Origin of the sequence: Pseudomonas sp. lyk4-R2A-10 (assembly GCF_030209075.1) — a bacterium.
Taxonomy (GTDB): Bacteria; Pseudomonadota; Gammaproteobacteria; order Pseudomonadales; family Pseudomonadaceae; genus Aquipseudomonas; species Aquipseudomonas glycinae.
This window is the reverse complement of the sequence record NZ_JARVSR010000001.1, coordinates 56,538-171,880: the sequence shown is the minus strand read 5'-3', so window position 1 is coordinate 171,880 and position 115,343 is coordinate 56,538. Positions and strand designations below refer to the sequence as shown.

General features: G+C 59.9%; 99 protein-coding genes and 1 tRNA gene (2 of these 100 cut by a window edge). 39 read left to right on the top strand and 61 right to left on the bottom strand.

From position 1 onward, the window contains the following. The 3 genes in view from QRN46_RS00770 to nosR are tightly spaced (at most 60 nt apart) and all read right to left on the bottom strand, a layout consistent with a single transcriptional unit that may run on beyond the window. Positions 1-267: the 5' end (the start) of a LysE family translocator gene (locus QRN46_RS00770; protein ID WP_011335760.1), read on the bottom strand. The gene continues 372 nt to the left of window position 1, outside the view; 267 of the gene's 639 nt are visible here — the first part of the coding sequence; it begins with the start codon at positions 265-267; the stop codon falls past the left edge of the window. 23 nt (positions 268-290) lie between these two features. Continuing rightward, on the bottom strand, positions 291-725 hold the full coding sequence (locus tag QRN46_RS00765) for an NUDIX hydrolase (RefSeq protein ID WP_201816393.1): 435 nt from the start codon (positions 723-725) through the stop codon (positions 291-293). Positions 726-785: 60 nt separating this feature from the next. Continuing rightward, complete coding sequence (nosR, locus tag QRN46_RS00760) at positions 786-2,141, bottom strand: response regulator c-di-GMP phosphodiesterase, NosR family (protein WP_201816395.1); 1,356 nt, start codon at positions 2,139-2,141, stop codon at positions 786-788. A gap of 255 nt (positions 2,142-2,396) precedes the next feature. Between nosR and QRN46_RS00755 the strand changes: the two genes are divergently transcribed. Genes QRN46_RS00755 through QRN46_RS00735 form a run of 5 tightly spaced genes read left to right on the top strand, consistent with a single transcriptional unit; the run spans position 2,397 to position 10,693 of the window. After that, positions 2,397-4,670, top strand: a complete 2,274-nt coding sequence (locus QRN46_RS00755) for a GGDEF/EAL domain-containing response regulator (RefSeq protein WP_285354173.1) — start codon at positions 2,397-2,399, stop codon at positions 4,668-4,670. Further along, positions 4,667-6,541 (top strand): putative bifunctional diguanylate cyclase/phosphodiesterase, encoded by a 1,875-nt coding sequence (locus tag QRN46_RS00750; RefSeq protein ID WP_011335764.1) that lies wholly within the window; start codon positions 4,667-4,669, stop codon positions 6,539-6,541. The genes QRN46_RS00755 and QRN46_RS00750 overlap by 4 nt, the downstream gene beginning before the upstream one ends. Continuing rightward, the gene (locus QRN46_RS00745; protein WP_011335765.1) at positions 6,538-7,482 is read left to right on the top strand and encodes a cytochrome-c peroxidase; all 945 of its coding nucleotides are present in this window, start codon (positions 6,538-6,540) and stop codon (positions 7,480-7,482) included. Before QRN46_RS00750 ends, QRN46_RS00745 begins: the two co-directional genes overlap by 4 nt. Then, positions 7,479-9,293, top strand: a complete 1,815-nt coding sequence (locus QRN46_RS00740) for a DAHL domain-containing sensor histidine kinase (RefSeq protein WP_409438510.1) — start codon at positions 7,479-7,481, stop codon at positions 9,291-9,293. Before QRN46_RS00745 ends, QRN46_RS00740 begins: the two co-directional genes overlap by 4 nt. Further along, complete coding sequence (locus tag QRN46_RS00735; RefSeq protein WP_011335767.1) at positions 9,290-10,693, top strand: ATP-binding protein; 1,404 nt, start codon at positions 9,290-9,292, stop codon at positions 10,691-10,693. The genes QRN46_RS00740 and QRN46_RS00735 overlap by 4 nt, the downstream gene beginning before the upstream one ends. A gap of 7 nt (positions 10,694-10,700) precedes the next feature. Here the strand turns inward: QRN46_RS00735 and QRN46_RS00730 are convergent, their stop codons facing one another. After that, on the bottom strand, positions 10,701-12,026 hold the full coding sequence (locus QRN46_RS00730; RefSeq protein ID WP_285354172.1) for an APC family permease: 1,326 nt from the start codon (positions 12,024-12,026) through the stop codon (positions 10,701-10,703). A gap of 207 nt (positions 12,027-12,233) precedes the next feature. Continuing rightward, positions 12,234-13,055, bottom strand: coding sequence for a carbon-nitrogen hydrolase family protein (locus QRN46_RS00725; protein WP_011335769.1), 822 nt, complete (start codon positions 13,053-13,055; stop codon positions 12,234-12,236). A gap of 125 nt (positions 13,056-13,180) precedes the next feature. On the opposite strand from QRN46_RS00725, the gene QRN46_RS00720 reads away from it, so the two are divergent. Then, positions 13,181-13,981, top strand: coding sequence for a helix-turn-helix transcriptional regulator (locus QRN46_RS00720; RefSeq protein ID WP_011335770.1), 801 nt, complete (start codon positions 13,181-13,183; stop codon positions 13,979-13,981). A 36-nt stretch (positions 13,982-14,017) separates the two neighbouring features. Next, positions 14,018-15,637: an FMN-binding glutamate synthase family protein gene (locus tag QRN46_RS00715; RefSeq protein WP_011335771.1), complete on the top strand. Its 1,620-nt coding sequence runs from the start codon at positions 14,018-14,020 to the stop codon at positions 15,635-15,637. A gap of 32 nt (positions 15,638-15,669) precedes the next feature. Here the strand turns inward: QRN46_RS00715 and QRN46_RS00710 are convergent, their stop codons facing one another. The 3 genes from QRN46_RS00710 to QRN46_RS00700 form a co-directional block, all read right to left on the bottom strand. Then, on the bottom strand, positions 15,670-17,175 hold the full coding sequence (locus QRN46_RS00710) for a glucosyltransferase domain-containing protein (protein WP_011335772.1): 1,506 nt from the start codon (positions 17,173-17,175) through the stop codon (positions 15,670-15,672). Between the two features lie 169 nt (positions 17,176-17,344). After that, positions 17,345-18,766 (bottom strand): amino acid permease, encoded by a 1,422-nt coding sequence (locus QRN46_RS00705; protein WP_285354171.1) that lies wholly within the window; start codon positions 18,764-18,766, stop codon positions 17,345-17,347. A gap of 301 nt (positions 18,767-19,067) precedes the next feature. Next, entirely contained in the window at positions 19,068-22,247 is a 3,180-nt protein-coding gene (locus QRN46_RS00700; RefSeq protein WP_285354170.1) for a dermonecrotic toxin domain-containing protein, read from the bottom strand. Positions 22,248-22,560: 313 nt separating this feature from the next. On the opposite strand from QRN46_RS00700, the gene QRN46_RS00695 reads away from it, so the two are divergent. Next, positions 22,561-25,686, top strand: a complete 3,126-nt coding sequence (locus tag QRN46_RS00695) for a transglycosylase domain-containing protein (protein ID WP_041475421.1) — start codon at positions 22,561-22,563, stop codon at positions 25,684-25,686. A 151-nt stretch (positions 25,687-25,837) separates the two neighbouring features. Next, positions 25,838-30,892, top strand: coding sequence for an NEL-type E3 ubiquitin ligase domain-containing protein (locus QRN46_RS00690; protein WP_285354169.1), 5,055 nt, complete (start codon positions 25,838-25,840; stop codon positions 30,890-30,892). A gap of 52 nt (positions 30,893-30,944) precedes the next feature. Here QRN46_RS00690 and QRN46_RS00685 read toward each other — a convergent pair whose 3' ends face one another. The 6 genes from QRN46_RS00685 to QRN46_RS00660 form a co-directional block, all read right to left on the bottom strand. Next, positions 30,945-32,207, bottom strand: a complete 1,263-nt coding sequence (locus QRN46_RS00685; protein WP_011335778.1) for a hypothetical protein — start codon at positions 32,205-32,207, stop codon at positions 30,945-30,947. Positions 32,208-32,259: 52 nt separating this feature from the next. Beyond that, positions 32,260-32,763 (bottom strand): CS1 type fimbrial major subunit, encoded by a 504-nt coding sequence (locus QRN46_RS00680; protein WP_011335779.1) that lies wholly within the window; start codon positions 32,761-32,763, stop codon positions 32,260-32,262. Between the two features lie 59 nt (positions 32,764-32,822). Next, complete coding sequence (locus QRN46_RS00675; protein ID WP_201816410.1) at positions 32,823-33,563, bottom strand: molecular chaperone; 741 nt, start codon at positions 33,561-33,563, stop codon at positions 32,823-32,825. Between the two features lie 33 nt (positions 33,564-33,596). Next, complete coding sequence (locus tag QRN46_RS00670) at positions 33,597-34,820, bottom strand: hypothetical protein (protein ID WP_011335781.1); 1,224 nt, start codon at positions 34,818-34,820, stop codon at positions 33,597-33,599. A 3-nt stretch (positions 34,821-34,823) separates the two neighbouring features. Beyond that, positions 34,824-37,346 carry a CS1-pili formation C-terminal domain-containing protein gene (locus QRN46_RS00665; RefSeq protein ID WP_041475422.1) on the bottom strand — a complete coding sequence of 841 codons (2,523 nt, stop codon included), beginning with the start codon at positions 37,344-37,346 and terminating at the stop codon, positions 34,824-34,826. Between the two features lie 83 nt (positions 37,347-37,429). Beyond that, a complete protein-coding gene (locus QRN46_RS00660; RefSeq protein WP_011335783.1) occupies positions 37,430-37,924 on the bottom strand; it encodes a CS1 type fimbrial major subunit in 495 nt (164 codons plus the stop codon). Positions 37,925-38,427: 503 nt separating this feature from the next. Here QRN46_RS00660 and QRN46_RS00655 point away from each other — a divergent pair. Further along, positions 38,428-39,003, top strand: coding sequence for a PadR family transcriptional regulator (locus QRN46_RS00655; RefSeq protein ID WP_011335784.1), 576 nt, complete (start codon positions 38,428-38,430; stop codon positions 39,001-39,003). Further along, on the top strand, positions 39,000-39,785 hold the full coding sequence (locus QRN46_RS00650) for a siderophore-interacting protein (RefSeq protein WP_011335785.1): 786 nt from the start codon (positions 39,000-39,002) through the stop codon (positions 39,783-39,785). The genes QRN46_RS00655 and QRN46_RS00650 overlap by 4 nt, the downstream gene beginning before the upstream one ends. An 18-nt stretch (positions 39,786-39,803) precedes the next feature. Here the strand turns inward: QRN46_RS00650 and QRN46_RS00645 are convergent, their stop codons facing one another. Together QRN46_RS00645 and QRN46_RS00640 are read right to left on the bottom strand one after the other, a co-directional pair. Continuing rightward, positions 39,804-40,442, bottom strand: a complete 639-nt coding sequence (locus QRN46_RS00645) for a Pr6Pr family membrane protein (RefSeq protein ID WP_011335786.1) — start codon at positions 40,440-40,442, stop codon at positions 39,804-39,806. A gap of 1 nt (position 40,443) precedes the next feature. Beyond that, positions 40,444-40,674 carry a VF530 family protein gene (locus QRN46_RS00640; protein ID WP_007956650.1) on the bottom strand — a complete coding sequence of 77 codons (231 nt, stop codon included), beginning with the start codon at positions 40,672-40,674 and terminating at the stop codon, positions 40,444-40,446. A 300-nt stretch (positions 40,675-40,974) separates the two neighbouring features. Here QRN46_RS00640 and QRN46_RS00635 point away from each other — a divergent pair, with 300 nt between their 5' ends. The 8 genes from QRN46_RS00635 to cmoB all read left to right on the top strand — a co-directional run bounded on the left by QRN46_RS00635 (position 40,975) and on the right by cmoB (position 51,694). Continuing rightward, positions 40,975-42,336 (top strand): carbohydrate porin, encoded by a 1,362-nt coding sequence (locus QRN46_RS00635; RefSeq protein ID WP_201816411.1) that lies wholly within the window; start codon positions 40,975-40,977, stop codon positions 42,334-42,336. Between the two features lie 136 nt (positions 42,337-42,472). Further along, positions 42,473-44,884 (top strand): glucose/quinate/shikimate family membrane-bound PQQ-dependent dehydrogenase, encoded by a 2,412-nt coding sequence (locus tag QRN46_RS00630; protein WP_011335788.1) that lies wholly within the window; start codon positions 42,473-42,475, stop codon positions 44,882-44,884. 406 nt (positions 44,885-45,290) lie between these two features. After that, the gene (locus QRN46_RS00625) at positions 45,291-45,659 is read left to right on the top strand and encodes a DUF6124 family protein (protein ID WP_011335789.1); all 369 of its coding nucleotides are present in this window, start codon (positions 45,291-45,293) and stop codon (positions 45,657-45,659) included. A 679-nt stretch (positions 45,660-46,338) separates the two neighbouring features. Further along, positions 46,339-48,762, top strand: a complete 2,424-nt coding sequence (lon, locus tag QRN46_RS00620; protein ID WP_011335790.1) for an endopeptidase La — start codon at positions 46,339-46,341, stop codon at positions 48,760-48,762. Between the two features lie 110 nt (positions 48,763-48,872). Continuing rightward, positions 48,873-49,265: a protease inhibitor I42 family protein gene (locus QRN46_RS00615; protein ID WP_011335791.1), complete on the top strand. Its 393-nt coding sequence runs from the start codon at positions 48,873-48,875 to the stop codon at positions 49,263-49,265. A 2-nt stretch (positions 49,266-49,267) separates the two neighbouring features. Then, positions 49,268-49,912: a lysoplasmalogenase gene (locus tag QRN46_RS00610; RefSeq protein ID WP_011335792.1), complete on the top strand. Its 645-nt coding sequence runs from the start codon at positions 49,268-49,270 to the stop codon at positions 49,910-49,912. Positions 49,913-50,033: 121 nt separating this feature from the next. Next, on the top strand, positions 50,034-50,741 hold the full coding sequence (gene cmoA, locus QRN46_RS00605) for a carboxy-S-adenosyl-L-methionine synthase CmoA (RefSeq protein ID WP_218888027.1): 708 nt from the start codon (positions 50,034-50,036) through the stop codon (positions 50,739-50,741). Then, entirely contained in the window at positions 50,738-51,694 is a 957-nt protein-coding gene (cmoB, locus tag QRN46_RS00600) for a tRNA 5-methoxyuridine(34)/uridine 5-oxyacetic acid(34) synthase CmoB (protein WP_011335793.1), read from the top strand. The genes cmoA and cmoB overlap by 4 nt, the downstream gene beginning before the upstream one ends. Before the next feature lie 133 nt (positions 51,695-51,827). Here the strand turns inward: cmoB and tadA are convergent, their stop codons facing one another. Together tadA and QRN46_RS00590 are read right to left on the bottom strand one after the other, a co-directional pair. Next, positions 51,828-52,325: a tRNA adenosine(34) deaminase TadA gene (gene tadA, locus QRN46_RS00595; RefSeq protein ID WP_011335794.1), complete on the bottom strand. Its 498-nt coding sequence runs from the start codon at positions 52,323-52,325 to the stop codon at positions 51,828-51,830. Next, positions 52,325-53,701, bottom strand: a complete 1,377-nt coding sequence (locus QRN46_RS00590) for a multicopper oxidase family protein (RefSeq protein ID WP_285354230.1) — start codon at positions 53,699-53,701, stop codon at positions 52,325-52,327. Before QRN46_RS00590 ends, tadA begins: the two co-directional genes overlap by 1 nt. 134 nt (positions 53,702-53,835) lie before the next feature. Between QRN46_RS00590 and QRN46_RS00585 the strand changes: the two genes are divergently transcribed. Further along, the gene (locus tag QRN46_RS00585) at positions 53,836-56,979 is read left to right on the top strand and encodes a membrane-targeted effector domain-containing toxin (protein ID WP_350310489.1); all 3,144 of its coding nucleotides are present in this window, start codon (positions 53,836-53,838) and stop codon (positions 56,977-56,979) included. A gap of 79 nt (positions 56,980-57,058) precedes the next feature. Here the strand turns inward: QRN46_RS00585 and guaA are convergent, their stop codons facing one another. The 4 genes from guaA to QRN46_RS00565 all read right to left on the bottom strand — a co-directional run bounded on the left by guaA (position 57,059) and on the right by QRN46_RS00565 (position 61,710). Next, entirely contained in the window at positions 57,059-58,636 is a 1,578-nt protein-coding gene (gene guaA / locus QRN46_RS00580; protein ID WP_011335797.1) for a glutamine-hydrolyzing GMP synthase, read from the bottom strand. Positions 58,637-58,735: 99 nt separating this feature from the next. Continuing rightward, the gene (gene guaB / locus QRN46_RS00575; protein ID WP_011335798.1) at positions 58,736-60,205 is read right to left on the bottom strand and encodes an IMP dehydrogenase; all 1,470 of its coding nucleotides are present in this window, start codon (positions 60,203-60,205) and stop codon (positions 58,736-58,738) included. A 115-nt stretch (positions 60,206-60,320) separates the two neighbouring features. Further along, positions 60,321-60,869, bottom strand: coding sequence for a hypothetical protein (locus tag QRN46_RS00570; protein WP_011335799.1), 549 nt, complete (start codon positions 60,867-60,869; stop codon positions 60,321-60,323). 73 nt (positions 60,870-60,942) lie between these two features. Continuing rightward, entirely contained in the window at positions 60,943-61,710 is a 768-nt protein-coding gene (locus QRN46_RS00565; RefSeq protein WP_011335800.1) for a sulfite exporter TauE/SafE family protein, read from the bottom strand. A gap of 100 nt (positions 61,711-61,810) precedes the next feature. On the opposite strand from QRN46_RS00565, the gene QRN46_RS00560 reads away from it, so the two are divergent. From QRN46_RS00560 to QRN46_RS00550, 3 genes are read left to right on the top strand one after another with little or no spacing between them, the layout of a single operon-like run. Then, on the top strand, positions 61,811-62,698 hold the full coding sequence (locus QRN46_RS00560) for a LysR family transcriptional regulator (RefSeq protein ID WP_285354168.1): 888 nt from the start codon (positions 61,811-61,813) through the stop codon (positions 62,696-62,698). A gap of 10 nt (positions 62,699-62,708) precedes the next feature. Beyond that, the gene (gene xseA, locus QRN46_RS00555) at positions 62,709-64,088 is read left to right on the top strand and encodes an exodeoxyribonuclease VII large subunit (protein ID WP_007956669.1); all 1,380 of its coding nucleotides are present in this window, start codon (positions 62,709-62,711) and stop codon (positions 64,086-64,088) included. Positions 64,089-64,091: 3 nt separating this feature from the next. Continuing rightward, on the top strand, positions 64,092-64,913 hold the full coding sequence (locus tag QRN46_RS00550; RefSeq protein WP_011335802.1) for a peptidoglycan DD-metalloendopeptidase family protein: 822 nt from the start codon (positions 64,092-64,094) through the stop codon (positions 64,911-64,913). Here the strand turns inward: QRN46_RS00550 and QRN46_RS00545 are convergent. After that, complete coding sequence (locus QRN46_RS00545; protein WP_201816550.1) at positions 64,891-65,091, bottom strand: hypothetical protein; 201 nt, start codon at positions 65,089-65,091, stop codon at positions 64,891-64,893. The two genes, QRN46_RS00550 and QRN46_RS00545, sit on opposite strands and share 23 nt — an antisense overlap. Positions 65,092-65,256: 165 nt before the next feature. Here QRN46_RS00545 and leuA point away from each other — a divergent pair, with 165 nt between their 5' ends. Continuing rightward, positions 65,257-66,936, top strand: coding sequence for a 2-isopropylmalate synthase (gene leuA, locus QRN46_RS00540; protein ID WP_108563179.1), 1,680 nt, complete (start codon positions 65,257-65,259; stop codon positions 66,934-66,936). A 110-nt stretch (positions 66,937-67,046) separates the two neighbouring features. Here leuA and QRN46_RS00535 read toward each other — a convergent pair whose 3' ends face one another. From QRN46_RS00535 to trmJ, 21 genes are all read right to left on the bottom strand, one after another. Next, positions 67,047-67,838: an amidohydrolase gene (locus tag QRN46_RS00535; protein WP_041475425.1), complete on the bottom strand. Its 792-nt coding sequence runs from the start codon at positions 67,836-67,838 to the stop codon at positions 67,047-67,049. Then, positions 67,826-68,974 carry a pyridoxal phosphate-dependent aminotransferase gene (locus QRN46_RS00530; protein WP_285354167.1) on the bottom strand — a complete coding sequence of 383 codons (1,149 nt, stop codon included), beginning with the start codon at positions 68,972-68,974 and terminating at the stop codon, positions 67,826-67,828. The genes QRN46_RS00535 and QRN46_RS00530 overlap by 13 nt, the downstream gene beginning before the upstream one ends. A gap of 119 nt (positions 68,975-69,093) precedes the next feature. Beyond that, positions 69,094-70,566 carry a ribosome biogenesis GTPase Der gene (gene der, locus QRN46_RS00525; RefSeq protein ID WP_007956675.1) on the bottom strand — a complete coding sequence of 491 codons (1,473 nt, stop codon included), beginning with the start codon at positions 70,564-70,566 and terminating at the stop codon, positions 69,094-69,096. A gap of 136 nt (positions 70,567-70,702) precedes the next feature. Then, positions 70,703-71,854, bottom strand: a complete 1,152-nt coding sequence (bamB, locus tag QRN46_RS00520) for an outer membrane protein assembly factor BamB (protein ID WP_221615273.1) — start codon at positions 71,852-71,854, stop codon at positions 70,703-70,705. Then, a complete protein-coding gene (locus QRN46_RS00515; RefSeq protein ID WP_011335807.1) occupies positions 71,847-72,488 on the bottom strand; it encodes a tetratricopeptide repeat protein in 642 nt (213 codons plus the stop codon). The genes bamB and QRN46_RS00515 overlap by 8 nt, the downstream gene beginning before the upstream one ends. Before the next feature lie 41 nt (positions 72,489-72,529). After that, positions 72,530-73,819 carry a histidine--tRNA ligase gene (hisS, locus tag QRN46_RS00510; RefSeq protein WP_011335808.1) on the bottom strand — a complete coding sequence of 430 codons (1,290 nt, stop codon included), beginning with the start codon at positions 73,817-73,819 and terminating at the stop codon, positions 72,530-72,532. 22 nt (positions 73,820-73,841) lie between these two features. After that, the gene (gene ispG, locus QRN46_RS00505; protein WP_007956680.1) at positions 73,842-74,951 is read right to left on the bottom strand and encodes a flavodoxin-dependent (E)-4-hydroxy-3-methylbut-2-enyl-diphosphate synthase; all 1,110 of its coding nucleotides are present in this window, start codon (positions 74,949-74,951) and stop codon (positions 73,842-73,844) included. Between the two features lie 3 nt (positions 74,952-74,954). Then, positions 74,955-76,013: a RodZ domain-containing protein gene (locus tag QRN46_RS00500; RefSeq protein WP_011335809.1), complete on the bottom strand. Its 1,059-nt coding sequence runs from the start codon at positions 76,011-76,013 to the stop codon at positions 74,955-74,957. Continuing rightward, positions 76,013-76,771 (bottom strand): type IV pilus biogenesis/stability protein PilW, encoded by a 759-nt coding sequence (pilW, locus tag QRN46_RS00495; protein WP_011335810.1) that lies wholly within the window; start codon positions 76,769-76,771, stop codon positions 76,013-76,015. The genes QRN46_RS00500 and pilW overlap by 1 nt, the downstream gene beginning before the upstream one ends. 12 nt (positions 76,772-76,783) lie before the next feature. Continuing rightward, the gene (gene rlmN, locus QRN46_RS00490; RefSeq protein WP_007964428.1) at positions 76,784-77,932 is read right to left on the bottom strand and encodes a dual-specificity RNA methyltransferase RlmN; all 1,149 of its coding nucleotides are present in this window, start codon (positions 77,930-77,932) and stop codon (positions 76,784-76,786) included. 28 nt (positions 77,933-77,960) lie between these two features. Next, on the bottom strand, positions 77,961-78,386 hold the full coding sequence (ndk, locus tag QRN46_RS00485; RefSeq protein WP_039765715.1) for a nucleoside-diphosphate kinase: 426 nt from the start codon (positions 78,384-78,386) through the stop codon (positions 77,961-77,963). A gap of 88 nt (positions 78,387-78,474) precedes the next feature. Then, complete coding sequence (gene iscX / locus QRN46_RS00480; RefSeq protein WP_011335813.1) at positions 78,475-78,675, bottom strand: Fe-S cluster assembly protein IscX; 201 nt, start codon at positions 78,673-78,675, stop codon at positions 78,475-78,477. A gap of 14 nt (positions 78,676-78,689) precedes the next feature. After that, a complete protein-coding gene (fdx, locus tag QRN46_RS00475; RefSeq protein ID WP_007956685.1) occupies positions 78,690-79,031 on the bottom strand; it encodes an ISC system 2Fe-2S type ferredoxin in 342 nt (113 codons plus the stop codon). Beyond that, positions 79,031-80,896 (bottom strand): Fe-S protein assembly chaperone HscA, encoded by a 1,866-nt coding sequence (hscA, locus tag QRN46_RS00470; protein WP_221615272.1) that lies wholly within the window; start codon positions 80,894-80,896, stop codon positions 79,031-79,033. Before hscA ends, fdx begins: the two co-directional genes overlap by 1 nt. Positions 80,897-80,947: 51 nt before the next feature. Then, the gene (hscB, locus tag QRN46_RS00465; RefSeq protein ID WP_011335815.1) at positions 80,948-81,469 is read right to left on the bottom strand and encodes a co-chaperone HscB; all 522 of its coding nucleotides are present in this window, start codon (positions 81,467-81,469) and stop codon (positions 80,948-80,950) included. An 8-nt stretch (positions 81,470-81,477) separates the two neighbouring features. Next, positions 81,478-81,801, bottom strand: coding sequence for an iron-sulfur cluster assembly protein IscA (gene iscA / locus QRN46_RS00460; RefSeq protein ID WP_003227904.1), 324 nt, complete (start codon positions 81,799-81,801; stop codon positions 81,478-81,480). A gap of 34 nt (positions 81,802-81,835) precedes the next feature. Further along, the gene (gene iscU, locus QRN46_RS00455) at positions 81,836-82,222 is read right to left on the bottom strand and encodes a Fe-S cluster assembly scaffold IscU (protein WP_003227907.1); all 387 of its coding nucleotides are present in this window, start codon (positions 82,220-82,222) and stop codon (positions 81,836-81,838) included. 101 nt (positions 82,223-82,323) lie between these two features. Then, positions 82,324-83,538, bottom strand: coding sequence for an IscS subfamily cysteine desulfurase (locus QRN46_RS00450; protein WP_007956689.1), 1,215 nt, complete (start codon positions 83,536-83,538; stop codon positions 82,324-82,326). A 50-nt stretch (positions 83,539-83,588) separates the two neighbouring features. Then, positions 83,589-84,080: a Fe-S cluster assembly transcriptional regulator IscR gene (gene iscR / locus QRN46_RS00445; protein WP_007956690.1), complete on the bottom strand. Its 492-nt coding sequence runs from the start codon at positions 84,078-84,080 to the stop codon at positions 83,589-83,591. Positions 84,081-84,248: 168 nt separating this feature from the next. Beyond that, on the bottom strand, positions 84,249-85,025 hold the full coding sequence (gene cysE / locus QRN46_RS00440; RefSeq protein ID WP_007956691.1) for a serine O-acetyltransferase: 777 nt from the start codon (positions 85,023-85,025) through the stop codon (positions 84,249-84,251). A gap of 2 nt (positions 85,026-85,027) precedes the next feature. Next, the gene (gene trmJ / locus QRN46_RS00435) at positions 85,028-85,798 is read right to left on the bottom strand and encodes a tRNA (cytosine(32)/uridine(32)-2'-O)-methyltransferase TrmJ (RefSeq protein ID WP_007956692.1); all 771 of its coding nucleotides are present in this window, start codon (positions 85,796-85,798) and stop codon (positions 85,028-85,030) included. A gap of 145 nt (positions 85,799-85,943) precedes the next feature. On the opposite strand from trmJ, the gene suhB reads away from it, so the two are divergent. After that, entirely contained in the window at positions 85,944-86,762 is an 819-nt protein-coding gene (suhB, locus tag QRN46_RS00430; protein WP_007941397.1) for a type III secretion system regulator SuhB, read from the top strand. 97 nt (positions 86,763-86,859) lie between these two features. On the opposite strand, the gene QRN46_RS00425 is transcribed toward suhB, so the two are convergent. From QRN46_RS00425 to queA, 6 genes are all read right to left on the bottom strand, one after another. Further along, positions 86,860-87,408 carry a glycine zipper 2TM domain-containing protein gene (locus QRN46_RS00425; RefSeq protein ID WP_011335818.1) on the bottom strand — a complete coding sequence of 183 codons (549 nt, stop codon included), beginning with the start codon at positions 87,406-87,408 and terminating at the stop codon, positions 86,860-86,862. 121 nt (positions 87,409-87,529) lie between these two features. Then, a complete protein-coding gene (gene secF / locus QRN46_RS00420; RefSeq protein ID WP_064383915.1) occupies positions 87,530-88,444 on the bottom strand; it encodes a protein translocase subunit SecF in 915 nt (304 codons plus the stop codon). Between the two features lie 9 nt (positions 88,445-88,453). Beyond that, positions 88,454-90,325, bottom strand: coding sequence for a protein translocase subunit SecD (gene secD / locus QRN46_RS00415; RefSeq protein ID WP_011335820.1), 1,872 nt, complete (start codon positions 90,323-90,325; stop codon positions 88,454-88,456). A 64-nt stretch (positions 90,326-90,389) separates the two neighbouring features. Continuing rightward, positions 90,390-90,725 carry a preprotein translocase subunit YajC gene (gene yajC / locus QRN46_RS00410; RefSeq protein WP_007956696.1) on the bottom strand — a complete coding sequence of 112 codons (336 nt, stop codon included), beginning with the start codon at positions 90,723-90,725 and terminating at the stop codon, positions 90,390-90,392. Positions 90,726-90,768: 43 nt separating this feature from the next. Then, positions 90,769-91,884: a tRNA guanosine(34) transglycosylase Tgt gene (tgt, locus tag QRN46_RS00405; protein WP_161794909.1), complete on the bottom strand. Its 1,116-nt coding sequence runs from the start codon at positions 91,882-91,884 to the stop codon at positions 90,769-90,771. 14 nt (positions 91,885-91,898) lie between these two features. Then, entirely contained in the window at positions 91,899-92,948 is a 1,050-nt protein-coding gene (gene queA / locus QRN46_RS00400; protein ID WP_085610925.1) for a tRNA preQ1(34) S-adenosylmethionine ribosyltransferase-isomerase QueA, read from the bottom strand. Positions 92,949-93,056: 108 nt separating this feature from the next. Here queA and QRN46_RS00395 point away from each other — a divergent pair. The 3 genes from QRN46_RS00395 to QRN46_RS00385 all read left to right on the top strand — a co-directional run bounded on the left by QRN46_RS00395 (position 93,057) and on the right by QRN46_RS00385 (position 94,040). After that, positions 93,057-93,141: transfer RNA gene (locus tag QRN46_RS00395), tRNA-Leu, on the top strand. 93 nt (positions 93,142-93,234) lie between these two features. Then, positions 93,235-93,564, top strand: coding sequence for a hypothetical protein (locus tag QRN46_RS00390; RefSeq protein WP_007956700.1), 330 nt, complete (start codon positions 93,235-93,237; stop codon positions 93,562-93,564). 110 nt (positions 93,565-93,674) lie between these two features. Beyond that, positions 93,675-94,040: a hypothetical protein gene (locus tag QRN46_RS00385; protein ID WP_221615270.1), complete on the top strand. Its 366-nt coding sequence runs from the start codon at positions 93,675-93,677 to the stop codon at positions 94,038-94,040. Positions 94,041-94,064: 24 nt separating this feature from the next. Here QRN46_RS00385 and QRN46_RS00380 read toward each other — a convergent pair whose 3' ends face one another. After that, entirely contained in the window at positions 94,065-94,757 is a 693-nt protein-coding gene (locus QRN46_RS00380) for a hypothetical protein (protein WP_260411586.1), read from the bottom strand. A 187-nt stretch (positions 94,758-94,944) separates the two neighbouring features. Here QRN46_RS00380 and QRN46_RS00375 point away from each other — a divergent pair, with 187 nt between their 5' ends. The 4 genes from QRN46_RS00375 to QRN46_RS00360 all read left to right on the top strand — a co-directional run bounded on the left by QRN46_RS00375 (position 94,945) and on the right by QRN46_RS00360 (position 98,387). Then, entirely contained in the window at positions 94,945-95,691 is a 747-nt protein-coding gene (locus QRN46_RS00375) for a hypothetical protein (protein WP_285354165.1), read from the top strand. A gap of 71 nt (positions 95,692-95,762) precedes the next feature. Next, positions 95,763-97,682, top strand: a complete 1,920-nt coding sequence (locus tag QRN46_RS00370; protein WP_285354164.1) for an alkaline phosphatase D family protein — start codon at positions 95,763-95,765, stop codon at positions 97,680-97,682. A 199-nt stretch (positions 97,683-97,881) separates the two neighbouring features. Beyond that, positions 97,882-98,136, top strand: coding sequence for a type II toxin-antitoxin system Phd/YefM family antitoxin (locus QRN46_RS00365; protein WP_039765667.1), 255 nt, complete (start codon positions 97,882-97,884; stop codon positions 98,134-98,136). Further along, a complete protein-coding gene (locus tag QRN46_RS00360; RefSeq protein ID WP_011335833.1) occupies positions 98,133-98,387 on the top strand; it encodes a Txe/YoeB family addiction module toxin in 255 nt (84 codons plus the stop codon). The genes QRN46_RS00365 and QRN46_RS00360 overlap by 4 nt, the downstream gene beginning before the upstream one ends. On the opposite strand, the gene QRN46_RS00355 is transcribed toward QRN46_RS00360, so the two are convergent. Then, on the bottom strand, positions 98,381-99,568 hold the full coding sequence (locus tag QRN46_RS00355; protein WP_011335834.1) for an aspartate aminotransferase family protein: 1,188 nt from the start codon (positions 99,566-99,568) through the stop codon (positions 98,381-98,383). The two genes, QRN46_RS00360 and QRN46_RS00355, sit on opposite strands and share 7 nt — an antisense overlap. 102 nt (positions 99,569-99,670) lie before the next feature. Between QRN46_RS00355 and QRN46_RS00350 the strand changes: the two genes are divergently transcribed. From QRN46_RS00350 to QRN46_RS00325, 6 genes are all read left to right on the top strand, one after another. After that, complete coding sequence (locus QRN46_RS00350) at positions 99,671-100,576, top strand: LysR family transcriptional regulator (protein WP_285354163.1); 906 nt, start codon at positions 99,671-99,673, stop codon at positions 100,574-100,576. 45 nt (positions 100,577-100,621) lie between these two features. After that, positions 100,622-101,026, top strand: coding sequence for a GNAT family N-acetyltransferase (locus tag QRN46_RS00345; protein ID WP_285354162.1), 405 nt, complete (start codon positions 100,622-100,624; stop codon positions 101,024-101,026). Positions 101,027-101,211: 185 nt separating this feature from the next. Beyond that, positions 101,212-102,693: an MBOAT family O-acyltransferase gene (locus tag QRN46_RS00340; RefSeq protein WP_011335837.1), complete on the top strand. Its 1,482-nt coding sequence runs from the start codon at positions 101,212-101,214 to the stop codon at positions 102,691-102,693. A gap of 10 nt (positions 102,694-102,703) precedes the next feature. Then, positions 102,704-103,831, top strand: a complete 1,128-nt coding sequence (locus QRN46_RS00335; RefSeq protein ID WP_011335838.1) for an alginate O-acetyltransferase AlgX-related protein — start codon at positions 102,704-102,706, stop codon at positions 103,829-103,831. Between the two features lie 78 nt (positions 103,832-103,909). Beyond that, entirely contained in the window at positions 103,910-104,434 is a 525-nt protein-coding gene (locus tag QRN46_RS00330; RefSeq protein WP_011335839.1) for a DUF6622 family protein, read from the top strand. A 173-nt stretch (positions 104,435-104,607) separates the two neighbouring features. Beyond that, entirely contained in the window at positions 104,608-105,312 is a 705-nt protein-coding gene (locus tag QRN46_RS00325; RefSeq protein WP_011335840.1) for a hypothetical protein, read from the top strand. A gap of 69 nt (positions 105,313-105,381) precedes the next feature. On the opposite strand, the gene QRN46_RS00320 is transcribed toward QRN46_RS00325, so the two are convergent. From QRN46_RS00320 to hmpA, 9 genes are all read right to left on the bottom strand, one after another. Beyond that, positions 105,382-105,873, bottom strand: coding sequence for a RidA family protein (locus QRN46_RS00320; RefSeq protein WP_011335841.1), 492 nt, complete (start codon positions 105,871-105,873; stop codon positions 105,382-105,384). Between the two features lie 230 nt (positions 105,874-106,103). Next, positions 106,104-106,991 (bottom strand): heme o synthase, encoded by an 888-nt coding sequence (gene cyoE, locus QRN46_RS00315; protein ID WP_007956716.1) that lies wholly within the window; start codon positions 106,989-106,991, stop codon positions 106,104-106,106. Positions 106,992-107,001: 10 nt separating this feature from the next. Next, the gene (cyoD, locus tag QRN46_RS00310) at positions 107,002-107,337 is read right to left on the bottom strand and encodes a cytochrome o ubiquinol oxidase subunit IV (protein ID WP_011335842.1); all 336 of its coding nucleotides are present in this window, start codon (positions 107,335-107,337) and stop codon (positions 107,002-107,004) included. Continuing rightward, positions 107,337-107,963 carry a cytochrome o ubiquinol oxidase subunit III gene (locus QRN46_RS00305; protein WP_007956720.1) on the bottom strand — a complete coding sequence of 209 codons (627 nt, stop codon included), beginning with the start codon at positions 107,961-107,963 and terminating at the stop codon, positions 107,337-107,339. The genes cyoD and QRN46_RS00305 overlap by 1 nt, the downstream gene beginning before the upstream one ends. 3 nt (positions 107,964-107,966) lie before the next feature. Beyond that, entirely contained in the window at positions 107,967-109,997 is a 2,031-nt protein-coding gene (cyoB, locus tag QRN46_RS00300) for a cytochrome o ubiquinol oxidase subunit I (protein ID WP_007956721.1), read from the bottom strand. Between the two features lie 3 nt (positions 109,998-110,000). Further along, entirely contained in the window at positions 110,001-110,942 is a 942-nt protein-coding gene (gene cyoA, locus QRN46_RS00295; protein ID WP_011335843.1) for a ubiquinol oxidase subunit II, read from the bottom strand. Between the two features lie 824 nt (positions 110,943-111,766). Further along, the gene (locus QRN46_RS00290) at positions 111,767-112,276 is read right to left on the bottom strand and encodes a disulfide bond formation protein B (RefSeq protein ID WP_201816442.1); all 510 of its coding nucleotides are present in this window, start codon (positions 112,274-112,276) and stop codon (positions 111,767-111,769) included. Positions 112,277-112,301: 25 nt separating this feature from the next. Beyond that, on the bottom strand, positions 112,302-112,862 hold the full coding sequence (locus QRN46_RS00285; RefSeq protein WP_201816453.1) for an ester cyclase: 561 nt from the start codon (positions 112,860-112,862) through the stop codon (positions 112,302-112,304). A 164-nt stretch (positions 112,863-113,026) separates the two neighbouring features. Next, the gene (gene hmpA / locus QRN46_RS00280) at positions 113,027-114,208 is read right to left on the bottom strand and encodes an NO-inducible flavohemoprotein (protein ID WP_285354161.1); all 1,182 of its coding nucleotides are present in this window, start codon (positions 114,206-114,208) and stop codon (positions 113,027-113,029) included. A 163-nt stretch (positions 114,209-114,371) separates the two neighbouring features. On the opposite strand from hmpA, the gene norR reads away from it, so the two are divergent. After that, positions 114,372-115,343 carry the 5' portion of a nitric oxide reductase transcriptional regulator NorR gene (norR, locus tag QRN46_RS00275; RefSeq protein ID WP_285354160.1) on the top strand. Its footprint extends 582 nt past the window's final position, so 972 of the gene's 1,554 nt are visible here — the first part of the coding sequence; it begins with the start codon at positions 114,372-114,374; the stop codon falls past the right edge of the window.

The window sequence follows — 115,343 nt, the reverse complement described above, 5'->3', positions numbered from 1 at the left end:
CCAGGCCAGCCACAACAGGTACAGCGCACCGGCCCATTTCAACACTTCATAGGCCATCGGCACCGCGAGAAACACCGCAGTCAAACCGGCAGCCGCCGCGAACAGATGCACAAAGAACCCCGCCACCACGCCGAGCAGCGAAGTCACCCCGGCACGGCGTCCCTGACAGATCGAACGCGAGATCAGGTAGATCATGTTCGGCCCCGGCGTCAGTACCATCAGCAGGGCGGCGGCGGCAAAAATCAGCAGGTCTTGAAGCGGGATCATGACGAAGTCCTTTGCACGAATGATCAGGCGATCGCGGTCAGCGAGGCTCGATAAAACGGCAGGATCAGGTCGCGTGTCAATGGGGCGAGAACCACATCGCCGTCGGTGGCAGGATCAATCCAGATCACCTCTTCGATCTCGGCGGCTGGAGACACCTTGGCGTCGATGGTCAGCTGAAAGATCTCGGCCTGCACGACGAATCCCGGCTCGTTGGCGGCGGGTGCCGAGAACTGGCCGAGAAAGCTCGCCTGCACCGGATCGATCACCAGCCCCAGCTCTTCTTCCAGCTCACGGGCCAGCGCATGCACCGGCAGCTCGTGGGCCTCGATCTTGCCGCCCGGTTGCATGAACGCCGTGGTGTTGCGCTTGCGCACCAGCAGGGTCTGGCCGGCGGAGTTGAGCAGCAGCGCGGCGGCAATACGAATGATGCGAGGGGAAACAGCGAATACAGAGGTCATGGGGCAGCCACCGGCCTTGAGAAAAACCGCAAGGATCCCATGCCGGTCGCGTCAGCGTCATCATCCCTGGGCCAGAAGCACGCTCTCCCCCTCCTCCGGCACTTTCACGAACACCTTGTATTTAGCGCCCTCCATGGCTTCGAAACTGATCAGTTTGTCCACCAGCAAAGCACTCAGCACCTTGCCGGCATTGAGCAGCAACATGCCGTTGTCGGCGTTGAGATTGCGCGCCAGGATCATCCCCGCTGCCAGCTCCCGGGTGCCCAGCACCCTGACGCTCGGATCGATCAGCGTGATATCGCTGACCGTCGCACACACCTTGACGAAGTCCTCGATCAGCTCAGGATCATAGACTTTGCCGGCGTACTGGCGCAGGTACAACAGCGCTTCATCGCTGTTCATCTGCCGTTCGAGAATCAGCCCGCGCTGCAACTCGACGAAATCCACCGCCAGTTTCAACAGCCGCGAGCCCAGGGGAATGGCCTCGCCCTTGAGCCGGTCCGGGAAGCCTGTGCCGTCCCAGTGTTCCTGATGGTGCAGGATCAGCCGCGCCGCGTCCTTCATCGGGTCGAGGGTCATCAATAGCGATTCGCTCTGTTTCGGATAGGCACGGTAGCGGTCGCGCTCTGTGGAGTGCAGCAGGTCCGAGGGCGTGGTCATCATGCTGTCAGTCCAGCTCAGTTTGCCGATGTTGTAGAGCGCCGCCGCCATGGTCAGGTCGCGGCTGGCGGCTTCGTCCAGCCGATGAACCTTGCAGTAGCCGCGTACCAGCTCGATGATCTGCCGGTTGGTCTGCTTGGCCGGCGGCAGACGCAAATTCGCCAGCAGCGAGAACACTTCGGTGCCGGTCACATAACTGTGTTTGAGCTCCTCGTAGGCCAGGTCGAGCATGTCGGCGGTCTGCTGCAGTTCGGCGGTACGGGCGGCAACGTGTTTTTCCAGGGTGCTGTTGAGCAATTTCAATTGTTCGTTTTGCACTCGCGTCAGTTTTTCCAGACGTTCGCGCTCGCGTGCCAGATGCTGATGCTCGAGGGCCTGACGCAAGGTCAGGAGCATTTCCTCGTCGTTCCAGGGTTTGCTGATGTAACGGTGGATCTGCCCTTCGTTGATGGCCTTGATGATCGCCGAAGGGTCGGCGTAGCCGGTGAGCATGATCCGCGCGGTCGCCGGGTACAGCTCATGAACGCGAGCCAGCAGCGTGGCGCCATCCATGTTGGGCATGCGCGCATCGCTCATCACCAGATTCACCGGTTGCTGCTCAAGGATTTCCAGAGCCTGGGCACCGCTGGTGGCCAGCAACACGTCATAAGGCTGGCCGCGCAGCAGACGGCGCAGGCTGTTGAGGATCGGTTCCTCGTCATCGACCAGCAGCACTTTGGGCCGGGGCGGCGAAATCGGGGCGGACGGCTCTTCCATGGCGAAGCCTCGTGAAAAACGTTGGACATGACTGATGCGCCGACAGACCTCCCCGCTTGCCCGCGCCTGAACCAAAGGCTAGATGATTTTCGCCGGGGCCGTGTAAATCCTCTGTTACACCGCGACAGGCGAAGTTGCGTCCCTGCAACTATGCTCAAGTGGCGGGACGACACCATCGGCCTGCGCGCAGGCATGGGATGAGGGGAAAGGGATGCTCCCGATGACGAATGTGCGTGTACAGGCGGGTATTGCGTCATGAGTGCGCAACCCAGCCCTATCAACCGTCGTGTGCTGATCGTCGACGATACCGCGTCGATCCATGAGGATTTCGCGAAAATCCTCAAGTCGGCCACAGTTACAGACGACAGTCTGGACGAAACCGAAAACCTGCTGTTCGGCGATCCGACCTCCGCTCCCGCCGCCCCCAGGGATCCTTTCGAGCTGGACTCGGCCTATCAGGGCCGCGAAGCGCTGGACAAGGTCGAAGCCGCACTGGCCGCGGGGCGTCCCTACGCCATGGCCTTCATCGACATGCGCATGCCGCCGGGCTGGGATGGCCTGGAAACCATCGAGCGACTGTGGCAGGTCGACCCCAAGCTGCAAGTGGCCCTGTGTACCGCTTATTCCGATTACTCCTGGGAGGACATTGACCAGCGGCTGGCCCTGACCGATCGCCTGCTGATCCTGAAAAAACCCTTCGATGCGATCGAGATCCGGCAGCTGGCCAGTGCCCTGACGGTCAAGTGGCAGATGACCGAAGACGCCGCCATGAAGATGAACCTGCTGGAGCAGGCGGTTCAGGCGCGTACCCGGGAACTGTCCGACGCCAACATCATCGTGCAGAACAGTCCGACCATCCTCTACCGGTTGCGCGGCGAACCGTCGTTTCCGCTGATGTACATCTCCCACAACATCACCCGCTACGGGCATGTCGCGGCTGATCTGGTGGGGTCGGCCACTTGGGCGCAGACGCTGATTCACCCGGACGATCAGCCCAGTGTCGATGCCGCCATGGGCCGGGTGCTCGATCGCCATGCAGAGGGCGCCTCCATCGAGTTTCGCCTGCGCACAGGCGCGGGCGACTGGCGCTGGGTGGAAAACCGCTACATCCCGGTGCGCGATCACGACGGCCGACTGCTGGAAGTCGAGGGGATCATTCTCGATATCACTGAACGCCGTCTGGCCGAAGAAAAGATGAACCTGCTGGCCCGTACCGACGGTCTCACCGGGCTGGCCAATCGCGCCACCCTGATCGAGCGTCTGCATCAGGCCTTCGCCGCCGCGCGTCGGGGCGCGGCACCTTTTGCGGTGTTTTATCTGGATCTGGACCATTTCAAGCGGATCAACGACACCCTCGGCCATCCGGTCGGCGATTTGCTTTTGCAGGAAGTGGCGCAGCGGATCAAATCGAATGTGCGGGAAAACGACGTAGTCGCGCGGCTGGGCGGTGACGAATTCGCGATCCTGCAGTTGGATGTCAGCGACCCGACCCAGTCCGCCACCGTTGCCACCAAGATCCGCGATGCACTGTCGCAGCCTTACCACTTGACGGGCAATGCCTTGCACACCTCCGTCAGTATCGGCATCTGCCTCTACCGGTCCACAAGTCTGGATGCCGACAGCCTGCTGGCCGGCGCCGACATGGCGCTGTACCGCGCCAAGGAAACCGGGCGCAATCAGTACCAGTTCTACTCCGAGCAAATCACCCGGGAAGTGGCCGAGCGCATTACCCTTGCCGAAGAGTTGACGACAGCGCTCATTCAGGGAGGACTGAAGCTCGATTACACGCCGGAAGTGGACATGCACAGCGGCAGGATTCTCGGCATGGCCGCGCAGGTCAAATGGCAACATCCCAGGCTGGGTCTGCTGCCGGCGTCGGCCTTTGTACCGGCAGCGGAAAAGACCGGTGCAATCATCCCGCTCGGTCGCTGGATACTGGATCACGCCTGCTGGCAGATGCGCCAATGGCAAAACGAGGGAGTGGCGCCTCCGGTGATGGCGATCAGGATTTCCCTGGCGCAACTCAAGAGCGGGCCCGAGCTCATCTATGACGTGCTGCGCACCACCGCCCGTTGGGAGCTGGCACCGTGGGATCTGCGTTTCGATGTCACCGAAGCGACCCTGGCCCAGACCAAATGGACTCACAACGATGTGCTGCCGCGCCTGAGTGAGCTAGGGGTGAAGATCGCCATCGACGATTTCGGCACCGAATACTCATCGTTCGATTACCTGAAAACCTACCGGGTCAATCACCTCAAACTCTCCCAATCCCTGATCGACAGTGCGGCCCAGGATGAAGGCAGCGCCAATACCCTGCGCGCGATCGTCAATTTCGCCCGGGATCTGGCGATCGACATCAGCGCCGAAGGCGTCCGGCCCGCAGATCGGGATGACGCCCTCGCCTCGTCGGCACCGCTGAAAAACGTGCAAGGCGTTTGCTTCAGGGAAGCGATCAGCCCCGAACAAGCGGCGCGTCTGCTGAAGGGCGGGAACGCGACTGCCCCGCTGCCCAGGGAGGATGAGGGATGAAAACACCTTTTCCCCAGACCAACCGGCGCATTCTGATCGTCGATGACACCCCGGCGATCCATGCCGACTTTCGCAAGATCCTCACCCCGGACACCCACGGTGAAGCGGATCTGAACACGCTTGAGCAAACGCTGTTCGGCACCCGCCAATCGCCGCACCTGACGTTCCAGCTCGACTCCGCCTATCAGGGCCAGGAAGCACTGAAACTGGTGCAAAACGCACTGGACGAAGGCCGGCCCTATGCCCTCGCCTTCACCGACATGCGCATGCCGCCCGGTTGGGACGGCCTGGAAACCATCGAAAAACTCTGGGCAGTGGACCCCAATCTGCAAATTGCGCTGTGCACCGCCTATTCCGACTACAGCTGGGAGGCCATGGCAGAACGGCTGGAGTTCGGCGATCAGTTGCTGATCCTGAAAAAGCCGTTCGACACCCTGGAAATCCGCCAGATGGCCAATGCCCTGACGTGGAAATGGCAGCTCGCCCAGGACGCGGCACTGAAGATGCTCAACCTCGAGCAGACCATCGAGGCCCGCGTGCACGAATTACTCAAGGTCTCGCGCCTGTTGCAGTACGACAGCCTCACGGGTCTGCCCAACAGCACCTTGCTCGGTGACCGTCTGACTCAATCGCTGGCCGCTTGCCGGCGCCATGACAAACAACTGGTGGTGATGTTTCTCGGGCTGGATCGCTTCAAGCGCATCAACAATGCCCTGGGCCATCCGGCGGGCGACGAGATGCTCAAACGGGTCGGCCAGCAATTGCTCGCCTGCGTGCGCGAATCGGATTCGGTCTTTCGTTATGGCTCCGACGAATTCGTGGTGATGCTCAGCGACATCAATCACCCGCAGCAGTCGCGCAGCATCGCCGAGAAACTACTGAGCGCCATCCGCGCTCCACAGACAATCGTCGGGCATGACGTGAGCGTCACGGCCAGTCTGGGCATCAGCCTCTACCCCGATGACGGGCTCGAGGCCATCGAGCTGATCAAGAAAGCTGAAACGGCCATGCGCAGCGCCAAGGAAAACGGACCGAACGAAATCGGCTTTTTCATCGAAGCCATGAACCAGCGCGCCCGGGAACAGCAAAGCATCGAGTCGGGTATTCGCCAGGCCCTGCAACGCCACGAATTCGTCTTGCACTACCAGCCGAAAATCGAGCTGGCCAGCGGCCGGGTAGTCGGTGCCGAGGCACTGGTGCGCTGGCAGAAACCGGGGCATGGCTGGGTCTATCCCTCGGAGTTCATCCCGGTGGCCGAAGACAGCGGCCTGATCGTGCCGCTGAGCAAATGGGTGCTGGCCGAAGCCTGTCGTCAGACCCGTGAATGGCAACAGGCGGGGTTGCCGCCGATTCGCATGTCGGTCAACACCTCGGCCATCGACTTTCGTCAGCGTCACTTCGTCGAGGGCATCGAGCAGGTGCTGGCACAGACCGGACTGGATCCCCGTCTGCTGGAACTGGAGATCACCGAAGGCGTGCTGATGCAGAACGTCGACGCGACGATGAGCGCGCTGAACCGGCTGAAGGCGCTGGGCGTCCGACTGGCCATCGACGACTTCGGCACCGGCTATTCCAGCCTCAGCTATCTGCGCCGGTTTCCCATCGATGTGCTGAAGATCGATCAGTCGTTCATTCGCGGTCTGAGTCACGACAGCAGCGATGCGGCGCTGGTCGGCGCGATCATCAGCCTGGGCAAGAGCCTGAACCTGAACGTCATCGCCGAAGGGGTGGAGACCGCGCAAGAATTGGCGTTCCTCAAGGACCACCACTGTGAGGAAGGTCAGGGCTACTACTTCAGCAAAGCCTTGCCGGTGGACGCCTTTGCCCGATTGCTGGCGTCCGCTCAGCCTGGTCCGTGGGGTGTTTCATGAATCGTCCGGCGTTGTTTCTACTGTTCGCGCTATGCGCAAACACCCTCGCCGCGCCACTGGACGAGCCGCTCAAGCCCTTGCCGGCCATCCCGTCACAAGACCCCAAGCGGGTCGAACTGGGACGTCAGCTGTTCCATGACCCACGGCTGTCGATCAACAACACGCTGTCTTGCGCCAGTTGCCATCAACTGGATAAAGGCGGCGCCGACACCCGCGCCTTCTCCAATGGTTTCGGTGGACAACCGGTCGCCGTCAACACACCGACCGTGTTCAACGCCAGCCTCAATTTCCGCCAGTTCTGGGACGGTCGCGTCGAAACCCTGGAAGAACAGAGCAACGTCGTGATCACCAGCCCCCACGAAATGGGCAGCGACTGGAACACGGTCGTGCAACGGATCGCTGACGACGCAGCCTATGGTCAAAGCTTTCGTGCCGCCTACCCCGATGCCGTGAACCGGGCCAATATCCAGAATGCGCTGGCCACCTATGAGCGCACGCTGCTGACCCCCGGCTCCCGTTTCGATCAGTACCTGCTGGGCAATACCGATATCCTGACCCTCGAAGAAAAATACGGCTATCAGCGTTTCAAGGAGTACGGCTGCATTGCCTGCCATCAGGGCGTCAACATTGGCGGCAACATGTTCCAGAAGTTCGGCGTGTTCGGCGACTACATCGCCGATCGCGGCAACCCGACAGTAGCCGACCAGGGCCGCTTCAACGTGACCGGTGACGAAGCCGATCGCGCCGTGTTCAAGGTGCCGAGTCTGCGCAATGTCGCCCTGACCGCACCGTACTTCCATGACGGTTCGGCGCCCACCCTCGAACGGGCGGTTGACGTGATGTTCCAGTATCAGTTGGGGCGCATGCCCAGCGAAGAAGACAAGACCCTGATCATCCTGTTTCTCAAGACCCTGACCGGCCAGTGGGAGGGCAAGCCATGATGAAGGTTTCACGCCGTGTCAGCCTGCTGTTGCTCGGTCTCGTCACCGTGTTGCTGGCCTCGATTCTGGTGTTTCTGTACCTGAAATCGAGTTCCGAGCAGACGACGGCCTATACCGAATCCCGGGATCTGATCCGCCAGATCAAGCAACAGGATTCGTTGTGGGAAAACGAAATCCTCAAGGCCCGGGTGGCGCTTTCGCACAATTACGATCCGTTGATTTCACCCATGAACGAAATGAACCGTTTGTGGGAACGCTTTGACACCATGGAGTCCGGCCACGGGCGCAGCGACTCGCAACAATGGAACGAGGCTCACGACAGTTTTCTCACGGCCATGCAGGAAAAGACCCGGCTGGTGGAACAGTTCAAGTCGCACAACGCCCTGTTGCGCAATTCCCTGGCGTTTCTGCCCACAGCCGAAGATGACATTCAGGCGCAACTGGCTGACCTGTCCGACCTCGACAAGATCCAGGTGCATAACATCGCCACCGACACCTATGACCTGCTGCTCAGCGCCTTGGAGTTTTCCCAGGTCACCTCCGACGACAAGGCCGCCGACATCGTACTGGGCTTGAACAAACTGGCGGTGAATGCGCAACGCCTGCCCCAGGACTTCCAGGCCCCGATCCGGATCCTGAGCAATCACATCAGCCTGATTCTGCGCGAGCAGCCGATCGTCAACCGCTTGCTCGAGGAGATAGAGGCGATCCCCGTGGCCGAGCGTCTGGACAACATCACCACCATGCTCAACCAGGATCAGCAACAGGCCGAAAAAATCGACCGCAAATACCACTTCTATCTGCTGCTGTTCTCGGTCCTGCTGATGTTGTCGCTGTTGTGGCTGGCCATCCGCCTGATCCGCAGCTTTGCCGAGATCAACCGGGTCAACGCGGCCCTGCAAACCGCCAACGATGTGCTGGAGCAACGGGTCGACGAGCGCACTCGGGAGCTCAAGAACGCCCAGAGCGAACTGCTCGACGCCGCGCGCCAGGCCGGCATGGCCGAGATCGCGACCAACGTGCTGCACAATGTCGGCAACGTGCTCAACAGTGTGAACATCTCCTCCGACCTGATCTCGCGCAAACTGCGCAGCAGCAAGGCGCAGGGGCTGGGCAAGGCCATGCAACTGATCAACGAACACCCGGACGATCTCGGCCATTTCCTCAGCGAAGACCCCAAGGGCAAGCTGCTGCCCGGCTACCTCAATCAACTGGTTGGCGCCATCGCCCAGGAACAGCAGGAGATGGTCGACGAACTGAACCAGATGAACAAAAGCGTCGATCACATCAAGGACATCGTCGCCACCCAGCAATCCTACGCCGGGGCCAACAGCATGACCGAGCCGCTGTACATCAACGAGCTGCTCGAAGACGCGCTGCGCATGAACGCCGGCGCCCTCACCCGGCACCACGTCACGGTGGTCAAGGAATACGCCGAAGTCCCCCAGGTGATGGGCGACAAACACCGTTTGCTGCTGATCCTGATCAACCTGATCAGCAACGCCAAGTACGCGATGTCCGACCTCAGCAACCGCCCGCGCACCATGACCCTGGGGGTAAAGATCGTCGACGACAGTTTTCTGGAAATCAGCGTCAGGGACGACGGCGAAGGCATCGCACCGGAAAACATGACGCGGATCTTTGCCCACGGTTTCACCACCCGCAAGGAAGGCCACGGCTTCGGCCTGCACAGCTGCGCGCTGGCGGCCATCGAGATGAACGGCCACCTCACCGCCCACAGCGACGGACCGGGGCTGGGCGCCTTGTTCACCCTGCAGATTCCGCTGATCACCGTTACGGAGAACGCATGAGCGAGCTGTCTAACCGCCGCATCCTGCTGATCGATGACATGCCGTCGATTCACGAGGACTTTCGCAAGATCCTCGCCCCGGCGCCGGCGCACTCGGCAAAACTGGACGAGATGGAAGCCGCCCTGTTCGGCGTGCCCGCCAAACCCCGGCAAGCACCTTTCGAGCTGGATTCGGCCTACGGTGGAGAGGAAGGCCTGGCCAAACTCAACCTGGCCCTACAGGAGCAATGCCCGTATGCCCTGGCCTTCGTCGACATGCGCATGCCGGACGGTTGGGACGGAGCGCGCACCATCGAAGAACTCTGGAAGCAGGATCCGCAGTTGCAGGTGGTGGTCTGCACCGCCTATTCCGATTACTCCTGGGACGAACTGCTGGATCGTCTGCACGCCCATGACCGACTGCTGATCCTGAAAAAGCCCTTCGACAACATCGAAGTCCAGCAGATGGCCAACACCCTGCTGACCAAATGGCAGATGACCGAACGCGCGTCCCTGCAGATGCATCACCTGGAACATCTGGTGGATCAGCGCACCGCCCAGTTCCGGCAGGCCAGTGAAGCCTTGCAGCGGGAAATCGATGAGCGCAAACAGCTGGAAGGCCAACTGGTGCAGTCGGAAAAACTCGCCTCGCTGGGTCAACTGGCCGCCGGGGTGGCCCATGAAATCAACAACCCGATCGGCTTCATCTCCTCCAACCTCGGTACGCTCGACGGCTACTTCCAGCAACTGCTGGCGATGCTCGGCGCCTATCACACCGCCGGGCAGAACTTGCCCGCCGAAGCCGCCGCGCAGTTGCAGCAATTGCGCGAGCGTCTTGAACTGGACTATCTGCTGGAAGACATCCCGACGCTGATTCGCGAATCCAAGGAGGGCATTGGTCGGGTCGGACAGATCGTCCGGGATCTCAAGGATTTCTCCCGAGTCGACAGCCATCAGGAATGGCAGTGGGCCAATCTGCAACAAGGCATCGAATCGACCCTGAACATCGTCGCCGGCGAGCTCAAGTACAAGGCCGATGTGGTCAAGGAATATCAGGATCTGCCGGACATCGAATGCCTGCCCTCGCAAATCAATCAGGTCATCATGAACCTGGTGGTCAACGCGGCGCAGGCCATGGGCCCGGAGCGCGGCACCATCACCCTGCGCACCGGCGTGCAGGGCGAAACGGCAATCATCGAAGTGGCCGACACCGGTTCGGGCATCGCCCCCGAGACCTTGCAGAAAATCTTCGACCCGTTCTTCACCACCAAACCGGTGGGCCAGGGGACAGGCCTGGGCCTGTCCCTGTCGTATGGCATCGTGAAGAAACACGGCGGCGATATTTCCGTGCGCAGCACGTTGGGCGCCGGCACGACGTTCCGCGTGCAGTTGCCGTTGCGCCAGACCCGCCCGGCGGCCTGATGCCGGGTCAGGCGGCTTCCTGGAAATCCATCTCCGGCGGCTGCCGGCGGAAGCCACCCGTAAGCACCGCCAGGTACACCACGCCAATCGCCAGCCAGCTCAGGCCCAGATACACCGCCAGGTGATCGAGGCTGACCATCAGCCACAAGTCCGCCGCCAGGCCGATGAACGGGAAGATCAGGAACAGGATCAACTCGCGCAGGCCTTTTTTCTCGCCGCCGATCCAGTAGTGAAAAATCACCGACAGGTTGACCAGACTGAACGCCAGAAACGCGCCGAAGTTGATGAACGAGGTCGAGGTGGTCACGTCTAGTTTCAGCGCCAGCAAGGCCACCACCGCACACAGCAGGATGCTGTTGACCGGCGTGCCGAAGCGCTCGTGCAAGGTGCCGAAGAATGACTTGGGCAGCACACCGTCACGGCCCATCGCGAACAACAAACGCGAACCGCTGGCCTGCGCCGACAGACCCGAGGCGAACTGACCGACGATCAGGCCGATCAGGAAGATCGACACGAACAGATCACCGCCAATGTTGCGCGCAATCTCGTAGGCCGCCGAGTCGACGCTGTCGAACTGGAACGAAGGATGGGCGATCTGCACGAAGTACGAGACGCCGACGAAAATCAGCCCGCCGATCAGGGTGATCAACATGATTGCCCGAGGGATGGTGCGACGTGGATCGCGGGTTTCTTCGGTGAGGGTGCTGACCGCATCAAAACCGAGGAACGAATAGCAAGCGATGGCCGCGCCGCTCATGATCAGCGGCATTTGCATGTCGCCATTGAAGAACGGTTTGATCGACCACAGCGGCTGGCTGGCATCGCCGCCGACGTAATGCACGCACAGCCCGACGAAGGCGATCAGCACCAGGAACTGCACCAGCATCAGCAAGGCGTTGATGCCGTTGGCCAGCTTCAGGCCGATGATGTTGATCGCGCTGGTGATGCCGATGAACGCCAGCACCCAGATCCACTGCGGGATCGACGGGAAGGCCGACGCGAGGTACGCGGCGCCGATCAGCCAGATCGCCATCGGCAGAAACAGATAATCGAGCAGCACCGCCCAACCGGCGATGAAGCCGAGTTTCGGGCTGATGGCCTTGCGCACGTAGCTGTAGGCCGAGCCGGCCACCGGAAACGCAGCGGCCATGCGACCGTAGCTCATGGCGGTGAAAAACATCGCCACCAGCGCCGCCAGATACGCGGCGGGCACCATGCCGGCGGTGGACTGGGCGAGGATGCCGAACGTGCCGAGGACAATGATCGGCGTCATGTAGGCGATGCCGAACAGCACCACCGCCCCTAGTGAAAGGGTGCGTTGCAAACGAGCCATGGGCGACTTACTCCGGATTTTATTGGATTTATGGCAGAGGCCGAGTTCGGCGAATGTTTCGGGTGTTGCGTTGTTGTTCTTGGGTCAAACAGATGTGTTGTCTGGACGGGCCCCATCGCGAGCAAGCTCGCTCCAACAGTGACCGCGTTCCCCTGTGGGAGCGAGCTTGCTCGCGATGGCGCCAGCCGTGGCGCCACAGGATCAGGATCAGCGCGAGGGGATCAGCAGCTCACGTACTCCGCAGGCGTGTTCAACCACCTCCCCCGGCAACCTCAACCGCTGATCATCCAGATACCGATAATCCTTGCGTGCCAGCTCCAGCTGGCCGAAATCCAGCTCGACACTGAACCGCCCTTCCTCACGCCCGGCTTCGAACAGCAGCGTGCCCAGCGGATCCACCAGCGCACTGCCGCCGGCAAACATCAACCCGTCATCCCCGGCTTCCACCCGGTTGACCATCAGCGCAAACGCCTGGTTTTCCTGGGCCCGGGCCATGATCGCGGTGCGGTGGGTCGGGCCGTAGGGGTCCATGTTGCCGTTGGTCACGATCAGCAATTCGGCGCCCAGTTGCGCCAGGGCGCGGGCCGACTCGGGGAACTCAATGTCGTAGCAGATCAGCAGACCGACGCGCACGCCGTTCCACAGGCAGGTGGCGTAACGGTCGCCTGCCTCGAACACACCGCGATCAGAGGCCCAGAGGTGGGTCTTGCGGTATTTCAGGGCAATGCCTTCGGGAGTAATCAGCAGCGTGGTGTTGTAGTAGCGGCCGTTGTCGTTTTCGGCCATGCCGATCACCACGGCAATGTTGCGCTCACGGGCGGCAGCCTGCACGGTGCTGACGGTCGGGCCGTCCAGCGGTTCGGCGATCTGCGCCACGGTGTCGGCGGTCGGAAAGCCCATCAGGTGGGTCTCGGGGAACACGATCAATTGCGTGTCGGCGGCGCAGGCCGCCATCGCCGCGAGGGCGCGTTCGAGGTTGTACGCCGTGTCTTTGTCACGGCCCGCCAACTGGGCGAGTTCGACTTTCATGGGTAGTCCTTGTTATGAGCGCCGGGCGCCGAAAGATTGCCCGGCGGCTGTCTGTGGGCCAGTATGCTTCGCATTCGACCGGCCCGGGAATTACGCGGCCGGGGTAACCCGATAGGGGTAGAGGCATGACTCTTTCGTTTGACGACATCACCTGGCACCGCGCCGTGGGGCAGTTGATCGACGCCCTCGACAAGCCGAATTTCTGGGCGCAACTGGTGCGCCTGCTCGACCAGTACGTGCCGTTCGATAGCTGGGTGGCGCTGCTGTTCAGCGCCGACCGCCACCCGCAGGTGTTCGCCGAATGCCCCGGTGCCGACGGCAGTCCCGACCAATTGTTTCAGGACTACTTGCGCGGTCTGTACCTGCTCGACCCGTTCTACATCGCCTGCCGCGAGCAATCGCGCACCGGGTTGTATCGCCTGTCGGAGGTCGCACCGGAGCACTTCGAACTGACCGAGTATTACCAGCGATACTTTCGTCTGAATGTGGTGGCCGACGAAATCCAGTTCAATTGCCAGCTCGAGGGCGACCGCACGCTGTGTCTGTCACTGGGCAGCCAGCAACGCTTCACCGGCGAGCAGATTGCCCTGCTGTCGCTGATTCAGCCGTGGGTGCTCGGCCTGTTGCGCCAGCGCCTGCCCTATGAAATCAACGAAACCGTGGCCCTCGCCCCGGCGCCTGCGCAACCGGACTGGCGGGTACAGCTCGAAGCGTCGGTGCAGCAGCTCAAGGGCGCGCAACTGACCGCCCGGGAACTGGACGTCGGGCGCCTGATGCTCAGCGGTTGCTCCAGTAAAGAAATCGCCCGTAAGCTGGAAATCTCTGTTGAAACCGTGAAAGTCCATAAGAAACACATGTACAGCAAGCTGGGGATCAAATCCCAGTCGGAGCTGTTTTCGATCTTTCTGCAGGCGCAGAACGCCTGACTGCCGCAAAAAAACCGTCCGAACCAAGGAAACCGTATGAGCCTGTCACTCCTGAGCCGCTACGCCTTCTTTGCCGTCTGCGTGATGTTCACCCTCGCCAGCCTGCCCTTTCTCGAACACGACTGGCTGTGGCCGATCACCGCGGTCACCGGCGTATTGAGCCTGATCGGTCTGTTCGACCTGATGCAGAGCCCGCACGCGGTGCGCCGCAACTATCCGATCCTAGGCAACATCCGTTATCTGGTCGAGGGCATCCGCCCGGAAATCCGCCAGTACCTGCTGGAATCCGACAGCGACGCCCTGCCCTTCTCCCGCGCCCAGCGTTCGCTGGTGTACTCGCGGGCCAAGAATGAAACCGCCGACAAACCGTTCGGCACCCTGATCGACGTCTATCAATCCGGTTTCGAATTCATCGGCCACTCGATGCGCCCGGCGCCGTTGAGCGACCCGAGCAGTTTCCGCGTCACCGTCGGCGGCCCGCAGTGCACCCAGCCGTACTCGGCGTCAGTGTTCAACATCTCGGCCATGAGTTTTGGCTCGCTCAGCGCCAACGCGATCCGCGCGCTGAACCAGGGCGCCAAACTCGGCAACTTCGCCCACGACACCGGCGAAGGCAGCATCAGCCCCTATCACCGCGAACACGGTGGCGACCTGACCTGGGAACTGGGCAGCGGCTATTTCGGCTGCCGTACCAGCGACGGCCGCTTCGACCCGGAACGCTTCGCCGCCCAGGCGCAGACCCCGCAAGTGCGGATGATCGAAATCAAAATGAGCCAGGGCGCCAAACCCGGCCACGGCGGGATCCTGCCCAAGCACAAGGTCACCCAGGAAATCGCCGACACCCGCGGCATCCTGATGGGCGAAGACTGCATTTCACCGTCGCGACACAGCGCGTTCTCCACACCGATCGAGATGATGCATTTCATCCAGCAGCTGCGTGAACTGTCCGGTGGCAAACCGGTGGGCTTCAAGTTCTGCCTCGGCCACCCATGGGAGTTCATGGGCATCGCCAAAGCCATGCTGGAAACCGGCATCCTGCCGGACTTCATCGTGGTCGACGGCAAGGAAGGCGGCACTGGCGCCGCGCCGGTGGAGTTCACCGACCACATCGGCGTGCCGATGCGCGAAGGCCTGCTGTTCGTACACAACACCCTGGTCGGTCTGAATCTGCGGGACAAGATCAAGCTCGGCGCCAGTGGCAAGATCGTCAGCGCCTTCGACATCGCCAGCGTGCTGGCCATCGGCGCCGACTGGGCCAACTCGGCGCGCGGCTTCATGTTCGCCATCGGCTGCATCCAGTCGCAAAGCTGCCACACCAACAAATGCCCGACCGGCGTCGCCACCCAGGACACCCTGCGCCAACGCGCACTGGTGGTGCCGGACAAGGCCCAGCGGGTCTACAACTTCCACCGCAATACGCTCAAGGCCCTGGCGGAAATGCTCGCCGCCGCTGGCCTCGATCACCCGTCGCAACTGTCGGCCAAGCATCTGGTGCGGCGGATGTCGGCGACTGAAATCAAACTGTTCTCGCAGCTGCATGTGTTCCTGAAGCCGGGGGAATTGCTCACCGGGGAAGTGAACGGCGAGTTCTATTCGCGGATGTGGCAGATGGCTAGGGCGGACAGTTTTGAGCCGCAGGAGATCGCGGCCGCCTAGCAGTAACGCTCAGGGCATAGCACCTCGGATACTCACCAACTCAAGAGCCGACCATGGGGCGGCTCTTTCATGACGATGAAACCGTAATCGCCGGTCAGATAGATGCGGTAATAGAGGCGATCCACCAAGGCTGGAAACCCCTGATAGCCGACGCGGGTGGCATTGCGCCGTTCGCGCTCTGCAACCACGTTGGTGATGCCGGCCGACGGCAGGTTTTCGGCGAGCATGAAGTAGTCGATGTTCAACAGATAGCGCAGCACCGGTAGCTGTTTGAAGGTGCCCTCCGCACCCGCCAGCCAACGGTCGGAGTAAGTGACCGACAGGTAAATACGTTTGGCTTCGCGCAGTTCGCGATGAGAGGAAATGTCCTGACTGAGGCTGAACAGGGCGCTATTGGCGAAGGTTTTTTCCATCATCAGCACCCGCCCGTAAGCGAAGGACAGCGACAAGGTTGCCAGAAGCGGAATTGCCAACAACAGGGGCAATCGCGAGTGCAGCGACGTCAATCCGACATAGGCCAGATAGAACAGCAACATCAGCAGCACGCCGAACCCCATCAGGGTGCGCGCGCCTTCATTGAAGTCGCGAAACAGCAGCGTCATGCCCGGCACCAGCAGCACAATCAGCGGCATTGCCAGCAGGCAGCTGAAGCTCAGCAGCAAGCCCTTGGCGCGCGACAGGTGGCGCTCGCGAATCTGCCGCCCCAACTGCACGGCGCCGATCACAGCACACAGCACCAGCGCAATAAAAACCGCCGTGTAACCGCCGTGAAACAGCAGCGCTACCTTCTCCATCACCCGAGCGATATTGATGCCGATCTGCAGCAACGGATCAGCGCTTGCCTTCAGCAATTGCGTGCGTCCGTGGTCAGTGAACGGATAGGCCGTGACGCTGTAAATCAACACTGCCAGCAGCAGTTGCGCCAGCCGCCAGCCTGACTGGTGCCAGAGCTCCGACCACGGTACTCGCCGATGGACATTGCGCAGCAATTCCAGGCAGCACAGCCCGAGAAACACATTGAGACTGATCTGATACAGCCCGATCGCCAGCGCCAGCAACGCCGACGGCACCAGCCATCGCTGAATGCGTGAAGCGCCGCAAAAAGTGATCGCGTAAATCACCGCGACCAGACTCAGGGCCATGCCGGCCCCGTCGTATTGATAGGACAGGTTCTGCAACAGGAACGGGTTGTACCAGAGCGGCAACGGCACCAGGCAACAGGCCACCGTCGGTTCGGGAAAATAGTGGAAGGTCAGTCGGGTCAGAGCGAACGACATCGCTACGGTGGCGAGCAACAGCGGCAATGGAAAAATGTTCGGTGCAGCGCCGGTAAAGGTCAGCGCCTGATACAGCCAGTCCATGAACAACCGCCCCTGCCCGGCCCAGGCGTTGCCGGCTGCCAGCGTGCGCCAGTTGTCATCGATGTAGGGGAAGTCAGCGAGGATCAGCGGCAGGATGTACAGCATTGTGGCAAGCAGGAAGAACAGCACGACCTGACGGCGGCCGAGTTCTCGTACGAGAAAATCGCTGATCCTCATACTGCGCCTCTGTTCACGGCTGCGCTGGAAACGAAGTAGATAAACCTTCGAACATGACTCTGAATCAGAAGTCGTTTTTTGCGCTGATTTCAGACCAGCGGCATCAACTCACACCCATGAAAAAGCCCCGGACTTTCGACCGGGGCTTTCAGGTTTCAGCGACAACGAATTACGAAGCCGAACGCATCGCGCCCTGTACCGAATCCTTCGGTTGCAGCTTGAACACGTAGAACAACACGGTCAGCAGTACCAGGAACGCCGGGCCGACATACAGCGCCACGCGAGTGTCCGGGAAGTACGCCATCAGGCCGACCACCAGCACCAGGAACGCCAGCGCCAGATACGAGCTGACCGGGAACAGCCACATCTTGTACTTCAGGCCCGCCCGTTCGCTGGCGCTCAGGCCTTTGCGGAATTTCAGCTGGGCCAGCAGGATCATCACCCAGGTCCAGATCGCGCCGAAGGTGGCGATGGACGTCACCCAGACGAAGACTTTTTCCGGTACCAGATAGTTGAGCAGCACGCCCAGCAGCAGCGCGAAGATCGACAGCAGCAACGCCCGACGCGGTACGCCGTTGCTCGAGGTGCGAGCGAAACCGGCCGGCGCCTGGCCGTTTTGCGCCAGGCTGTAGAGCATGCGACCGGTGCTGAAGATGCCGCCGTTGCACGACGACAGCGCTGCAGTGATCACCACGAAGTTGATGATGCCGGCGGCGGTCTTGATGCCCAGACGCTCAAAGGTCATCACGAACGGACTGCCCTGGGTGCCGATTTCGCTCCACGGGTAGATCGACAGGATCACGAACAGCGCGCCGACGTAGAACAGCAGGATCCGCCAGAACACCGAGCCGATCGCATTCGGGATGGTCTTCTGCGGGTTCTTCGCTTCACCGGCGGTCAGGCCGATCATCTCCACGCCCAGATAGGCGAACATCACCATTTGCAGGGACATCAGCACGCCCGTCACACCGTTGGGCATGAAGCCGCCGTGGGCCCACAGGTTGGAAATCCCCAGTGCCACACCGTCGTTGCCGAAACCGAAGGCGATGATGCCAATGCCGCCGAGCACCATGGCGATGATGGTGACGATCTTGATCAGGGCGAACCAGAACTCGAACTCACCGAAGGCTTTCACCGCGATCAGGTTGATCGAGCCCATGCTGACCAGCGCCGCCAGCGCCCAGATCCAGCGCGGGACATCGGGGAACCAGATGCCCATGTACACCGCCACCGCCGTGATTTCGGCGACGCAGGTCACAAGCCACAGGAACCAGTAGTTCCAGCCGGTGAGAAAGCCCGCCAGCGGGCCGAGATAATCCTGTGCGTAACGGCTGAAGGAGCCGGCGACCGGGTTGTGTACGGCCATTTCGCCGAGGGCGCGCATGATCACCAGGATCGCCAGACCGCCGATGATGTAAGACAGCATGATCGCCGGGCCGGCCATTTCGATGGCCTTGGCCGAACCGAGAAACAGACCGACACCGATGCAGGCGCCGAGCGCCATCAGGCGAATATGCCGTTCACCGAGTTCGCGTTTGAGCGGACCGCCTTGAGCGGTTTCGCCATGGGGCGGGTGATTGCCGACTGGCATGGGGGACTTCCTCGTCTTGTTATTGGATGTGACCACCGAGTGTTCAAGCGTCGGCCGATAAGCCTGCGCCTGGGTAAATACCGGCCCTGCTTCGTGGGCAGAACCGTCCCGCAGAAGCAACCTGCGGGATCAGCGGGGCATGCAGTATAAAAAGCTTGCGACAGGTTTTTTCACTCTATAAGGCATCTGATTCAGACGTAAACCTCGTCAATTAACAGGTTTACGAGACAAACCATCCTGCATTTCGAGGATTATTCACCGCGCAAATGGGCGCCGAGTATTGCACAGCAATGGTGCAACGTCACAGGCCGGCCGGTGCGACAGACCTTTCGATGGTCGTCACTGGCCGGGTCTCGACCCTCCAGACTTTCGTCCGGCCAAAGACTCGAGCCAGCGTATCGGGACGGGAAAACCAGCCCGGTTGCGCCATCGAATAGCGGGCAATGGCGGTCGCCCCCTGATTGGATTGATAGTGCAGTTTCCAGACGCGAGCCGTTCGGTCGTACCTCATGAAGGCGAAGCCCGTCAGGATCGAGTCGGGATTGCCGTTCTGGTCCAGACGGAGTCCGTAGTCCGGATACTCCATGGCGACACTCAGTCCCCATCCATGCTCTTCCCGGGCCAGATCGTTGTATTGGGCAGCTTCCTTGCCGCCCTCGACATGCCGGACCCGAAGCAGGTTTTCATCCATCTGATCCACCACCAGGGAGCAACCGCTGAAACCGGGTGTGAAGACATGATCCGGTTGCGCCCATCCAGGGTGAACGGGGATATCGACGTAACCTCCCTGCGGCGACCAGTATGCGGAAATCGCGTTCGTACGCTCAGGGAGATCACCCGCCTCAAGATCGAGGACTTTGAGTGCATTGAACTCCCCTTCCACGGCACCTGAATACTTCATGCGCTGCATGGTAAACAGGAAGCTGCCCCCGCCTTTTCGCATGTCGAGTTGCGACGCAGTCCCCTTCGACAATCCCCCCGTGATTTCTTCCATCAGATCGGTTGCAATGGGCAGTCGACCCAACTCGGGCATCTCAAGCGCCTGATGAATGCTGGTCGGTTCGATGGAATAGGGAAGCTGATGCATCTCCCCCCAATCAAATGGCAGGTGCCTCACGTCGGCGCTGGAAACCACTTCGATTTCCGGCTCCCACAAACCATTGGGCAGTCGCTTGCGCAAGAAGGAAGGACCGTCAGCCAGTGAACTGTCAGACCTGGCGCCCCCTCTCAATGACAGAGGCTGCCATCGGTCGGGCGCTACTTCCCGCAGGCGCAGCTCCGTCGCCCGATTGCTCTGCGGATCGACAATGTTGACGTCCACGATCTCGGCATTGAGATTGAACGCATCACGAATCTGATACACCGCCACAACCCCACTGTCGTCGATATTGCGGATGTAACACCATTGTCCGTCGACACTGCGGTAAATGCCTTTGCTCGGTTGAAGGCCCAGAATCAGTGACTCCTCGACTGCATATCGGGCATTGAATCGATTATCGATGCCCGACGCCGCAGCGGGATGTGCGGCAGCGACATCCAGCGAAGCCGCTTCGCCTGTTACAAGCGGACCGTAAACGGATGCGTCAGATGCGGATTCGGGCGATAGCACCGGTACGGGCCGATGCGGACTGTGGCTCCAGCCGTTCATGTTTTCAGTAAGGAAAGGTTGATACGCGCTGGCATTGCGGGGGTGGATGATGCGCCAGGTGTTGGTTGCTGGATCGAAACGTTTTTCATAAACGTGCCCCTCGACACGCACATACAGTTTGTTCGCGACAAGAAACTGGTCGCGAACATTGGGCTCGATATCGGCGAGCGACACGTTGCTCCGGTACTCCGTCAGGTCTGGTTTCCACAAGCGTTTCTGTCCGCTCTCAAGTTTGATCGGCAAGAACTCCGTGCGGCCTCCCGATGCAATGCTCCCTGTCAACGCGCCGCCAGCCGCCGCAATCGCCACATTCTCCAGAACCCCGTTGATCAGCCGCCAGCCATTTTCCCGGTCGCCGAGACTCAAATCCTCAAGTCCCTCCAAAACATCATCCATCAGCTGGATCGCCGTGACGCCGAGCATCAGAACTCCGACTGCGGGTACCGTGAAGGACAGCAGGTTCAACGCCATCAAACCAATGTCCAGGAGTTGTGCAAACCAGGCCCTGCGTCCGCGAGCATCAGCGTCAGCGGTAGGCACAGCGGCACTGCGTGCATCAGCCAATAATCGATGCCTGAAGCGTCTGAAAGATACCTGCCAGATGTCGAGGCTCGTATCCCAGCGATCGCCTGAAGGGCTCACTATCAGCTCCTGCAGGAGAAAGTCCGGCGCCTTTTTTTGACGACGGATTTTCGGACCGTTCGCAGTGACGAGTTCGGTAAAGCTGGAAAAAAACTTCGGCCGGTCTTTATGTTTTACGAAGCGGCTAAAAAACACCTGATAGTCGGTCGGTGCTTGCGGGTCGGCCTTTTCATCCTGGGACTTGCGCACAAACTGGCTGACAAGTTGAGTCTTGAGTGCCGTCAACTTCGGATAAAGTTTCAGCGGATGATCGGGATCATCCGGAATCCAGGCGATCAAGTCGTTTGGCCAGAATCCATCAACTGTTGGCAGCAATTTATCGAGAACGCTATCGTCTTCCGGATCGGCAATCTCGAAAATCGCGCAACCGTGCAATGGCATATTCATGAAGCTCATGCCGCGATACCAGAGCGACTTGCCGTCAACCTTCACATCTTTTTTGCCGTTAGCCACTTCAAGCAGGGCCCGATGATGTCTGGCCTCAATATCGCCCTTGAGCACAGCAACATGACTTGACGCTTTCAACGAAGCGCTCTGATAAGCAGTGAAGGCATCACTCAGCGCTTTAAGACCCGTCGCATCATCCAGCTTCAGTGCTTGCCGGATATGGGCCTGATAAAGCCGGCCGACATCCAGCTCTCGACACAATTCGATGAAACGAAGCGCACTGATCCTCCTATCGGTCGGTTGATCGCCTTCCCAGCCGATACGGGAAAATGACCTGAAGTCCGTTTCTGCTTCATCGAAGTTATGAAGGGCAGCTTGCAAAAATGTATAACGTTCAGTCGGCGGACGCGAAGGGGATATCGAAGAAGGAGAGAAAGCCAGCCACAAGCTTTGCACCTCGATATCAGATCCCGTCTCGCCCTTCAGCTTCGCCCTGAGCAGTGGCTCGGCGAACGCCTCCGGGGACTTGACCTGGTCCATCAGGGCACTGAAAGCAGTATGCGCGGCCACGCTTTCCTCTATGGCCCTGCGTGCCTCCGCCAGTTGTTGAGGCGACGCGCTTGTCAGCCAATCAGGTCTCGACGGCGTAATCTTTTTCAACATCTCAAGATTGGACTTCGACATATTAACAAGTGCAGGTGGAGTTGCTGCCAGCACCACCTCGGAATACTCATCGTTTAAACTTTCAAGATTATTAACTACTGCAGGCGCGAAGCGTGCAAAAGACCGGAAGTACGTACCCACGATGCAACTCCAAATCAAGAAATGAGACTTTAATAAACATCACTCAACTTGAATTTGACACTTGAAAAAAACATCAACCAATTGCAAATCCAGACAACTTTTTTCAGATTGGCGAGCGTCAGTCAGAAGCTTTTTGCTCACCTTGTTATGTTTCCCGATACAGGCGCGACGATACCTGTGCGCTTCGGATCCTCACCGCCCCGTCGCTCGGTCCTGTCACCGCTCGATGACCTTCACAATTTTTTCACCGACGCCAACCAGCGACTAAGCTTCAGTCAAGTCCGATCAATCTGCGTGAATGGATCAATCGACTATGGGCGCTTTGTGGCAAACCGATTCGAGTGAAAAAGTGGTTCCGACTGAACGTGTGGATGAAGCGCCTGTACCTGAGAAACCCCGTCGCAACCGGCATGGGTGGAAGGCTTTCTGGCTCCTGTTGGTGATCATCGCGATTGTCGTGGGCCTGGCCGCGATGAAGGAAATGCGCACCTCGCGTTTTCAGTCCCGCGAGGTCAGCCAGTACGCCGCCAAACTCAAGTACGAATTGCAACCGGGGCCCAGCGAAGCGATCCGCTATCCGGGCAACGGGCCGTTCGATCTGCGTCTGGGCTACAGCTCGCTGGACGAGTTCCTGCCGCGGCTGATCAAGCGCAACTACGTGATCACCGAGCAGACGCGCTTCTCCCCGGCCCTGCTCAACTACACCGACAAGGGCCTGTTCGTGCCCTATTCCGAAAAGATCCAGGCCGGGCTGTCGATCACCGATTGCCGCGCCGCGCCGCTGTATCAGTACAACTATCCGCAGCAGCTGTACGCGAGTTTCGATTCGATCCCGCCGGTGGTGGTCAACAGCCTGCTGTTCATCGAAAACCGTTTTCTACTTGATCCAAAACAACCGATGGCCAACCCGGCGGTGGACTGGCCGCGCTTCGGCATGGCCGCGTGGTCGCAAGTTGCCAAGCTGCTGCACTTGCCGGGGCAGTCGGCCGGTGGCAGTACCCTGGCCACGCAACTGGAGAAATACCGCCATTCACCCGATGGCCTGACGGTGTCCGGCGCGGAGAAAATCCGCCAGATGATTTCCGCCAGCGTGCGCGCCTATCAGGGTGGCCCGGACACCTTGCCGGCGCGGCAGAACATCGTTCGCGATTATCTCAACAGCGTGCCGCTGTCGGCGGTGCCGGGGCATGGTGAGGTACATGGCATGGCCGAGGGCCTGCGGGTCTGGTATGGCGCCGATTTCAACGAGGCCAACCGAACACTCGCCAGTACCGCCACCGATCCGAAATCCATGGCGGACAAGGGCCTGGCCCTGCGCGAGATGCTCTCGCTGATGATCGCCCAGCGCCGCCCTTCGCATTACCTGACCAAGGGTCGTGAAGAACTGGTCGAACTGACCAACAGCCACTTGCGCCTGCTCAAGCAGAACGGCGTGATCGACGCTGCCCTGGCCGATGCCGCGCTGGCCAGCACCATCAGCTACCGCGACTGGCAGACCCAGCCGACGATTCAGCCGATCGAAACCAACAAGGGCATCAGTGTCGCCCGCAGCCGGCTGGCGTCGATGCTCAACCGTCCGCTGTACGACCTTGACCGCCTCGACTTGTCCGCTACCAGCACCCTGCAAGGCGAGCTGCAAACCCAGGCCACTGCATACCTGAAACGACTGGCCGACCCGGCCTATGCCGCTGAAATCGGCCTGATGGGCGAACGCCTCCTGACGCCCACCAGCACCACTCAGGTGCGCTACAGCTTCACATTGTTCGAGCTGACCCCGGACGGTTCACGCGTGCGGGTGCAGACCGACAGCACTGATCAGCCGTTCGACATCAATGAGGGCAGCAAACTGGAACTGGGCTCCACCGCCAAGATGCGGGTGCTCACCACCTACCTGCAAATCATCGCGGAGCTGCATGACAAGTACGGCGCCATGAGCGTGCCGGAACTGAAGAAAGTCGAGGTACCGGATCAGGATCGCCTGAGCCAGTGGGTGATCGACTACCTGATCCAGAACAAGGATCACGACCTGTCGAAGATGCTCTCCTCCGCCCTCGACCGCAAATACTCGGCCAGTCCTGGCGAGGCGTTTTTCACCGGTGGCGGCCTGCATGTGTTCCATAACTTTCGCAAGGAAGACAACGGTCGCCTGCCGACGCTGCGCGATGCCCTGCGCGAATCGATCAACCTGCCGTTCATTCGCCTGATGCGCGATCTGGTGCGCTACACCACCTACTCAGGTCCCAACAACAGCGCCGAACTGCTCAAGGACGACCGCGACCCAAGACGTCAGGAATACCTCGCCTCGTTTGCCGACCGAGAGGGCACCTCGTTCCTGCTCAAGTTCTGGAAAAAGTACCGGAACAAGGACACCCAGGCCCGGCTCGACACCTTCCTCGACAGCATGCGCCCGACCCCGATCCGCATGGCCGCCGTGCACCGTTACCTGCTGCCCAACGCCAGCCAGGAAGACTTCAACACCTTTGTGCGCTCGCACCTCAAGGGCGTCAAAATCACCGAAAAACTCACCGACGAACGCCTGGAACGGCTGTATCTGGCCTACGGTCCCGGCACCTACGACCTACCGGATCAGGGCTTCATCGCCAAGGTTCACCCGCTGGACCTGTGGATGATCGGCTACCTGCTCAACCACCCCGACGCGACCTTCAAGGACATCGTCAAGGCCAGCCAGTTCGAGCGTCAGGAAGTCTACAGCTGGCTGTTCAAGAGCAGGCACAAGGGTGCCCGTGACAGTCGCATCCGCACGATGCTGGAGATCGAGGCGTTCCTCGAGATCCATCAGCGCTGGCAGAAAGTCGGCTATCCGTTCGATCACCTGGTGCCGTCGCTGGCCACCGCCATCGGCAGCTCCGGCGACCGCCCCGCGGCGTTGGCCGAACTGATCGGCACCATCCTCAACGACGGTGTGCGCATGCCGACCCTGCGCATCGACAGTCTGCACTTTGCCGCCGGCACGCCTTACGAAACGAAACTGGTCAATGATCCTCACGTCGGCAAACGGGTGATGCCGTCCGAAGTGGCCACGGCGATGCGTGAAGCGCTGTCGCAGGTGGTGGACTCGGGAACGGCCAAACGTGTTTCCGGCAGTTTCAAACTGGCTGATGGAACACCGCTGACCATGGGTGGAAAAACCGGTACCGGTGACAACCGGATCGAGGCCATCGGCTCCGGCGGGCGAATTCTCAGCTCGAAATCGATCAACCGCACGGCGACCTTCGTGTTCTACATCGGCGACCACCATTTCGGCACGCTCACCGCGTTCGTGCCGGGGCGTTCGGCGGAGAACTTCAAGTTCACCTCGGCCTTGCCGGTACAGGTCCTCAAGGGCATGGCGCCGATTCTGATGCCTTACCTGCAACCGGGCAGCGACTCACAGTGCCGTGCCACGCAGACAACGACCGTGGCCCTGGCTTCAGATTGAACCGATAGTGGGCGGTAGTTATGTGTTTTATACATATCAATATTCAATGATTAACGTATCAACCCGACACGGAGACAACAGGCATTTAAACTAATTAATCGAGACATTGAACGTTAGGCTGAGAATTCATTACTTGTTCAAGGCCTGCACAATGACAGCAACATCCACATATAAAGGGCAACATTACGATTTAATTAAATCGCGCATCGATCCGGTATTCCGCGATATGCAGTTGCACCGTGCCCGAACGCTGAGAAAGACATCGTTCAACCGTGAGCCCTGGATGATGACGGCGCCGGCAACCGAGCTGGAACGCCTGTCAGCCGACAACCGTCGCGCCTGGGGTGCGCAGAACCGCATTGATCGACTGCTCGGGCGCCTGCAGGACGTTTATGCATTTGCCGAGCCTTTGCTGAAGAAGAAGTTGCTCGAACAGTTCAATATCGAAGTCGATGTGAGAAATACATACGTCAGACTCTACGCGGCGGCGACAACCCCCTGGTACGTGATTGATATCACGGAAGCGTCACGGGCCCGCACCGTTTCAATGCTCGATGCCGCACTGCACAACTTCGCGCACGGTGAAACCTATCAACACTACTCAACATTCATTATCAAAACCGATGCGGCCCGCGACTTGTTCGACGTCTCGCCGATTGGCAAAACAATCAGCATCAGCCAGTTTCAGACGCTGTGCCGGGAACTGGACATCGGGGCCCAGTACAGGGCACATCTCGAAACATTCCTGCTGAACAAGGAGCCAGTCGCCGAGACCTATCTGCGCACACGGGTCGAGCAAAGTCAGCAAGCTGCGCTGAAGGCTGCCGCCCGCATGGCGCAGATCAAAAAGGACATTGGCCCCGATGCCTACGTATTGATTCGCGAGCTGTTGCTGGGCCGGCAGAATCTGGTACTGGACGGTCAGGCCATGTGCGTCTGCGATCTGGGCCTGATGGACCTGACCTTGACGGGGATCTTGATCATTCGCCCCGACCCGGCACAGGCACAACACTCTCGGAAAATGATTGCCTACGTGCCGCACGACCCCGACCACCCGCTCAAGGAATATGCCTCCACACTGGCGTTCATGGACGAGCTGACACGCCAGTTACGGGCAAACAGAACGCTGCCGTCTTCCGGTATCAGCTATCGCCAGTTTTTCAGCCAGTTTGTTGATCAGGAACAGCGCGGGCACTTTTTCGCCGGGCTCGAGCAGCGCCTGACGTATGTCAAGTGGTACGCCAGGGAACCGGGGGATCCGCGACCGTCCTGGCGGGAAACTCCGGTCGAGAAACCTCAGCTGCAATTCAGCGCACCGCCGATCACAGCCCCCCTGTGGAAGTATCTGTACCAGCAACGACTCAATAAAATTCTCAACGACGCGCGCGGTCTCGCAGTATCGACCGCCGATGCCGACAGCCAGGCGCGCTGGGCCTGGTGGGAGAACTTCAAGAAGATCGCCTCGGACATCTTCAATGCCGCGCTACTGGTGATGACGCCCTTTGTTCCGGGACTGGGCGAACTGATGATGGCCTATACCGCTTATCAGATAGTCAACGACGCCGTCGAGAGCGTGGTGGACATGATCCAGGGGCATTGGGTCGAGGCGGCAGAATATGTGGTGGGAGTCCTGACCGATGTCCTGCAACTGGAAATCTTTGCCGCCGGTTCCGAAACCGGTCACGCATTGGGGCTCAAACCGTCACTCTTGGTCGAGGGGATGAAACCGGTACAGTCGTTCGACGGCAAAACCCGTCTCTGGCACCCGGACCTCAGACCTTACGAACAACCGCAGCTGGCGCCACCGAAGACATCACGCCCCGATGCACTGGGGCTGCACAGGCATGCCGGCAAGATTGTTTTGCCACTCGAGGGCAAGCACTACGAAGTGCAGCGCGACCCGCGCAGCGGACTTCATCGGATTCGCCACCCGACACGCCCAAACGCCTATTCGCCCGAGCTGCGCCATAACGGTCAGGGAGCCTGGGTCCATGAGGGCGAAAAACCGCAAGACTGGCACGGGCCCAGGCTCATGCAACGCCTTGGTCATAGCGTCGATGGCTATACCACCGCCGAACAGGATCACCTGCGCAATATCAGCGGGACGCCGGAAGCTTCGCTGCGCCGCATGCACGTCGAAAATGCCGCTCCCCCGCCCCTGTTGACCGACACGCTCACACGCTTCAACACCTGGAATGAGGCCAAAAACGTGGGTCGGCTGATCCGCTCGGGGCAGCCGCTGGACCCGGCCTCGTACTGGTTTGAACGAATGGTGCCGGACATGCCCGGCTGGCCGGCCGACAAAGCCCTGAAGGTTTATGAAAATGCCGATCTGAGCGGTAGTTATCGACAGTACGGCAACCGGCAAGCCACGGACCGGCAGACGCTCGGCATCAGCCTGGCCGACATGATGGCCGGCAAGCTCCCGGAGCGGCTCGTGAATTTTCTGGACGATGCCGATATGAAGACCTTGCTCGGCAACCAGTATCCGAAAAACCAGCGGGCACAGGTCTTGCGCAACCAACTGGCGGATATCGTGGAAACCCGCACGCCGGACATCTTCCAGTACCAGTACCGACTCAAGGATCACAACAGCGATGCCCGGGTTCAACTGCTGCAGCAGCAGTATCCGCAACTGCCTTCCAGGGTCGCTGAAACCCTGCTGACAAGAGCGACTCCCGATGAACAGCAGGTCATGCTCGAGGAGCGACGCATCCCGCTGCGCCTTAAGGACCAGGCCCGGGAAAGCGCTTTTGAGATCAGCGCTGCGCGCGCGGCTGAAGGCTTGCATGAGCCGGCACTGAGCGGGGTCGACACCGAACGCCTGACCCTCAATGCCCTGAAGTTTCATACCGACACGTTTGCCGATTTACGCATGGATGTGCGCGAAGGCACTTACGACGGTCCGCTACGCTGCAGCGCAGGCAGTACAGAGGCCACGACCCGACGTGTGTTGATCAGGGACGAACATGGCCAATATGAAGTGCGCGACGGCACGAACAATAAACTGCACGAGGCCGGCGACTTGTATGAGGCCATCCTGCTGGCGCTGCCTGCTGACAAGCGCGCGGCCCTGGGCTATCGCACCGGGCAGGGAGAAATGTTCAGGCAATGGGTGATGGCCAAAACCCAGGCGCCCGCCGAGCGCAGGACATTACTCGCCCGGCCCCCGATCCGCCCGGTCGTACCACTGGAAACCGAGTTGCTGCTGCGCGGAGGGGGACTGTCCAGAGATGCCCGGACCGTGGAAGAAAAAGTCAGGAACCTCTATCCGCATTTCAACGAAAACGAAGTAGCGGCTTTCAGCCGATCGCTGCATGCCAATGGCGATCCTCATGCGCATATCGATCGGCTTGAACGCGAGCTCAAGACGTTGAAGCAGGAACTCGAACAGTGGCGACAACGCTACCTTAGCAATTGGGATCCCGATGCCGCCGATACCAACCTGCCTCAAGGCTACTGGGACTATCATCGCAAGGGCGGACGCTTCATCGCCGACCGGCTGCTGGAGTGTTTCGAAAGAAAGTCCGAAGTGTTCGGCGAGCGCTCCACGAGCCTGGAGAGCGGCTATGCGCTGGATCTGTCCAAGGAGTTTCTCGCCCATGATCTTGAACGTTGGTGGCGGGAGATGCCGAGCGAGCTCAAGCCCTGGCTCGAACAGGTCACGACCCTGAACCTGGATGGCTCACGGTTCTCCCCGGCACCGAACGGTCTGCTCAAGGACTTTCATCATCTGCGTCAGTTCAGCGCCAGAGGCTGTGGATTGCCCGCACTCCCTGAAAGCGTCGGCAAGATGCGGCTGCTCGAGACACTGCGCCTGAACGACAATCAGATCCGGTTGACGCCTCCCGCCCTCGAGCAACTGCGTAATCTGACACGCCTTGAAACCCTCAGGCTGGATGACAACCCTCTGGGCACGCCGCCGAATATCGAGCGGATGCCCAGACTCAAGGTGTTGAGCCTGGTGAACGCCCATATCGACGCCTGGCCCGAGGGTTTGTTTGCGAAGGCCCGGCCTCGAGGCTTCTTTCTGGACCTGCGGATGAACACGATCAGGGATGTCCCCCAGGTACCTCTGGGCTCCAATGAAGCGCAGCTGATTGCACGTTCCCGACTTCACGGGGACCGGTTGTCGTCGTCCGCGCGCGCCACATTCGAGGCGTACAGAACGTCGGTGGGCAGGGCCCCTCACGACACCTATTCCACTGTCGCCGATGACCTGCTCGAACGGTGGCCCGTCTCTGTCGACACGTCCTTTATGGAAGAAACGGCGGGCGTGGGTGCCTACCGGGCGGAAGCCTGGCATGCGGTGGCCAGCGAACCCGGTTCCGACGGATTTTTCAGGGTTCTGCAAGACCTGACCCGTTCCGCCGATTACGAGCAGGGGGGAGAGGCGCAGGACCAGTTGACCGACCGTGTATGGCGAATGATAGGTGCCATGGACATCGATACGCCGCTGCGCGAAGACCTGTTCCTCATGTCGACCGATCCTGAAGGCTGCGAGGATGCCGGCGCCCAACTGTTCAACAACATGGGCGTCAAGGTACTTGCCTCCGAGGCCCGCTCGTTTTCCACCCACCGCGCGGAACTGGAAAGCAAGCTGGTAACGCTGGCCAAGGGCTCGGCGCGCCTTGGACAAGTCGGCGAGATCGCCCGGGCAGACATCCGGGCGCGCGAGGGCAACCCCGATGAGGTCGAGGTGCATCTGGCCTATGAAACCGGTCTGGCCAAACGCCTGGAACTGCCCTGGCAGTCCGAAGCCATGAAGTTTCGCCCGGTCGCCGGGGTCGATGACGCGACCATCGACCGTGCGTACGACACAGTGATCGAGCGCGAGACAGGCGACGGTCTGGTCAACCAGATGATCGAGCAGCCGTTCTGGGAAGCGTACTTGCGTGAGACCTGGCCTGGAGAATACGAAAGCAATAAACGTGTTCACCTGGAAAAATTCGATCTGCTGGAGGATCTGCGCTCGGCCCAGGAGGACTGGGTTCGTTCGGCACACCTGCCGCCGGAGCAACGTTATTTGCGCAGGCATGCCCTCAGTGAGCTTGCCCGCAAACTGTCCGTACCCGAGGAGGAAGTCTTCACACCAGAACCGATGAGCGACCAGACCTACGAACGCTTGCTGCGAGACATCGGCTATCAGGAGAAGGAACTGAGCAGAAGGCTGACCCGCGAAGCCATGAGCCGGGCGAGGATCTGACCCTCGCCACGCCCTGAAGGCAGCTGCCTTCAGGGCGTGGCACAGGCGCGACCTAGACCTCCGAATCCCAGATCACGGTGATGTTACCGGCATACCGTCTGGCCTTGCCGGGTTGCAACATCTGCTCCACGTAGAACGCCGGTATTTCAAAGTGCAAGGTGCCCGCCGCCCGCTCCAGAACGCGCTTGGGTTGAAAGATCGTCCCCTGCGAATCGTCCGTCAGAGGCCTTTGTCTGACCGGTTGACCGGCCATGTCGGTGATGCCGTGAGGCAGGCTCACGCTGAGGTAGACCTGCGGGAACGTCGAGCCGGTTTCGGTATCACGCAGGGCACAGGCACCGATACCGCCATACTCGCACTGGAAGAACATCTTGAATTTCGAAGAGGCGGAAATGTTGAAGGTCTGATCCCGGAACAGTCGTGCAGGCCGGCGTCCTTCCTGAAGCCAGGCCTGCCAGCCGCCCTGCGGCACCAGTTCGATCCTGTTGCCACCCGGCGGCAGGGCGACCTTGAGTACATGCTGGACATCCAGTACGAAGCGAAAGGTAAGGCTCGAATTGTCCGGCAGCATGTTGTCGCCCATGTCAAAGTCGCCGCCAGGCGCGATGGAGTAACTCAGTTCCCCCGTGTACAGCCCCGCCGACATGACCAAGGGATCGGGGGTGCGCAGTTCGTAACCCAGATCCAGGTAGTCGTAGGTCATCCACGGAATGGAGTAGGCTGCTGCCTTGCTGCACGCCGAATCGCTCGGGGTCCGCCAGAAAAACGTATAACTGTCAGGCCCGTAGGTGGCCATCGCGCCATGCTGACAGGAGCCGGGCGCACCTCCCCATGAGCCACCGACCCACAATCGATTGTGTCCCTCCAGATCGTTCGAGGCACCCGTCAGATCGGTCACGGTGTCGCTCAGGACATATTGCGATCCAAGGGCTCCGATCCGGATTTCCACGGGATGCGACTCCCCCGTCACCACATTCGAGACGTTCAGACTTCGCCACTGCGCTGGCGCCTTGAGCGTCGCCCCGGCCCGTTCGGGCGCTCCGGGTTCGATGGCGTGGATTGCGGAAAAACGCAGTGGCAACCGTAGACCGGACAGGTTGTAGGCCTTGCAATCATTGACGTACGTGGCGCAATAACCACTCTGCGGGGTCTGGTTGATGAATTGATTGTTTTGCGGATTGGCGGGATCGGGAATGAAACTGGCGCGAATCTCTTGAGTGACCGCCAGCGCCGAGGACGAAAACACTCCTGCGAGCACGTGAACAAAAAACCATCCTTTACCGAACGTCCTGACTGTTCCAAAGCTGAAATCCATTGACCCTTCCTTGCACTGAAAGCCGTGGTGAATGCTTGAGGTTGTCCTTCAATTACCCCGCCGGAGCTGCCGCGCTGAACATGATGTTGACGGTGCCGTAGTAATCACCCGGTTTGTAGCCTCCGGCCTGCTCCCTGGGCTCGATCTCCAGGGGCACCCGCACGCCGAGCTTTGCCTCTTCGGCCGACACCACTTGTTGGGGGAACGGATTGTTGGTGAGTTCCTTGCCGTTGAATGTCACCCGCAAATTGATGTTTTCCCGAGAATCGCGGCCATTGGTCAGATAGGGAAAACTCTCCAGGCGTGCTTCTATGGCACTGCTGTCATGTTTCACATCAAAGTTGCGACGCAGCGTTCCCAGCTTCGAAGTGTGCACATTCCAGTGCAGGCGCTGTTCACGATGTATCCAGTCCGGCTCGCTGGGGATGACATAGAAGTTCAAGGTGGGGATATCCACCGAAACGAAGAATTCGATTTCCTCGCGTGCGGCGAATGCCCAGGTGCCCGTCAACGCCAACCCGCTGGCTGAGGTCAGAGCGATCCATTGTCTGATCATTTTTCCGATACCCGTTACTTGCATGAATGAAGAGCAATTGCCTGTGCCTTCGGGCGCTGTCAGCCGGTGACACGCAGGTTTTTCTTCGCCTCACCTTCGACCAGGATGAAACGGTACTCACGTCCCGGCTTCTTTTCGAATTCGAATGATTTGCCGGCCATGACATGGTGCTTGGTGGTTGGCTCGCAGTCGGTCTCATCGGTTTTCGAGCAACTCTTGAACTCATCGATCACCACCACCGTATTGCCGTTGTTACGCACCTTGTAAGCACCGGCACTGTCTTCGATCACGCTGTCGAAACGCGTATTGGCCGGACGCACGAAGAAAATGGTGCCGAAGCCGGCCATGACGTTCACGCCCGCCGTCAGCGTCTTTTTGTAGTCCTCGCGCTCTTCCTGAGAGACCGCGAATTCGTCTTCCTTTTCCGGCACCACCGGCACGAACCGCACCCGGAAATAACGCTCCTTGTCCCGCTCGCCCATAAACAGTAACCGGGTGCCCTGCATGCCCTGGGCCGGAATGATCAAGCGGGCCGGGCTGGCCATCAGACCGTCCCGCGCACTGGCATCGGCCTGGACTTTCACGGGCACTTCGGAGGATGTGCCATCGGCGTTGTAAATGATTTCCAGCACATTGATCTTGACGAATGCCGTGCTGTCACCGCTGTTGTAGACACGTTTCAGATACGTGCTTTTATCACCGGCCAGATAGTCGTAGACGACGCCGATATTGATGTTCGGACCGGCGTAAGCACTTTGAAAAAGCAAACCTGCCACCAGCAGAGCAACGAGTTGTTTCATCAGCAGAACCTCGATTTGAGTACAGTGACTCGATCAGATTTCCGAATCCCAAATCACCACGACCGTACTGGAATACCTGTTTCCACGATCAGCCTTGAGTATTCGTTCGGTGTTGGCCTTGTCGATTTCGAAATGCAGGGTTCCGGGCTTGCGATCGACATAGATTCCCGGTTGAAAAAAGATGGCCCTCGACTCCTGCGGGAACAGTTCCTGTCGCTTGACTGGCCGTCCACTGGTGTCGGTCAAACCGTTGGGCAGGGTCACACTGACGATGATCGGTGTGCCGTAGTTGGTCCCCTCATTCCATAATCCACAGGCCGTTACCGTTCCGGAGCCGCACTCCAGGTACATCTTGAATCTGGAGCTGGCCGAGATGTGGAAGGTCTGGTCACTGAACAGGCGTTCCGGGGCCCGCCCTGAATTCAACCAGCGCTGCCACCCGCCCTCGGGCTGCAAGGTAATCCGGTTGCCACCCGGTGGCAGATCCACCTTCAGTGTGTGCTGTACGTCCAGCACGAAATCCAGCGTGAGGTTGCCGTCATCCGCCCCCATGAACGGCCCCATCGTGAAATCGGCGCTGCCTCGACCGACGCTGTAGGTCAACGATCCGGTGTACAACCCGGACGACATGCTCAAGGGATCAGGCGTGCGCAACTCATAGGCGATATCGAGGTAGTCGAAGGACATGTGCCCCACGTCGAACGCCGCCGTCTTGATGCAGGTTCCCGGCTGCGGCGTTTTCCAGAAAAACTGGTAAGTGGTCGGGCTGTAATAGCCAACGCCGCTGTACTCGCATGGCGGCGGTGCGTATACCCAGGAATTGCCGGTCCACAACTTTCGATGCCCCTCAAGCACATCGGTCTGTCCCGTCAGTTCGGTGACCGGTTTACTCAGTTGAAACTTCGACCCGATACCGCTGATACGGACTTCAACGATGCTTGTTTGCTGAGTTTCATGATTGATCACGTTCAACTGTCGCCATTCGGACGGCACTTTTACCCACACGCCGTTACCCGAAAACATGGGCGTGAAGGTGCTGAAGCGAATCGGCACCTGAATACTGAACATGTTGTTGTCCGCGCATTGGGCCGGATGACTGGCGCAATAACCACTGTTCGGCGTCTTGTTGATGAACACGTTTTTATTGGGTTGCGACGGATCGGGCTGGAACAGCGCCCGGATCTCCTGGTTCGCTGCCTGCGCCCCTGACATGCCCAGCACTGTCAGCAAACCCAGCCAACACGCTGTTTTCTTCATCGCTCAGCCCGCCTTCTGTTCGGTGAATGTGGCATCGGCCAGGGTGTCGGGGCTGCAACGCAGGTCACCAATCATCAGCACGTTGTTCTCCACTCGCCCCTGTTGCGGATCGAGGCGGAACTGGCACAGCAACTGGTCCGCGTAGCGAACCTCCAGCGTCGGAGAACCCTCGTTCATTTCCATGGAGAAGAACCCGTCCACTTCGCTCACCCCGCGGCTGGCGTGATTGATGACGTGGTGCCCCTTGAGCGGTCGCCCCTGGGGGTCGAGCAGACGGCCGAGCACGGTCAGGGTTTTCATCACTTTCACCTTGCGATACTCCACGCCGCCCTTGTTCAAGTGATAACGGGCGCGCGGCGGTTCGATGGACGCTGCCGGCACGTCGTTGCCTTCGAAGTCGAAGCTGACCGAGCTGTTCTTGTAGGCCGTAAGGGGAATGAAGTTGCGTCCCGGCCGCAGGGATGCGCTGCCACCACTCAAGTCGTCGGCGCGCAAAGCGATGCCGTCGATATCGGACTCGACATCCACGATCATTCCCGCTCCGCGCCCCTGGTGCTGGCTGGTCATCACGATCTGCTGCCTACCGATGGCCACAGTGCTGTCGAGGTTCAGGCCACCGGTGTAATTGCCGTTATAGGACGAGCGCTGGACGAAACCATCGCCGTTGACCGTGTCGGTGCTGAAATAAGCCTGACCGTTCAAGCCGATTCCGTAGGTGTCGGTGATCATGGTCGCCGCCACGCTTTGCAGCACGTGATCCTCAAGGGTTTTGCGGTAACCCAGCGAAGCGTTGTTGTCCCGGCTGCCGTCCCGTGCGGTGCGCGTGCCGATGCTGCCGGAAATCTGCTGCCCCGGTCCGCCGAGCGCCACGTTCAGGCTCAGATCAATACCCCGGTTGCGCGCATCGCCACTGCTGTAACTGCCCGGCCGGTCGAACACCGACAGCCGCCAGTTCGAATCACTGCCAAACACCGTCGTGCGCTGGGTCCAGCCCAGGTCGACGCCAATGCCTTCGACGTTACCTTCACTGTGGGCAACCCGGGCATTTAGCGAACTGTTGCGGCTGACGCGATGGTTCAGGGCCAGAGAGGAATTGCTGGTCTGCCCGGTGAACACGTTGCGCTGACGGATGCGCGTGCCGTCCGGCAGCGTGTCGTAAATATTGGTGGTGTCCAGCCAGCTGCGGTTGTGACTGATCACCAGACTGCCGGCGCCATAGTTGTAGAGGCCCTGCAGATCGATGCCGGTGCCATGGTCTTCGGTCTGGTAGAAGTTGGCGTACAGACTGGTGCTGTTGGCCAGGGTCCAGTCGATGGAGGTGCCGTATTGCAGCTTTTCCCGAACCTGACGCGCCGACAGCCCGAGGACGACCCGCGGGTGCAGCAAATAGTTGAGCGAAGCCCCTGCGGTGGCGTCGCCACTGGCCTGCTTGTCCCAGTTGCTGAGCAGTTTGGTTTCCTGACCGGCAAACAGGTTGTAGCGCCAGCGCTCGTCGGGGTTACGCCAGTTGCTCGGCTTGTAGACCAGCTCCTGGGTGCTCGATGTCGTCTGACCGTCCTCGATCAGGCGCACTTCCACTTCATAAATCCCGCCGGGCAAGGGCCGGGTATCGAGGGTCTGCAAACCGGCGGGCACCGACTGGGTGTTGATGAGCAGACCGTCGCGGTAGATTTCCACCGAGGCCTGACGGTTGGCGGTGACATAGATCGGGTAGACGCTCGGGTTTTGCAGGTCGATCGCCAGGCTGTCGGAACTGCCGTACATCAAGCCCACGGTGGTATCGGGGCTGGTGCCGAATGAGCGCAGCTGACGGGTCAAGCCTTCCGACGTGGGGGTGAAATAGCCCAGTCGCAGAAAACTGCCTTGCAGCTCGCGCTGGGTATGCAGCTCGTAGACGGCGTGATAGAGCTTGTCGTCCGGACCACCGAGACGGGCCAGCTGCATGTTGAACGTCTGGCTCCAGTTGCCCAGGCTGCCGTTGGCCTCCAGGCCGAAACGCCCACCCAGATCCTGCTCCTGGCCGCCGTTGAGGTTGAGCTGGTTACGCACGATCAGACCGGTGCTGCCATTTTCCGGCTGGTCGTAGAAACGCTTGGCTTCGACGTCGCGTTCGGCATTCTCGGTCAGGATGGAGACGAGGGAGTTTTCCAGGTTGTAATGCACCGCCAGCATTTGCTCGGGGCATTGACCGGCGCATGATCCCAGCGCCACGCCGGGCTTGAGATAGCTCGCCCACTTTTCCCGTTCGACAGCGCCGAAACGGTTCTCGCTGGTGTCGGTGAATTCGAGCAGGGTGAGGCGGTCATCACGAGACAGCACAATCATCGCTTCGCCCAACGGCTGATGGTCGAGTTCGACCCGAACAGCCAGAGGGACATCAAAAAAGTGCTCCTCGAAGTCTTTCGGCAAGCCTTTGGCTTGCGCGAGCAAACTACGCGGCGTCGTACCGGCAGGTTCGGAAGCCACTACTGCGCCAGCACACAACAACAGCGCAAGCGCAGCCGCGACGGGGGTCATCGGGAACATGAACACGGACTCTGATTGCGAACGGAAAAAAGTCCGGCTGACAGACATTCGCGTCAGCCAGCCGGCTTTTGTTACTTCACGGGTTAGAGCGCGGCGCCGACGGGAGGAACAGCGTCGAACATCATGGTGACTGCGCCGGTGTAATCGCCCGGGGTGAAGTTGGTGCCGGCGGCGGTGATGCGCAGCGGTGCACGGTAGTTCACATCGGACTCGGCCTCGCCAACAACCATTTGCGGGGTCTGGGTCAGAACCTTGTTATTGAACTCGACTTTGAGATCAATGATGCTTGAGCCGCCGACCAGTTTCGGCACGCCTTCCAGATAGCCATGAACCGAACCGTTGGTGTTGCGCACATCGAAGAAACCTTCCACGGGTTTCATGGTTCCGGTAATCGGGCTGAAGCTCATGTCCTGATCCTTGTTGACCAGGTCAGCATCCGTTGGCACCACATAGAAACCATTGGTTGGCACATGCGCCACCAGGCTGATGGAGTGACGTGCTTCACCGGCGGCGAAGACCACGGAAGAGCTCAGAGCCAGAACAGCCAGTGGGGCAGCGAAAGCGATTTTCTTGAACATCGGTCAGTACCTGTCTTCTTTTAAAGGATCGAAGCGTTGAACTTTCAAGTCATTCAAGCCGACAAGGGCCGTATTGACCTGAAGTTTCAACGCCGGGGCATGATCGACTGTTCACTCTGGAATGTAAGCAGGCAACTTCCCACAAGCTTGTAGTTAAACCAGCTTATGACCAGAAAGAAAAAACGCGATATTTTCAATATTCAAAACAATAGCTGTAAGTTTAAGACTACATACAGTTAAAGATAAAAAACCATACAGCACTTTCAACTAATCAACGCGGGATAATTGCACTTTCCAGAGCATCTTCTCAACCACCTGTAGAGTTTAAACTTTAACTTTTTGGTCATTGATACAGATATTTCGTGGTGTTTCCGAATTACGAAAATGCGTCTCCAGATCTGCTTACCGTTGGTCAGGGCGGACGCGCGCTCAGTAAAAAACCGCTTGCTCACTGCAAAAGATATATCTTACGTTGTATCTAAATACGACGAGAGAAGACTGAAATGAGAGACCATCATTCCCCCCACCGCGACCACGGCGACAGCCGTGACGGCTTCGAAAAACGCCACGGTCGCGAGCGCGGCGGTCGCGGCCCGCGGGTATTCGCCCCGGGCGATCTGAAATTGCTGTTGCTGGCGCTGATCGCCGAACAGCCGTGCCACGGCTATGACCTGATTCGCCAGATCGAAACCATGTTCGACGGCGCCTACAGCCCCAGCCCCGGCGTGATCTACCCGACCCTGACATTTCTCGAAGAAAGCGAAATGATCACCGGCGATGCCGAAGGCGGCAAAAAGCGCTACGCGGTAACCGATGCCGGCCGCCAATCCCTCAGCGAACAAGCAGTAGCACTGGACGGCGTGCGCATGCGCATCGACGTCAGCAAGCGCTCGTTGCGCGGCCACGACCGGCCGCCGGAAATCCATGAGGCGGTGCACAACCTGCGCCACGCCTTGCAAATGCACCACGGGCGCTGGAGCCCGGAAGAAATCCTGCGGGTGCGCGACCTGCTCAACGACACCGCCAAAGCCATCGTCGACGGCCCCGCCGTTCAATCTGCCCCGGAGAAAGCCGAATGACTGAAGTACAGACCCAAGGCATCCATCGTGTGATGCACGAAATCAAACGTCGTCGCCTGGAAGTGTTGCGAGTGGTCGATCTGACCCCGCGCATGCGCCGCATCACTCTTGGCGGTCCGGAACTGGCCGGGTTCATCAGCCTCGGTACCGACGATCACGTCAAACTGCTGTTCCCGCAGAACGCCGAACAGGCCGCCGCGCTGGAAACTTTGGTGCTGGGTGCCGGCAAGAGCGATGTGCCGATGCCGGAGATGCGCGACTACACCCCGCGCCGTTACGACCTCGACAAGCTTGAGCTGGACATCGACTTCGTCCTGCACGGCGACGGCCCTGCCTCGACCTGGGCTGAACAGGCCAGACCGGGACAGTTCCTGCACATCGGCGGCCCGCGCGGTTCGATGATCGTGCCGGACATCTTCGACAGCTACCTGCTGATCGGCGACGAAACCGCCCTGCCCGCCATCGCCCGCCGCCTCGAAGGCCTGGCGGCCAATCGCAAGGCGCTGGTGGTGATCGAAGTGGAAAACGGCAAGGAGCAGCAAACGCTGGAAAGCGCGGCACAGGTCAATGTGATCTGGGTACTGCGCGAGGGCGGCAAGGACAACCTGCTGGCGACCGTCAAACAATTGCAGGTGCCCAAGGGCAATCTGTATGCGTGGGTGGCGACGGAAACGAAAGTCTCGCGGCAGATCCGCCGGGTGCTGCTCGATGAACACGGACTCGACGAGAAGTTCGTCAAAGCGGTCGGTTACTGGCGCGCCGAGGGCTCCGAAGAGGAGTGAATACGCGCGGCGGCGCTGCTAAAGGCGCCGACCCTGCCAGCGATCAATCCCGATCACCAGCAACGCCATCAGCACAAACCCCAGCAGAATGCCCCCGGCATTGATGAACACCTGTGGATAACCCAGCAGTGCCACGTCAATGAACGGATACGCGTAAGCCCCCAGCAAATGCCCGCGCAGCAATGCATAGGCGAAGTACACCAGCGGATAGATCAGCCACAGCGGCAGGTGCTTCAGACGCAAGCTGCCCTTGGGCACACACAACCACCAATAAGCCAGAAACAGCAGCGGCATCACATCGTGGAGCAATTCGTCCGCGATAAACTGCCAGCCCTGCGGATGCCACAGATGCCGCAGCAGAATGCTGTAGGCCAGGCCAACCACCGCAATGCTGACGGCAATTCCACTGCTGACCCAAGGTTGCAGAAACCAGCGCCGCGCGGTGGATTCACGATCGGTCACCGCGCAGGTCAGCACCACCGCCACCAGGGTGTTGGTGAGCACGGTGAAATAGCTGAAGAAACTCACCAGCCCGCCGAGCAGGCTGGCGCCGACACTCAGGCGTGCGAAGAAAATCAGGTACAGCTGAATTCCCAGCCCGGCCCAGCCCAGCACCGCAACCGAAGTGATCAGGCGTCGCCGCAAGACGGCGTTCATCTCAGAGCGGACGCTTGGTGCGCATCAGTTTCACGTACAGCCGCTCGACTTTCTCCCGCGCCCAAGGCGTCTTGCGCAGAAAGGTCAGGCTCGACTTGATGGTCGGATCGCTCTTGAAGCAACGGATGTCGATGCGCTCGGCCAGGCCCGACCATTCGTAGTGGGTCACCAGCGCATTGAGGATCTGTTCGAGGGTCACGCCGTGCAGCGGATCGGGGTTGTGGTCGTTCATGCCGGGCCTTTGGGCGAAGTAAAAATGCAGAAGCCGCGCACCTTAGCCGAGGGCATGGGCGGGTGGAAGGCCTTGGGTTAAATGTAGGCCAACCGGAGAAGATCGCAGCCTGCGCTAACACCTGCAATGCGCTGTATTGCCGCACTGTTACCGAATCCGAAAGGGTTCATGTCAGCAAAAGCCCTTTGTGTTTTTGTAACAGGACATTATCCTGCCGCCCTTCTGCTGAACCGCTTCACTGCCTGCGTCAAATCGTAGCGGCCAGTTTATCCCCCAAAAAGATCAAGAAAGACCTATTCAATGCCCGATTTTCCGTTCTCCCGAGACAGCGCTATCTCAACCCTGCGCCTGATCGGCGGCTGCACCGCCCTTGGCCTCGCCACCTGCACCCAGGCCGCTCCGGCCTTCGACAGTGAATCACCGTGGATGCTCGGTGACTGGAACGGCACCCGTAACGAACTCGCGGCAAAAGGCATCGACTTCAAGCTCGACTACACCGGCGAAATGGGCAGCAACCTGCACGGCGGCTACGACCACGACCGCACCGCGCGCTACAGCGACCAATGGGGCCTCGGCACTCATCTGGACCTGCAAAAACTGCTCGGCTGGAACGACGCTGAATTCCAGCTGACCGTAACCAAGCGCAGCGGCAACAACATCAGCAACGACCGCATCAACGACCCGCGCGTCGGGGGCTTCACCTCGGCCCAGGAAGTCTGGGGCCGTGGCCAGACCACCCGCCTGACACAAATGTGGTACCAGCAGAAATTCTTCGACCAGAAGCTCGACATCAAGGTCGGCCGTTTCGGCGAAGGCGAAGACTTCAATAGCTTCCCGTGCGACTTCCAGAACCTGGCGTTCTGCGGCTCGCAGGTCGGCAACTGGGTCGGTGGCATCTGGTACAACTGGCCGGTCAGCCAATGGGCACTGCGCGTCAAATATCACCTGACGCCAGAGCTGTACGCGCAGGTCGGCGCCTACGAGCAAAACCCGTCGAACCTCGATCGCGGTAACGGCTTCAAGCTCAGCGGCAGCGGCACCCAGGGCGCGATCCTGCCGATCGAACTGGTGTGGAAGCCCAAGCTCAACGGCCTGCCGGGCGAATACCGCGCCGGTTACTACTACAGCAACGCCAAGGCCACCGATGCCTATAAAGACAGCAACGGCCAGCCGGCGGCCCTGAGCGGCGAAGCCTATCGCAGCGCTTCGAGCAAACACGGTGTGTGGCTCGGTGTGCAGCAGCAGATCACCAGCGTCGCCAGCGACAATTCCCGTGGCCTGAGCGTGTTCGCCAACGGCACGATGCACGACAAGAAGACCAACGCCATCGACAACTACGTCCAGGCCGGCGTGGTCTACAAAGGCCTGTTCGACGCCCGCGCCAGGGACGACATCGGTTTCGCTCTGGCTCGCGTTCACGTCAACCCGGCGTACCGCAAGAACGCCGAAGCGACCAACCAGGCCCGCGCCGTCTACGACTACGACGATCCGTCGTTCCTGCCACCGCAGGACACCGAATACAGCGCCGAACTCTACTACGGCGTGCACGTCACGAACTGGCTGACCGTGCGCCCGAACCTGCAATACATCCGCCATCCGGGCGGTGTGGACAAGGTCGACGACGCGCTGATTGGCGGGATCAAAATCCAGTCGTCGTTCTGACCCAGCGCACGCGGCTCAGCCCTGCGAAAGAAATTCGATAGCAAGACAAGTTTTTATCTGAACCCTGCCCGCGCCAAATCGTCATCTAAAGTGACTACAGCGCGGGACTACTTGAAACGTCACGGAGAACCACACTATGAGCACTGAAGGTGCTTCGAGTCGAAGCCGTCTTCTGCCGAACCTGCTCGGCATTCTGCTTCTGCTGATGGGCCTGGCCATGCTGGCCGGGGGAATCAAGCTGAGTACGCTCGGCGGCTCGCTGTATTACCTGCTGGCCGGTATCGGCATCACGCTGACCGGCATTCTGATGCTGATGCGCCGTCGCGCAGCATTGGGCCTGTACGCCATCGTGCTGTTCGCCAGCACTGTCTGGGCGCTGTGGGAAGTTGGTCTGGACTGGTGGCAACTGGTGCCGCGTCTGGCGCTGTGGTTTGTCCTCGGTTTCGTGATGCTGCTGCCGTGGTTCCGTCGTCCGCTGCTGCTCGCAGGCCCTGCGCCGATGGGCACCGGCGGTTTGACCGTGGCTGTGATTCTGGCCGGCGTCACTGCCCTGGCCAGCCTGTTCACCCACCCGGGCGAAACCTTCGGCGAACTGGGTCGCGACACCGCCGACACCACCAGCACCGCCCCGCAAATGCCGGACGGCGACTGGCAGGCCTACGGCCGCACCGAATTCGGTGACCGCTACTCGCCACTGAAACAGATCACCCCAGCCAACGTCGGCAAGCTGCAAGAAGCCTGGCGCATCCAGACCGGCGACCTGCCGACTGCCGACGACCCGGTCGAGCTGACCAACGAAAACACCCCGCTCAAAGCCAACGGCATGCTCTACGCCTGCACCGCCCACAGCAAAGTGCTGGCGCTGGACCCGGACACCGGCAAGGAACTGTGGCGCTTCGATCCGCAGATCAAAAGCCCGGAAGGCTTCAAGGGCTTCGCCCACATGACCTGCCGTGGCGTGTCGTACTACGACGAAGCCGCGTACGCCAAGTCTGAAAACGCGGCGTCCACCGTGATCTCCGAGGCCGGCAAAGCCGTCGCCCAGGCCTGCCCGCGTCGCCTCTACCTGCCTACCGCCGATGCCCGCCTGATCGCACTGAACGCCGACACCGGCAAGATCTGCGAAGGCTTCGGCACCAACGGTGTGGTTGACCTGACCCAGGGCATCGGCCCGTTCACCGCTGGCGGTTACTACTCCACCTCTCCTGCCGCGATCACCCGTGATCTGGTGATCATGGGCGGTCACGTCACCGACAACGAATCGACCAACGAGCCGTCCGGCGTGATCCGCGCCTACGACGTGCGCGACGGCCATCTGGTCTGGAACTGGGACAGCAACAACCCGGACGCCACCGAACCCTTGGCCCCGGGCCAGACCTACAGCCGCAACTCGGCCAACATGTGGTCGCTGGCCAGCGTCGATGAAAAACTCGGCATGGTCTATCTGCCATTGGGCAACCAGACGCCTGACCAGTGGGGCGGCGATCGCACCCCCGGTGCCGAGAAATTCAGCGCCGGCCTGGTCGCGCTGGACCTGGCGACCGGCAAGGTGCGCTGGAACTACCAGTTCACCCACCACGACCTGTGGGACATGGACGTCGGCAGCCAGCCAACCCTGCTGGACATGAAAACCGCCGACGGCATCAAGCCTGCGCTGATCGCCCCGACCAAGCAGGGCAGCCTGTACGTCCTCGACCGTCGTGACGGCACGCCGATCATCCCGATCCGCGAGATCCCGGTGCCGCAAGGCGCCGTGAAAGGCGACCACACCGCCCCGACCCAGGCCCGTTCGGACCTGAACCTGCTGGCCCCGGAACTGACCGAAAAAGCCATGTGGGGCGCCAGCCCGTTCGACCAGATGTTGTGCCGCATCCAGTTCAAGGAACTGCGCTACGAAGGCCAATACACGCCTCCGTCGGAACAGGGCAGCCTGATCTACCCGGGTAACGTCGGCGTGTTCAACTGGGGCGGTGTTTCTGTCGACCCGGTTCGCCAGATGCTGTTCACCAGCCCGAACTACATGGCTTTCGTCTCCAAGATGATCCCACGTGCCGACGTACCCGCCGACAGCAAGCGCGAAAGCGAAACTTCCGGCATCCAGAAAAACACCGGTGCGCCGTATGCCGTGACCATGCACCCGTTCATGTCGCCACTGGGCGTACCGTGCCAGGCCCCGGCCTGGGGCTACGTCGCCGGTATCGACCTGACCACCGGCAAAGTCGTCTGGAAACGCAAAAACGGCACCAGCCGCGACAGCTCGCCAATCCCGATCGGCTTCACCCTGGGCGTGCCAAGCATGGGCGGTTCGATCGTCACTGCTGGCGGCGTCGGCTTCCTCAGCGGCACGCTGGACCAGTACCTGCGCGCCTACGACGTGAACACCGGTAAAGAACTGTGGAAATCGCGTCTGCCGGCCGGCGGCCAGGCGACCCCAATGACCTACACCGGCAAGGACGGCAAGCAATACGTCCTGCTCGTGGTGGGTGGTCACGGCTCGCTGGGCACCAAGATGGGTGACTATGTGATTGCCTACAAACTGCCGGAATAAGCTTTAGCGGCGGTAAGGAAAAAGGCGATGCCCTGTGAGGGGTGTCGCCTTTTTTTGTGGACTGCGGTTTTTTTACACGAGGTGTTTATGTCCTACAGACGGGGTGTTTGCAGGGGATGTTTCTGACATGTCGCGTCGGTTGTCGCTCGGAAACGGGGTGGATCGGCTTTGGGGGTCGCTGCAAATTCAGCGAACGGGCGTCGCGGCCCGATAACTGATGCATAATCGCCAACCTCACGGCACCTCGGTGCCTGTTGTTTGTTTCATGGCGGCTGTGCGCGGGATACCTTCCTTGGAGGTATGCCGATTCCTCAGTTATCGGTCCGCGAACCCGCGTACAGCTGCCACCTCAGATTGCGTCGCGGCAATCGAAGGCAGCTCCAATTTCACCAACTGAGTATTCACCATGAAAAAACCAACACCCAATCCCCCCGAATCAAACGACACCTCGCCATACGAATCCCCTGATTCAATGAAACTCCACGACGCCGCCGAACGCGCGCTCGACCATCACTTCAATCCCATTCCAAAAAAATGCCCCGGTCGCCGACCGAGCCAGATGTTCCAGATCTCGCCAGACATGGACGATGAAAGCCTGTTGGCCCATGCCTGTGAGTCCCTGGCTACCGCAAGTGTCATGGCCAGTGATGTAGCGGCTTTTGTCGATACGCCGCAGCGGCATCGGATCCTGGGCATTCAGCAGGTGATCATGCTGGCGGAACTGGCGGTGAATCGGGTGCTGGATAACGTCGAGGTCAGTCGATATCCAGCATAAATGCTGATGAGGTCTCTGCGGGAGTCAGGCTTGTGGTGAGTCAGTCAGGACGCTGCCCTCACCCTAGCCCTCTCCCGGAGGGAGAGGGGACTGACCGCGTTGTCTGGGAGAGGTACGCCGACGTGAGATACCGAGTCGAACTCAGGTTTTAGAGCCCCAATCGGCTCCCTCCTCCTCTCACCATCACCTTCCCCCTCTGCTCTTCCCTGCTCTTCACCACTCAACACGATGAGCGTTAGCTCGAGTAAAGCTCTTGACGTGCCGGCCCCATCGGAAGGCTGAGTGGAGGGATTTATCCGGGGGTGGGAGCGCAGCGACCGTTTGGCGAAGCCAAACACATCGAGAGGAGGTGCAGCGAAGCAAACCGTAGGCGATGCCCCCGGAGGAATCCCGGAACGAAGGAACGCCGAGCCACAGCGAGGCGCCGAACGCAGGGGCCAAGCCTTTTGCTTACTTTTCGGCGTTTGGAAAAGTGAGCCGCTGTAAGAGCGGAACCGCCAGCGGCAGCACCCGCAGAAACGGATATTCCCCCCAAACACCCAGAGCATGGCCGGCTCTAAGGCCGCCAAGCCCAAAACCCTGTCAAAACCCTGAACACACAAGCAGAAACACCCACCCCCATTGAAACCACCCAAACCCTGCCCCATCTAACAGCCATACCCAATTGCGCAGGTGCCCCATGAGCGACCAGCAAGAATTCCCCGAGAACCCCGACGACATCACCGAAACCGACGCCGAACACATCGAACACCACGTCCCCGGCAAAGGCCTGGCCCTGCCCGGCCAGAACCTGCCGGACAAGGTCTACATCATCCCGATCCACAACCGCCCGTTCTTCCCGGCCCAGGTCCTGCCGGTCATCGTCAACGAAGAGCCCTGGGCCGAAACCCTCGAACTGGTCAGCAAATCCGAACACCACTCCCTGGCCCTGTTCTTCATGGACACACCCCAGGAAGACCCGCGCCACTTCGACACCAAGGCGTTGCCGCAATACGGCACCCTGGTCAAGGTGCATCACGCCAGCCGCGAAAACGGCAAACTGCAATTCGTCGCGCAGGGCCTGAGCCGCGTACGCATCAAGACCTGGCTCAAACACCATCGCCCGCCGTATCTCGTTGAAGTCGAATACCCGCACCAGCCCACCGAGCCGACCGACGAGGTCAAGGCCTACGGCATGGCGCTGATCAACGCGATCAAGGAACTGCTGCCGCTCAACCCGCTGTACAGCGAAGAGCTGAAGAACTACCTCAACCGCTTCAGCCCCAACGATCCGTCGCCGCTGACCGACTTCGCCGCCGCCCTCACATCGGCGACCGGCAATGAGCTGCAGGAAGTGCTCGACTGCGTGCCGATGCTCAAGCGCATGGAAAAAGTCCTGCCGATGCTGCGCAAGGAAGTCGAAGTCGCGCGTCTGCAAAAAGAAATCTCCGCCGAAGTGAACCGCAAGATCGGCGAGCATCAGCGCGAGTTCTTCCTCAAGGAACAGCTCAAGGTCATCCAGCAAGAGCTGGGCCTGACCAAGGACGACCGCAGCGCCGACCTCGAGCAGTTCGAGCAGCGTCTGGAAGGCAAGGTCCTGCCGACGCAGGTACAAAAGCGCCTCGAAGAAGAAATGAACAAACTGTCGATCCTCGAAACCGGATCGCCGGAGTACGCGGTCACCCGCAACTACCTCGACTGGGCAACCTCGGTACCGTGGGGCGTGTATGGCGAGGACAAACTCGACCTCAAGCACGCGCGCAAGGTGCTGGACAAACACCACGCCGGCCTCGACGACATCAAGGACCGGATTCTCGAATTCCTAGCGGTCGGTGCCTATAAAGGCGAGATCAGTGGCTCCATCGTGCTGCTGGTGGGCCCGCCGGGCGTGGGTAAAACCAGTGTCGGCAAATCCATCGCCGAATCCCTCGGCCGGCCGTTCTACCGCTTCAGCCTCGGCGGCATGCGCGACGAAGCCGAGATCAAGGGCCACCGCCGCACCTACATCGGCGCGCAGCCGGGCAAACTCGTGCAGGCGTTGAAAGACGTCGAAGTGATGAACCCGGTGATCATGCTCGACGAGATCGACAAGATGGGCCAGAGCTACCAGGGCGACCCCGCCTCGGCGCTGCTCGAAACCCTCGACCCGGAACAGAACGTCGAATTCCTCGACCACTATCTGGACCTGCGGATGGACCTGTCGAAAGTCCTGTTCGTCTGCACCGCCAACACCCTGGATTCGATTCCCGGCCCGTTGCTGGACCGGATGGAAGTGATTCGCCTGTCGGGCTACATCACCGAAGAAAAAGTCGCCATCGCCAAGCGTCACCTGTGGCCGAAACTGCTGGAAAAGGCTGGCGTGTCCAAAGGCAGCCTGAGCATCAGCGACACGGCGCTCAAAGCCTTGATCGACGGTTACGCCCGTGAAGCCGGCGTGCGCCAGCTGGAAAAACAGATGGGCAAACTGGTGCGCAAAGCGGTGATGAAGCTGATCGACGACCCGAAAGCGGCGATCAAGATCGGCCCGAAAGACCTCGAAGCGTCCCTCGGCCATCCGGTGTTCCGCAACGAGCAAGTGCTGTCCGGCACTGGCGTGATCACGGGACTTGCCTGGACCAGCATGGGCGGCGCGACACTGCCGATTGAAGCGACGCGGATTCACACGCTCAATCGAGGTTTCAAACTCACCGGGCAACTGGGCGATGTGATGAAGGAGTCGGCGGAGATCGCCTACAGCTACGTCAGCTCGCACCTGAAACAGTTCGGCGGTGACGCGAAATTCTTCGACGAAGCTTTCGTCCACCTGCACGTACCGGAAGGCGCCACACCGAAAGACGGCCCAAGCGCCGGCGTGACCATGGCCAGCGCCCTGCTCTCCCTCGCCCGTAATCAGCCGCCGAAAAAAGGCGTGGCCATGACCGGTGAACTGACGCTGACCGGCCATGTGCTGCCGATTGGCGGGGTGCGCGAGAAGGTGATTGCGGCGCGGCGGCAGAAGATTTTCGAGTTGATTCTGCCGGAACCCAATCGTGGTAACTTCGAGGAACTGCCGGATTACTTGAAGGAAGGCATTACCGTGCACTTCGCCAAGAAGTTTTCGGATGTGGCGAAGGTGCTTTTCTGATTTCTTCTTGAGCTATCGAGGGGGCTGCCATCGCTCCCCCTCACCGTCACACTTTGCCTCATCTTCAGTTATGCTCGCCGTTCGTCGCCAACGCTGGAGCCACTGAATCCATGTCCTACCTTCGCCTGTTTGTCCCCCTGTCCCTCGCCCTGCTGGCCGCCTGCGCCACGCAACCGAAAACCAACGTGACCGTGGAGAAACAAAGCGAATGCCCGGTGCGCCTGACCAACGGGCAAAACCTGATCGTCATGCTCCCGAGCAACCCCACTACCGGCTACCGCTGGGCCATCCAGGATTCGGCCGGTGGCGTATTGCGCGCCCTCAGCCCCGAGGTCTACAGCAATCCGGAGGATGCCGGCGTGGTCGGCGCGGCCGGGCTCTCGACCTGGCGCTTCCAGGCCTTCGCCACCGGCACCGGGCGCCTGCGCCTGACTTCGCAGCAACCGTGGGCGCCGGAAGTGTTGCCGGTGGAAACTTTTGACTGCGCCATTTCGGTGAACTGATCGTGGGCTGGCTGATCCTCGCGCTGATGGGCGCAGTGACCTTTCTCTATGGCCTCAGTACCCATGCGGCGCTGCTGTGTCTGCTGGTCAAACCGTTGCCGGTGTTGGCGTTGCTCGGCTGGCTGCATGACGCGCCACCCAGCGACTATCGCCGCTGGATCAGCCTCGGTCTGATTTTCTCGCTGGTCGGTGATGTACTGCTGGCGTGGCCGGGGGATTTGTTCGTCTTCGGTTTGGGCGCGTTTCTGGTCGCGCATCTGGCGTACCTCAAGGCTTACCTCAGCGATTGCCGGCGCCCGGCATTACTGCCGCTGGTTCTGGCGCTCAGCGTGGGTGCCGTGTTGTTGGGCATTCTGATTTCCAGTGGACTCGGGCCATTGACCGTGCCGGTGATCGTTTACGGAACGGCCATCAGCGCCATGCTCTGGCGCGCTCTCGCCCGCCTCGGCAGCGACGTACCGCAACGTTCGGCACTGCTGGCGGCGGGCGGCGCAGTAGCGTTCGTGTTCTCCGACAGCGTGATCGGCATCAACCGGTTTGTCTCACCGTTCAATGCAGCGCCCTACATCATCATTCTCAGTTACTGGTTGGGGCAGTGGGGGATTGCGGCGTCGGCGTTTTCACAGAGCAAACGTCCGGAGCTTTGAACCAGCGGTTTATCAGACAACCCGCGCATCTGCGCGCCAGTTTGGCTAAAATGCCGGCCTTTTCATCGACACCGCCGGAACCGCCGTGAGCAAAGAACCCGATCGCATTTTCGCCCAGCCGATGGCCCAGGTGCCTGACTTCGCCTTCAACGAAGACGTGGTGCGGGTGTTCCCGGACATGATCAAGCGCTCGGTGCCGGGTTATCCGACCATCGTCGAAAATCTCGGCGTGCTCGCGGCACAATTTGCTCAGCCGAACAGCGTGCTCTACGACCTCGGCGCCTCCCTCGGAGCGGTGACCCAGGCATTACGTCGCCACGTGCGCACCGACGGTTGCCGGGTGATCGCGGTGGATAACTCGGCGGCGATGGTCGAGCGCTGCCGCGAGTACCTCAACGGTCAGGATTCGATGTTCCAGGAGTTGCTGCCGGTCGAGGTGATCGAAGGCGACATCCTCGCCCTCGACTTCAAACCGGCCTCGGTGGTGGCGCTGAACTTCACCCTGCAATTCATCGCTCCGGATCAGCGTACGGCATTGCTGTCGCGCATTCGCCAATCATTGTTGCCGGGCGGCGCGCTGATTCTGTCGGAGAAGCTGCGCTTCAACGATGCCGAAGAACATGCGCTGCTGACCGATCTGCACGTCGCGTTCAAGCGCGCCAACGGTTACAGCGAACTGGAAATCGCCCAGAAGCGCAGCGCCATCGAAAACGTCATGAAGCCCGACAGCCTCGAAGAACACCGCGAGCGCCTGCTGGCCGCCGGGTTCTCGAAGGTCGTGCCGTGGTTCCAGTGTCTTAACTTTGCCTCGTTGATTGCCTTGCCATGATTGATCTGTCCCCCCTCGCCCGCCGTCTGGCCGGCACGCCGCTGGCCGAATGGGCCAACACCCTGCAAGTGCAGCTCGACAAAAAAATGGAGAAAGGCCACGGCGATCTGGAGCGCTGGCAAAGTGCGCTGGACGCCCTGCCGAAGATCCAGCCGACCGAAGTCGACCTGCTCGACGGCCTGAAGCTGGACACCAATTGCGACGACGAAACCCGCGCGCAAATGCGTACGGCGCTGATGGGGCTGTCGCCGTGGCGCAAGGGGCCGTTCGATCTGTTCGGCGTGCACGTCGACACCGAATGGCGCTCGGACTGGAAGTGGTCGCGGGTCTCTCCGCATCTGGATCTGAAGGGCAAGCGCATCCTCGATGTCGGTTGTGGTAACGGCTATTACATGTGGCGAATGCTCGGTGCCGGCGCCGACAGCGTGATCGGTGTCGATCCGAACTGGCTGTTCTTCTGCCAGTTCCAAGCGGTACAGCGTTATCTGTCAGAGCCGAATGCCTGGCACCTGCCGTTCCCGTTCGAAGACCTGCCGCCGAATCTGGAAGGCTTCGACACGGTGTTTTCGATGGGTGTGTTCTATCACCGTCGTTCGCCGATCGAGCATTTGCTGGCGCTGAAGGATTGCCTGGTGAAGGGTGGCGAACTGGTGCTGGAGACGCTGGTGGTCGAAGGCGACAAGCATCAGGTGCTGGTGCCGGAAGATCGTTATGCGCAGATGCGTAACGTGTGGTTCTTGCCGTCGGTGCCGGCGCTGGAATTGTGGCTGCGTCGTGCGGGGTTCACCGACGTTCGTTGCGTGGATGTCAGCATGACAACGGTCGATGAACAGCGTGGGACCGAGTGGATGAAGTATCAGTCGCTGAGTGATTTCCTTGATCCGGATGACCACAGCAAGACGATTGAAGGGCTGCCGGCGCCGATGCGGGCGGTCATCGTCGCGAAGAAGTAACGATCCCTTCCAGACACTGCAAAAAATTGTGGGAGCTGGCTTGCCAGCGATAACGGTGGATCAGTCGACATCAATGCTTGATGTGCCGACGCCATCGCTGGCAAGCCAGCTCCCACAGGGTTTGTGTTGTTCTTCAGTCTGCGGGTTTTGCCCGCCGCGCCCTGAAGAACTCGGTCAACACCGCCCCACACTCCTCCGCCAACACCCCACCTTCATACAACACTCGATGGTTGAGAAAGCCCTGAGTGAAGAACTGCCCCTGGCTCTGCACAATCCCGGCCTTGGGCTCCAGCGCGCCGAACACCACCCGCGAAACCCGCGAATGCACGATCAGCCCGGCGCACATGCTGCACGGCTCGAGCGTCACGTAGAGCGTACTGCCCGGCAGTCGATAGTTATCCACCGCTTGCGCGGCAGCGCGGATCGCGACCATTTCTGCGTGCGCGCTGGGATCACTGGTGCTGATCGGGCAGTTGAAACCACGGCCAATGATCTCGCCATCCTGCACCAGCACCGCGCCCACCGGCACTTCGCCGAGGGCCGCGCCTTGGGCTGCCAACTCCAGCGCCTCGCGCATGAAGTCGCGGTCACGGCTGCGGTCGATGATCGCCGCGGGGCGAATCTGGCGCATCACTTCACCTCGATGGCGGCCATCAGGCCGGTTTCCATGTGGTCGATCACATGGCAGTGGAACATCCACACCCCCGGGTTATCCGCCACCAGCGCCACTTGCGCGCGCTCGTTCTTGCCCAGCAGGTAGGTGTCGGTGAAGTACGGCACGATCTTGTGCCGGTTCGACGCAATCACCTTGAAGCTCATGCCGTGCAAGTGGATCGGGTGCTGGTACTGAGTCATGTTCTTCAGTTCGAAAATATAGCTCTGGCCGAGTTTCAGGCTGGCGATTGGCCGGTCGGCGCAGGTCTTGTCGGTGATGTCCCAAGCCTTGCCGTTGATCTGCCACAGGCTCGGTGGCTTGCCGTTGTCGACGTTGACCGACACCGAACCGACCCATTCGAAATTGAAGTTGAGTTTCTCGGCATTGGCCAGGTCCGGCTCGGCCACCGGGTTGGCCGGCAGTGCTTTCGGCCAGTCGGTCGGCGCGTCAGTGTTGGCCACTGAACGCAGGGTGCCCAGGCGAACCGGGCCGTTGCGCAGCGACAGTTCTTCACCGGCCGGCGGTGCCTTGATCGCCAGGCAGATGCGCATGCCCGGGCCGAGCCAGTATTCCTTGCCCAATGGGCGCGGCTCGACCGGGTTGCCGTCCAGCGCATAGATCTGCGCTTCGACGCCGGGAATGTTGATGCGATAGGTCAGGGTATTGTCGAGGTTGAGCAGGCGTACGCGGGTGATCTGCCCCGCCGGCAACTCGATCACCGGCGAAGGCACGCCGTTGATGGTCGACAGCCGCCCCGCCGTACCGCCTCGGGCCGCTTCACGGGGAATGCTGAACTCGACGAAGTTGCCCTCGTCGTCGATGTGCCAGTTTTTCAGGCTCAGGGTCTTTTCGTACTTGAACCCGGTCGGCTCGCGCTCCTCGACAATCAACGGCCCGACCAGCCCGCGACCGAGCTCTTCGCTGCTGCTGACGTGCGGGTGATACCAGTAGCTGCCGGCGTCCGGCACACGGAATTTGTAATCGAAGTATTCGCCCGGCAGCACCGGCAGTTGCGATACGTAAGGCACGCCGTCCATCTCCAGCGGCAGGCGGATGCCGTGCCAGTGAATGGTCGTCGCCACCGGCAGATGGTTGATGAACCGCACCCGCAGCCACTCGCCCTGACGCACACGCAATTCGGTGCCCGGCGCCGACGGACCGAACGCCCAGGCCTCGGTCTTGTGCCCCGGCACCAACTCAACGTCCAGCGGCGCAGCGATCAATTCGTAGTCGTGTCCCGCGTTGGCATCCGCCACCTTGCCCAACCAGTAACGCGTCGCACCACCGGCTCCCGCACCAACCACTGCAAGACCGGCCAGACCACCGAGTATCTGTCGACGGGTAAAGGATATGGACACAACGACCTCGCGTATCAGCCGCGGGCCTGGGCGCCCGCAAAAGGCGAATACGATACACCTGCGCCTGGGAAACAGTAAGGGCGGCGCGGCGGATGGCCGCACATCCGGGACAATATCGGGTGGTAATCATGTACCGCACACCCCTTGAGCGAGTGGATCACCCTTCTCTTCCCTCTCAAGGAATAGAACGAATGAACCCGACAGAACAACGTCCGCTGCCCAACGACGCCGACAGAGCTGCACTCAAGGTCATGGCCACACAGGTGATCACGGCGTGCCCGAGCCTGAACGACACGGCCCGTCAGATTGCCATTGAAATGCTCGCCAAACATGGCCTTACCGGCCTCGATCCCGATCACGTCTATTACCATCGATTCAGAACTGCTCAGAGTCTTTCCACATCATTCACCGGTTGGCAGCATTATGGTGAAAAACCCTATGAAAGCCTGACCCTGACGCAACTGGTGATACACCGGTTCCGCGCCACGGATCAGGACAACGCCGACTTGCTCGATGTATACGGCGGGTTTTACAGCGCAGGGCCGGACACCGAAAACTTCGATACAACCAACGAAGTCCGGCTGCACGGTAACGAGGTACTCGACGACTTCTGGAACATCAACTTCAGCGAGCGTTACCGCAACGAGCTGCAGTCGTTCTGGGATCAGCACTCCCGTGAATTCCGCACGCTGGCCAAATGCAACTTTCTCGGCAAAGCCGTTGAAGCCCGGGAATTCGGCCACCTGAACGACGAGGACTTCCAGACTGCAATCAGCGCGGTCATCGGCCCGCTGAGCTGGCCAGTGAGCCTGCACAGTCTGCAAACCGAGTTCATCCCCGGCCATGGCCTGCGGGTTTGCACGCTGGATATCGACGGCCGTATGGCCACCGATATCCTGCGCATCATTGACTCGACAGGCCGGCAGATCCTCTATGTGCCCGGCGACAACCAACCATTTCATGTGCTGGACACCCCCACTGACATGCACTGGTGGGCCTTGCAACAGCTGAACGAGAAAGCACCGCGCGAACTGTTCCTCAAACACTTCTCGCTGGCTGACCGGCACTGGATGACCGAACACATCAGTGACCTGATGAATCGACTGGTCAGCACCTGGGGGCATTCGGATCATCATCTGATCAACCGTAACGATCACACGGTCACGGTGGATGCATTCAGCTGGCTGCGTGACTGTGCCCATAGCGCGATGTTCGCCGAAGCGGATCTTTCCCTGACCTCGAACGGTGATCTGCGCAAGAAACTCTGGATCGGCTATCTGAGCGCTGGTCTGAAAGTCTTCGGCCCGATGGCCGTGGTGGGCTGGCCTGTTGCATTGCCGGTGATTGGCGCCAGCCTCGCCGACATGGGGCTGAACATCGACAAGGCCGTCAACGGCAAGACTTCCGCGGAGCGCAAGGAAGGTGTCCTGGGGGCCGTTTTCAGCGGTATCGATGCGCTGTTCAATATTCCGTTTCTCAAGGGCACAGGCTCACTGGCGGAGCTCGACATGCCGTCAGAAGCCATCGAAGCAAGCGAACTGACAGAAGCCGATACAGCAGCGGAACTGGAGCCAGAACAACCGAATGACATCGTGCCTGTTCTGCCAGAACAGCCCTCGGTCATATCCGAACCAGTGCAAGCTTCACAAATCCCGCAACGCTTTCAATCCAACGCAATCCTCGACGGTCTTGATCCGGTTACGGAGCCGGGCAAATATCGCGGCATCTACAGACTCGACACCGATCCTCCCTACGCCATCCAGATGAACGACACGGCCTACTGCGTCCGTTACTTCAACGACTCACTGGGTGGCGGATTCTGGGCGATCATCGACCCGGCAAAACCGAACCAGCTGATCCACGCAATACCCGTGCGCTTGAACAGTGAAGGTCTGTGGGAGCGCATGACTCAACTGGGACTCAAGGGGGGCGGTCAGTGTCTGGGCAGGCAATGCACCGTCGATGTGGCACTTGAACTTGATACACGCGAACCCTCGCCCGCTGAGCCGGAGCCGTTGGTCACACAACCTGGACCGTCAAACCCTGCGCCCAGCGAGCCCCTGAACATCCGACTGGTCAAGACGCCTTACGCAGTCGATCCGCAGCGGGAGTTCGAACTGAGGCGTTGGGCCCTGCAATTACGTGAAACCCATATTCAACTGCGAATTGGTCCTGACGGCGGGCTGATCGCTCCGGATCGCTATGCCCTGTATTTCGCCGATAAAGCCCGCGCGCTTCGGATCTCCGCCAGGCGCTTCTACAAGAATCTGCCATGGGCAAACCTGCCGCCACGCCCGCCGATACCTGCAATTACCTCTTCAATGACCTTCATGGAATTCGTAGCACAGGCACTCAAGGAAGCGCCCGGTCTGGTGATCGGCGAAACGCCTGGCCGTATCACCAGCATGCGACTGATCATTGAAAACATGCCTGCTCTGGCGCGCGAAGGCGTCAAGACGCTTTATGTGCGCCGACTGCTCAGCGACTTTGCCCAGGCTGACCTGAATGCATACTTCAAGTCCGGCGTCATGTCCGAGGACTTGCAGCAGTACCTGAGTCGCCTCGGTACCGATCCGGCAGGGCGGTTCGACGAACTGGCACTGGTCAAAAGTGCCCGAGAAAACGGTATTCGAGTCCAGGCGACCGATTGCGCGGCTTCCTACAAAAGGCCCGATACGCTCGCACGGCCCGAGGAACAAATCATGACCAATCACCTGACAGCCGACATCATGTTTATCGACAAGAACCTGAATGACGTCGGCAAGTGGGTGGTACTGACAGGCGTGGAAAACACCAATACGTTCAGGGGCGTTGCCGGCATCAGCGAACTGGAAGGCGGCATTGGTTTGCGCATTGAAGAAGTTGATCCGGGACTGGGCGAACGTGTCTCACCGGACCCAGGTATCGATATAGAACGGGGCCCGCATTCAGAAACGCTGGTACAACGCGGGACTTTCGATACCCATTACGTCGACGCGCTGGTGCAATTGGAAGCGGCGCCGGTCAGCCGAAGCGAACTGCAAATACACCGACTCCTGTACCGCGCGGGCATGTATGTTTTCGAACGTTCGCAAGGTACCTATCGGTTGTTCCACAGAAGTGTGAACGGCGAGATTGTACAAACCCCTGTCCAGACCTTCGCAGACGGGCGCTATTACATTGATCGCCCGTCCTGGAGTCCGGTACACCGCGTCCCCTACGATAATCTTGAGCAGTTATCCAGCGCACTGAAACAGATGGGGCTGCAACTGCAAAGCCGCCTTCCCCACTGACCTGCCCATTGCCACAAACAAAAAAACCCTGGCCGAAGCCAGGGTTTTTCATTGCATCAATACAACCGGTGTCGCGGGATCACTCCCACTCAATCGTCGCCGGCGGCTTGCTCGACACGTCGTAAGTCACGCGGGAGATGCCTTCGATTTCATTGATGATGCGGCCGGAAACGGTTTCCAGCAGTTCGTAAGGCAGGTGTGCCCAACGTGCGGTCATGAAGTCGATGGTTTCCACGGCACGCAGGGCCACGACCCAGGCGTAACGGCGGCCATCGCCGACCACGCCCACCGATTTCACCGGCTGGAACACGACAAACGCCTGGCTGACCTTGTGGTACCAGTCGGCCTTGCGCAGTTCTTCGATGAAGATGTGGTCGGCGCGACGCAGCAGGTCGGCGTATTCCTTCTTCACTTCGCCAAGGATCCGCACGCCCAGGCCCGGGCCCGGGAACGGGTGACGGTAGACCATGTCGTACGGCAGGCCCAGTTCCAGGCCCAGACGACGGACTTCGTCCTTGAACAGTTCGCGCAGTGGCTCGACCAGTTTCAGGTTCATTTCTTCCGGCAGGCCGCCCACGTTGTGGTGCGACTTGATCACGTGGGCCTTGCCGCTTTTCGCGCCAGCCGACTCGATCACGTCCGGGTAGATGGTGCCCTGAGCCAGGTACTTGATGTTGTCCAGTTTGCAGGATTCGGCATCGAACACGTCGATGAAGGTACGACCGATGATCTTGCGCTTCTTCTCCGGATCGGCTTCGCCGGCCAGGTTATTCAGGAACTGGTCTTCCGCGTTGGCGCGGATCACCTTGACGCCCATGTTCTCGGCGAACATGGCCATCACCTGCTCGCCTTCGTGCAGACGCAGCAGGCCGTTGTCGACGAAGACGCAGGTCAGCTGATCACCGATGGCCTTGTGCAGCAGCGCCGCAACCACCGAGGAATCCACACCGCCGGACAGCCCCAGCAGCACGTTGTCGGTACCGACCTGTGCGCGGATGTTGGCGATGGCGTCTTCGGCGATCTTCGACGGGGTCCACAGGGCTTCACAGCCGCAGATGTCGAGAACGAAACGCGACAGGATGCGACCGCCCTGCTTGGTGTGGGTCACTTCCGGGTGGAACTGCACGCCGTAGTAAGCGCGCTCGTCGTTGAACATGCCGGCGATCGGACAGCTCGGGGTGCTGGCCAGGATGTGGAAGTCGCTTGGCATCTTGGTGACCTTGTCACCGTGGCTCATCCACACGTCGAGGCCGAACAGGCCGTCGGCGTCGATGTGGTCTTCGATGCCGTCGAGCAGACGGCTCTTGCCGACCACGTCAACGCGGGCATAACCGAACTCACGCAGTTCGGAGCCTTCAACCTTGCCGCCCAGTTGCTCGGCCATGGTCTGCATGCCGTAGCAGATACCGAAGACCGGTACGCCCAGGTCGAACACCGCTTGCGGGCAGCGCGGGCTGTTGGCTTCGTGCACGGACTCGGGACCGCCGGCGAGGATCACGCCTTTTGGCGCAAATTCGCGGATCGCATCTTCGTCCATGTCGAACGGGTGCAGTTCGCAGTACACACCGATCTCGCGCACGCGGCGGGCGATCAGTTGGGTGTATTGCGAGCCGAAGTCGAGGATCAGGATGCGGTGAGCGTGAATATCGAGGGCCATGATTCAGTCTCGTCTAAGTCATTCAGAAACAGTCGTGATTCAGAAACAACTCGGGGCTGAATAAAACAGCCCCGGTTGCTTAGCTTGTTGCTTGAAGGCTCAACCTACGCGGTAGTTTGGCGCTTCCTTGGTGATCTGCACGTCGTGAACGTGGGACTCGGCCATGCCGGCACCGGTGATCCGCACGAACTCAGGCTTGGTGCGCATTTCTTCGATGTTGGCGCTGCCGGTGTAACCCATCGAAGAACGCAGACCGCCCATCAACTGGTGGATGATCGCGCTCAGGGTGCCCTTGTAAGGAACACGGCCTTCGATCCCTTCAGGTACAAGCTTCTCGGCGCCTGCCGAGGAGTCCTGGAAGTAACGGTCGGAGGAACCTTGCGCCTGGGACATGGCGCCCAGCGAACCCATGCCGCGATAAGCCTTGTACGAACGACCCTGGAACAGTTCAATCTCGCCCGGAGCTTCTTCGGTACCGGCGAACATCGAGCCCATCATCACGCAGGACGCACCGGCCACGATGGCCTTGGACAGGTCACCGGAGAAACGGATACCGCCGTCGGCGATCAACGGAACACCGGTGCCTTCGAGGGCAGCGGCAACGTTGGCGATGGCACTGATTTGCGGAACGCCGACACCGGCGACGATACGGGTGGTGCAGATCGAGCCAGGGCCGATACCGACCTTGACCGCGTCGGCGCCAGCTTCGGCCAGGGCCTTGGCGGCTGCGCCGGTGGCGATGTTGCCGCCGATCACCTGCACTTCAGGGAAATTCTCTTTGACCCAGCGAACGCGGTCGATCACACCCTTGGAGTGACCGTGAGCGGTGTCGACCACCACCACATCCACACCGGCATTGACCAGGGCTGCAACGCGGTCACCGGTGTCTTTACCGGTACCGACCGCAGCGCCGACACGCAGACGACCTTGATCGTCCTTGCTGGCCAGCGGGTAGGCCTTGGCTTTTTCGATGTCTTTGACGGTCATCATGCCTTTGAGGGCAAACTTGTCGTCGACGATCAGGACTTTTTCCAGGCGGTGCTTGTGCAGCAGCTCGCGGACTTCGTTCTTGTCGGCGCCTTCGCGAACAGTGACCAGACGCTCTTTAGGCGTCATCACTTCACGAACGGTGGCGTCCAGACGGGTTTCGAAACGCACGTCACGGGAAGTGACGATGCCGACCAGGTCGCCATCGTGCAGCACCGGAACGCCGGAAATGTTGTGCATGCGGGTCAGTTCGAACAGATCACGAACCGTGGCGTCAGCCTCGATGGTGATTGGGTCCTTGACCACACCGGCTTCGAACTTCTTGACCTTGCGAACTTCGGCAGCTTGCTGCTCGATGGTCATGTTCTTGTGGATAATGCCGATGCCACCTTCCTGAGCCATGGCGATTGCCAGACGGGCTTCGGTGACGGTGTCCATGGCGGCAGAAACCAGAGGAATGTTCAGCTCGATGCCACGGGTAAGGCGGGTCTTCAGACTGACTTCATTAGGAAGTACCTCGGAATAACCGGGCACTAGGAGAATGTCGTCGAAGGTCAGAGCTTCTTGGCTGATACGCAGCATCGCGGGGGCTCCCGAGCGGGAAAATGGAAGCGCGCCATTATACTCAGACACCCTACCGGGCTCAATGTAAAACTTGTCTTATATCAATGTTGCTGATGTACGGGAAAAACGCCCCTTACAACTCGACCTTGACCCAGCTCACCGGCTGATCCAGCCAGTCGGCGAATTCGTCGATGAAACTCTGCTTGAACCCCGCCTCGAGCCAGTTGTTGAAGATGAAACCGAGGTTGGAAAACCCGCATTCCTGTAAATACAGAAAACCGTTGATATCGTCTTCATGCCCGCATTCGGGGCAGGTGAAGTTGTCGGTGCGCCCCGGCATCCAGTCTTCCAGACTTTCGAACAGCGCTTCGCCGATCTCCTGCCGGCACTCGGCGCAACCGGCCTCTTCGAGAAAACCCTTGGCCGGGGTGTAGATGCAGCGCTTGGTGATGACTTCCAGACCATTGATCGGCTCACCGAACGGTAACGCCTCGGGATGCAGCACCACCGCGCGGGCGCCATCGGCGATGGCGTAGGCCATGCGATTGCCGGTGCGTCCGCAGGTGCTCAGTTCTTCCTTGACGATGTTCTTGCGCACCAGCCAGCGCAGAATCGCCCGGGCGCGGGGCTCGTGCACCGGCAGGTTGGAGATTTTCGGGACGATGATGCTTTGGGAATTCATGGTGCAAGCCTGCTGCGTCAAAGGATGTTCTGCGACGAACGCGGCCGGCAGCTTAATCCCTGACAAAATCCGGTCAAGTGCTTAAATAGCGGCCGATCAGCGCAATCCCGCTCGCCAGCACCAGCCAGGTCACCAGCCGCACGAAGGCCTCGCGGGACAGGCGCATGGTCAATCGTCGCCCGCCCCACAAGCCCAGCGCCATGGCTGGCAACAGACACACTGCAAGCATCAACAAGGGTAGCTCGGCATACACCCCGGCGATGGCGAACAGACTCAAACGCACCACCGTGCTGCAACTGATCAGCGCACTTTGCGTGGCCCGCGCCGCGTCCTTGGGCAGTCGACTGTTGAGGTAGATCGCATAAAGAAAGCCGCCACTGCCGAACAACGCCCCGAACAAACCGCCCACGGTTCCCATCGGCAACGCCCATCCAGCGGACAACTGCGCCGGTCGTGCCTTGATCCACAAGCTGTAAACCGCGTAGGCACTGATGAACAACCCCATCAGCAGCAACAGCAGATCGGACTTGAGGTTAAGCAGGAAAATCACCCCCAGCGTGCAGCCCACCGCCATGCACGGCAGCAGCCGCAGCAACTCCGGTTTCGCCACATCCCGCCGCGACGGCAGCAGATTGCCGAACGCCGCGACGAAATCCAGCAGCACCAGCAACGGCACGATCTTCGACAGCGGCATGAACAGAATCAGAATCGGCCCCGCCACCAGCGCCGTGCCGAAACCGGCAATCCCGAACACGATGTAGGCCAGCGCGATGGCCAGTCCGATCACCACCCAGCCCTGCGCGCCCCACGACCATTCGCTCAACAACCCCGCCACGCTCATTCGCTCGCTTCCTTTATAAGCCTGCGATGACTTTAGCCAGCGCCGAGGGTTGCGACTAATATCTTCGAAACCGCCAAGCCATCTCGAAAAGGCATGTCTCGTGCTTTCAACCCGTCAATTGCGTTACTTCGTGGAAATCGCCGAGAGCGGCAGCTTCAGTGCTGCAGCCGAACGGCTGTTCATTGCTCAATCGGCGTTGAGCCGACAGATCAAGGACATGGAAACCCGCCTGCAAACGCCGCTGTTCGAACGCACCGCGCGCCAGCCCCGACTCACCGCCGCTGGCGAAGCGTTCCTGCCCCGGGCGAAAAATCTGCTCAATGAACTGAACAAGGCCAGCACCCTGGCCACGGAAATCGGCCAAGGGCAGCGCGGCACCTTGCGCCTTTGTCACTCCAGCACCGTGCCGATCAGTGGCCGACTGTTGCGCGACATGAGCGCATATCTGGAGCAGCAGCCCGGCGTTTCGCTGGACATCGGCACGCTCTCCTCGGAGGCGCAACTTGAAGAACTGGCCGAAGGCCGGCTCGACATCGGACTGTTGCGCCTGCCGGTGCTGCGCCAGCGCGAGGGCGTTCAGGTTGTGCCGCTCTATAACGAACGCTTGCTGCTTGCCGTGCCGGCGGATCATCGACTGGCTTTGATGGAGGCAGTCGATCTGGCGCAATTGAAGGACGAAGCATTCATCTCCATCCCGCATCCGCAGCGCGGCGGGCTGAGCTATTTGTGCGCCGATCTGTGCATGCGTCACGGTTTCTTCCCCCAGGCTGCGAGGGTGATGTCGCGCAAGACCACGCAATTGCAGTTGATCCAGGCCGGATTCGGCATCGCTCTACTGCCGGAATCGATGCAGGACATCGCGCCCGCTGGTGTGAGATTTCTGCCGCTGACCGGCGATTGCCAAAGCACTGTCGCCCTCACTTCTCGGCAAAATCCCACACCTCTGGTGCAACACTTCCTCCAGACATTCACCGGCGAATGCCTTTAAACTGCGCCCCATGATTAAAGATCCCTTTGCAAGACTCGGCCTCGACCGCGAAGTCCTGACCGTCAGCCAGCTCAACGGCCGCGCGCGGGTGTTGCTCGAAGACGTGTTCAGCAACATCTGGGTCGAAGGCGAAATCTCCAACCTCGCCCGCCCGGCGTCCGGCCACGTGTATTTCACGCTCAAGGACAGCGGCGCGCAGGTGCGTTGCGCACTGTTCCGGCAGAACGCCGCGCGGGTGCGTCAGGCGCTGAAGGATGGCCTGGCAGTCAAGGTGCGCGGCAAGGTCTCGCTGTTCGAAGGGCGTGGCGACTATCAGCTGATCCTCGACACCGTGGAGCCTGCCGGCGACGGTGCGCTGCGCCTTGCTTTCGATGCCCTGAAGGAAAAGCTCAGCGCCGAAGGCCTGTTCAGTGCCGAGCGCAAGGTGCCGCTGCCGGCCCATCCGCAGCGCATCGGCATCATCAGTTCGCCGACCGGCGCGGTGATTCGCGACATCATCAGCGTGTTCCGCCGCCGCGCGCCGCAAGTACAACTGACGCTGATTCCCACCGCCGTTCAGGGCCGCGAAGCCACCGCGCAGATCGTCCGCGCCCTGAAACTGGCCGATGCCCGTGGCTTCGACGCGCTGATCCTGGCCCGTGGCGGCGGCTCGCTGGAAGACCTGTGGTGCTTCAATGAAGAGGCGGTGGCCCGGGCGGTGGATGCCTGCGTTACGCCGATCGTCAGTGCAGTCGGGCATGAAACCGATGTGTCGATCAGCGACTTTGTGGCTGACGTGCGCGCGCCTACACCGTCCGCTGCTGCTGAACTGCTTGCCCCGGATTCCAGCCACCTGATCCGACAGGTCGAAAGCCTGCATCGCCGGCTGGTGATGCGCATGCGTGATCGCCTGATGCGCGATCGATTGCGCCTCGAAGGCATGACCCGCCGCTTGCGCCATCCCGGCGAACGTCTGCGCCAGCAGGCACAGCGTCTGGATGACCTGGACATGCGCATGCGCCGCGCTTTCGAGCGCCAGCTCAATACCCGTCGCGAACGCTTGATCCGCCTGGAAACCCGCCTCGCCGGGCAACATCCGGGACGCCAACTCGCGCTGCTGCGCCAACGCCTCGACAGCCTCGCCGAGCGCCTGCCACGCGCCATGAACGAAGGCCTGAAACGCCGTCGCCTGCAGTTGCAAAGCCAGATGCAGACCCTGCACGTGGTCAGCCCGCTGGCGACTCTCGGCCGTGGCTACAGCATTCTGCTGGATGAACGCGGCAACGCGATCCGCAACGCCGCGCAAACTCACACCGGTCAGCGCCTCAAGGCCAGACTGGGCGAAGGCGAACTGCAAGTGCGCGTCGAGGACAATCACCTGACGCCCGTCACTCTCTCTTTACTGGACTGATCCATGCCGCGCTTTCTCGCTCCGCTGCTGTTGCTGTGCCTGACCTTCAACGCTCACGCCGACAGTTACATCACCCGCCTGCTGAACAAACCGGTGCCGGGCGGCGTGGCTGTCGTCGATCTGGGCACCGCTGCGCAAGCGCCGAAAGCCACGTATCAGGGCAAACCGGTGCTGGTGGTCAAGGAACAGAACAACTGGCTGGCGATTGTCGGCCTTGCGTTGACCGTCAAACCCGGCATTCAGCAGATCAGCAGTGGCGGCCGCAACCTCAATTTCAGTGTCGGCAACAAGAAATACCCGGAACAGCACATCACCCTGAAGAACACCCAGCAGGTCAATCCGAACCCGGCCAACCTCAAGCGTATCGAGGGCGAGCTGGCCGAACAGATCAAGGCCTACCGCAGTTTCAGCCCGAACACCCCGAGCAACCTGCTGCTGGACAAACCGGTCAACGGGCCGCTGTCGAGCAAGTTCGGCGTGCGCCGTTTCTTCAACGGTGAAGAGCGTAATCCGCACGCAGGTCTGGACTTCGCGGTGCCGGCCGGCACGCCGATCAAGACTCCGGCAGCGGGCAAGGTGATCCTGATCGGTAACTACTTCTTCAATGGCAACACCGTGTTCGTCGACCACGGCCAGGGCTTCATCAGCATGTTCTGTCATATGTCGAAAATCGATGTGCAGAACGGCCAGCAACTGGCGCGCGGCGCGGTGGTTGGCAAGGTGGGCGCCACTGGTCGCGCGACCGGGCCGCACATGCACTGGAACGTCAGCCTGAACGATGCGCGGGTCGATCCGGCGATTTTCATTGGGGCTTTCCAGCCTTGATTTCAGGCTGAAGCCCTTCCAGCAGGGATTGCGCACGACGATTGGTCCGCGCAATCCCCGCAAACAAATACAGCCATATCAAGAATAAAATCTCGGAAAAAACCGCTTTCCGGGTATTCCTCTCAATTTTTTTCGACTGCTTGCCATCCTCATCCCCCGCGGTTAGGGTTGAAGGCATGAAAACCTCTCACACCCTCATTCAGCTTCGCCAGCACCGCAGCCTGTGCCTCGTCAGCGCACGACTGCCGGGCTGAATCGCTGCACCTCGTCCCACGCTTTTCCAAGAACGTTCGTTCCACCGGCAGGCCGCCTCTTTTCGGCCCAGACAATAAGGAATTTCCCGATGAGCATGCTCAAAGACCCGTCTTCGAAATACCGCGCGTTTCCAGTGATCAACCTGCCGGATCGCACGTGGCCGTCGAAAACCATCGATGCCGCGCCAATCTGGTGCAGCTCCGACCTGCGTGACGGCAACCAGTCGTTGATCGAGCCAATGGACGCGGTGAAAAAGCTGCGCTTCTGGAAAACCCTGGTGCAGGTGGGCGTGAAGGAAATCGAAGCGTCGTTCCCGGCCGCTTCGCAAACCGACTTCGACTTCGTGCGTACCCTGATCGAGGACGGCCACATCCCGGACGACACCACCATTCAGGTGCTGACCCAGGGCCGTGAAGACCTGATCGAGCGCACCTTCGAATCCCTGCGCGGGGCGAAGAAAGCCATCGTTCATCTGTACAACGCCACCTCCCCTTCTTTCCGTCGCATCGTTTTCAACCAGGACAAGGACGGGATCAAGGCCATCGCCGTGAACGCCGCCAAGCTGTTCGTCAAATACGCGGCCATGCAGCCGGACACCGAGTGGACCTTCGAGTACTCGCCGGAAACCTTCAGCGCCACCGAACTGGAATTCGCCAAGGAAGTCTGTGACGCGGTGATCGAGGTCTGGAACCCGACGCCTGAGCACAAGATCATCCTCAACCTGCCGGCCACCGTTGAATGTGCGACCCCGAACGTCTACGCCGACCAGATCGAGTGGTTCCACCGCAACATCAACCGCCGTGACAGCGTGATCATCAGCCTGCACACCCACAACGACCGCGGCACTGGCGTGGCCGCCACCGAGCTGGGCCTGATGGCCGGCGCCGATCGCGTCGAAGGCTGCCTGTTCGGCAACGGCGAGCGTACCGGTAACGTCGACCTCGTGACTGTGGCACTGAACATGTACACCCAGGGCATCAATCCTGAGCTGGACTTTTCCGACATCGACGGCGTGCGCAAAGTCGTCGAAGAGTGCAACCAGATCCAGGTTCACCCGCGTCACCCGTACGTCGGCGACCTGGTGCACACAGCGTTCTCCGGCTCCCACCAGGACGCGATCCGCAAGGGCTTCGCCCAGCAGAAACCGGACACCCTGTGGGAAGTGCCGTACCTGCCGATCGACCCGGCCGACATCGGCCGCAGCTACGAGGCGGTGATCCGCGTCAACAGCCAGTCGGGCAAGGGCGGCATCGCCTACCTGCTGGAGCAGGAATACGGCATCAGCCTGCCACGTCGCATGCAGATCGAATTCAGCCAGGTCGTGCAGCGTGAAACCGATCGCCTGGGCCTGGAGATGACCGCGCAGCAAATCCACGCGCTGCTGCACAGCGAATATCTGCAAGCCAACACCCCGTACGCGCTGGTCAGCCATCGCCTGCAGGAAGAAAACGGTAACAGCGCCGTCGAAGTGGAAGTGGCGAGCAAAGGTCAGGGCGAAACCAATCTGCACTGGCGCGGCAAGGGCAACGGCGCGCTGGAAGCCCTGGTGGCCGGTCTGCCGATTCCGGTGGAAATCATGGACTACAACGAACACGCCATCGGCGCGGGCACTAACGCCAAGGCGGCAGCCTACATCGAGCTGCGTGTGAACGGCGAACGTGCGGTGCACGGCGTGGGCATCGATGAAAACATCACCACCGCCAGCTTCAAGGCACTGTTCAGCGCGCTGAACCGCTCGCTGAGCCAGCCGGAAGCGAAAGCGGCGTAACTGACCGCTGCAATGCAAAAGGCCCCGGGGTTTGCACCTCGGGGCCTTTTTATTGCTTCTTCTGATCGTTCCCACGCAGAGCATGGGAACGATCAGGCGCCTCGTGACTATCAGGTGAACTCGAAGGTGTCCGCATCCAGATTCGCCGGGAACCGCTCGCGGTAAGCCGCCAGTGAAGCCGCTTCCAGAACCACCTTGAACACCCCGTCAGCCTCTCCCGCCGCCAGCAACGTCTCGCCCTGAAAATCCAGCACCTGACTGTCGCCGGTATAGGCAAAGCCCTTGCCATCGGTGCCAACCCGGTTGACCGCCGCCACATAGCACAGGTTTTCGATGGCCCGGGCCGGCAGCAAGCGGTTCCAGTGCTGACGCCGCGCGCCCGGCCAGTTGGCCGTGTACAGCAACAGATCGGTGTCCTGAGCGTCGCGGCTCCACACCGGGAAGCGCAAGTCGTAGCAAATCAGCGGACGCACCCGCCAGCCCTTGAGCTCGAACTGCACCTGACGCTCGCCGGGGGTGTAGTGATTGTGCTCGCCGGCCATGCGGAACAGGTGACGTTTATCGTAATGCAGCACTTCGCCGTCCGGCCGCGCCCACAGCAAGCGGTTGCGATGACTGCCGTCGGCGGCCTGGATGATCACGCTGCCGGTGACGACCGCGTTCAGTTTCGCCGCCTGGATCCGCAGCCATTTGCTGGTCGGGCCGTTTTCGGATTCGGCCAGGGTTTCGGACGCCATGGAGAATCCGGTGGTGAACATTTCCGGCAAGATGATCAGATCCGCACCGCGCGCCTGCTCCAGCAAGGCGTCGAAATGCTCGAGGTTGGCCTGACGGTCATGCCAGGCCAGGCTGGTCTGGATCAGCGCCAGATTGAGATCGGGCAACGCACTCAAATCACGCATAGTTTGGCCGCCGCTTCCCGCAGCGTCTCCTCACGTTTGGCAAAGCACAGGCGCACCAAGCGCTGGCCTTCGGGTGGATGCTGGTAGAACACCGACACCGGAATACTTGCCACGCCGTGCTCGCGGGTCATCCACATCGCCATCTCGACATCGTTCAGGTCAGGGCGAATCTGCGAGTAATCGACCAGTTGGAAATAAGTGCCGGTGACCCGGGTGAAGCTGAATCGCGACGGCGCGAGCAAATCACAGAACAGATCGCGCTTGGCCTGATAGAAGCCTGGCAGCTCTTCAACGTGTTCCGGATGCTCGGCCATGTAATCGGCCAGGGCATACTGCAACGGTGTCACACCGCAGAAACTGACGTACTGGTGCACCTTGCGCAGCTCCGCCGTCAGGGCCGGCGGCGCCACGACGTAACCGGTTTTCCAGCCTGTGACGTGATAGGTCTTGCCGAACGAGCTGACCACGAATGCGCGCTGATACAACTCTTCATGGGCCAGCACGCTGACGTGCGGCACACCGTCGAACACCAGGTGTTCGTAGACTTCGTCGCTGATCACATAGATGTCGCGATCACGGATCAACGCCGCCAACTGATCCAGTTCGGCGCGACTGATCAAAGCACCGCTCGGGTTATGCGGGGTGTTGAGGATGATCATCCGCGTGCGCGGGCTCAGGGCTGCGCTGAGTCTGTCGAAGTCGATGGAGAAATCTTTCAGGCCCAGCTGCACATGCACGCAGTGCCCGCCGGCCAGTTCCACCGCCGGCTCGTAGCTGTCGTAGGCCGGGTCGAACACGATGACTTCGTCGCCGCTGTGGATAACCGCCTGGATCGCACAGAAGATTGCCTGGGTCGCGCCCGGGGTCACGGTCACTTCAGTGTCGGCATCGACGTTGGCGCCATAACTGCGGGCGATTTTCGCAGCGATCTGCTGGCGCAGCGCCGGCAGGCCGGTCATGGGCGAATACTGGTTATGGCCGCTGGCGATGTGTCGACCGACTGCATCGCGCAGTGCCTGCGGGCCGTCGAAATCGGGAAAACCCTGGGAAAGGTTGATCGCTCCGGTCTGCGCCGCGAGCTGAGACATCTGCGTGAAAATAGTGATGCCGACATTCGGCAGCTTGCTGGTGATCATCGGGGTTCCCTGCTCTGCCCCGGCTCTGACGACGGCGCGGGAGAGCCCGAGGATAGCCCATCCGGCGCCCATAAAAAAAGGGCGCCAAACGGCGCCCCTTCTCTTTGTTCGCAACGACCTTACTTCTTGTCGCGGCGCTTCTTGCTGGCTTTCTTGTTGTGCGACATCAAGCGACGCTTCTTGTTGACCTGGCGGTCGGTCAGCGTGTTCTTGTTGCCTTCGTACGGGTTCTCGCCACCCTTGAACTCGATACGGATCGGCGTACCGACCAGTTTGAGCACACGGCGATAAGTGTTCTCCAGATAGCGCACGTACGACTTCGGCACTTTCTCGATCTGGTTGCCGTGGATCACGATGATCGGCGGGTTCGCACCACCCAGATGAGCGTAACGCAGCTTGATCCGGCGGCTGTTGACCATCGGCGGCTGGTGCTCGCTGACCGCGTCTTCGAGAATCTGCGTCAGGCGGCTGGTCGGCCAGCGGGTGACCGCGGACTTGAACGAGTTCTGCACCGAGGCGTAGAGGTTGCCCACGCCAGTACCGTGCAGTGCCGAGATGAAGTGGATATCGGCGAAGTCAACGAAGAACAACCGACGCTGTAGCTCGACCTTCACGAAGTCGCGCTCGCTCGGGGTCATGCCGTCCCATTTGTTGATCGCGATCACCAGCGCACGACCTGCTTCAAGGGCGAAGCCCAGCAGGTTGAGGTCGTGATCGACCACGCCTTCGCGGGCGTCCATCACGAAGATCACCACGTTGGCGTCTTTGATCGCCTGCAGGGTTTTGACCACGGAGAATTTTTCGACTTCTTCGTGGATCTTGCCGCGCTTGCGCACACCGGCGGTGTCGATCAGCGTGTACTTCTCGTCGTTACGCTCGAACGGGATGTAGATACTGTCGCGGGTGGTGCCGGGCTGGTCGTAGACGATTACCCGGTCTTCACCAAGCATGCGGTTAACCAGGGTCGACTTGCCGACGTTCGGACGGCCGATGATGGCAATCTTGATCCCGTCTTTTTCGCTCGGCCCAGGAATGCGCTTGGCTTCCTCGCCTTCGGCGACCACTTCTTCCTCTTCACCTTCGGCCGGCTCGTCATCATCGCGCGGGAAGTCGCTCAGGGCGGCTTCCAGCAATTGCGTGATGCCGCGACCGTGGGCGCCGGCGATCGGGATCGCGTGGCCCATGCCCAGCGGGGCGAATTCGGCGCGGGCCATTTCCGGGTCGATGTTGTCGACCTTGTTGGCCACCACGTGGGAGCGCTTGTTACGTTTGCGCAAGTGTTCGGCGATCATCTGGTCGGCGGCGGTGAAACCGGCCTTGGCATCTACCAGGAACAGAACGACATCCGCTTCTTCGATGGCCAGCAGCGACTGCTCGGCCATTTTTTCGTCCATACCATGCTCGTCACCGGAGATACCGCCGGTGTCGATCAGAATGTAGGAACGCCCTTGCCACTTGGCCTCACCGTACTGGCGATCACGGGTCAGACCGGACAAGTCGCCGACGATGGCGTCGCGAGTCCTGGTCAGGCGGTTGAACAAGGTGGACTTGCCGACGTTCGGTCGGCCCACCAGGGCGATTACGGGAACCATGCGGCTCTCCACTTCGTTATTTCAGAAAATACAAAAGCCGCTGCGAGGCAGCGGCTGGTGCTCGGGGCAACACCCGTGGGTGCTGCAAACCCTGCAGAAGCAAGGCCGCCTGGGGAATTAACCCCAAGCATAGTTGTTACTTGATGGTCAGGGCTTCCAGTTTGCCGCTGTTGCCATACACATAAATCGTGTCACCCACCACCAGCGGACGGGCACGCAGGCCGTTGCTGTCGATGCGCTCGCGGCCGACGAAGCGACCGTCCACCTGACTCAGCAGGTGCAGGTAACCTTCCAGGTCACCGACTGCAACGTAGCTGGAGAACACTTCCGGCGCCGACAGTTGACGACGGGCCAGCGAGTCGTTACTCCACAGTGCTGTGGTGGAACGCTCGTCGACGCCTTCAACGGTACCCGACGACAGGCTTACGTAGACGTTGCCGAAACCCTGGGCAACACCGGCGTAGCTCGACGCGTCGCGCTGCCAGAGTTGACGGCCGCTTTCCAGGTCCAGTGCCGCAACGCGACCCTGATAGCTGGCGACGTACAGGGTACCGCCGGACAGCAGCAGACCGCCGTCGATGTCGACCACGCGCTCCAGTTCCGAACGACCTTGTGGAATCGCGATCCGCTGTTCCCAGACCGGCACGCCGTTGGAAATGTCGAGAGCGACCACTTTACCGGTCGACAGGCCAGCCACCGCGAGGCGGTTGGTGACGATCGGTGCGCTGGTGCCGCGCAGGGTCAGTACGGCCGGCGTGCTGTCATACACCCAGCGCTGGTTGCCGGTGGACGCGTCCAGACCGATCAGACGATCGTCCTGGGTCTGTACCACCACCACGTCACCGTTGCTGGCCGGTGGCGCGAGGACTTCGCTGTTGACGCGCGAGCGCCACTTCTCTTCGCCGTTGATGGCGTCGAGGGCAACGACTTCACCGCGCAGGGTGCCGACCATGACCAGACCGTAACCCACGCCAACGGCGCCGGACACAGGCAGTTCGAGGTCTTTCTTCCATTTCACGTCACCGTTGCCGCGATCCAGGCCCATCACGATACCGGTCACGTCGGCCGCGTAGATGGTGTCACCGTCGATCGCCGGCACCAGCATGTTGTACGTTTCGCCCTGACCGTCACCGATCGAGCGGCTCCACTGCTTGTGCAGGACCACTTCTTCCTTGAAGTCGGTCAGCTCGGCCGGTGGCAGTTCTTTTTTGCTGTTGCTGCTGCAACCCGCGGCCAGAATGGCCAGAGCCAGCAATGCTGCATGCTTCCAACGGATCACGTCACGCATCCCCTTTGGCCAGGTCGTCCAGCTTGATTTGAAGGCCACCGACCGCCGCTTCATCCGACAGTGCTGCCTTGGCTTTTTGATACGCCGCGTTCGCTTCGTCGGTACGGCCCAGCTGTACCAGCAGGTCGCCCTTGAGTTCTTCGCGAGTGGCCAGGAACGACTTGTCGGCATCGCCTTCGAGCAGTTTCAGGGCTTCGTCGGCCTTGTTCTGTGCGCCCAGTACCTGCGCCAGACGCTGACGGGCGATTTCGCCCAGCGCCGGGTTGGCCGGTTTGGCAACGATGGCCTTGAGTTCGGTCGCCGCGTCGTCCAGCTTGCCGCTGTCGACCGCTACCTTGGCCACGAACAGGCTGCCGTACTGCGCGTAGGCAGAACCGCCGAATTCGCTGTTGAGCTTGCCGGCCAGATCCGCAACGCGCGCGGCGTCAGGCTTGCCGTCCGGGGTCAGCGTGGTTTCCAGCAATTGCTGATAGAGCACCGAGGCGCCTTGCGACTGGTTGCTCTGATACTTGTGATAAGCCTGCCAGCCGAACACGATGACCAGCGCCAACAGGCCGCCGGTGACCAGAGGTTTGCCGTTGCGTGTCCACCAGTCCTTCAAATCCGCCAACTGTTCGTCTTCGGTACTCGACACCCCAATACTCCTTAATCGCTAAATCGGCTGTTTGGACAGCTTCAACCCTGCACGACGCAGGTGGCCAGGTGTGCAGCGAGCGCATCCCAGGCAATGCTTTGTTGTTCGCCCTGGCCACGCAGGGGTTTGAAACCTACCACTTGCTGGGCCATTTCGTCGTCACCGAGGATCAGTGCGTACAGCGCACCGCTCTTGTCGGCTTTCTTGAACTGGCTCTTGAAGCTGCCGGCGCCGGCATTGACTTGCAGGCGCAGGTTGGGCAGTTGGTCGCGTACACGCTCGGCCAGGGCCAGACCGGCCAGCTCTGCTTCTTCGCCGAAGGCGCAGAGATAGACGTCGACCTGACGGGAGATTTCTTCCGGGATCTGCTCCAGGGTTTCCAGTAGCAGTACCAGACGCTCAATGCCCATGGCGAAACCGACGCCCGGGGTCGGCTTGCCGCCCATCTGCTCGACCAGACCGTCATAGCGCCCACCCGCGCAAACGGTGCCCTGGGCGCCGAGCTTGTCGGTGACCCATTCGAATACGGTTTTGCTGTAGTAATCCAGACCACGCACCAGCTTCGGGTTCAGCACGTAAGGAATACCGACGGCATCCAGACGGGCCTTCAGGCCTTTGAAGTGGGCACGGGATTCGTCATCCAGGTAGTCGGCCATTTTCGGCGCATCGACCAACACCGCTTGAGTGTCGGCGTTCTTGGTGTCGAGCACGCGCAGCGGGTTGGTTTTCAGGCGACGCTGGCTGTCTTCGTCCAGTTTGTCGTGGTGCGCCGAGAGGTACTCGACCAGCGCTTCACGATAACGGCCGCGGGATTCGCTGGTGCCGAGGCTGTTGAGTTCAAGCTTGACCGCATCGCGGATGCCCAGCTCGCCCCACAGGCGCCAGGTCATGATGATCAGTTCGGCGTCGATGTCCGGACCGTCGAGGTTGAACACCTCCAAACCGATCTGGTGGAACTGGCGATAACGGCCTTTCTGTGGACGCTCGTGACGGAACATCGGGCCGATGTACCAGAGTTTCTGTACCTGGCCACCGCCGGTGATGCCGTGTTCGAGCACCGCACGTACGCACGCGGCCGTGCCTTCCGGACGCAGGGTCAGCGAGTCGCCGTTGCGGTCTTCGAAGGTGTACATCTCTTTTTCGACGATGTCGGTCACTTCACCGATCGAGCGTTTGAACAGCTCGGTGAACTCGACGATTGGCATGCGGATCTGCTTGTAACCGTAATTATCCAGCAGACGCGAAACGGTGCCTTCGAAATAACGCCATACCGGCGTCTGTTCCGGCAGGATGTCGTTCATGCCACGAATGGCTTGCAGAGACTTGCTCACAGAAATTCCTTAATTCGTTCGATCAGCCGCGCGCGATAACCGCTGCGTCAGCTTCGACCTTCTCGGCCGCTTTCTCGCGGATCAGCTTTTCCAGCTCGTCCACCAGATTGTCATTCGTCAGTTTCTGCGACGGCTTGCCGTCGATGTAAATCAGGTTTGGCGTGCCGCCGGTCAAGCCGATATGGGCTTCCTTGGCTTCGCCGGGGCCGTTGACCACGCAACCGATCACCGCGACATCCAGCGGCACCAGCAGGTCTTCAAGGCGCCCTTCCAGCTCGTTCATGGTCTTGACCACATCGAAGTTCTGCCGCGAGCAGCTCGGGCAGGCGATGAAGTTGATGCCACGGGAACGCAGATGCAAAGACTTGAGAATGTCGTAACCGACCTTCACTTCCTCGACCGGGTCGGCCGCCAGCGAGATGCGGATAGTATCGCCAATCCCCTCGGCGAGCAGCATACCTAGGCCCACGGCGGATTTCACTGTACCAGAGCGCAATCCACCGGCCTCGGTGATGCCCAGGTGCAGTGGCTGAACGATTTCCTTGGCCAGCAGACGGTAGGCTTCAACGGCCATGAACACGTCGGAAGCCTTCACGCTGACCTTGAAGTCCTGGAAATTCAGGCGTTCGAGATGCTCGACGTGACGCAGGGCGGACTCGACCAGCGCGGCCGGCGTCGGCTCGCCGTATTTCTTTTGCAGGTCTTTTTCCAGCGAGCCGGCGTTGACGCCGATGCGGATCGGGATCCCGCGGTCACGGGCGGCATCGACCACCGCACGCACGCGGTCTTCGCGACCGATGTTGCCCGGGTTGATGCGCAGGCAGTCCACACCCAGTTCGGCCACGCGCAGAGCGATCTTATAGTCGAAATGGATGTCGGCAACCAACGGCACCTTGACCAGTTGCTTGATCTTGCCGAACGCCTCGGCGGCGTCCATGTCCGGCACCGAAACGCGGACGATGTCGACGCCGGCGGCTTCCAGACGGTTGATCTGCGCGACGGTGGCAGCGACGTCATTGGTGTCGCTGTTGGTCATGCTCTGCACAGCGATAGGGGCATCGCCGCCCACGGGCACGTTACCGACCCAGATCTTGCGCGATTCGCGACGTTTGATTGGAGATTCGCCGTGCATGACTTATTGACCCAACTTCAGGCGAGCAGTCTCGCCACTGGTGAACGGAGCGACATCGACCGGCTGGCCGTTGTAGCTGACCTGCGCGCCACGGGCAACGCCCAGACGCACGGCAAACGGAGGCTTGCCGACGACAGACAAGCTGTCGCCCTTACGCTTGAGGCCGCTGTACAGCACTTTGCCGCTGCCATCGGTCACTTGAGTCCAGCAATCGGCGATGAACTGCACCTGAACCTGGCCTTGACCAGCAGCCGGAGCAACGGGCGCTGTCGGCGCGGGTGCCGCGACGGCCGGAGCTGCCGGGGCAGTAACGGTCGGTGCAGGCGTGGCCGGAGCGGCAGGTGCCGGATTTGCAGGAGCAGCAACCACAGGCGCTGGCGTATGAGCCGGTGCAGTCGGAGTAGCGGCTGGCGCAGCAGGTGCCGGAGCAACCGGTGCAGTCGCTGGAGCCGCGGCATCGGTCTCGGCGCCGGTCGATTCAGCCGTGGATTCCGATTGAGGCAGTGCCAGAGCGGTCGAGCCCTCGGCTTCGCCTTCCGCGACTGCCTGATCTTCCGGCTCGTCGAGCGGATGAATCTGGGTGGTGCCATCGGCGCCTTCGACTTCGACGTGCTCCGGGGCCAGGCCAATCAGGTCCTTGGTGCGCTGCGAAGTCTGATCCTGCCACCAGACGAAACCACCGCCGATGACTGCGATCAGCAGCAACAGGCTGACGATACGCAAAATGGTGTGGGAAACCCGTACCGGCTCTTCGATACGGCCCAGAGCGTGGACGTTGCTGCCTTGGGAATCGGTGCCGGTAGACTGGTCGAATTGCTGGACCAGAACGGTCTGATCCATGCCGAGCAATTTGGCGTAGGCGCGAATGTAGCCGCGAGCGAAGGTATGCCCGGGCAACTTGTCGAATGCGCCGGCTTCAAGATTGCTCAGGGAAGTCACGGTGAGGTTGAGCTTGAGGGCCACTTCGGCCAGCGACCAGCCATTGCTTTCGCGGGCCTGGCGCAGGGTCTCACCGGGGTTAACGCGATTCGCTGCTACAACTTCGGGATGCGCCGCTTTCATCATTGCTCCGACAGGTATTGCTGATATTCCGGCGTACCGGGATAGAGTCGTTTTAATTGCAGGCCCGCACTGGCGGCCTTGTCGCGATCTTCAAATACTTTTGCCAACCGAACGGCGAGCAACAGACTACGTGCATTTTGCTCGGAGAGCTGGCTGAAACGGTCGTAATAGTCACGCGCGGGCACATAATGCCTGTCTTCGAATGACAACTCAGCCATTTCCAGCAATGCCCGTGGCTGCTGGCGGTTCAAACGCAGCGCCTTTTCCAGCTGCTGCTGCGCCAGATCACGCTGACCGAGCTTTGCCGCCGTCATGCCGAGGTTCTCGAACACCCGCGAACGCTCAGGATACAGGGTATCGGCGGCCGCCTGTTCAAAACGCTCGTAGGCTTCCTTGTAACGCTGTTCTTCGTAGAGAAAACTGCCGTAGTTGTTGAGGATGCGCGCATCGGCGGGACGGGAGGACAAGGCTTTGCGGAAGTGTTCGTCAGCAAGCCCAGGTTCCATTTCGGCCTGGAACACCAGCCCCAGCGCGGCGTTGGCGTCGGGATCCGACCCGTCCAGCTCCAAGGCTTTCTTCAGTGGAACCTTGGCCCGTTCGGTCATGCCCTGCTGCAAGTATCCCAATCCCAGCTGCACGTAGGCAGCTCGCGCTTCGTCACGGCCCTTGCTGGTCTTCATCGGGTTGTAGTCGCCCGACAGGACACAACCAGCACACAGGCTGGCCAACAGCAACAGCAGCGCAAAGCGCAGGGACATAGAGATCCTCTCTTAGTTAGTGTTCGCGGCGTTCTGTGCCAGATCGCTGTCGGCGCTCAATTCGCGGACGGCGATGTAACGTTCGCTGCGACGGGTGCGATCCAGCACCTGCCCTACCAATTGACCACAAGCCGCGTCGATGTCTTCACCACGGGTGGTGCGCACGGTGACGTTGAAACCGGCCTGGTGAAGCTGATCCTGGAACCGGCGGATGGCGTTGTTGCTCGGCCGCTCGTACCCGGAATGCGGGAACGGGTTGAACGGAATCAGGTTGATCTTGCACGGAATATCCTTGAGCAGCTCGATCATTTCCACCGCGTGCTCAAGCTTGTCGTTGACGTCCTTGAGCAAGGTGTACTCGATGGTCAGCACACGTTTCTCGCCAAGGGCGGACATGTAGCGCTGGCACGACTCGAGCAGCATCTTAAGCGGATATTTCTTGTTGATCGGCACCAATTGGTTACGCAATGCGTCATTCGGTGCGTGCAGGGACAACGCCAGGGATACGTCGATGTGCTTGGCCAGCTCATCGATCATCGGCACCACACCCGACGTGGACAGGGTCACGCGGCGCTTGGAGATCCCGTAGCCCAGGTCATCCATCATCAGATGCATGGCGGCCACGACGTTGTCGAAGTTCAGCAGCGGTTCGCCCATGCCCATCATCACCACGTTGGTGATGGCGCGGTCGATGGTAGCCGGAACACTGCCGAAGGATTTGTTGGCAATCCACACCTGGCCGATGACTTCGGCGGCGGTGAGGTTGCTGTTGAAGCCTTGCTTGCCGGTGGAGCAGAAACTGCAGTCCAGGGCACAGCCTGCCTGGGACGAAACGCACAGAGTGCCGCGTTTGCCCTGGGGAATGTAAACGGTCTCGACGCAGCTGCCGGACGCCACGCGCACCACCCACTTGCGGGTGCCGTCGCTGGAAATGTCCTCGCTGACCACTTCGGGACCACGGACCTCAGCAACAGCCTTGAGCTTTTCGCGCAAGGCCTTGCTGACGTTCGTCATGGCGTCGAAATCATCGACGCCAAAGTGGTGAATCCATTTCATTACCTGACCGGCACGGAAACGCTTCTCCCCGATTGAGTCGAAGAATTTTTCCATTTCCGGCTGGGTCAGACCCAGCAGGTTGGTTTTAACAGTCGATGTCGTCATGGATTCACCTTCACTCTTAAGCCAATGCTTAGCGAGTGGTTACTTCAGTAGCTGCGAAGAAGTAAGCGATTTCGCGAGCAGCAGCGGCTTCGGAGTCCGAACCGTGAACGGCGTTGGCGTCGATCGATTCAGCGAAGTCAGCACGGATGGTGCCTGGAGCAGCTTCTTTAGGGTTGGTAGCGCCCATCAGCTCACGGTTGCGAGCGATGGCGTTTTCGCCTTCCAGAACCTGAACGACAACAGGACCCGAAGTCATGAAGGCAACCAAGTCGCCGAAGAAACCACGAGCGCTGTGCTCAGCGTAGAAGCCTTCGGCTTCGGCTTTCGACAGTTGCTTCAGTTTCGAAGCTACAACGCGCAGGCCAGCGTCTTCGAAGCGAGTGGTGATCTTGCCGATCACGTTTTTAGCAACGGCGTCAGGCTTGATGATGGAGAAAGTACGTTGAACAGCCATGGTGTAACTCCAGAAACGGTAATTTGCGAAAAATTAAACCCGCGAATTATACGCGGGTTCTTGGGTATTGCCTAACCTGCGAGGACGATCAGTCCAATTCATCGGCCCAGAGAGTCTGAACCGCCTCCAATACCTTCTCGCCGACACGACCAGAGGTATTGTCGAAGTCCGGCAGCTCTTGGATCCACTGCTGCAACTCGACGAAATTGACAGAATACGGATCTACACCCGGCTTGGCCTCAGCCAGCTCTTCTGCAATACGTTGAACATCATTCCAACCGTAGCTCATGACAGTCTTACCAGTCAGTGCGGCGCTTCGGCCGCATGGTTAAGCGAATATTTCGGAATCTCGACGGTGATGTCTTCTTCACCGACGATCGCCTGGCAAGCCAAGCGCGACTGGGCTTCCAGACCCCAGGCACGATCGAGGAAATCTTCCTCCAACTCGTCGGCCTCTTCCAGCGAGTCAAAACCCTCGCGAATGATGCAGTGACAAGTGGTGCAGGCGCAGACGCCGCCGCAGGCGCTTTCCATCTCGATGTGGTGCTCGTGAGCCAGTTCGAGGATCGACGTGCCAGGCGCAGCGTCGACGACCATGCCTTCAGGGCAGAACTTCTCGTGGGGCAGAAAAATGACCTGCGGCATCAGATATCCTCGATTTCATTCAGATTGCGCCCCGACAGAGCGGCTTTCACCGTCTGATCCATACGACGGGCTGCAAAAGCATCGGTCACTTGCGACAGACGCTTGGTCTGCTGCTCGATGGCATAACCATCAGTGCCTTTCATCAGTTCGGTCAGTTCCTGCACCTGCAGATCGATGACCATGCGCTCTTCGGCATCTAGCAAGCGCTCGCCATCCGCCTCAAGAGCGCCCTGCACCGCTTCGATCAGGCGCTGGGCATCGACTTGTTGCTCGCGAAGAACGCGGGCGACTTTGTCATCGTTGGCGTGCTGGAACGAATCTTTCAGCATCTTGGCGATTTCGCCATCGGTCAGGCCATAGGATGGCTTGACCTGAATGCTCGCTTCAACGCCCGAACCCAATTCACGGGCAGAGACGCTGAGCAGACCGTCGGCATCGACCTGGAAGGTCACGCGAATTTTCGCCGCACCGGCCACCATCGCCGGGATGCCGCGCAACTCGAAGCGAGCCAGAGAGCGGCAATCGCTGATCAGCTCACGCTCGCCTTGCAACACGTGGATCGCCATGGCCGACTGGCCGTCTTTATAAGTGGTGAAGTCCTGGGCGCGAGCGACGGGGATGGTGGTGTTGCGCGGAATCACCTTCTCCATCAGGCCGCCCATGGTTTCCAGCCCCAGGGACAGCGGAATCACGTCGAGCAGCAGCAGTTCGCCGCCATCGCGCTTGTTGCCGGCCAGCGTATCGGCCTGGATCGCAGCACCAATGGCCACCACTTGATCCGGGTCGATTTCGGTCAGCGGCTGACGACCGAAGGCTTCGGCGACGGCTTCGCGAACACGTGGAACGCGGGTCGAACCACCGACCATGACCACCGCGTGCACATCTTCCAGCTCGACGCCGGAATCACGAACGGCGCGGCGACAGGCTTTCAGGCTGCGGGCGACCATTGGCTCGATCAGCGCATCGAAGGCTTCGCGAGTCAGCTGAGCCTTCCAGTCGCCGTAAGCAACTTCAACACTGTCAGAATCCGTCAGGGCTTCTTTGGCTGCGCAGGCAGCTTGCAGCAGGCTGCGCTGTGCGCCCGGATCGAGGTCGGCGGACAAACCGGCGCTCTCGATGATCCAGCCGGCAATCGCGTGATCGAAATCATCGCCGCCCAGCGCGCTATCGCCGCCAGTGGCCAGGACTTCGAAGACACCGCCAGTCAGGCGCAGAATCGAAATATCGAAGGTGCCGCCGCCCAGGTCATAAATCGCGACCAGGCCTTCGGCATGCTGATCCAGACCGTATGCCACCGCCGCAGCGGTCGGCTCGTTGAGCAGACGCAACACGTTCAGACCGGCAAGTTTCGCCGCGTCCTTCGTAGCTTGGCGCTGAGCATCGTCGAAGTACGCCGGAACGGTGATCACCGCGCCCACCAACTCACCGCCAAGGGTGGCTTCAGCGCGCTGACGCAATACTTTCAGGATATCGGCGGACACTTCGACCGGGCTTTTCGGGCCCTGCACGGTGTCGATGAACGGCATGTGCGATTCGCCGCCGACAAAGCGGTACGGCAGCTGATCGCCCAATTGCTTGACGTCGGACAGACCACGACCCATCAGGCGCTTGACCGACAGCACGGTATTCAGGGGATCGGAGGATGCAGCCAGTTTGGCTGACTCGCCGACTTCGATGCGATCGGCGTGGTAACGCACGGCGGAAGGCAGGATGACCCGCCCTTCGGCATCGGCCAGCGGCTCGGAAAGACCACTGCGCAACGCAGCGACCAGCGAATTGGTAGTGCCCAAGTCGATTCCCACAGCCAGACGACGCTGGTGTGGTTGAGGACTTTGGCCGGGTTCGGCGATCTGCAGTAGGGCCATCGTGATCAGGACTTATCTGTATATCAGGCGTGCGACCGGAGCGGCACTGGGTTAATCGTCGAGGCGCTCTTCTAACTGGCGCACTTCGTAGGTGAGCTTGTCGAGGAACTGCATGCGCCGCATCAGGCGTTCGGCCTGTTCGCGTTGCGCTGCATCATCCCAACAGGCTGCGAAGCTTTCGTTGAGCTCTTCCTGGGCGGTTTTCAGGCGACGCTTGAAAGCCGCGACACCGGCCAGGTCGGCACTGTCCTGCAGATCTTCGAGCTCTTCGCGCCATTGCATCTGCTGCAGAAGAAACTCGGGATCGTGGACAGTGACTTCCATCGGCACTTCATGCCCGCTGATGGTCAGCAGGTAGCGTGCACGCTGGGCCGGACTCTTGAGTGTCTGGTAGGCATCGTTGAGCCGCGCAGACTGCTCCAGCGCTGACCGCTGCTCGCGCTCGGAAGCATCGGCAAAGCGGTCAGGATGAACACCGCGCGCCAGCTCACGATAGCGCGTGGCCAACTGCTCGAGATCCAGACGAAAGCCCGGTTGCAGCTCGAATAAAGCGAAATGACAAGGAATACCCACGACAAGCCTCAGATGTTGAAGCTTTCGCCGCAGCCACATTCACCGCGTACGTTGGGATTGTTGAACTTGAAGCCTTCGTTCAATCCTTCCTTGACGAAGTCGAGCTCGGTGCCGTCGAGGTAGGCCAGGCTTTTCGGGTCGATGATCACTTTCTCGCCGTGACTTTCGAACACCTGATCTTCTGCAACCACCTCGTCGACAAACTCCAGCACGTAGGCAAGGCCGGAACAGCCTGTGGTGCGAACACCCAGACGAATCCCTTCACCCTTGCCGCGCCCGTCGAGGGAGCGCCGCACGTGTCGAGCAGCCGCTTCTGTCATGCTGATAGCCATCGTTGACTCCTTACTCGTCGCCAAATCTTGAAAGTCAGATCAAGCCTTTCTTCTGCTTGTAATCGCGAACGGCCGCTTTGATAGCGTCTTCAGCGAGAACCGAGCAGTGGATTTTCACTGGCGGCAGAGCCAGTTCTTCGGCCAGCTGAGTGTTCTTGATGGTTTCAGCTTCGTCCAGAGTCTTGCCCTTCATCCACTCGGTAGCGAGGGAGCTGGAGGCGATAGCCGAACCGCAGCCGTAGGTCTTGAACTTGGCGTCTTCGATAACGCCCTGATCGTTGACCTTGATTTGCAGACGCATCACGTCGCCGCACGCCGGAGCGCCGACCATGCCAGTGCCGACATCAGGATCTTCCGCGTTCATCTTGCCGACGTTGCGCGGGTTTTCGTAGTGGTCGATGACCTTTTCGCTGTAAGCCATGATTCTCAATCCTCACTCATCAGGGCCGCTCTTGAGACCCTGCAACTGCGCTGCGTAAACCGCCGCGTCGCTACAGGATCTGTATCCGGCGGCTTCTATATTTAGTGTGCCGCCCACTCGATCTTCGAGATATCGACGCCGTCTTTGTACATGTCCCACAGCGGCGACAGAGCGCGCAGCTTGGTAACGGCCTCGCAGACTTTCTGCGCGGCGTAGTCGATTTCTTCTTCGGTGGTGAAACGGCCGAAGGTGAAACGGATCGAGCTGTGTGCCAGTTCGTCGTTGCGGCCCAGGGCGCGCAGTACGTACGAAGGCTCAAGCGACGCCGAGGTGCAGGCCGAACCGGACGAAACCGCCAGATCCTTGAGCGCCATGATCAGCGACTCGCCTTCAACGTAGTTGAAGCTCAGGTTCAGGTTGTGCGGAACGCGGGCGGTCAGGCTGCCGTTGACGTACAGCTCTTCCAGGTGCTCGACCTGCTTGTAGAAGCGGTCGCTCAATGCCTTGATACGGACGTTTTCGGCAGCCATGTCTTCCTTGGCCACACGGAACGCTTCGCCCATGCCGACGATCTGGTGAGTCGCCAGGGTGCCAGAACGCATGCCACGCTCGTGACCGCCACCGTGCATGGTCGCTTCGATGCGCACACGCGGCTTGCGGCTAACGTACAGCGCGCCGATACCTTTAGGGCCGTAGGTTTTGTGGGCGGAGAACGACATCATGTCGACTTTCAGTTTCTGCAGGTCGATTTCGACCTTGCCAGTGGACTGAGCGGCGTCAACGTGGAACAGGATGCCTTTGGAACGAAGCAACTCGCCGATGGCGGCGATGTCGTTGACGGTGCCGATTTCGTTGTTCACGTGCATTACCGACACCAGGATGGTGTCTTCGCGCAGCGCGGCTTCGATCATGGCCGGGGTGATCAGGCCATCTTCGGTCGGGTCGAGGTAGGTGACTTCGAAACCTTCACGCTCCAGCTGGCGCATGGTGTCGAGAACAGCCTTGTGTTCGATCTTGGAGGTGATCAGGTGCTTGCCCTTGGAGGCATAGAAATGTGCCGCACCCTTGATTGCCAGGTTGTCGGACTCGGTGGCACCGGAGGTCCAGACGATTTCACGCGGGTCGGCGTTGACCAGATCGGCCACCTGACGACGGGCGTTTTCGACGGACTCTTCGGCTTTCCAGCCGAACACGTGGGAACGGGACGCCGGGTTACCGAAGTTTCCGTCGACCAGCAGGCATTCACTCATTTTTTGCGCAACGCGCGGATCGACCGGGGTGGTCGCAGAGTAATCAAGGTAAATCGGCAATTTCATGGACTATCTCCTAAATCAGGCTGGCTGGCGTGCCGCTAGCTCTCTGGCTGTCATTCGACGGCGGACGCTTCAATCTTGTCCAGGCGCGGCGCCTTGCCATTGCAACGACGCTGATCCTGACGCTGGGCCACTTCCTGCACCTCACGGCGAGTTACGAGGTCGGCCAAGCTGATACCGCTGAGAAATTCGTGAATCTGCAGGCTCAGGTCGCACCACAGGTGATGGGTCAGGCAGGTGTCACCGGAGTGGCAGTCGCCCTGGCCCTGGCATTTTGTTGCATCGACCGATTCGTTCACCGCATCGATCACCTGAGCCACCTGGATGCCCTGCATGTCGCGGGACAACTGGTAGCCACCGCCCGGACCGCGAACACTGGAAACCAGGTTACTGCGGCGCAGCTTGGCGAAAAGCTGTTCGAGATAGGACAGGGAGATGCCTTGGCGCTCGGAGATATCGGCCAGGGACACCGGCCCGTGTTGCGCGTGCAACGCCAGGTCAAGCATGGCGGTCACGGCGTATCGGCCTTTTGTAGTCAGTCGCATGGACAATTACCACGGAGTTCGGAATGGGCAGGAGTATGCAATTCCCGAGCATTTAAGTCAACTATAAGACCTAGTGCTTTAGTCGGGTTTACCCGCAAAAGAGCGCGCGAATGATAGCAGGGTCTGCGTCCTAATGGCACACCGGTCGGCAGCAGCCCTGCAAGTGCGTCAGTGGAGCTTGGATTCGTCCTTGCCCTTGACGCAGGCGAAGTCTTCTTCACGCAGCTCGGGCAGATCTTTCGCACAGTAATTGCTGCCCAGATCCTTCAGCGCGCCGCACATTCCTTCCAGACGCCCATCCACCGCTTGCAGGTGATCAAGCAACTGGCCGATGGCACGCGCCACCGGATCGGGCATGTCTTCACTGACGCCGTAGGCATCGAAGCCGATCTTCTCGGCCATCGCCTTGCGCTTGGCGTCAGCCTCATCATCGGATTTGACGATGATCCGGCCCGGAATCCCCACCACAGTGGCACCCGGTGGCACTTCTTTGGTGACGACAGCATTGGACCCGACCTTGGCGCCGGCACCCACAGTGAACGGACCGAGCACCTTCGCGCCCGCTCCCACCACCACGCCATCGCCGAGCGTCGGGTGACGCTTGCCCTTGTTCCAGCTGGTGCCGCCGAGCGTCACGCCCTGATAGATCGTCACGTCATCGCCGATTTCAGCGGTTTCGCCAATCACGATGCCCATACCGTGGTCGATGAAGAAGCGTCGACCGACCTTGGCACCCGGATGGATCTCGATCCCGGTCAGCCAGCGACCGAAGTTCGACACCAGCCGCGCCAGCCATTTCAGATCGTTGCGCCAGAGCATGCCGGCCAGTCGATGAATCCAGATCGCATGCATGCCGGGATAGCAGGTCAGGACTTCAAAAGCGTTACGCGCCGCCGGGTCTCGGTGGAATACGCTCTGGATATCTTCACGCAAACGCTCGAACATCATTAATCCTTCCGCTTAAGGAGCTCGCCACGGGCCGCTTTCTGGGTTTCCGTGAGGATGCCACGCAAAATATTCATTTCCGCCCGGCTGACCGAGCTGCGTCCATACAACCGGCGCAGGCGCGCCATCAAGTGCCGCGGCTTTTCCGGATCGAGGAATTCGATGGCCACCAGGGTCTGCTCCAAGTGTTCATAGAACCGCTCCAGCTCATCCATGGTCGCAAGCTCTGCGCTTTTCACGGAGGCCACTTCTTCCTTCTCGATCTTGGTCGGCTGGCCTTGTGCAGCCAGCCACGCCATGCGCACTTCATAACTCAACACCTGCACCGCCGCCCCGAGGTTCAGCGAGCTGAATTCAGGATCAGAGGGGATGTGCACGTGATAGTGACATCGCTGCAGCTCGTCATTGGTCAGGCCGGAATCCTCACGACCGAACACCAGCGCGATTTCCGCGCCCTGCCCGGCCTCCTCGACCACTTTGGTCCCGCACTCGCGCGGATCCAGCAATGGCCAGGGAATGCGCCGGTCACGGGCACTGGTGCCGAGCACCAGATTGCAACCGACCAAGGCGTCTTCCAAGGTGGCGACGACTTGCGCGTTTTCAAGGATGTCACCAGCTCCGGAAGCACGGGCATCGGCTTCGTGATGCGGAAAGACGCGCGGATCAACCAGCACCAGACGCGACAGGCCCATGTTTTTCATGGCGCGCGCGGTCCCGCCGATGTTTCCCGGATGGCTGGTATTGACCAGGACGACACGAATATTTTGCAGCACGGCGGGCGCTCTCGGACTCGGCAAAGGGGTGCAAATCTTACAGAACAGCCTACCGTTAAGCTATGAAAGCGAACAGCGACCTTCACCTGAAGAAAAGTTCTGATAGAATGCGCGGCTTTCTTTAACAACCTTAGGTGACACATCCATGCAGCCCATGCTGAATATCGCGCTGCGCGCCGCCCGCAGCGCCAGTGAACTGATCTTCCGCTCCATCGAGCGCCTGGATACCATCAAGGTCGACGAAAAAGACGCCAAGGATTACGTATCCGAGGTCGATCGCGCCGCCGAACAGAAAATCATCGACGCCCTGCGCAAGGCTTACCCGAATCACTCGATCATGGGTGAGGAGACCGGCCTGCATGCCGGCACCGGCATCGAAGGCGAAGAATACCTGTGGATCATCGATCCACTGGACGGCACCACCAACTTCCTGCGCGGCATTCCTCACTTCGCTGTCAGCATTGCCTGCAAATACCGTGGTCGCCTGGAACACGCCGTTGTTCTGGATCCGGTTCGTCAGGAAGAATTCACCGCCAGCCGTGGTCGCGGCGCTCAACTGAACGGTCGTCGCCTGCGTGTCAGCGGTCGCACCAGCCTGGACGGCGCCCTGCTCGGCACCGGTTTCCCGTTCCGTGACGACCAGATGGACAACCTCGACAACTACCTGGGCATGTTCCGCGCCCTGGTTGGCCAGACTGCCGGCATCCGCCGCGCCGGTTCGGCAAGCCTGGACCTGGCTTACGTAGCCGCCGGCCGTTTCGACGCGTTCTGGGAGTCGGGTCTGTCCGAGTGGGACATGGCCGCTGGCGCCCTGCTGATTCAGGAAGCAGGCGGCCTGGTGAGCGACTTCACCGGCGGTCACGACTTCCTTGAAAAAGGCCACGTCGTTGCCGGCAACACCAAATGCTTCAAGGCCGTTCTGACGGCGATCCAGCCGCACCTGCCGGCCTCGCTGAAGCGCTAAGCGTTTCGCGAAACCAAAAAAAACACCCTTCGGGGTGTTTTTTTATGGGCATGAAAAAGCACCCCGAAGGGTGCCTTTTCTATAAGCCATCAGCCAATTACTGGCCTGGCTGGTTCTGCGACAGGATCAGCTTGCCTTCCTTGTCGACCGGGATCTGGTTGCCCGGATCACGATCCATGCGCACCTTGCCTTCCTTGCCGTCCAGCGAATACCGGACGTCATAGCCCACGACCTTGTCGCTGATGTCATTCACCGTGTTGCAGCGAGTCTGAGTCGTGGTGTAGGTATCACGCTCCTGCATACCCTCCTGAACCTTGTTGCCGGCGTAACCACCACCGACCGCACCGGCCACCGTGGCAATCTTCTTGCCGGTGCCGCCGCCGATCTGATTACCCAGCAGACCACCCGCCAACGCACCGACCACGGTGCCGGCGATCTGGTGTTGATCTTTCACCGGTGCCTGCCGGGTCACCGTCACATCCTTGCACACTTCACGTGGAGTCTTGATCTGTGTTTTGACCGGCTCTACGGCCAGCACTTGCGCATACTCAGGGCCGCTTTTAACCAGGCTGTAGGTGGCAACAGCACCCCCGGCAGTTACACCGACAGCACCCAATACCGCACCAACCAGCAACGACTTGTTCACATGAACCTCCTGACCATCACATGCGGGAACGCGCCCGCGCTTCTCCCAGCCTTGGAGCAAAAAAAAAGACGCGAGTTCAACTCGCGTCTTTTTTGACTGACCGCCGGAAAATCGATGGCCGTTATGGACGGTCGTCGACTTCCTTCTCGGTGTTGGCCGGTGGAATAAGATCTTCAGTGCTCAGGTTCAGCCAGATCAACACCACGTTCGCGATGTAGATCGACGAGTAGGTACCCGCCAGAACACCGATAAACAGGGCGATGGAGAAGCCGAACAGGTTATCGCCACCAAAGAACAGCAGCGCCGCGATCGCCAGCAGGGTGGAGATCGACGTCGCCATGGTCCGCAGCAAGGTCTGAGTCGTCGAGATATTGATGTTCTCGATCAGCGAAGCCTTGCGCAGGACACGGAAGTTCTCACGCACCCGGTCGAATACGACGATGGTGTCGTTGAGCGAGTAGCCGATGATCGCCAGCACCGCCGCCAACACCGTCAGGTCGAAGGTGATCTGGAAAAACGACAGGATACCGATGGTCACGATCACGTCGTGGATCAGCGATACGATGGCGCCGACCGCGAACTTCCACTGAAAGCGGAAAGCCAGATAGATCAGGATGCCGCCGAGCGCCAGCAGCATGCCGAGGCCGCCCTGGTCACGCAGCTCTTCACCGACCTGCGGGCCGACGAACTCGACACGCTTGACGGTAGCGGGGTTATCGCCGCCGACCTTTTGCAGCGCTTCTGCAACCTGATGACCCAGTTGCGGGTCTTCACCCGGCATACGCACCAGCAGGTCGGTGGTTGCACCGAAGTTCTGCACGACGGCCTCGTGGTAACCCGAAGTCACCAGTTGCTCGCGCACCTTGGTGACGTCAGCCGGACGCTCGTAGGTCAGCTCGATGAGCGTACCACCGGTGAAGTCCAGCCCCCAGTTCATGCCCTTGTGGAACACACTGAAGATTGCCAGCAAGGTCAGAAATACGGTGACGCCGAACGCAAAGTTGCGGACGCCCATGAAGTTGATTGTACGTAACATGGCAGCCCCTTAAATCCACAACTTCTTGAAGTCACGTCCGCCAAAGATCAGGTTGACCATTGCGCGGGTCACCATGATGGCCGTGAACATCGAGGTAAAGATCCCGAGGGACATGGTCACTGCAAAGCCCTTCACCGGGCCGGTGCCCATGGCGAACAGGATGCCGCCGACCAGCAAGGTGGTCAGGTTGGCGTCGAGAATCGCAGTGAATGCCCGGCCGAAGCCTTCGTTGATTGCACGTTGCACGGTCATGCCGGCGGCGATCTCTTCACGAATCCGCGAGAAGATCAGCACGTTGGCGTCGACCGCCATCCCCATGGTCAACACGATACCGGCGATACCCGGCAGGGTCAGCGTAGCCCCCAGCAGCGACATCAGCGCCAGCAGCAACACCATGTTCACCGCCAGTGCAACGGTGGCGATCAGGCCGAAGAAGCGGTAGATGGCGATGATGAACAGCGAGACGAACAGCATGCCCCACAGCGAAGCATCGATACCCTTGGTGATGTTGTCCGCACCCAGGCTCGGGCCGATGGTGCGTTCTTCAGCAAAGTACATCGGAGCAGCCAGACCACCGGCACGCAGCAACAGCGCCAGTTCGGACGACTCGCCCTGGCCGTTCAGGCCGGTGATACGGAACTGCGCACCCAGCGGCGACTGAATGGTCGCCAGGCTGATGATTTTCTTCTCTTCCTTGAAGGTCTGCACCGGCACGTCTTTTTCGACGCCGTCGACCACTTGCTTGACGTAAGTCGTGACCGGGCGCTGTTCGATGAAGATCACCGCCATGCTGCGACCGACGTTGCTGCGGGTCGCGCGGTTCATCAGATCGCCACCGTGACCATCCAGGCGGATGTTCACTTCAGGCGTACCGTGCTGCGAATCGAAACCGGCCTTGGCGTCAGTCACCTGGTCACCGGTGATGATCAGGCCACGCTCGATCTGCGCAGGAGGACGCTTGCCTTCACGGAACTCGAAGGTCTCGGAAGTGGCTTTCGAAGCGCCCGGCTCTGCAGCCAGACGGAATTCCAGGTTGGCCGTCTTGCCGAGGATACGCTTGGCTTCGGCAGTGTCCTGCACGCCCGGCAGCTCAACCACGATACGGTTGGCGCCCTGACGCTGGACGATCGGTTCGGCTACACCCAACTCGTTGACGCGGTTACGGACCGTGGTCAAGTTCTGCTTGATGGAGTATTCACGGATTTCCGCCAGCTTGGCCGGGGTCATCGCCAGACGCAGCACCGGTTGACCGTTGAGGTCGGCCGGAACAATGTCGAAATCGTTGAAATTCTTGCGGATCAGCGCACGGGCCTGTTCGCGGGAATCAGCATCGCTGAAGCCCAGCTGAATGGCGCCATTGAGTTGCGGCAGGCTGCGATAACGCAGTTTCTCTTTGCGCAGCAGGCTCTTGACGTCGCCTTCGTAGACTTTCAGGCGGGCGTCGAGGGCTTTGTCCATGTCCACTTCCAGCAGGAAGTGCACACCACCGGACAAGTCCAGCCCCAGCTTCATCGGGTGCGCGGCCAGGTTGCGCAACCATTGCGGGGTGGTTTGTGCCAGGTTCAGCGCGACGACGTAGTCATCACCCAATGCCTTGCGGACAACGTCCTTGGCCGGCAGCTGGTCTTCAGCCTTGGTCAGACGGATCAGACCGCCTTTGCCGTTCGCTGCCAGGCTCGAAGCCTTGACGTTGATCCCGGATTCCTTGAGCGCGGTGCTCACGCGATCCAGGTCGGCCTGATTGACCTGCAAAGCCGTGCTGGCGCCGCTGATCTGAATGGCCGGGTCATCGGGGTATAGATTCGGAGCGGAATAAATCAGACCGATCGCCAGCACCGCCAGGATCAGAATGTATTTCCACAGAGGATATTTGTTCAGCATCACGCCGCCCGTTATGAACGCGGGGCGCCTTGCGCGCCCCGTCGATTGAGTAGAAGTTGGAACCTTAGATCGCTTTCAGCGTGCCTTTTGGCAGCGTGGCGGCGATGGCGCCCTTCTGGAACTTCATTTCCACGGTGTCGGAAACTTCCAGAACCACGAAGTCATCGGCCACTTTGGTGATCTTGCCGGCGATGCCGCCGGTGGTGACCACTTCGTCGCCCTTCTGCAGGCTGCTCAGCAGGTTCTTCTGCTCTTTGGCGCGCTTGGCCTGTGGACGCCAGATCATCAGGTAGAAGATGACCAGGAAGCCGACCAGGAAAATCCACTCGAAGCCGCCGCCCATAGGCGCTGCAGCCGGTGCAGCCGCGTCAGCCATGGCATTAGAGATAAAAAAGCTCATTTAGCACTCCAGTTGCAAATGTTGAATCTTGGGGTCAGAAAACTCAGTCCAAAGGCGGAACGGGAAGCCCGCGTTTGGCGTAGAAGGCATCGACAAAGGCGGCCAATGTACCCTGTTGAATAGCCTCGCGCAAACCAGCCATCAGCACCTGATAATGGCGCAAATTGTGGATGGTATTGAGCATGCTGCCGAGCATTTCGCCGCACTTGTCCAGATGATGCAGATAAGCGCGGGAGAAGTTCTGGCAGGTATAGCAATCGCAGGTCGGATCCAGCGGCGAATCATCATGGCGATGGAACGCGTTACGGATCTTCAGCACGCCTGTATCAATGAACAGATGCCCATTGCGGGCATTACGGGTTGGCATCACGCAATCGAACATGTCCACACCGCGGCGCACACCCTCAACCAGATCTTCCGGTTTGCCAACGCCCATAAGGTAACGAGGTTTGTCAGCCGGCATCATGCCCGGCAGGTAGTCCAGCACCTTGATCATTTCGTGCTTGGGCTCGCCCACCGACAGACCGCCGATGGCCAGGCCGTCGAAACCGATCTTGTCCAGGCCTTCCAGCGAGCGCATGCGCAGGTCCTGGTGCATGCCGCCCTGAACGATGCCGAACAGTGCCGCCGTGTTGTCGCCATGGGCATTCTTCGAACGCTGGGCCCAGCGCAGCGACAGTTCCATGGACACACGGGCCACGTCTTCGTCAGCCGGATACGGGGTGCATTCGTCGAAGATCATCACGATGTCCGAGCCCAGGTCGCGCTGGACCTGCATCGACTCTTCCGGGCCCATGAACACTTTCGAGCCGTCGACCGGGGAGGCGAAGGTCACGCCTTCCTCCTTGATCTTGCGCATGGCGCCAAGGCTGAACACCTGGAAACCGCCGGAGTCGGTCAGGATCGGGCCTTTCCACTGCATGAAATCGTGCAGGTCGCCGTGCTCCTTGATCACTTCGGTACCCGGGCGCAGCCACAGGTGGAAGGTGTTGCCCAGAATGATCTCCGCGCCCGTGGCGACGATGTCACGCGGCAACATGCCCTTGACCGTGCCGTAGGTGCCCACCGGCATGAACGCCGGGGTCTCGACGGTGCCACGGGGGAAGGTCAGACGACCACGACGGGCCTTGCCATCGGTGGCAAGCAGCTCGAACGACATACGACAGGTGCGACTCATACTGTTTCCTCTGGGCCGCGCGGCGCGGGATTACGGGTGATGAACATCGCATCACCGTAGCTGAAAAAGCGGTATCCGTTGTCCACGGCGGCTTTGTAGGCGGCCATGGTTTCCGGATAACCGGCGAACGCCGAAACCAGCATCAACAGCGTGGACTCGGGCAAATGGAAATTGGTGACCAGAGCGTCGACCACATGGAACGGCCGGCCCGGGTAGATAAAGATGTCGGTGTCGCCGCTGAACGGTTTGAGTACGCCATCGCGGGCGGCGCTTTCCAGCGAACGCACGCTGGTGGTGCCGACAGCGATGACGCGACCGCCACGCTCACGGCAAGCGGCGACGGCATCGACCACATCCTGACCGACTTCCAGCCACTCGGAGTGCATGTGGTGATCTTCGATCTTCTCGACGCGCACTGGCTGAAACGTGCCGGCGCCGACGTGCAGCGTGACGAACGCAGTCTCGACGCCCTTGGCGGCGATCGCTTCCATCAGCGTCTGATCGAAATGCAGCCCGGCGGTCGGCGCCGCCACCGCGCCGAGCTTCTCGGCATACACGGTCTGATAGCGCTCGCGATCCGAACCTTCGTCCGGGCGATCTATATAAGGAGGCAACGGCATGTGCCCGACGCGATCAAGCAGCGGCAGCACTTCTTCGGCAAATCCCAGCTCGAACAGCGCATCGTGACGCGCCAGCATCTCGGCTTCGCCGCCGCCGTCGATCAGGATCTTCGAGCCCGGTTTCGGCGACTTGCTGGAACGCACATGAGCCAGCACGCGGTGGGTGTCGAGCACGCGTTCGATGAGGATTTCCAGCTTGCCGCCGGACGCCTTCTGCCCGAAAAGCCGCGCCGGAATCACCCGGGTATTGTTGAACACCATCAGATCGCCGGGGCGCAAATGCTCCAGCAGATCAGTGAATTGACGGTGTGCCAGGGCGCCGCTGACCCCATCCAGGGTCAACAGGCGACTACCGCGACGCTCGGCCAAAGGATGGCGGGCAATCAGCGAATCAGGAAGCTCGAAGGTAAAGTCAGCAACGCGCATGATGGGGTTCGTCTAGCAGGGCCGGAAAGTCTAGCGGAAATATCGAAAATTGACCATGAAACGTGATTGACCAACGGTAGGCACCTCTCTATACTTCGCCGCCATTGAGCCCTGATGGCGGAATTGGTAGACGCGGCGGATTCAAAATCCGTTTTCGAAAGGAGTGGGAGTTCGAGTCTCCCTCGGGGCACCAAAATTAGAAAAGGTCTTGCTTAGCAAGGCCTTTTTTTTCGTCTGTCGGAAAGTGTCGCCGGCCCTCCGGCGAAATCTCACACAGGTTCACAACATGGAAACGTCACTGGAAACCGTCGCCCTGTTCTCCCTCAAACTCGCGTACGAGGAAGAAGGCCTGAGCCCGATCCTGCGCGATGACATGGTCATGGGCGACTATCAGAAAGACGTGTTCGAACTGCTGGTGCGCCGGGGTGATGTCGAGACGATCCAGTTCAAGATGAACGAGTGCCTGGCGCTGGCGATGGATGCGTTGGGTGGCGTCGAGAAACCGTTGGGGCGCGAACTGCACAAGTTGTCGACCGACTTCAGTCAGGCGCAGTCGCTGGAGCAGCTGGATCAGCCGCTCCTCGCGCTCAAGGGTTATTTGAAGGACATTCTTTAAGCTACGCAGATGAAGAAAGTGGCGCAAAGCTTCTATTTTGATATCTTGCCGTCCAATCGCCAGAGGCCTGTCAACCGCCTCTGTTATCGCGCACTCGGGAATAAACCAAAATGGATGCTGTGTTGTGTTTGCTGGTGATGGCTGGAACCTGGCTCTGGGTGGTGAAGCAACGGGGTGAGTGGAACCTGTTGCTGGCCAACCTTGCCGGCGCCGGAAGTGGCGTGGTTACCGGCATTGTGTTCACGCTGATTTACGACGCAGTCATTGGTACGTCGATGGCGACACCCAACCTGAATCGCAGTCTGGTGGTGTTCATCACCAGCGCGGGCGTTCTGGCGGGGGTATGGCTGTGGATTGCCAATCGCCGTCAACCCGAACATCCGGTTGCACGTCAGTTGCTCGGCGCGGTGTGTGGCTTGGCCGCCGGCATGGCGACCCTGGTGTTTCTGGCGGTGAATTTTTTCCCCCACACCTGAGTGGACGGCGCGGCTGTTTTGCAGTCAGCGCCGAGCCTTCAACACCCGAATATCCGTCGCAAATCCGTCGGCACCGACAATTTTCTTCCAGCCCACATACTGAAACTCGCCCCGCTCATCGATGTAATCGCCCTTCTCCACCGACCTGCCACCGACGATCGCCACGCGCTTTTCCTCACCACACCCGCCATCCGACGGCCGAACGGTGTAGATCACATACGGCTTCACATACTGCGTGGCGCGAAAGTATTGGCCGCAGACTTCATCGACGGTAATCAGCATGGTTTTCAGGCGCGCTGCGCCGTCCATGTCTTCGTGAAGTTTGAGGAAGGAGATTTCGCCGACATCGCTGTAGCCGAGTGAACGGGCGCGTTGGTATTCGGGGGAGTTCTGGTGGGCAATGCGGCCTTGCTCGGCGGCCTGGTTCATTCTGTCGGCGAACTCGGCTTTGCCACGGGCAATCATCGCATCGGCCTCGGCCGCCACGTTTTCGCATTGAGCGAATTCCCCGGAGGCAAGGTATTGGGGAGGCAGATTTGGGCGGTGCTCATTCATGCTCCCCTGACTGTTCTCCAGATCGCCCATCACCTCAAAGGCACCGGGCACGCGACCGCTTTGGACGTCGGCCATTTTTTCCTGCATGCGCTGACAGTTGGCGAGGTAATACTTCCAGCTGTTTTCCGGGTGCTCTTTCCAGGCGGCGAATGCCGGGGTCATGGCGCTGGCGAAAGTGATTGCACATAGCAGACGCAAAACAGGGGCGACTTTTGACATGAGTAGTCCATTACAGGAATCAGGAAAGTGGCGCGAAGCTACTATTTTGTTATCTTGCCGTCCATCGTCAGTAGTCAATCTGCGCGACGCACTGATTTCAGTTTTTTTGCAGGATTAAGGAAAGGATCGAATGGAGTTTCTGCGTTTTCTGGCATTTGTCGCGGCCTGGGGTTTCATGTGGCGCTGGGTGGTGAAAAACCGCGGCAGCTGGAATCTGTTTTACGCCAACCTGGTCGGTGTCGCGGGCGGTTTCATTGTTTCGATGGTGGTGCTGGCGATCACTTTTTCACTGTTCCCGTCGGCGCATCGCTACGAAGCCGCGCAGACTGAAAACGTCGTGGCGCAGCGGGAAGCCAAGCCGACCTCGTTGCTGCCGGAAGCCGAGGCGGTTGCGAGCCCTGCTGCGCTGAAAGATGCGCCGGTGTTTGCCGCTATCGTGCCGGACAACAAGCCCTCTCCAGCGGATTCCGCGTTGCTGCCGAACTACGCCAGTCGGGCGCCGAAGACGATGTCGGTGCAAACCGTGATCGACCAGAGTGACGATGAGGGGCGCAAGGCCCTGACGGCGCTGAGCAAAAAACTGCGCGCCGACGCCCAGGGCGACAAATCGATGCTCGCGTATGTCATGTGCAGCCCGTTCGTGACCAGCACATTGCGCTTCCCCGCATCTGCCCGGTTTGCCGACAGCAAAAGCCTGACGCCGCAACGCTTCAAGGATCAGGTCTACACCTTCAGCAACACCGTCACCGCGCGGAACATGAATGGCGACGATGTGACGTACCGCTTCGACTGCTCCGTACAGGAACAGCCAAGCGTCGACGCGACACCTGCCGAATGGCGCCTGTTGGCGCTGAAGCTGGAAAAAACGGGCTCTTAAGCCTGGTTTAAGGGTTCGAGGCGCCGGCTGCGCTATCATCGCCGGCCTGTGCGCCTTGAGCTTTTCCCCCGATGCCTCCGACACCTGATGACCTGAGCCCGTTGCCCGCTGTTCTGGCCGGGCCACTGCTGCGCCGAATGCAACCGACGCGCTTAGTGCTTTGGCTGGTGGGCAGCCGCGAACTGTCGTTGACCTTGCGCCTGCAAGGCGTAGGAGACATTTCACTGGATGCCGGGAAATGCACGGTCATTCCGGTAGGTACCCGGGCGTTTGTTCACCTCATCGATGTCCCCCTCGAAACCGCCCTGCCCTGCGACACCCGCATCGACTACGACCTGTTGATCGATGGCAAGCAGCCGATCGCCGACTGGGCGCCGCACCTGCTCTACGACGACGCCACCGGCCCGAACTTCGTCCTGCGCTCGCGCATCGACCAGTTGCTCCACGGTTCCTGCCGCAAGCCCCATCATCCGGCCGCCGACGGTTTGCTCTGTGTTGACCGGTTGCTGGCCGCCGAAACCGATCCGCAGCAACGTCCCGCCCTGTTGATGATGAGCGGTGATCAGGTTTACGCCGACGATGTGGCCGGTCCGATGTTGCGGGCGATTCATGCCTTGATCGAGCGCCTCGGTCTGTTCGGTGAACACCTCGAAGGCGCAGTAGTCAGCGACAGCGCGAAACTCTACGAACACCCGGCCAGTTACTACCATCGCGCGGATTTGCTGCCGGCACTGGAAAGCAACGAGACACTGCGCGAGCGTTTCTTCGGCGGTGCGCGCAAGCCGATTTTCACCAGCAGCAGCGCCGACAATCACCTCGTGACGTTTGCCGAAGTCATGGCGATGTATTTGCTGGTGTGGTCGCCAACACCCTGGACACTGGTCAATCCGCAGCCACCGGCACTGACGCCTGAACGCCTCAAGCGCTATGCCCTTGAACAGACCCGCATCGACGGGTTCAAGGCCGGCCTCGGCCAGGTGGCCCGGGCACTGGCGCATCTGCCGAGCCTGATGATCTTCGATGACCACGACATCACCGATGACTGGAACCTCTCCGCGCAATGGGAGGAAACGGCCTACGGCCACCCGTTCTCCAAACGCATCATCGGCAACGCGCTGATCGCCTACATGCTGTGTCAGGGTTGGGGCAACAATCCGGATGCATTCAGCGCAGTGCTGGAGAAAACCCGCGGCCTGAGCGCCAACGGTGACGACCGCTACCTCGACGCTCCCGTGCAGGACGAATTGATTGAGGAATTGCTGCGCTTTCAGCAATGGCATTTCGTATTGCCGACCAGCCCGGCGCTGGTGGTGCTCGATACCCGCACCCGACGCTGGCGCAGCGAAATGGCACTCAAGCAGCCGTCGGGCCTGCTGGACTGGGAAGCCTTGAGCGAACTGCAGCAGGAACTGCTCGACCATCCTTCGGCGATCATCGTTTCGCCGGCACCGATCTTCGGCGTGAAGCTGATCGAAACCGTGCAGCGAGTATTCAGCTGGTGCGGTTATCCACTGCTGGTGGACGCAGAAAACTGGATGGCCCATCGCGGCGCCGCCCAGGTGATCCTGAACATTTTCCGACACTCGCGTACACCGGGCAGCTACGTGGTGCTGTCAGGCGACGTGCATTATTCCTTCGTCTACGAAGTCTTGATCCGACACCGCAAGGCCGGCCCGCGCATCTGGCAAATCACCAGCAGCGGCATCAAGAACGAATTTCCCCCGACCCTGTTGGAATGGTTCGACCGTCTCAACCGCTGGCTCTACTCACCACGCTCGCCGCTCAACTGGCTGACCAAACGCCGCCGCATGCGCATCGTCCCGTACGTGCCGGAACACGCAGAAGCGGGTGAGCGACTGTGGAATTCGGCGGGGATCGGCCAGGTATTTTTCAATCATCAGGGACAGCCGAGCGACATCATCCAGCACAACGCGAACGGCGCACCGAAGACCCGGATGCTGGCGCCGGATTTGTCGGACTACCCTGATTAGAAAAATCTCACGTAGAGAGTGAGAGGGATGGCAGGCGCGTCGGAATCAGCTTACAAAAGACCCAGAAACGTCTCGACGAGACTTCGGTGATACTCAGCACACCGCAGGCAGCCCGTCTGTGGCACAACCAATGATAGGTATCGCCTTGTCATCCTGTACTCATTTCTGTACGTTCTTTGCATCAAGCGAGGACTACAACATGGACACTATCAACTACACCACAGCTCGTGCGCACTTGGCTGAAACCATGGATCGCGTGAATGAAGACTGCGCCCCGCTTCTGGTAACCCGACAAAAAGGCGAGCCTGTAGTGATGATGTCTCTGGCCGAATACAACGCGCTGGAAGAAACGGCTTATCTGCTGCGTTCTCCGGCCAATGCCGAGCGCTTGATCAAATCAATTGGCGAAATGCGCGCTGGAAAAGCCAAAGTCAGGCAACTGATTGAAGAATGAAAATCCAGTTCACGCCAACGGGCTGGGAAGACTACTTATGGTTTCAACAAAACGATAAGGCCGGTCTCAAACGAATCAATCTTTTGATCAAAGCGATCCAGCGCCAACCCTTTGAAGGCTTGGGCAAACCGGAGCCGCTCAAGCACAACATGAGCGGCTTCTGGTCACGGCGGATAACTGCCGAGCATCGCTTGGTCTATGCGATCGTAGACGGCGAAATCTGCGTCATAACTTGCAGATTTCACTACTGACCGAGGGATGAGACATGGCTCAGGGAACGGCCAACACCTCTGACAATCATCCCCACCTCCCGCTCATCAATCGTCAGCGGCGGCAGCAGCCGGATCGTCTTGCCGCGCGTGACGTTGATCAGCAGTCCATGATCCCGTGCCGCAATCAGTGTCAGGTCGCGGATCGGCTGCTTGAGTTCGATGCCGATCATCAGCCCTTGCCCACGAATCGCCAGCACATTCGGATTGTCCGCCAGCTCTGCACGCAGGCGGGTCAGCAGGCGCTCGCCCTGGACCCTGGCATTTTCCAGCAGGCCCTGTTCTTCGATGATCTCGAGCACGGTGCAACCCACCCGGCACGCCAGTGGATTGCCGCCGAAGGTGCTGCCATGGCTGCCGGGGGTGAACAGATCGGCCGCCCGGCCCCGTGCCAGGCAGGCACCGATCGGCACGCCATTACCCAGGCCCTTGGCGAGGGTCATGACGTCGGGAACGATGCCTTCGTGCTGAAACGCGAACCAGCGACCGGTGCGACCGATGCCGGTCTGAATTTCGTCGAGCATCAACAGCCAGGCGTGGCGGTTGCACAATTCACGCAGGGCCTTGAGGTAGCCGGGAGGCGCCAGTTGCACGCCGCTTTCACCCTGGATCGGCTCGACCAGAATCGCCACGATCCGCTGGCCATGCTTGCGCTGCACTTGCTCCAGCGCCTCAAGATCGCCGAACGGCACCTTGACAAAATCCCCGGGCAACTCATTGAAACCCAGGCGCACCGCCGGGCCATCGCTGGCGGACAAGGTGCCAAGGGTACGGCCATGAAACGCGTTGGCCATCACCACCACCAGCGGCTGCTCGATGCCTTTGTGCCAGCCGTACAGACGCGCCAGTTTTAGCGCGGTTTCATTGGCCTCGGCACCGGAGTTGTTGAAGAACGCCCGCTCCATCCCCGCCAGCTGCGTCAGCTTCCGCGCCAGCGACTGTTGCCAGTCGATGCTGTAGAGGTTGGAGGTGTGCAGCAGCAATCCCGCCTGCTCGCTGATCGCCGACACGATGCGTGGGTGCGAGTGGCCGACATTGGTCACCGCCACGCCCGCCACCGCGTCCAGATACTCGCGGCCCGACAGATCCCAGAGTCGGGTGCCCAGGCCTTTGATGAAGCTCAAGTCCAGCGGTTGATAGGTGTTCATCAGGGCGGCGGTCATGTCGGCAAACTCCAGCGAGGTGAGAGGTGCTGGCAGTATGGTTATCCACCTGAACTGGATAAACTCGGCAAAACTTCAATCATTTAAAAGCCGGGCTTGATAATGGATCTGTTCCAGTCGATGAGCGTGTACGTCAAGGTTGTGGAGTCCGGCAGCATGACGGCGGCCGCGCTGCAGTGCGAAATGTCCACGACCATGGTGGGCAATCACCTGCGGGCGCTGGAGCAACGGCTCGGCGTGCAACTGTTGCAACGCACCACCCGCCGCCAGCGGATGACCGAGTTCGGCAGCGTTTACTACCAGCGCTGTCTGGAAGTACTTGGCCTGGTCGCCGACTCCGAACGCCTCGCCGAGCAGACGCTGGATGAACCGCGCGGCATCCTGCGGGTGACCGCGCCGCTGACCTTTGGTGTCGAACGCCTGGCCCCGGCACTCAGTGAGTTTTCCCTGCAATGTCCGCAGGTCAAACTCGACGTGATCCTGACCAACCGCCGACCGGATCTGCTGGAAAGCGGTCTCGACGTGGCCTTCCGACTGGGCCACTTCGACCAGTCCAACCTGATCGCCCGCCCCCTGATCGACTACACCCTGACGGTCTGCGCCTCCCCGGAGTACGTGGCCCGACGCGGCATGCCGCTCACCCCTGAGGAACTGCGTCAGCACGATTGCCTGTCCTTCGCCTACCCCGCTGGCGATGACTGGCAATCGGTGGAAAAACAGTGGCGCCTCAGCGGCCCGGACGGCGAAATCATGGTCGACGTCAAAGGTCCGATGCTGATCAACAGCTCCGCCGGTCTGCATCAGGCTGCACGCACCGGTATGGGCATCGTGATGCTGCCGGATGCGCTGGTGGAACAGGACCTGCGCGATGGCAGGCTGGTCGTCGTGATGCCTGACTACCAGCCGCCGAACCGCCCGATGCATCTGCTCTATGCGCCGGATCGCTATCGGCTGCCTAAACTGCGTCGCTTCGTCGAGTTCGCCCTGCAGATGTGGGGCAGACCGTAAGCAACGCGACTACTGTTGGAAATACACCAGGGACGGGATCAAGGAATGAACAAAGACATTTCAATACGCGACCTCCTGCCCACGGAAGTGGAGGCGGCAAGGCAGTTTCTTGAGCGGCACGGCTGGGCTCATCGCACCGGTACCGCCGAACATTTCGCACAGCTTGTTCAGAACTCTCAGCGCACCGCCGTGGCACTGAGCGGCCAGCAAATTGTCGGTTTCGCCCGTGGCATCACCGATGGTTTGTCCAACGGTTACCTGTCGATGGTGGTGGTCGACGGGCAACATCGGCGCGCGGGCATCGGGCGGGCGCTGGTCGAACATGTGATGGGGGATAACAGCGACATTACCTGGGTTTTGCGTGCCGGGCGCGAAGGTGCGGAGGCGTTTTTTGCCAGCCTGGGGTTTGAAACGTCGGTGATCGCGATGGAGCGTTTACAGCTGAAATAGCCTGCACAATCGACGCTTAAACACTGATCGTTCATTGCGCTTGTTCAATTATTCAACAACCTTGAATGCCATTTCCGAGATGTCCGTAGGAACCGTCTCGACCTGCATTTTCGGCATTCGCACACTCATCGAGCCTGAATACAATCCGCCGACTTCTGAAAGCGCGGACGCATTCAAGGCCCCTCATGACCTTCAGCTCACCCAAGTTCTTCCTGATCTACCTGCCCATTGTCTTTTTTGTGTACTTCTTCCTGAATCGTCAGCGGCTGGTCACAGCTGGAAAAGTCTGGCTTGTCATTGCCAGTCTGATTTTCTATGGGCGCTGGAGCGTCGCTTACATTCCCTTGCTCATGTTCTCCATCGGCTTCAACTTCATAGTCGGAAAAGCCCTCGCCGCCCCCGACAACACCCTGCCGTCAGGCCTGTCGAAAAGGGCCATTCTGGGCATTGGAATAGTCACTGACCTGGCCTTGCTCGGGTATTTCAAATACACCAATTTCCTGGTCAACAACATCAACTCGGTGCTCGGAACCGAGTTGTTTTTCTACCAGGTCATTTTGCCTCTGGGCATCAGCTTCTACACGTTTACGCAAATCGCCTTTCTGGTGGACTGCTACAAGAACCTCGCGAAAGAGTACAGCTTCGTCAACTATGCGCTGTTCGTAACGTTCTTCCCTCACCTGATCGCCGGGCCGATTCTTCACCATAAAGAAATGATGAGTCAGTTCCAGTCACGCTGGACGCTCGTCATTCGCCACAGAAACGTGGTCATGGGCCTGTTCATTTTCAGCATCGGTCTGTTCAAGAAAGTGATGATTGCCGACACCTTTGCCATTTGGGCGGATGCCGGATTCGCTCAGGGTGTCAGTCATGATTTTTTCAGCGCGTGGACGACCAGTCTTTCCTACACCTTTCAGCTCTACTTCGACTTCAGCGGTTACTGCGACATGGCAATAGGCGCCGCGTTGCTGTTCAACATATGGCTGCCGCTGAACTTCAACTCACCTTACAAGGCGCTGGACATCCAGGACTTCTGGCGGCGCTGGCACATGACGTTGAGCCGTTATCTTCGCGACTACCTATACGTACCGCTGGGCGGTAACCGGTGCGGCCGGCAGCGCTTGTATTTCAATCTGATGGTGACTTTCGTTCTCGGCGGGCTCTGGCATGGTGCGAGCTGGATGTTCATCATCTGGGGGGCATTGCATGGCGGCGCCATTGTCATGCACCGGATCTGGAAACAAGTGGGCCTGTCGCTGCCCGACCCTGTCGGATGGTTCGTCACGTTCATGTTCGTGAACATCACATGGGTGTTTTTCAGAGCCGATTCCGTTGACGACGCACTGCGCATATTGCACGGGATGATTGATTTCGACTCTATCGATCAGCTCTCCGTAAACACCGTCCCGACTGCCAACCTTGCCTGGGGAGGGACGCTATCCGATCGCTTGCTCGAGACCCTTCCCACAGGCCTGACAGCCAATCTTGCTCCGACATTGATGATTGCCGTCGCGCTGTTGATCATCCGCTGTAAAAACGCTTTCGAACTCACCGCTCACACTGATTTTGGCAAGGCGAAGACGCTCGCCATGTCCACGCTGTTTTGTCTTTCGCTGTACGCCAGCGTGCAAAGCAAAAGCCCCGTTTTCCTCTACTTCAACTTCTAGGGGCTCGCCTGTGAAAAGACAGTTATATGCGGCACTCACCCTGACTGCATTGATCATGTGCACTGTTCCGACCGTCAATCTGTACCAGGTGTTTACGACACAGAGCGACGTGAAATGGTGGAAGGCCAAGGTGCTGTACAACATGGACCTGTTTCATGGACTCATCAGCAAACTGATCTATCCCATGGGGATATCGATTCATCCGGGCAAGGTCATCATCGGAAAGGAAGGCTGGCTGTTTCTCGGCGATGAATATGCCGACAAGATTTCTGTAAAACGCGCAGGTGTTGACCAGAAAGAAACGCAAATCATCGAAAGCGTCGCCCGATCCATGGAGTCCTGGGATCAGTGGCTAAGCAGCAAAGGCGTAACTGCCTTTCGCATTGTCATAGGCCCGGACAAAGACTCCGTATATCCGGAATACCTTCCGGAATGGTCGTCACACACAAGCCCCAGACCAACCGACGTGCTACTGCGCCACGCCCGGGGCAATATTTATGTCGACCCCACAAAGGCGGTGGTACAAGCCAAACTACAGTTCGCTCATCCGCTCTACTACCAGACCGACACGCACTGGAACAACGCCGGAGCCTGGATAGCCTTCGATGAATTACGCAAGAGCCTGGATAAAACCCAGGCTCGGCTGACCTGGCCACAGGCCCGGGAACCCCTGACCCTGACCACTCACAAGCGCGCTGGCGGCGACCTCGCGCACTTTCTACGGATCCAGGAGTCGCTGAGCGACAATGAAGTCCTACTCAACTTCCCCGACGAGTACTCGCTGCCGGTCGAACACCATGACTTCAACTCCGGTGAAATGACCTTCTCCGGTCAGAACATCGGTATCGCATCCCCGGCGTCGCCCCTTCTGGTCAGTTCCCCGCAAGCCTTGAACTCGAAAAAAGTGCTTTGGCTACGTGATTCGTTTGGCACAGCCATGACTCCCTTGATGACCGCGACCTTCACCGAGACGCTGCATGTGTATTACTTGCTGCTCAAACCCGAAGCACTTGTCGCCCTCGTTGAACGGTTTCAACCGGACTATGTGTTCATCACCAGTGTCGAGCGCGATATTCGCGGTGATTTTTTCCAGTCGGGCCCTCCCGTCACCCACGTCGATGCAGCCGTGATCAACTAGCCCAACAGGCAGATGCGTTTGCCTTGAACTCGGCAACGGCTATGCTCGTCTCTCTCTTTCCAGCATGGATGCTGCGCAATGCTCACGATTCTGCAAAACACCCCGATACGGGTTTACCTGATTTTTCTCCTGCTGGTTTATTTCGGCATCAAGGCGTTCTCTCCCCGCCGAGAGAGCCGTGCCTCGATGCTGATAACACCCCCGGCGTTTCTGGCGTGGTCGCTGTATTCCCTGAACCTGTCGATCAACCCGGTCTTGTTTTTCAGCACCTGGCTCGCCGCGCTGTTGCTGGGCGGTCTCTCGGCATGGCTGGTGTTCTCTCGGCGGGGCGTGGTGCTCGACGACTCTGCGACAGGGCTGATCATGCCGGGCACGGTAAAAATCCTGATCATGTACCTGATGTTCTTTTCCGCGAACTACTACTTCGGTTACCAGCATGACGTGAATCCGGAGCGTTCCGCGTCCCCGGACATGCTGCTGCTCAAGTCCGGCATTGCGGGTTTCATGTGCGGCCTGATCAGCACCCGTTCTCTGAAGCTCTACTGGACGTTGCGTGACCTGACGTCCCGGCGACTACCCGAGAACGCTGTCGCCAATGAATGAGACAAGGCACGCGCGGTGTCTGGTTGCTCATCACAAATCATCCGGATAAATAATCGGCACCACCGGCCCCTTGTTCCGTGACAACGCCGTCGCGCTCCCCTAAATTAGTCGGCCTGAAAAAGCCCCCAGCGCTTTCTCGTCTCATCTCAAGTTAAAAAAGTAGTGAAATTTCAATGTCCGATTTCAACACCGCTGAATCCGTAGTCACTCTGTCGTCCAAAGCGGAATACGAAAACTCCATCAATCTTTCACAACACATCCCACAGGCGAAGATCATCAGCGAGATGGTGCTGGACGCGTTCCAGTCGAGCCGCGAGAGCGATCAGATCCGCGAACTGCGCGCCGCGATCCGTCAGGCCCACGACCGCTTCGATGACGACCAGGCTTACGAGCTGATGGGCGAACTCAAGCGTCTGAAGGACGCCGAGGCTGCCGACATCGCCGCCCTCGAAGACCTCAGCAGCAAGTTCCCGATCAGCCGCATCCTGTCCAGCTTCAAGGACGATCCGGCGTTCCAGGAAATCGTCTATGGCCTGGCACTCAAGGTGCTGAACCAGACCCATCAAGCGATCAGCAACCCGAGCGGCGGCAAGAGCAAGACCGCACGCGCCAAGAAAGACGTCGAAGTGTTCAGCATCAGCAAGGACGGCATCAGCGTGACCCTGCCAATGCGCACACCGCGTTCGCGCCTGAGCGTGGATCGCGAGGCACTGGAATTCCTCGGCTTCACCTTCGTCGGCGAAGGCGACGAGGCGGAAATCGAAGGCGAAACCTTCGTCGACAACGCCGGCACCGAGCACGCAATCAACCGCAAGAACATCATCACCGCGCTGCAACAGCAGACCGCGTTTGATGGCTACAGCATCGCCGCCCAGTAATACCGGCGCTGACGAAAAAGCCCCGCTCTGACATTCAGGCGGGGCTTTTTGTTGTGCGGCTTTCAGCGATTACGCCGAAGGATGCACTGCGGCGATCATATCGACTTCGATGGCTGCGTTTTTCGGCAACTGATAGACGCCGACGGTGGTGCGGGTGTGTCGCCCGACATCGCCCAACACATAACTGAATACATCCGATGCGCCGTTGGCGACTTCGCTGAGGTCAACGAAATCCGGCGTGGACTTCACGTACACCGTGACCCGCAACAACGACCTGACCTTGTCCAGCGAACCGACTGCATCGACGATAAAGGCCAGACAGCGCATCGCGCTGATGCTTGCCGCCGCCTGCGCATCCTTGAGCGTCAACTCCTGCCCCACTCGCCCAGGATACTGAATCTTGCCCTCGGTGCGCGGCACCATGCCGCTGATGTAGATTTCATCGCGATGACGGATCAATGGCGCGTAATTGCCACCCACCGTGTTCTCACCGTTGATGTCGTAATTCAGCTCTTTTGCCAGGGCAATGAAGCGCTCGTCGCAGGTCATCCTCTCAGTCATTTCGCCCAGCCTCTTGATCGATGCATGTAGTTGGATCCGAATCTAGGGCTTTTGCCTATCGACCGCAACCTGTCGATTTCTAGCTAGTCGTTTCGATGGAATGGCTGATTACCCCACCCTTTTGGGAGAGAGTCTGTTAACGACAAAGGACGTCGTTTCTCCATCATCCGAGCAACAAAAAACCCCGCTCATCTCTCGATGAACGGGGTTTCTCGTACAACGTTCGAACCTTACGGCGCGTACGTCAGCAGCAGCTCGGTCGGCACCTTGAAGTCCAGAGACATCATGACGCTCAACGCGGTGATGGTGAAGATCGAGAAGACGAACAGCTTGCGTGCCCAGACCGTGTCATCCACCGCCTTGTAGCCGGTCCAGGCCATGTACAGCCAGTACATGCCCATGGCCGCGGCGACGGCGAGGTAGCTCATGCCGGCGTAACCGCTGAAGGTCAGCATCAAGGTCGCCACGAGGAAGGCCAGGATGTAGATCAGGATGTGCTTCTTGGCCACCTGGATTCCGCGCTTCACTGGCAGCACCGGAATCGATGCGGCCAGGTAATCGTTGAAGCGGAAGATCGCGATGGCGTAGGAATGCGGCATCTGCCACAGACTGAACATCACCAGCAGGGTCAGCGCGGCCATGTCGAAGCTATTGGTCACGGCCACGTAACCGATCACCGGCGGCATGGCGCCCGACAGACTGCCCACCAGCGTGCCGTGAACCGACTTGCGCTTGAGGTACAGGCTGTAGAAGCCGACGTAGATGATGAAGCCGATCACGGCGAACAATGCGGCCAACGGGTTGGCCACCTTGTACAGCAACGCTACGCCGGCGACACCCAGGACGGTTGCATAGACCAGGGCCAGTTTCAGGGAGATCAAGCCCTGGACCAGCACCCGGTTCTTGGTGCGTTCCATCTTCAGGTCGATGTCGCGGTCGATGCAGTTGTTGAACACGCAACCGGAGGCCACAACCAGGGAAGTGCCGATCATGGCTGCCAGAAACACGGCCAGATCGACATGCCCTTTCGAGGCCAGGAAGAACCCGCCTGCCACAGAAAGCACGTTACCGAAAATGATCCCCGGTTTGGTGATTTGGATAAAGTGCTTGAGCGACATCGGGTTTACCTCACTTCGCCATCATGTAGGTGTGGATGCTGAACATGATCCACAGCGACAGACCGACCAGCAGCACGATCACGATGGCCGTAAAGACGAACGCAATCACGTTGTTACGTTGAGCGATGGAACGGTCCAGGTGCAGGAAGTAATACAGGTGAACGATCACCTGGATCACCGCGAACAGCAGGACGATTGCCAGCGTCGTCGACTTCGGCAGGGTCGGGTACATCACCAGGCCGAACGGGATGACGGTCAGGATTACCGACAGGATGAAGCCGATGGCGTACGACTTTACGCTGCCGTGGCCAGCATCATGGCTGTCATGGGAGTGTGCATTAGCCATTACAGGGTCCCCATCAGGTAAACAACGGTGAATACGCAGATCCACACCACGTCCAGGAAGTGCCAGAACAGGCTCAGGCAGCTCAGACGGGTCTTGTTGGTCGCCGTCAGGCCGTGCTTGTTGACCTGGTACATCATGATGCCCATCCAGATCAGACCGGCGGACACGTGCAGACCGTGGGTACCGACCAGCGTGAAGAACGCCGACAGGAAGCCCGAACGGCTAGGACCGAAGCCCTCGGAGATCAGCAGGTGGAACTCGTTGATCTCCATGGCGATGAAGCCTGCGCCGAGCAGGAAGGTCATGAACAACCAGCCCAGAACCTGCTGCTTTTTACCCTTGTACAACGCCAGCATGGCGAAGCCGTAGGTGATCGAACTGAACAACAGCAGAGCGGTTTCGCCCAGCACGTATGGCAGTTCGAAGATGTCGTGGCCCGACGGGCCACCGGCGACGTTGTTTACCAGTACCGCGTACACCGCGAAGATCGACGCAAACAGAATGCAGTCGGTCATCAGGTAGAGCCAGAAACCGTATACGGTCATCTCGCCCGAGTCGTGGTGATGGTCATCGTGCCCATGGTCATGACCATGGGCGTGTCCAGCATTGGTCACTAAGTTCGACATTGTTTAAGCCTGTTCCAACTTGGTTTCAACACGGGTTGCGGAAGCAGGGATCTTCCCGGCCGCTACCAGACGCTTGTGCTGCTCGGCTTCGATGCGCTCGATTGTTTCAACCGGCACCATGTAGCCCTGATCGTCACGTGCTGCGTGGATCACGAAGTAGATGACAGTGCCGGCCAGGCTGGCGATCGCCAACCACCAGATGTGCCAGATCATCGCGAAACCGAACACGGTCAGCAGTGCGCCCATCACCACGCCAGTGGCGGTGTTGTTCGGCATGTGGATCGGTTCGTACTTGGCTGGTGCCTTGTACGCGGTACCGTTTTCCTTGGCCTCGGTGAACGGATCGATGCAGTCTGCTTTTGGCAGTACAGCGAAGTTGTAGAACGGAGGTGGCGACGAGGTCGACCATTCCAGGGTATGGGCATTCCACGGGTCACCGTGTTCGCACATGTTTTCCGGCTTGTTGCGGTCACGCACCGACACGTACAGCTGGATCAGCTGGCAGGCGATACCCACAGCGATCATCACCGCACCGAACATGGCAACGTACAGGTACGGTACCCATTCAGGGTTGGTGGTGGCGTTCAGACGACGGGTCATGCCCATGAAGCCCAGAGCGTAGAGCGGCATGAACGCGACGAAGAAGCCCGAGATCCAGAACCAGAACGCTGCTTTACCCCAGCCTTCGTGCAGCTTGAAGCCGAACGCTTTCGGGAAGTAGAAGCCGAAACCTGCGATGTAGCCGAATACCGCGCCGCCGATGATCACGTTGTGGAAGTGAGCGATCACGAACAGGCTGTTGTGCAGAACGAAGTCAGCACCCGGGATGGCCAGCAGTACGCCGGTCATGCCGCCGATGGCGAAGGTCACCATGAAGCCCAGGGTCCACAGAACCTGGCTGGTGAAGCGCAGACGGCCCTGGTAGATGGTGAACAGCCAGTTGAACAGTTTCACACCCGTCGGGATGGAAATCAGCATCGTCGCCAGACCGAAGAAGGCGTTGACGCTGGCACCCGAACCCATGGTGAAGAAGTGGTGCAGCCAAACCATGAAGCCCAGTACCGAGATCGCGCCCGAGGCGTAGATCATCGAGTGGTGGCCGAACAGTTTCTTGCCGGTGAAGGCCGAGATGACTTCCGAGAAAATGCCGAATGCCGGCAGGATCAGGATGTAAACCTCAGGGTGGCCCCATGCCCAGAACAGGTTGACGTACATCATTGGATTGCCACCAAGTTCATTGGTGAAAATGTGGAAATCCATGTAACGGTCAAGGGTCAGCAGTGCCAGGGTAGCGGTCAGGATCGGGAACGAAGCCACGATCAGAACGTTTGCCCAGGTGCAGGTCCAGGTGAAGATCGGCATGTCCATCAGTTTCATGCCAGGGGTACGCATTTTCAGCACGGTCGCGAGGAAGTTGACCCCGGTTAACGTTGTACCCAGACCCGATAGCTGTAGCGCCCAGATGTAGTAGTCCATCCCCACGCCAGGGCTGTATTGCAGACCCGACAGCGGTGGATAGGCAACCCAGCCGGTCTTGGCGAATTCGCCGACGCCCAGGGACAGGTTGATCAGCACGACGCCGGACACCAGCAGCCAGAAGCTCAGGGAGTTCAGGAACGGGAACGCAACGTCACGTGCGCCGATCTGCAGCGGCACTGCAAGGTTCATCAGGCCGGTGAAGAATGGCATCGCCATGAAGATGATCATGATCACACCGTGAGCGGTGAAGATCTGGTCATAGTGTTCAGGTGGCAGATAGCCAGGCGAACCCTCGGTGGCCATGGCCAGCTGGGTACGCATCATGATGGCGTCGGCAAAACCGCGCAGCAGCATGACCATGGCGACGATGATGTACATCACGCCGATTTTCTTGTGGTCGACCGACGTCAGCCACTCGGTCCACAGGTAAGTCCACTTCTTGAAGTAGGTGATTGCAGCGAACAACGCCAGACCACCGAGCGCGATCATCGAGATGGTGACCATCACGATCGGCTCGTGGAAAGGGATCGCTTCCCAACTTAATTTACCAAACATCGTTTACTCCTCTGCCCCGGCAGCTGAATGCGAATTCGAGTCCATATCCGTTGCCGCCACTTCTTTCTCTTTCTTCTCGTGCTTCAGCGGCTTGCCTGGTTTCATGCCTTCGTACTTGTCGACGATGGTCTGGAACAGGTTCGGCGTGACCGAGGAGTAGAGCTCGACTGGATTGTTCTGGCTTGGCTTGGCAAGGGCTGCGTATTCAGCGGCTTCAAGCTGTTTAGGTGCCTTTTTGACTTCACTTACCCAGGCGTCGAAATCTTCCTGAGAAGTTGCGATCGCTTTGAATTTCATACCGGTGAAACCAGCGCCGCTGTAGTTGGCGGAGATACCGTCCATTTCAGCGTTGCGGTCAGCGATCAGGTGCAGCTTGGTGGTCATGCCCGCCATCGCATAGATCTGGCCGCCCAGGCCCGGGATGAAGAACGAGTTCATCACCGCGTCCGAAGTGATCCGGAAATTAACTGGCGTGTGCGCCGGGAACACGATCTTGTTGACCGTGGCAATGCCTTGTTCCGGGTAGATGAACAGCCACTTCCAGTCCAGCGCGACCACTTCGATAGTCACTGGCTTGACGTCGGATTCGATCGGACGATACGGATCCAGCGAGTGGGTCGACTTGTAGGTGATGTAACCCAGGGCAATGATGATCAGGACCGGGATGGTCCAGACGGCCACTTCGATCTTGGTCGAGTGCGACCATTTCGGGGTGTAGACGGCGTTCTTGTTCGAGGCGCGGTACTTCCAGGCGAACAGGAAGGTCATGACGATGACCGGCACAACAACCAACAGCATCAGCAGCGTGGCGGTGATGATCAGGTTGCGCTGTTCCAGGCCGACCTGGCCCGTTGGATTGAGCAAGGTCATGTTGCAGCCTCCCAGCAACAACGTGCCGAGCAGCGGCACTAGGCCTAGTAATCTGGGGTACCTGTTTTTACTCATCTCACGACCTCTAAAGCAGCTTGCGCAATGCAGTTGGGTTTTGATCGCCAACACTTCACCCTGCCAAGGGTTGGCATTTTCTTTGGATTGAATAAGGGCTGCCCGTCGCGCGTCAGACGCTCGACAAAACCTGGGACAGCGGTCAGTTCTTATTCGAATTCGTGGTCAAAGGCCTTGTTACAGACCAATTCCATTTGGTGCGGAAAGTTGGAAGGCACCGACACCTGGGTGTCTCGCAAGCCTCTCGGCTGCCCGACACCCGACTTCCTGCTCGCCTCCTTAATAAAGGCTGAACAGTGCCGGGAATTCAGTGCGGGCGATTGTAGATAGGTAGCGCCCTATACACCATGTCTTATCCCGAAATAATTTTTATCGCTCAGAGCAACAATCCATCACCGTTTTTGCAAAAGTTCCGTATGTTATCGAAATCGATTCTCAACAAAAACACCAAAAAATGTAGGTCTATCGGCCTCAGTTCAGACAGCTCCGAGGGCTTTTTCCCACGGCGCAATCCGCGCAAAGCCCGATATGCCAAGGCTTTTGGCCATCTGCCAGCGTCTGTTAAAACTGCCTGATCCGGCACACGCGTGCAAAAACCGAAAAACGCTGAAACAGACCAATCCTTTTTTGTAACAGCACTCCAATCCGGGCCTGTGAAACGAGCTGCGACCCGGCCTGTGTGACAACATGTCGCACACCTGTCGCACCCTTCCTTGCCGTTCGTCACGGTGTTTTCACACAGACCCTGAAATGCAAAACGCCTCGATTCGCGTCACCGCAAATCGAGGCGTTTGTTTTATCGGCGCACGCGCCGAAAAGTTGATTCAGCGCAACGCTTTTCGGTTACGCGAGATCAGCAGCGGCACCAGGATCACCACCAGCACGAAGGCCACGAGTGCCCATTGCGCCAGCGACAGACCGAGGATCGGCGGGTACGGCGTCGAGCAGAAACCGTCGACCTGGAAGCCCAGCGGGAAGATCTTCGCCAGCGGCAGGTCATCGACGATCGGCTGCAACACATCGATGCCGCAGCTCACCGCCGGATAGAACTGGGTGTACACGTGATGCCCGGCGACACCAGCGCCGGCGATGGCGCAAATCACCACCAGCACCTCGAACACGGTGATGCTGCGCCGGGTGCGCATGGCCGCGCCGATGAACGCGAACAGCGCGATCAGCAGCAACGCATAACGCTGCAGGATGCACAGCGGGCACGGCGCCTCGCCCAGCACGATCTGCATGTACAGCGCGCCGCCGATCAGTGCCAGGCAGATGATGCCCAGCAACACCAGATAGCGCCGCTCACGTCCCAATCGAATCGTTTCCTCGCTCATCGCGTTTCCCTTTCATGTCCATGGTTCAGCTGGCCGGCGGCTGCGCTTGCAGTTGCGCCATCAGACTGATGTTGTCTTCGATATGCCAATTGGCCGCGATGCGACCGTTGTCGATCTGATAGATATCGGTTGCCCGGAAGTCTACACGCTGGCCCTGCCCTTTGAGAGCCTTGAACGTGCCGGTGAAATGCCCGCGAAAGTGCAGATGCACCACCACGTGATCCCCGGCAACGATCATTTGCTCGATCTCGCATCTCAAGTCCGGCACCGCCGTGCGAAAGAACTTCGACGCCAGCAGCGGCCCGGTCGGCCCCTGCACCCGGCCTTCCGGCGGGGTCTTGTCGACGAACTGCGGCGACAGGGCAGCGGTGGCCAACGCCTCTTCGCCCGTGTTCCAGAAACTGCCGTAACGCCGCGCCGCCAGTTCCATTGCATCTCGCTGCGCCTTGGGCAGGCTCTGATCGACGATCAGGGTCTGGGGTTCGATCAAGGCGGATTCGGCGAACGCGAACGGACTGGACAGCAAGGCAACCGACAGGCCCAAAGTGGCCAGGCTGAAACGACGGGAAGAGGCGAAGTGCGACATGGGGGCGATCCTGATCATGTAAACGAACGAGCGCCTATCATCAGCATCGGGGAATAAACGATAAACCGGTTAAGAAACGATTAACCTTTAAACAGAATTTAAGAATCAAGTTAGCGATGCCCCCATCGCGGGCAAGCCCGCGATGAAGGCAACCCGGTTTCAGATCATTCCAAAGCAGCAGCCGGTCCGAAGAACTCATACCGGCTCTGCTTCTCAGGCACACCCAGCGCCTTCAGATGACGCTTGATCGCCCCCATGAAACCTTTCGGCCCAAGGAAGTAAGCGTCCACATCACGCTCCGCCGGCAGCCACTCGCCCAGTTGCTCCTCGCTCAACAACCCGACCTTGTCCGCCGCCGGGCTCACACCATCATCTTCGGCGTAGCAATAGAAGCGCTTGAGCTGCGGATGACGCGCGGCCAGCCCGTCGATCCAGTCGCGGAACGCATGCACGCTGCCATTGCGCGCACTGTGGATGAAGTACACCGGACGCTCGGTTTCCAGCGCCGCTTCCAGCATCGCCAGTGTCGGAGTGATGCCGACGCCGCCGCTGATCAGCACCAGCGGTTTGTCGCTGGCAGTCAGGGTGAACTCACCCGATGGCGGGAACAGCTGAATACTGGCGCCGACATGCAGTTGATCATGCAGGTAATTGGAGGCACGGCCGCCCGGTTCGCGTTTGACGCTGATGCGGTATTGGCCTTTGTTGGCCAGGGCCGACAGCGAATAGTTGCGGCGGATTTCCTCACCGTCGAGCACCAGCTTCATGCCGATGTACTGGCCAGGTTCGGCTGCGAGGATCGGGCCTTTGTCCGCCGGTTCAAAGTAGAACGAAATGATTTCCGCGCTCTCCTCGACCTTGGCCGCGACGATGAACTCCCGTGCCCCGCGCCAGCCGCCGACGGCTTGCTCTTTCTGGTCATAAATGGCGGTTTCGGCACCGATCAGAATCTCGGCCAACTGACCGTAAGCCGCGCCCCAGGCGCTCATCACCTCCGGCGTGGCGATTTCTTCGCCGAGCACTTCGGAGATGGCGCGCAGCAGGCAGGTGCCAACGATCGGGTAGTGTTCCGGCAGAATCTGCAACGCCACGTGCTTGTTGATGATCTTGGCCACAAGATCGCCCAACTGGTCGAGTTGATCGATGTGACGGGCGTACATCAACACGCCGTTGGCCAGGGCGCGGGGCTGATCGCCGCTGGCCTGGTGAGCCTGGTTGAACAGCGGGCGGACTTCCGGGTACTCGGAGAGCATCATCCGGTAGAAGTGGGTGATCAGCGCTTCACCGCCGCTTTCCAGCAGAGGCACGGTGGACTTGATGATGGCTCGATCCTGGACGCTAAGCATAAGGGTGGCTCCTGAGCTTTCTCTAAAAGTGCCCTACCCATTCCAGTATTCATGCCAACTATTTTTTCTATATAAATCAATAGCTTGAAAATTATGTAGTCAGATCGACACAAGCACCTCTATAGTCGCTTCGACTACAACATGTCTCTTTGACTACAAGCCTATGTCCGCCAAATCATTGCTCACCGCCCTGCTCCCACTGGTCTCCGACCTGTCCCGCGAATTGCCCGAAGGCGAGCGCTACCGACGCCTGCTCGAAGCCATGCGCGCCCTGCTGCCCTGCGATGCCGCCGCATTGTTGCGCCTCGACGGTGAATGGCTGGTGCCGCTGGCCGTGGACGGCTTGAGTACCGACACCCTCGGCCGCCGTTTCAAGGTCAGCGAACACCCGCGCTTTGAAGTGCTGTTGGCCGGCGAAGGGCCGACCCGTTTCGCCGCCGACAGCGATCTGCCCGATCCGTACGACGGACTGGTCGACGGCCTCGACGATCATCTTGAAGTTCACGATTGCCTCGGCTGTCCGTTGTTCGTCGATGAAAAACTCTGGGGCCTGATCACCCTCGACGCCCTCGATCCGGAGCGCTTCGAACCGATCGAACTCGACGCCCTGCAAGCCTTCGCCAGCCTCGCTTCGGCCACGGTCAACGCCGCCGAACGCATCGAGCGTCTGGCGACCCGCGCCGAAGACGAACACCAGCGTGCCGAGGTCTATCGCCAGGCCAGCGGTCAGCAGAATCGCGAAATGATCGGCCAGAGCAAAGCGCATAAACGGCTGGTCGAAGAAATCAATCTGGTGGGCGGCAGCGACCTGACCGTGCTGATCACCGGCGAAACCGGGGTCGGCAAGGAACTGGTGGCCCAGGCGATCCACGCCGCCTCCAAGCGCGCCGACAAACCGATCATCAGCCTCAACTGCGCGGCCCTGCCGGACACGCTGGTGGAAAGCGAACTGTTCGGCCACGTGCGCGGCGCCTTCACCGGCGCCACCAGCGACCGGCGCGGCAAGTTCGAACTGGCCAACGGCGGCACGCTTTTTCTCGATGAAGTCGGCGAGTTGTCGCTGACCGTCCAGGCCAAGCTGTTGCGGGTGCTGCAGAGCGGCCAGTTGCAGCGCCTGGGTTCGGACAAGGAGCAT

Excerpts from the sequence above, each read along its gene's own strand:
- QRN46_RS00765 (WP_201816393.1), bottom strand. The coding sequence starts at position 725 with ATGACCTCTGTATTCGCTGTTTCCCCTCGCATCATTCGTATTGCCGCC.
- nosR (WP_201816395.1), bottom strand. The coding sequence starts at position 2,141 with ATGGAAGAGCCGTCCGCCCCGATTTCGCCGCCCCGGCCCAAAGTGCTG.
- QRN46_RS00755 (WP_285354173.1), top strand. The coding sequence starts at position 2,397 with ATGAGTGCGCAACCCAGCCCTATCAACCGTCGTGTGCTGATCGTCGAC.
- QRN46_RS00750 (WP_011335764.1), top strand. The coding sequence starts at position 4,667 with ATGAAAACACCTTTTCCCCAGACCAACCGGCGCATTCTGATCGTCGAT.
- QRN46_RS00745 (WP_011335765.1), top strand. The coding sequence starts at position 6,538 with ATGAATCGTCCGGCGTTGTTTCTACTGTTCGCGCTATGCGCAAACACC.
- QRN46_RS00740 (WP_409438510.1), top strand. The coding sequence starts at position 7,479 with ATGATGAAGGTTTCACGCCGTGTCAGCCTGCTGTTGCTCGGTCTCGTC.
- QRN46_RS00735 (WP_011335767.1), top strand. The coding sequence starts at position 9,290 with ATGAGCGAGCTGTCTAACCGCCGCATCCTGCTGATCGATGACATGCCG.
- QRN46_RS00730 (WP_285354172.1), bottom strand. The coding sequence starts at position 12,026 with ATGGCTCGTTTGCAACGCACCCTTTCACTAGGGGCGGTGGTGCTGTTC.
- QRN46_RS00725 (WP_011335769.1), bottom strand. The coding sequence starts at position 13,055 with ATGAAAGTCGAACTCGCCCAGTTGGCGGGCCGTGACAAAGACACGGCG.
- QRN46_RS00720 (WP_011335770.1), top strand. The coding sequence starts at position 13,181 with ATGACTCTTTCGTTTGACGACATCACCTGGCACCGCGCCGTGGGGCAG.
- QRN46_RS00715 (WP_011335771.1), top strand. The coding sequence starts at position 14,018 with ATGAGCCTGTCACTCCTGAGCCGCTACGCCTTCTTTGCCGTCTGCGTG.
- QRN46_RS00710 (WP_011335772.1), bottom strand. The coding sequence starts at position 17,175 with ATGAGGATCAGCGATTTTCTCGTACGAGAACTCGGCCGCCGTCAGGTC.
- QRN46_RS00705 (WP_285354171.1), bottom strand. The coding sequence starts at position 18,766 with ATGCCAGTCGGCAATCACCCGCCCCATGGCGAAACCGCTCAAGGCGGT.
- QRN46_RS00695 (WP_041475421.1), top strand. The coding sequence starts at position 22,561 with ATGGGCGCTTTGTGGCAAACCGATTCGAGTGAAAAAGTGGTTCCGACT.
- QRN46_RS00690 (WP_285354169.1), top strand. The coding sequence starts at position 25,838 with ATGACAGCAACATCCACATATAAAGGGCAACATTACGATTTAATTAAA.
- QRN46_RS00685 (WP_011335778.1), bottom strand. The coding sequence starts at position 32,207 with ATGGATTTCAGCTTTGGAACAGTCAGGACGTTCGGTAAAGGATGGTTT.
- QRN46_RS00680 (WP_011335779.1), bottom strand. The coding sequence starts at position 32,763 with ATGATCAGACAATGGATCGCTCTGACCTCAGCCAGCGGGTTGGCGTTG.
- QRN46_RS00675 (WP_201816410.1), bottom strand. The coding sequence starts at position 33,563 with ATGAAACAACTCGTTGCTCTGCTGGTGGCAGGTTTGCTTTTTCAAAGT.
- QRN46_RS00670 (WP_011335781.1), bottom strand. The coding sequence starts at position 34,820 with ATGAAGAAAACAGCGTGTTGGCTGGGTTTGCTGACAGTGCTGGGCATG.
- QRN46_RS00665 (WP_041475422.1), bottom strand. The coding sequence starts at position 37,346 with ATGTTCCCGATGACCCCCGTCGCGGCTGCGCTTGCGCTGTTGTTGTGT.
- QRN46_RS00660 (WP_011335783.1), bottom strand. The coding sequence starts at position 37,924 with ATGTTCAAGAAAATCGCTTTCGCTGCCCCACTGGCTGTTCTGGCTCTG.
- QRN46_RS00655 (WP_011335784.1), top strand. The coding sequence starts at position 38,428 with ATGAGAGACCATCATTCCCCCCACCGCGACCACGGCGACAGCCGTGAC.
- QRN46_RS00650 (WP_011335785.1), top strand. The coding sequence starts at position 39,000 with ATGACTGAAGTACAGACCCAAGGCATCCATCGTGTGATGCACGAAATC.
- QRN46_RS00645 (WP_011335786.1), bottom strand. The coding sequence starts at position 40,442 with ATGAACGCCGTCTTGCGGCGACGCCTGATCACTTCGGTTGCGGTGCTG.
- QRN46_RS00640 (WP_007956650.1), bottom strand. The coding sequence starts at position 40,674 with ATGAACGACCACAACCCCGATCCGCTGCACGGCGTGACCCTCGAACAG.
- QRN46_RS00635 (WP_201816411.1), top strand. The coding sequence starts at position 40,975 with ATGCCCGATTTTCCGTTCTCCCGAGACAGCGCTATCTCAACCCTGCGC.
- QRN46_RS00630 (WP_011335788.1), top strand. The coding sequence starts at position 42,473 with ATGAGCACTGAAGGTGCTTCGAGTCGAAGCCGTCTTCTGCCGAACCTG.
- QRN46_RS00625 (WP_011335789.1), top strand. The coding sequence starts at position 45,291 with ATGAAAAAACCAACACCCAATCCCCCCGAATCAAACGACACCTCGCCA.
- lon (WP_011335790.1), top strand. The coding sequence starts at position 46,339 with ATGAGCGACCAGCAAGAATTCCCCGAGAACCCCGACGACATCACCGAA.
- QRN46_RS00615 (WP_011335791.1), top strand. The coding sequence starts at position 48,873 with ATGTCCTACCTTCGCCTGTTTGTCCCCCTGTCCCTCGCCCTGCTGGCC.
- cmoA (WP_218888027.1), top strand. The coding sequence starts at position 50,034 with ATGGCCCAGGTGCCTGACTTCGCCTTCAACGAAGACGTGGTGCGGGTG.
- cmoB (WP_011335793.1), top strand. The coding sequence starts at position 50,738 with ATGATTGATCTGTCCCCCCTCGCCCGCCGTCTGGCCGGCACGCCGCTG.
- tadA (WP_011335794.1), bottom strand. The coding sequence starts at position 52,325 with ATGCGCCAGATTCGCCCCGCGGCGATCATCGACCGCAGCCGTGACCGC.
- QRN46_RS00585 (WP_350310489.1), top strand. The coding sequence starts at position 53,836 with ATGTACCGCACACCCCTTGAGCGAGTGGATCACCCTTCTCTTCCCTCT.
- guaA (WP_011335797.1), bottom strand. The coding sequence starts at position 58,636 with ATGGCCCTCGATATTCACGCTCACCGCATCCTGATCCTCGACTTCGGC.
- guaB (WP_011335798.1), bottom strand. The coding sequence starts at position 60,205 with ATGCTGCGTATCAGCCAAGAAGCTCTGACCTTCGACGACATTCTCCTA.
- QRN46_RS00570 (WP_011335799.1), bottom strand. The coding sequence starts at position 60,869 with ATGAATTCCCAAAGCATCATCGTCCCGAAAATCTCCAACCTGCCGGTG.
- QRN46_RS00565 (WP_011335800.1), bottom strand. The coding sequence starts at position 61,710 with ATGAGCGTGGCGGGGTTGTTGAGCGAATGGTCGTGGGGCGCGCAGGGC.
- xseA (WP_007956669.1), top strand. The coding sequence starts at position 62,709 with ATGATTAAAGATCCCTTTGCAAGACTCGGCCTCGACCGCGAAGTCCTG.
- QRN46_RS00550 (WP_011335802.1), top strand. The coding sequence starts at position 64,092 with ATGCCGCGCTTTCTCGCTCCGCTGCTGTTGCTGTGCCTGACCTTCAAC.
- QRN46_RS00545 (WP_201816550.1), bottom strand. The coding sequence starts at position 65,091 with ATGCCTTCAACCCTAACCGCGGGGGATGAGGATGGCAAGCAGTCGAAA.
- leuA (WP_108563179.1), top strand. The coding sequence starts at position 65,257 with ATGAGCATGCTCAAAGACCCGTCTTCGAAATACCGCGCGTTTCCAGTG.
- QRN46_RS00535 (WP_041475425.1), bottom strand. The coding sequence starts at position 67,838 with ATGCGTGATTTGAGTGCGTTGCCCGATCTCAATCTGGCGCTGATCCAG.
- QRN46_RS00530 (WP_285354167.1), bottom strand. The coding sequence starts at position 68,974 with ATGATCACCAGCAAGCTGCCGAATGTCGGCATCACTATTTTCACGCAG.
- der (WP_007956675.1), bottom strand. The coding sequence starts at position 70,566 with ATGGTTCCCGTAATCGCCCTGGTGGGCCGACCGAACGTCGGCAAGTCC.
- bamB (WP_221615273.1), bottom strand. The coding sequence starts at position 71,854 with ATGCGTGACGTGATCCGTTGGAAGCATGCAGCATTGCTGGCTCTGGCC.
- ispG (WP_007956680.1), bottom strand. The coding sequence starts at position 74,951 with ATGCACGGCGAATCTCCAATCAAACGTCGCGAATCGCGCAAGATCTGG.
- QRN46_RS00500 (WP_011335809.1), bottom strand. The coding sequence starts at position 76,013 with ATGAAAGCGGCGCATCCCGAAGTTGTAGCAGCGAATCGCGTTAACCCC.
- pilW (WP_011335810.1), bottom strand. The coding sequence starts at position 76,771 with ATGTCCCTGCGCTTTGCGCTGCTGTTGCTGTTGGCCAGCCTGTGTGCT.
- rlmN (WP_007964428.1), bottom strand. The coding sequence starts at position 77,932 with ATGACGACATCGACTGTTAAAACCAACCTGCTGGGTCTGACCCAGCCG.
- ndk (WP_039765715.1), bottom strand. The coding sequence starts at position 78,386 with ATGGCTGTTCAACGTACTTTCTCCATCATCAAGCCTGACGCCGTTGCT.
- iscX (WP_011335813.1), bottom strand. The coding sequence starts at position 78,675 with ATGAGCTACGGTTGGAATGATGTTCAACGTATTGCAGAAGAGCTGGCT.
- fdx (WP_007956685.1), bottom strand. The coding sequence starts at position 79,031 with ATGCCGCAGGTCATTTTTCTGCCCCACGAGAAGTTCTGCCCTGAAGGC.
- hscA (WP_221615272.1), bottom strand. The coding sequence starts at position 80,896 with ATGGCCCTACTGCAGATCGCCGAACCCGGCCAAAGTCCTCAACCACAC.
- iscA (WP_003227904.1), bottom strand. The coding sequence starts at position 81,801 with ATGGCTATCAGCATGACAGAAGCGGCTGCTCGACACGTGCGGCGCTCC.
- iscU (WP_003227907.1), bottom strand. The coding sequence starts at position 82,222 with ATGGCTTACAGCGAAAAGGTCATCGACCACTACGAAAACCCGCGCAAC.
- QRN46_RS00450 (WP_007956689.1), bottom strand. The coding sequence starts at position 83,538 with ATGAAATTGCCGATTTACCTTGATTACTCTGCGACCACCCCGGTCGAT.
- iscR (WP_007956690.1), bottom strand. The coding sequence starts at position 84,080 with ATGCGACTGACTACAAAAGGCCGATACGCCGTGACCGCCATGCTTGAC.
- cysE (WP_007956691.1), bottom strand. The coding sequence starts at position 85,025 with ATGTTCGAGCGTTTGCGTGAAGATATCCAGAGCGTATTCCACCGAGAC.
- suhB (WP_007941397.1), top strand. The coding sequence starts at position 85,944 with ATGCAGCCCATGCTGAATATCGCGCTGCGCGCCGCCCGCAGCGCCAGT.
- secF (WP_064383915.1), bottom strand. The coding sequence starts at position 88,444 with ATGTTACGTACAATCAACTTCATGGGCGTCCGCAACTTTGCGTTCGGC.
- secD (WP_011335820.1), bottom strand. The coding sequence starts at position 90,325 with ATGCTGAACAAATATCCTCTGTGGAAATACATTCTGATCCTGGCGGTG.
- yajC (WP_007956696.1), bottom strand. The coding sequence starts at position 90,725 with ATGAGCTTTTTTATCTCTAATGCCATGGCTGACGCGGCTGCACCGGCT.
- tgt (WP_161794909.1), bottom strand. The coding sequence starts at position 91,884 with ATGTCGTTCGAGCTGCTTGCCACCGATGGCAAGGCCCGTCGTGGTCGT.
- queA (WP_085610925.1), bottom strand. The coding sequence starts at position 92,948 with ATGCGCGTTGCTGACTTTACCTTCGAGCTTCCTGATTCGCTGATTGCC.
- QRN46_RS00390 (WP_007956700.1), top strand. The coding sequence starts at position 93,235 with ATGGAAACGTCACTGGAAACCGTCGCCCTGTTCTCCCTCAAACTCGCG.
- QRN46_RS00385 (WP_221615270.1), top strand. The coding sequence starts at position 93,675 with ATGGATGCTGTGTTGTGTTTGCTGGTGATGGCTGGAACCTGGCTCTGG.
- QRN46_RS00380 (WP_260411586.1), bottom strand. The coding sequence starts at position 94,757 with ATGACCCCGGCATTCGCCGCCTGGAAAGAGCACCCGGAAAACAGCTGG.
- QRN46_RS00375 (WP_285354165.1), top strand. The coding sequence starts at position 94,945 with ATGGAGTTTCTGCGTTTTCTGGCATTTGTCGCGGCCTGGGGTTTCATG.
- QRN46_RS00370 (WP_285354164.1), top strand. The coding sequence starts at position 95,763 with ATGCCTCCGACACCTGATGACCTGAGCCCGTTGCCCGCTGTTCTGGCC.
- QRN46_RS00365 (WP_039765667.1), top strand. The coding sequence starts at position 97,882 with ATGGACACTATCAACTACACCACAGCTCGTGCGCACTTGGCTGAAACC.
- QRN46_RS00360 (WP_011335833.1), top strand. The coding sequence starts at position 98,133 with ATGAAAATCCAGTTCACGCCAACGGGCTGGGAAGACTACTTATGGTTT.
- QRN46_RS00355 (WP_011335834.1), bottom strand. The coding sequence starts at position 99,568 with ATGACCGCCGCCCTGATGAACACCTATCAACCGCTGGACTTGAGCTTC.
- QRN46_RS00350 (WP_285354163.1), top strand. The coding sequence starts at position 99,671 with ATGGATCTGTTCCAGTCGATGAGCGTGTACGTCAAGGTTGTGGAGTCC.
- QRN46_RS00345 (WP_285354162.1), top strand. The coding sequence starts at position 100,622 with ATGAACAAAGACATTTCAATACGCGACCTCCTGCCCACGGAAGTGGAG.
- QRN46_RS00340 (WP_011335837.1), top strand. The coding sequence starts at position 101,212 with ATGACCTTCAGCTCACCCAAGTTCTTCCTGATCTACCTGCCCATTGTC.
- QRN46_RS00330 (WP_011335839.1), top strand. The coding sequence starts at position 103,910 with ATGCTCACGATTCTGCAAAACACCCCGATACGGGTTTACCTGATTTTT.
- QRN46_RS00325 (WP_011335840.1), top strand. The coding sequence starts at position 104,608 with ATGTCCGATTTCAACACCGCTGAATCCGTAGTCACTCTGTCGTCCAAA.
- QRN46_RS00320 (WP_011335841.1), bottom strand. The coding sequence starts at position 105,873 with ATGACTGAGAGGATGACCTGCGACGAGCGCTTCATTGCCCTGGCAAAA.
- cyoE (WP_007956716.1), bottom strand. The coding sequence starts at position 106,991 with ATGTCGCTCAAGCACTTTATCCAAATCACCAAACCGGGGATCATTTTC.
- cyoD (WP_011335842.1), bottom strand. The coding sequence starts at position 107,337 with ATGGCTAATGCACACTCCCATGACAGCCATGATGCTGGCCACGGCAGC.
- QRN46_RS00305 (WP_007956720.1), bottom strand. The coding sequence starts at position 107,963 with ATGTCGAACTTAGTGACCAATGCTGGACACGCCCATGGTCATGACCAT.
- cyoB (WP_007956721.1), bottom strand. The coding sequence starts at position 109,997 with ATGTTTGGTAAATTAAGTTGGGAAGCGATCCCTTTCCACGAGCCGATC.
- cyoA (WP_011335843.1), bottom strand. The coding sequence starts at position 110,942 with ATGAGTAAAAACAGGTACCCCAGATTACTAGGCCTAGTGCCGCTGCTC.
- QRN46_RS00290 (WP_201816442.1), bottom strand. The coding sequence starts at position 112,276 with ATGAGCGAGGAAACGATTCGATTGGGACGTGAGCGGCGCTATCTGGTG.
- QRN46_RS00285 (WP_201816453.1), bottom strand. The coding sequence starts at position 112,862 with ATGTCGCACTTCGCCTCTTCCCGTCGTTTCAGCCTGGCCACTTTGGGC.
- hmpA (WP_285354161.1), bottom strand. The coding sequence starts at position 114,208 with ATGCTTAGCGTCCAGGATCGAGCCATCATCAAGTCCACCGTGCCTCTG.